Origin of the sequence: Mucilaginibacter gilvus (assembly GCF_004054195.1) — a bacterium.
GTDB classification, from domain to species: Bacteria; Bacteroidota; Bacteroidia; order Sphingobacteriales; family Sphingobacteriaceae; genus Mucilaginibacter; species Mucilaginibacter gilvus.
Map to the genome: position 1 here is coordinate 518,886 of NZ_SBIW01000001.1, position 115,343 is coordinate 634,228.

Below are 115,343 nucleotides of genomic sequence, written 5' to 3' on the forward strand. Positions count from 1 at the left end.
GCATCGCTCTCGCGCAGGGCGGTGATCAATCGGTCGATAATATCGGCATCAAAAAAAGGTTCGTCGCCCTGTACGTTCACCACAATATCGCAGGGAATTTTCTCCACCACTTCCGCAATGCGGTCGGTTCCACTGGGATGTTCTTCGCTGGTCATTAATACGTTTGGCGTAAACTGTTTGCATAGGTTAAACACCACATCGCTATCGGCGGCTATCCAAACTTCCTGGTGCAATTTGGCCCGCATACAGGCCTCGTAAACACGCTGGATAACGGGTTTGCCGCCAAGGTCCAACAGAACCTTATCGGGTAACCTGGTCGATTTTAAGCGGGCGGGTATTACTATGATCGCTTTCATCTGCCGCTTATGCCTGGTTAAATATCTGGTAAACGCCGGTTACCTGGTTATCGCTATTTTGCACCAGCAGTGTGGTTATCTTACGCTCCAACATTAAAGCTTCGGCATCGTAAACCAATTCCTCTTCTTTCACAAAAATGGGATTGGGGTTCATTAGCTCTGAAATGGGCAGTTGGTTAATATCTCCATATTTTACCAATCCGCGCCGCAGATCGCCATCGGTTATAACGCCAAAAACTTCATCTGCTGTACCTACAACCACCATTCCCAATTTCCCTTCGGACATGCGGATGATCAATTGCGTAAAATTTGCACCGGGATCTAAAAAAGGCAGCGCGTCGGTACGCATCAGGTCTTTCACCCGCACTAATAGTTTTCTGCCCAAACGCCCGCCGGGGTGGAACCTCGCAAAATCATCCGGACTAAAATCTCTCGCCGTCATTAACGCCACGGCCAATGCATCGCCCATTACCAATGTAGCCGTGGTAGACGATGTTGGCGCCAGTTCCAGGGGACAAGCCTCTTGCTTAATACCCACATTAAGGTGATAGGTAGCGTTTTTGGCCAGTGTAGAATTGGAGTTGCCTGTGACGGCTATGGATAAATTTTTATGCCATTTTAAAAACGGCACCAACTTTAAAATTTCTTCGGTTTCGCCGGAGTAGGATAGGATGAGGATAATATCATGCTCCCCTACCATGCCCAGGTCGCCGTGGAAAGCTTCGGCAGGGTGCATAAAAAAGCTTTGGGTGCCGGTGCTGGTAAGCGTGGCCGAGATCTTTTTACCGATATGCCCGCTTTTACCCATGCCGCAAACCACCAGCTTGCCTTTCGATTGCAGGATGGCTTCCACCGCTTGCGAAAACTGTTCATCTATCATCGAGGCCACGTGCTGCAGCGACTCAATTTCGATATCAAATACTTTTTGGGCGATACTCTTCATTAGCTAAAAAGATCCGGTATATTTTGGTTTGCAATAATACTCAAAAAAATCAAGCGCCGATTGCGCGTGTTCGCGTTCGCGATAGGGTGCGAACAGCCCGAACAAGCCCGAACAAAGCAATTGATACAGGCTCTGGAATAAGAAATCGTCATTTCTGTGCATCAAAAATGGCTAATTACAACCGTGCATCCACAATCCCCCGCGGTAACACCGATTTGGTATCGTAGATAACGCTCGTCTCACCGTTCGAGATCGCCTTATAATCCAGCGCTAAAAACTCATTGTGGGCTACTGCTAAAACAATGGCGTCGTACTTTTTATCAATGCTTGCGGTTAATGCTATCTGGTACTCATCCTGTACTTTTTCAGCATCAGCCCAAGGGTCGTAAACATCTACGTTCAGCCCAAAGGCTTTCAATTCGGTATAAATATCCACTACCTTGCTGTTGCGCACATCGGCGCAATTCTCCTTAAAGGTAATACCCAGCACCAGCGCGTTGGCATGGCTGATATCATGTCCTTTGGCAACCAGCAGCTTAATTACCTTACCTGCTACAAAGCTGCCCATCTCATCATTTACTCTTCGCCCGGAGAGAATTACCTGCGGCTGATAGCCTAATGATTCGGCTTTGTGCGCTAAATAATATGGGTCCACTCCTATGCAATGCCCGCCAACCAGGCCTGGCTTATACTTTAAAAAATTCCATTTGGTGCCCGCGGCATCCAATACATCGTTGGTATCGATGCCCATCCGGTCGAAGATCAGCGCCAGTTCGTTCACAAAGGAAATATTCACATCGCGCTGCGCGTTTTCTATCGCTTTGGAAGCCTCGGCAACTTTTATACTTGGCGCTTTATGTGTGCCGGCGGTGATGATGGAAGCGTATAGGTCGTCCACTCGCTGTGCAACCTCCGGCGTAGAGCCGCTGGTTACCTTCTTTATTTTGGTAAGCGTATTTATTTTATCGCCCGGGTTGATGCGTTCCGGGGAGTAGCCCGCGAAAAAGTCCTCATTAAATTTCAGTACCGATGCTTTTTCCAGTACCGGGATGCAATCTTCTTCGGTACAGCCGGGGTATACGGTAGATTCGTAGATCACCAGGTCACCGGGTTTCAATACTTCGCCAAGCATTTCAGTTGCTTTTAAAAGTGGACCGAGATCGGGCGCCTTAAACTGGTCGATAGGTGTGGGTACGGTAACAATATAGGTATTGCAATTGCGCAGTTCTTCGGTGTCTGAAGAGAATTTCAAGCCTGCATCAGCCGAATGCTTCAATACTTGCTGCAGGTCGTCTATATTGGCTTCCTGCGTACGGTCGGTGCCGAGGCTCAGCTCCAGGATGCGTTGCTGGTCGATATCAAAACCTAAGACATTATATTTTTTGGCGAATTCGATAGCCAGCGGCAGGCCAACATAGCCAAGTCCTATTATCGCAATTTTAAAATCTTCGCCCGGGTAGGTGTTTTTCATGTAGCGTTGTTAACGCTGCCAACCGCTTTTTGTGCGGCAGCAGGTTATAAAATGCAAAAATAGGGATAAAAAAGGATTTGGTGAGTGATGGGTTATGAGTAGGAGTTATAAAAATCGCCTTTAAACCGTCACGCTGTTTTGGCTAAAGCCACATATATGGATTTTGCCATCCGTCCCCTAAAGGAGACGGCAATAAATGGAGAATAGTATTTTTTTCACATTGCCGTTCGGCTTTAGCCAACGGTTAATGTGAAGTCAAAGAATTGGCTTTAGCCGAAAAAATGGGAAGTAGTGAGCGGCGGCCAAGTGTTAATTATTGTTCCTTCTCCCCTTCCGGCTTTTCAAAAAAGTTATCCTTCAAATCATCGGTTTCGCGGCGGTCGCGTTTGGTGGGGCGGCCGGTACCACGATCGCGTTTTAATACCGGGGCATGGAACATCGATTTAAAGGCCGTAGTTTGTTCTACCGGGGTAATGTCCTGGTAGTAGTCCACCGCTTTTTTGGCATCTACGCGGTTCTCTAACAAGCCGGCTACCAGTATCACTTTACGGTCGGGACCTTTGGAGATCTGGTAGGTTTCGCCGGTGCGTACCTCATGCGATGGTTTAATGTTGGTGCCATTCAGCTTTACACGGCCAGCCTTACAGGCATCAGAGGCCAGCGTACGGGTTTTAAACATGCGGATGGCCCACAAATATTTATCAATTCTTAGTTTTTCTTTTTCAGGCATAATCTTGACAGTACAAATGCAAACAAATCTCCCTAAAAATCCTTTAATTTGACAAAATTTATTTCTGCTGATGATCGAACTAAAAAAAATGATAGAGGATGCCTGGGAAAACCGCAACCTCTTAACTGAAAAAGATTATACCAACGCCATTGAAACGGTTATCGACCGCCTGGACAAAGGCGAGATACGCGTTGCTGAACCCATCGGCAGCCGCTGGCATACTAACGACTGGATTAAAAAAGCCGTTATATTATACTTCCCTACCCGCGAGATGAAGGAAATAAAAACAGGTCCTTTTGTGTTTCACGACAAAATGGCCCTGAAGACCAACTATAAAGAGCTTGGTGTACGCGTGGTACCGCATGGTATTGCCCGTTACGGCGCGTATTTGGCCAAAGGCGTTATCATGATGCCATCGTACGTAAACATTGGCGCTTATGTAGATGAAGGCACCATGGTTGATACCTGGGCAACCGTAGGCTCGTGCGCGCAGATAGGCAAGCATGTACACCTGAGCGGTGGCGTGGGCATCGGCGGTGTGTTAGAGCCTGTACAGGCAGCACCTGTGATCATTGAGGACAACTGTTTTCTTGGGTCGCGTGCTATTGTTGTAGAAGGCGTGCATGTAGAACGCGAAGCCGTTTTAGGTGCTAACGTAGTTTTAACCGCGTCTACCAAAATTATAGATGTTACCGGCCCCGAGCCGATTGAATATAAAGGCCGTGTGCCTGCCCGCTCGGTAGTTATACCGGGGACTTACGCTAAAAAATTCCCTGCCGGCGAGTACCAGGTGCCTTGTGCCCTCATCATCGGCACCCGCAAAGAATCTACCGATAAAAAGACATCATTGAATGATGCTTTGAGGGAGAATAACGTAGCCGTTTAAGTTGTGAGTTTTGAGCAGCGAGTGATGAGTTAAAAAAGAAAGTATTGAGTAATGAGTGTTAAGTAATGGGCGGTGATTTACAGATCGTACATTTTATACTCATTACTTAAAACTCATCAATCGCTACTCAAAACTCACAACCATAACTCACAACTAATGAAGATAGGATACGATGCCAAACGTGCTTTTTTAAACAACACCGGCCTGGGCAACTTTAGCCGCTGGCTGATAAAAACCACGGCAGCACATTATCCCGAAAACACCTACCTGCTTTATACGCCGAAACTTAAACCCAATAAGTGGCGTGATTTTTTCGCGGATTTTACCAATATCAAAACCATTACGCCTGCTGGTAAATACCTTACTGCATTGTGGCGCAGTAAAGGTGTGGTGAGCAACCTTAAACGAGACGGCATCGACATTTATCACGGGTTAAGCTACGAACTGCCTTTAGGCATCGGCCATACCGGTATCAAAACAGTAGTATCTATTCACGACCTGATATTCCTGCGTTTCCCGCAATATTATGGCTGGATAAACCGCCTCATTTATACCGCCAAAACCAAACGCGCCTGCAAAACCGCTGATAGGATTATTGCTATTAGCGAACGCACCAAACAAGACTTGATTGAACTACTAAATATAGACGAAAATAAAATTGATGTAGTTTACCAGGGCTGTGCGCCCGAGTTTGGCATAGAACGATCTTCCGAAGAAAAAGCAGCTGTCAAACAAAAATATAGCCTGCCAGGCAGGTTCATGTTAAACGTTGGCACCATTGAGCAACGTAAGAATCTGATGCTGCTGGCTAAAGCACTGCCTTATTTAAAAACGGCTATCCCTGTGGTAGTGGTTGGTAAAGCAACAGCCTATTTGGATGAGGTGAAGGTATTCTTAACTGCCAATAACCTCACTGATCAAATGCAGTTCAGGCATAAGGTGAGCTTTGACGATCTGCCAGCGGTTTATCAATCGGCAGAATTATTTGTATACCCTTCCCGCTATGAGGGTTTTGGGATCCCAATTTTGGAGGCGTTAGTGTCGTCGGTCCCGGTTATTGCGGCAACTGGTTCCTGCCTCGAAGAAGCCGGTGGCGAATTCAGTCGGTACATAGGACCTGACGATGAAAAAGCACTGGCGAAGCAGATAGACGATGTGTTAAGCAACGACGCAACGCGTCAGCTGATGATAAAAAAAGGGCTTATTTATGCGCAACGGTTTCAAGACCGTAACTTAGCGGCACAATTGATGAATATTTATAAACAAGTGATCGCCCATGCTTAAGGATGAAGTAAACAAAGCATTAAAAGTATTACAGGATGGCGGCATCATCCTTTACCCTACCGATACCATCTGGGGTATTGGCTGCGACGCTACCAACACAGAGGCCGTGCAAAAGATCTTCGCCCTAAAACAGCGCGAAGAAAGCAAAAGCATGATCGTGCTGATTGATAACGATAACAAGCTGCAAAGCTATATTACCGAAGTGCCCGAGATAGCCTATCAACTGATAGAATTTGCGGAGAACCCACTTACACTGGTGATGCCGGGCGCGCGTAATCTCTCCCCCGCCCTAATAGCCGACGACGGCAGCGTAGGTATCCGGGTAAGTAACCACCCTTTTTGCCAGCAACTGATCCAACGCCTGCGCAAACCCATCGTATCTACATCTGCCAATATCAGCGGGCAGCCTTCGCCGGAGTATTTTGCTAAAATAGACCATGATATTATTGATGGTGTTGATTACGTGGTGGATATAGATCAGCACAGTATGGAAAAAAAGTCTCCATCAACCATTATGCGGCTTGACCCTAACGGCAGTTTTGAATTTATTCGCCGTTAATTTTAATATCATTAAATTTGCCCCGTATACCTAAGCCGCTCTGCGGCTTTATTTTTATGAAACAACACCTGCAACACCCGGTATTTTCTGTGATTTCCAGCTTAGCTGCGGGGTTAAACGTGCAGGCGTTTGCCATTGGCGGGTACGTACGCGATATTTTTCTCCATCGCCCTTCCAAGGATATCGATATTGTTGTTTTGGGTAACGGGATAGAATTTGCCGAAGCAGTTGCCGCCAAACTGAACGTAAAAGTTTCGGTATTTAAAAATTTTGGTACGGCTATGCTGCGCTACCAGGATGTAGAAGTGGAGTTTGTAGGTGCCCGCAAGGAAAGCTATCGCTCAGAATCGCGCAAGCCTATTGTGGAGAACGGCACGCTGGACGACGACCAGAAACGCCGCGATTTTACTATCAACGCGCTGGCCATTACCTTGCACCCCGATAATTATGGTGTACTGGTAGATCCATTTGATGGCATTGCCGATATTGAACAAAAACTCATCCGTACACCGCTTAACCCGGTAGAAACTTTTTCTGACGATCCCCTGCGGATGATGCGGGCTATCCGCTTTGCATCGCAACTGAATTTCAGGATAGATGATGAGGCCATAGCGGCTATCAAAAGCAACCTGCACCGCATTAAAATTGTATCGCAGGAGCGCATCTCCGACGAGTTGAACAAGATCATCCTCTCGGCTAAACCATCCATTGGTTTTAACTATTTGTTTGATACGGGCCTGCTGCACATTATCTTCCCACAGATGGTAGCACTTTACGGTGTGGAGATCATCAACGGAAAAGGGCACAAGGATAATTTTTATCACACCCTGCAGGTGCTGGATAATATTTGCGAAACCACCGACGACCTTTGGCTGCGCTGGGCGGCTATTTTACATGATATTGCCAAACCACCCACCAAACGTTTTGAACCTGGCCACGGATGGACCTTCCACGGGCACGAGGATAAAGGCGCGCGTATGGTGCCCAAAATCTTCGCGCAGCTGAAATTGCCGCTGAACGAGAAGATGAAATTTGTACAGAAACTGGTGCAGTTGCATTTAAGGCCTATCGTTTTATCGCAATCCATCGTTACCGATTCGGCCGTGCGCAGGTTGTTATTTGAAGCCGGAGAGGACATAGAGGCGCTGATGCTGTTGTGTAAAGCAGACGTAACTACCAAAAACGAATACAAGGTTAAAAAATATCGTAACAATTTTGAGCTGGTTCTGCAAAAAATAAAGGATGTAGAAGAGCGCGACAGCATCCGAAACTGGCAGCCACCGGTAACCGGATTGGATATTATGCAGCTTTTTGGCATTGGCGAGGGCCGCGAAGTGGGAATTATTAAGAATAAGATCCGCGAAGCGATCCTGGAGGGTGAAATTCCTAACAATAGAGAGGCAGCGATTAATTTTACAATTGAAAAAGGCCAGGAAATTGGCTTGAAAGTTGTTGCAAGCACAAATTGAATAAAAACATTATTATTTTTGACAAAAATTACGAAAAATGGCATTATATAGGTTCAGGGTTACTTTTGAGGATTACGATGATGTAAGCCGGGATATTGATGTAAAATCGAACCAAACATTCGAGGATCTTCACCGCGCTATACACCAGTCTACCGGGTACAGCCCTGAATATTCTTCATCTTTTTATATCAGCAACGATCAGTGGATGAAAGGCGAAGAAATTACCTACCTACCTAACCAGAAAAGGGTCGACAGGAAGATTCCCCTGATGGAAAAGATAAAGCTGAGCAGCTATATCGACGACCCACACCAAAAGTTTTATTACACCTTTAATTTCGACAGGCCTTTTGATTTCCATGTGGAATTAAGGCAGATCATCCTGAACGAAACCCCGGGCGCTACGTATCCACTTGTGGTACGTTCGGCCGGCGAAGCACCGAAACAGTTTGGCAATGTGTTTAACCCTGCCGCGGCAGCGCCTGATGAAGACCTGGATTTCCTGAACGAAATGCTTTACAATCCCGAGGAAACCGAAGATTTTTCTGAGGTAACCGACACGGGTATAGATGACCCTGAAGAAGAAAAGAAAGAGGACGGAGAAGAAGATGAATTTGGCTTTGGCGATGACGACGGCTTTGAAGACGACGAAAAATCAGGCCGCGGAGGTGATTATTAATATCTAACATATTTTCTATTTTAGTCCATGGACCATAGACTATAGACCATGGACTAAATCATGACCAATCAAGTTCGCCCCACCCTCATTGTAATTGCAGGCCCGACGGCTTCGGGTAAAACAGCGGCGGCTATCAAATTAGCACAGCATTTTAGTACGGTGGTGGTATCTGCCGATTCAAGGCAATTTTTCAGGGAGATGTCGATAGGTACCGCTAAGCCTACTGCCCAAGAATTGGCCGCCGCTCCACATTACTTTATTAACTCGCATTCCATTACCGAAAGCTTCTCCGTTGGCGATTTTGAACGGGAATGCCTTGTTCTGCTGGAAGAACTTTTTCAAACACATCCGGTAGTCGTGCTTGCCGGTGGCTCCGGCCTCTACATTAAAGCCATTTGCGAGGGATTTGATGAGTTGCCAACCGCCCATGAAGGCATACGTGAGCGCCTGAACGTTGAGCTTACCGAAAATGGGCTTATTCCGCTGCAGGAACGTCTAAAAGAGGTTGACCCGGTATACTATAATGACGTTGACATTAATAACCCACAGCGCGTAATACGGGCATTGGAGGTTTACGAAAGCTCGGGGCAGCCCTTTTCATCTTACAGAACCGCAAAAACTAATAAACGCACTTTTGATATTATTAAGCTTGGGCTGGATATGCCGAGGGAACTGCTCTACAACCGTATTAACCAGCGGGTGGATATCATGGTTGACGATGGTTTGGTTGCTGAAGCTAAGTCGCTACTACCCTACCGCCATTTAAACGCGCTAAACACCGTTGGGTATAGCGAGGTATTTGATTATTTCGATAGTAAAACTGATTTTCCAACGGCTATCAGCCTCATCAAACAAAATACCCGCCGTTTCGCCAAAAGGCAAATGACTTGGTTTAGGAAGGATAAGGAGATTGTTTGGGTGGATGCGTTGGGGACTGATTTGATGGGGGAAATGTTGGGGGTGATTGGTCAACCGCCTGAATTTCAAAAGAAATAAAGGTTTTCACTGCCGCAAGCGTCCTCGCTTGTGGCCAGTTAGCAGAGCGGCAATGCCTTTAAACGTGCATGGTTTGCATAATGGCAACCTTGCATGCGGGGCACAAGCCGGGGACGCTCGCGGCAGCGGGGCATTAGCTTCTACTGATCCAACAAACTCTGCAAATAAGCTCCGTAGCCGCTCTTGATGTACTTCTGCACCAAAACCTTCAGCTGCTCATCGTCTATAAAGCCCATTACGTAAGCCACTTCTTCAATACACCCTATTTTGCGCGACTGGCGCTTTTCAATCACTCGGACAAATTCGGTAGCATCGCTTAACGAATCAAAGGTGCCGGTATCTAACCAGGCGGTGCCACGGTCCATTACGCCTACCTTTAGGTTACCTTGTTCCAGATAAACGCGGTTCACATCGGTTATTTCGTATTCGCCACGTGGCGATGGGGCTATGTTTTTAGCAATTTCTACCACGCTGTTATCGTAAAAGTATAGGCCCGGTACCGCATATTTGGATTTTGGGGCAATTGGTTTTTCTTCGATAGATACCGCGCGGAATTCAGAATCGAACTCCACTACACCGTAACGTTCCGGATCGGTAACAGGGTAGGCAAATATGGCAGCACCTTCTACGTCGTTAAAACTTTGTATCAGCTTGCTAAAGCCTGAGCCGTAGAAAATGTTATCGCCTAAAACTAAAGCCACTTTATCCTTACCAATAAAATCGGCACCTATTACGAAGGCCTGAGCAAGACCATTCGGGGTTTCTTGTATAGCGTATTGGAATTTACAGCCAAGCTCCTCTCCCGTGCCTAACAGGCGCACAAAACCGGGGTTATCTTCGGCAGTGGTGATAATGAGGATCTCGCTGATACCTGCCAGCATCAAAACCGAAAGCGGGTAGTAGATCATCGGCTTATCATAAATAGGCATCAGTTGTTTACTAATTGCCTTGGTGATAGGATAAAGCCTAGTGCCCGATCCGCCTGCTAATATGATACCTTTCATGGTTGTGAGTGCTTAGTTTTGTTGTTTGAGTTGAGCGATGCAAATCTGCAGGCTCTCTCTCCAATACGGAACTTCGATGCCGAATGCTTTCTTTATTTTAGTTTTATCCATCACCGAATACGGTGGCCTTACAGCCCGTGTGGGGTATTCGCTGGTAGGGATAGGGATCACCTTAACTTCGGTTCCCGAAATTTCGAATATGGCCTTAGAGAAATCGTACCAGGAGGCAATACCCTCGTTGCTATAATGGTAAATGCCGTATGCCTCGCTACCCGATTGAATAATGGTGATGATGCAGTCTGCCAGGTCGATAGCGTAAGTTGGCGTACCAGCCTGGTCGGCAATTATTTTTAGTTCAGGGCGCTCTGCACCCAGCTTAAGCATGGTTTTAACATAGTTGTTCGCAAACTCCGAATAAAGCCAGGCCGTGCGAACAATAAAATATTCATTCAAAAGTGCCGGGATAACTTTTTCGCCGTCAAGTTTGGTTTGGCCATAAACGCTGATGGGTAGTGTTTCGTCGTCCTCTTTTAAAGGAGAGGAAATATCGCCTTTAAATACAAAATCTGTAGAAACCTGTATCAGTTTTGTGCCGTGTTCCCCACACAATTTGGCAATGTTTTCTACCCCTGTTTTATTGATCTTTTCTGCGAGTTCAGCATCGTCTTCTGCTTTATCAACCGCGGTATACGCAGCGCAGTTAACGGCATAGGCTGGCTTGTATTTAGCGAAGAGTTTGCCTAAGCCATCAACATCCAAAATATTGGCTTCGGTTTCGTCCGGGAAAATAAAGAAACCGAGGCCTCTATCTGCGGCTAATTTTTTAAAACATTGCCCTAACTGGCCAGAGGCGCCGAAGATGATGGTTTTACTCATGTATATTATATCTGTTGAACGATGTGTTAACGATTTCAGGATTTAAAAGGTTTCGTTATCGCTCTACGTGGTGTACCAGAAAATCCTGGTAAGCTAAGTTAATACCTTCTTCCAGTTCTGTGGCATAACGCCATCCTTTTTCTGCCAGTTTGCTTACGTCCATTAGCTTGCGAGGCGTGCCATCGGGTTTGCTGGTATCAAAGTCGATATCGCCCTCGTAACCGGTTACTTTTTTAATTAACAGCGCAAGGTCTTTAATAGTAATCTCGGTGCCGCTGCCGATGTTTACCAGGCCCGCCTCATCGTAATTCTGCATCAGGTAATAGCAGGCTTCAGCCAAATCATCGGCAAACAAAAACTCGCGCAGCGGCGTACCTGTTCCCCAAATGGTAACGGTTGGTAAATTCTGTTCCTTCGCCTCATGAAACCTGCGGATCATGGCCGGCAGCACGTGTGAGTTTTGCGGGTGGTAGTTATCATTGTAGCCATACATATTGGTAGGCATTACCGATATAAAGTTGCAGCCATACTGCGCGCGGTATGCATCGCACATTTTGATGCCGGCAATTTTAGCTATGGCATATGGTTCGTTGGTTGGTTCCAGCAGGCCGGTCAACAGGTAATCTTCTTTCAACGGCTGTGGGGCCATCTTTGGATAGATACAGCTTGACCCCAGGAACATCAGCTTTTTTACGCCGTTTAAATAAGCGTTATGGATAACATTGTTCTGGATCTGCAGGTTCTCATACAAAAAATCGGCACGGTAGGTGTTATTGGCTACAATACCGCCCACCTTTGCTGCCGCCAAAAACACGTAATCGGGTTTTGTAGCAGTAAAGAAAGCGGCCACCTGTTGCTGGTCGCGCAGATCGATCTCAGCAGAAGTTCGCAAAATAAAGTTGGTGTAACCCTCTGCCTGCAGCTTGCGGTGTATAGCAGAACCCACCATCCCACGATGCCCGGCAATATATATTTTAGCTTGTTTGTTCATTAATTAAGTTGATAGTCGATGGATCATAGTCAATAGTTAGAAAAATACCCGCAGCTACCATGGACTATAAGCCATGAACCAATTACGCCTGCCCGATAGGCCCGCCAAAAGTCATGGGGAAGGCACCGCCGGTTGGATCGTTGCCTATTTTGATACGGCCATTTACGGTCTCAAATTTCTCCACATTGTCCTCAAGCGCGGTTAGCAGCCTTTTGGCGTGTTCCGGCGTTAGTATTACGCGCGATTTTACTTTTGCTTTGGGTACACCCGGCATTACACGGATAAAATCAAGCACAAACTCCGAACTGGAATGGGTGATAATGGCAAGGTTGGCGTATGTGCCCTCTGCAACTTCTTCAGAAAGCTCAATGTTTATCTGGTTTTCGTTTTGTTGTTCTTCCATGGTACTAAAATAGCAAAGCCTTCCATTTTCATAGAAGGCTTTGCAAAAGTATTTAAAATAATCTGATTAAGCTTCCACTTCCTCAGTTTTTGAAGCCATCAGGCGATCAAATTCTTCCTGAGAACCTACACGGATATTTTCGTATTCGCGTAAACCTGTACCAGAAGGAATTAAGTGACCAACAATAACGTTCTCCTTCAAGCCCAGCATGTTATCTTTCTTCCCTGCTATGGCTGCTTCGTTCAGTACTTTTGTAGTTTCCTGGAACGATGCCGCTGAAATAAACGATTTGGTACCTAACGATGCTCTTGTGATACCTTGCAGCATCGGGCTCGAAGTTGCAGCAATTGCATCCCTTACCTCAACCAGTTGCGCATCCTTACGTTTCAGGATAGAGTTTTCGTCGCGCAGTTTCCTTAAAGAAACGATTTGACCCACTTTTAAGTTGGTTGAATCACCTGCTTCGGTTACAACCTTCTTATCAAACATCTCGTCGTTCTCTATCATAAAGTCCCAGCTATCAACTGCTTCCCTTTCAAGGAAACGAGTATCACCTGCGTCTTCAATGGCAACTTTCTGCATCATCTGGTGAACAATAACCTCAAAGTGCTTATCGTTTATCTTTACACCCTGTAAACGGTAAACCTCTTGTATACCGTTAACCAGGTACTCTTGCACAGCCGCAGGGCCTTTAATAGCAAGGATATCTGCCGGAGAGATAGAACCATCAGATAATGGCATACCTGCTTTAACAAAGTCGTTATCCTGTACAAGGATGTGTTTAGATAAAGGCACCAAGTATTTTTTAACCTGGCCATCTTTACTTTCAATGGTGATCTCGCGGTTACCACGTTTCACGCCACCTAAAGTTACTACACCGTCAATCTCGGTTACTACCGCAGGGTTAGATGGGTTACGTGCTTCAAATAACTCGGTTACACGTGGTAAACCACCTGTAATATCTCGCGTTTTACCGGTTGAACGAGGGATTTTAGCAATAACTTGCCCGGTTTGCAGTTTCTCACCTTCTTCAACAGAAATGTGGGCACCTACCGGGATGTTGTATCCTTTAATGATGTTACCTTTTGTATCAGCTATCTGGATAACAGGGTTTTTTGTTTTATCCCTGGTATCGATAATAACTTTCTCACGGTGACCTGTTTGCTCATCGCTCTCCTCGCGGAAAGTGATGCCTTCCAATACCGCCTCAAAAGTGGTGATACCGGCAAACTCTGATATAATAACCGCATTGTACGGATCCCATGAACAGATACGATCGCCTTTGGCAATTTTAGCGCCATCTTTTACATACAGGTATGAACCGTATGGAATATTGTTGGTAACGATAACCTTGTTGCTACCCGCCTCGATGATGCGGAACTCGCCAGAACGGCCTAATACCACTTCAACAGTTCCTTCGTCGTTTTTGTAATCAACCGTACGTACGTTCTCAAATTCAATGATACCATCAAACCTTGCGTTGATCTGAGATTCAGCCGCGATGTTTGATGCGGTACCACCCACGTGGAATGTACGAAGTGTTAACTGTGTACCCGGCTCACCAATTGACTGTGCTGCAATTACACCCACTGCCTCGCCTTTTTGCACGCGTTTACCGCTTGCAAGGTTACGACCGTAGCATAATGTACAAACACCTCTGCGGCTTTCGCAAGTTAATACCGAACGTATTTCGATACCTTCTAAAGGTGAGTTCTCTATTTTCTTACCAATTTCTTCTGTGATGTCAAGGCCGGCAGATACCAACAGTTCGCCGGTAATAGGGTCATGAACATCATGAAGGGTGGTACGGCCTAAAATACGGTCGTACAATGGTTCAACAATATCTTCGTTATCTTTTAATGCAGTTGTGTAGATACCTCTTAAAGTACCGCAATCTACCGAACCAACGATCATATCCTGCGCAACATCATGCAACCTACGGGTTAAGTAACCAGCATCAGCTGTTTTTAACGCCGTATCTGCCAAACCTTTACGCGCACCGTGGGTAGAGATAAAGTACTCTAATACCGACAATCCTTCTTTAAAGTTAGAAAGGATCGGGTTTTCGATGATCTCACCACCAGAACCTGATTTTTGAGGCTTAGCCATCAAACCACGCATACCTGCAAGCTGACGGATCTGCTCTTTAGAACCACGCGCACCAGAGTCAAGCATCATGTAAACAGAGTTGAAGCCCTGGTTATCGTTGCTCAGGATGTTCATCACATTCGCGGTTAAGCGGTTGTTGATACGTGTCCAGATATCGATGATTTGGTTATAACGCTCGTTGTTGGTAATGAAACCCATGTTATAGTTACCCATAACATCTTCCACTTCTTTAGAAGCCTGGGCAATCAGTGTCACTTTTTCCTCAGGGATATTGATATCCTTCAGGTTAAATGATAAACCACCCTGGAATGCCATACGGAAACCTAACTCCTTAATATCATCAAGGAACTGGGCAGCGCGTGCCATACCGGTCATTTTAACAACCTCGCCGATAATATCACGCAGTGATTTTTTGGTCAACAGTTCGTTAATGTAACCAACTTCTTCGGGCACATGCTCGTTAAATAACACGCGGCCTACAGTAGTTTCAATTATTTTAGAAACGATGATGCCATCGCGTTCTTTAATTCTTCCTTTAACCTTAATAAAGGCGTGCAGATCGATCTTTCTTTCGTTATAAGCGATAATTACCTCTTCAGAAGAATAGAAAGTTAAGCCCTGGCCTTTAACAACGCGTCCTTCATCTGTTTTACGGCCTTTGGTTATGTAGTACAAACCAAGCACCATGTCCTGAGAAGGTACTGTAATTGGGGTACCGTTGGCAGGGTTTAAGATGTTGTGCGATGCAAGCATTAATACCTGGGCTTCCAAAATTGCCGCGTTACCAAGTGGTACGTGTACAGCCATCTGGTCACCGTCAAAATCCGCGTTGAAGGCGGTACAGGTTAACGGGTGCAATTGTATAGCCTTACCTTCAACCAATTTCGGCTGGAAGGCCTGGATACCCAACCTGTGCAGCGTAGGCGCACGGTTTAGTAATACAGGGTGGCCTTTTAATACGTTTTCCAAAATATCCCAAACTAATGGGTCTTTACGGTCAACAATTTTCTTGGCAGATTTTACTGTTTTAACCACACCACGCTCAATCATCTTACGGATGATAAATGGTTTGAATAATTCAGCAGCCATATCCTTTGGTAAACCGCACTCGTGCAATTTAAGGTTAGGGCCTACCACAATTACCGAACGTGCCGAGTAATCCACACGTTTACCCAGTAAATTTTGACGGAAACGGCCTTGTTTACCTTTCAGGATATCCGAAAGTGATTTCAATGCACGGTTACCCTCAGTTTTTACCGCGTTTACTTTACGTGAGTTATCAAATAACGAATCCACAGCTTCCTGCAGCATACGTTTTTCGTTACGTAAAATTACTTCCGGTGCTTTGATCTCGATCAAACGTTTTAAACGGTTGTTACGGATAATTACACGGCGGTAAAGGTCGTTCAAATCAGAAGTAGCAAAACGGCCACCTTCCAATGGAACCAATGGGCGCAATTCTGGCGGGATAACCGGAACGATCTTAACGATCATCCACTCAGGGTTATTCTCAATCCTTGTTTTTGCATCACGGAAAGCTTCTACAACCTGTAAACGTTTCAAAGCTTCGTTTTTACGTTGCTGTGAAGTTTCGTTTGCAGCCTGGTGGCGCAGGTTGTATGATAACTGGTCAAGGTCGAGGCGTTTCAGAAGATCTTCTAAAGCCTCAGCACCCATCTTAGCTACAAATTTCTGTGGATCTTTATCATCCAGGTATTGGTTTTCCTTTGGTAAGGTATCCAATATATCCAGGTATTCTTCTTCGGTCAGGAAATCCATTTTAGAGATCCCGTCGCCTTCTTTAATACCCGGCTGTATAACTACATATCTTTCGTAATAAATGATCAGGTCGAGCCTTTTGGTTGGTAAGCCCAGCAGGTAGCCAATTTTGTTTGGCAACGAGCGGAAGTACCAGATGTGCGCAACAGGCACCACCAAATTGATGTGGCCCATACGCTCGCGGCGCACCTTCTTTTCGGTTACTTCAACACCGCAACGGTCGCAAACGATACCTTTGTAACGGATACGTTTGTATTTACCGCAATGGCACTCGTAATCTTTTACCGGACCGAATATACGCTCGCAGAACAAACCATCGCGCTCAGGCTTGTAGGTCCTGTAGTTGATGGTTTCAGGTTTCAAAACTTCACCGCTCGAACGTTCCAGGATAGATTCCGGAGAAGCTAAACTGATCGTAATTGTAGTGAAATTACTTTTGATTTTATTATCCTTTTTGTAAGACATAGTCTCCTTTGTTTTTTTGAGTTGAAAGTTAAAGGTCAAAAGTTGAAGGTACTTTGCACCTTCAACTTTAAACTTTACACTTATTCTAACGTGATATCCAAACCTAAACCTCTTAATTCATGAACCAATACGTTGAATGATTCCGGAACTGATGGTGTTGGCAGGTTTTCACCTTTAACAATAGCTTCGTAGGTTTTGGCACGGCCTATAACATCATCCGATTTAACGGTTAATATTTCCTGCAGTATGTTTGATGCACCAAATGCTTCCAGTGCCCAAACCTCCATCTCACCAAAACGCTGACCACCAAACTGTGCTTTACCACCCAACGGCTGTTGTGTGATAAGTGAGTAAGGCCCGATAGAACGTGCGTGCATTTTATCATCAACCATGTGGCCCAGTTTAAGCATGTAGATAATACCTACAGTTGTCTGCTGATCGAAACGATCGCCGGTTAAACCATTGTACAGGTAAGTACGGCCCGATTCTGGTAAGTTTGCTTTCTTAACCCACTCTTCCACTTCGGTATGGCTCGCACCATCAAAAATTGGAGTAGCGAATTTAATGCCCAGCTCTTTACCGGCCCAGCCCAATACAGTCTCATAGATCTGGCCCAGGTTCATACGTGAAGGTACACCCAGTGGGTTCAACACGATATCAACCGGTGTGCCGTCTTCTAAGAAAGGCATATCCTCGTCACGTACAATACGTGCAACAATACCTTTGTTACCGTGACGGCCCGCCATTTTATCACCCACTTTAAGCTTACGCTTTTTAGCAATGTAAACTTTAGCCATTTGTACGATACCTGATGGCAACTCATCACCCACGCTGATCGCGAATTTATCGCGGCGGTAAGCGCCAAGTTCTTCGTTCACTTTAATGTTATAGTTGTGAAGCAAAGTTTTTATCTGGTCGTTTTTATCGTCATCAGTGGTCCACTTGGTTGGGTTGATGTTCTCATAGTGCAGTTCAGTCAGAATTTTCTGAGTGAATTTAACACCTTTAGCTACATACAACTCCTTGTAAACATTGTAAACACCTTGTGATGTTTTACCGTTCACTATCTCAAATAACTTCTCGATGAGCGTGTTTTTAAGATCTTTTACAGCTTTATCATGTTTAACATCAAGCTTCTCAATCTGTGCTTTTTCTTCTGCCTTAGTGGTTTTCTTAGCACGGCTGAATAATTTGGTATCAATAACAACACCCGCGATAGACGGCGGAGTTTTCAACGATGCATCTTTAACGTCGCCTGCTTTATCACCAAATATGGCACGCAGTAGTTTTTCTTCCGGTGAAGGGTCAGATTCTCCCTTAGGGGTGATCTTACCGATCAGGATGTCGCCTTCTTTAACCTCGGCGCCTACACGGATGATCCCGTCTTCATCCAGGTCCTTAGTAGCTTCTTCAGAAACGTTAGGGATATCCGGTGTTAACTCTTCTTCACCACGTTTGGTATCGCGTACTTCAAGCTCAAACTCTTCAACGTGCAATGATGTAAAGATATCCTGAGACACAACGCGCTCAGATATTACAATCGCATCCTCAAAGTTGTAACCTTGCCAAGGCATGAATGCCACTTTAAGGTTACGGCCCAATGCAAGCTCGCCGTTTTGTGTAGCGTAGCCTTCGCAAAGCACTTCACCTTTAGTAACCCTTTGACCTTTTTTAACAATCGGCTTTAAGTTGATGGTAGTGCTCTGGTTGGTTTTCTTAAACTTGGTTAACAGGTAACTGCGTGTATCGCCATCGAAAGAGATCAAACGATCCAAATCGTTACGGTCATATTTAATTTTGATCTCGTTAGCATCAACATACTCAACCACACCATCGCCTTCGGCGTTGATAAGAGTACGAGAGTCTTTTGCTACACGGCCTTCCAAACCTGTACCTACAATTGGTGCCTCAGGGCGTAACAATGGTACAGCCTGGCGTTGCATGTTAGAACCCATCAAGGCACGGTTAGCATCATCATGTTCCAGGAAAGGAATCAACGATGCCGCGATAGACGTGATCTGGTTTGGAGCGATGTCCATCAGATCCAGTTTCTCCGGGTCGATAATAGGGAAGTCACCTTCAAAACGTGCTTTTACTTTTGGTAAAGCAAATACACCTTTATCATCGTAATGCGCGTTGGCCTGGCCTATGGTTTTACCATCTTCATCTTCGGCAGATAAATAGATAACAGCCTCGTCAACCTGTACTTTACCATCAACCACACGTTTGTACGGGGTTTCGATAAAGCCTAAGTTGTTAATTTTAGCGTGTACACAAAGTGAAGAGATCAAACCAATGTTCGGTCCTTCCGGAGTTTCGATAGTACATAACCTACCGTAGTGGGTGTAGTGTACGTCACGAACCTCGAAACCGGCACGCTCACGTGACAAACCACCGGGCCCAAGGGCTGACAGACGACGCTTGTGCGTGATCTCTGCCAGTGGGTTGGTTTGGTCCATAAACTGTGATAACTGGTTTGTTCCGAAGAACGAGTTGATCACCGATGAAAGTGTACGCGCGTTGATCAGGTCAGTCGGTGTGAACACCTCGTTATCACGAATGTTCATCCGCTCGCGGATGGTACGTGCCATACGCGCTAAACCTACACCAAATTGTGCGTAAAGCTGCTCACCAACAGTACGAACACGACGGTTGCTCAAGTGATCAATATCATCCACCTCAGCTTTTGAGTTAATTAATTTGATCAGGTACTTAACAATCGCGATGATATCCTGCTTGGTTAAAACCTTAGTTTCATCAGAGGTGTTCAGCTTTAATTTACGGTTGATACGGTAACGGCCCACATCGCCCAGGTCATATCTTTTATCAGAGAAGAATAAACGATCGATGATACCACGTGCAGTTTCCTCATCAGGTGGTTCGGCGTTACGCAACTGTCGGTAGATATGCTCCACCGCTTCTTTCTCCGAGTTCGAAGTATCTTTTTGTAAAGTGTTATATATAATAGTATAATCACCGCTGGTGGCAGCATCTTCCTTGTTCAGGATGATGGTTTTAACACCTGCATCAATGATCATATCAATATGGTCGTCTTCCAAAACGGTTTCGCGCTCAAGGATGATCTCGTTACGGTCGATAGATACCACTTCACCGGTATCCTCATCCACGAAATCTTCTACCCATTTTTTAAGCACCCTTGCAGCAAGCTTACGACCGATGAATTTCTTCAGGCCACTTTTGCTAACTTTTACTTCATCAGCCAGCTCAAATAATTCTAATATATCTTTATCAGAATCGTAGCCAATTGCACGAAGCAAGGTTGTAACCGGGAATTTCTTTTTACGGTCAATGTATGCATACATCACGTTGTTAACGTCTGTAGCAAACTCAATCCACGATCCTTTGAAAGGGATAACACGGGCAGAGTATAATTTTGTACCGTTGGTGTGGCGGCTTTGGCCAAAGAACACACCTGGCGAACGGTGTAACTGCGATACAATTACACGCTCGGCACCATTAATAACAAATGTACCTTTAGGTGTCATATAAGGGATGGTACCCAAATAAACATCCTGCACAATGGTTTCAAAATCTTCGTGCTCAGCATCGTTACATGATAAGCGAAGTTTTGCTTTTAATGGCACACTGTAAGTTAAACCGCGTTCAATACACTCGCGTATATCGTAACGTGGCGGATCAATAAAGTAATCAAGAAACTCCAAAACGAAGATGTTCCTTGAATCTGATATTGGAAAGTTTTCGGCAAATACTTTAAACAACCCTTCTTTGTAGCGGTTGTCTGACGTGGTTTCCAATTGAAAAAATTCCTGGAAAGATTGTAACTGAACATCCAGAAAGTCGGGGTAATCAAGTACCTTTCTGCTGGTTGCAAAGTTTACTCTTTGGTTATTATTGTTTGCCAAGGTATTATAATTTTAGTTTATTAAACCTGTATTAGATATGAGATTTTAGATGTGAGATTTGAGACAGCATGGAATCCGTGCCTTTTAAAATTAAACGCGAGATCTCATATCTCATATCTCACGTCTCAAATCTGACCAATATAAACAGCAATAGACCCCGACCTAAAACGGTCGGAGTCTGATGCTATTTGGTGTGGGTTAAATTATTTAACCTCAACTACTGCTCCGGCTTCCTCTAATTGTTTTTTCAGAGATTCAGCTTCTTCTTTAGTTACGCCAGTTTTAACCTCTTTAGGTGCACTGTCAACTAAATCTTTAGCTTCTTTCAAACCTAAGCCTGTAAGATCTTTTACCAATTTAACAACTGCTAATTTAGCGCCACCTGCTTCTTTCAGGATAACGTCAAATGCAGTTTGAACTGCCTCAGCAGCTGGAGCGTCATCGCCACCAGCAGGAGCAGCAGCAACAGAAACAGCTGCAGCAGCTGGCTCGATACCGTACTCATCTTTTAATATCTGAGCTAATTCGTTTACTTCTTTTACTGTTAAGTTTACCAACTGTTCAGCAAACGCTTTTAAATCCGCCATTTTTATTTTAATTTTTACTTAATGCTTTTTTGTTTAAATCGAACTTTAACTGAGGTGTTCGTTAACCTCTTTCCTGTAATGTTTTTACAACACCTGCCAGTATATTTCCGCCTGATTGTAATGCAGAAATAACGTTCTTTGCCGGTGATTGCAGTAAGCCTACTATCTCGCCAATCAATTGTTCTTTTGATTTTAGCTTGGTCAGGGTATCTAATTGGTCATCACCAACAAATATCGCTGAATCAATATACGCTGCTTTTAAAATTGGTTTATCACTTTTTTTCCTTAATAGTTTGATCAACTTTGCCGGGGCAGTTGCTGATTTAGAAAAAAGGATTGATGATGAACCTTTTAATACATCGTATATCGGGCTGAAATCGCCTCCGGCTGCTTCCATAGCTTTTTTGATCAAGCTATTTTTTGCTACCTGCATGGTGATATCAGCATCAAAGCATTGGCGACGGATATTGTTAACTTTTGCAACCGTCAGATCAGAAGTATCAGTAATATAGAAATTACCATACTCTTTCATCTGCTCAGTAAGAGCAAGAACCAAGTCGTATTTTTCTTCTTTATTCATGATTAAATTCCCGCTACTGATTTAGTTTCAACTGTTATACCCGGCGACATTGTAGAAGAGATATGTATACTCTTAAAATATGTACCTTTTGCTGCTGATGGTTTTAATTTAGAGATAGTTTGCAATACTTCTAATGCATTCTCGTAAATTTTATCGGCAGAGAAAGACGCTTTTCCTATTGAGGTATGGATGATACCGGTTTTATCAACCTTGAAATCGATCTTACCACCTTTTACCTCAGTTACAGCTTTACCAACTTCTGGCGTTACTGTACCTGATTTAGGGTTTGGCATTAAGTTACGTGGACCGAGAATACGACCCAAACGACCAACTTTAGCCATAACACTTGGCATGGTTATGATAATATCGACATCAGTCCAACCACCTTCAATCTTGGCAATATATTCGTCCAAACCTACAAAATCCGCACCTGCATCTTTTGCTTCTTGTTCCTTATCAGGAGTACAAAGCACTAATACACGTACAGTTTTTCCGGTTCCATGAGGTAAGGTTGCAATACCACGCACCATTTGATTGGCTTTACGCGGATCTACACCTAAACGTACATCAATATCAACAGATGAATCAAACTTGGTTAAGGTTAATTCCTTTACCAAAGCTGATGCTGCTTCTAATGAGTACGATTTGTTCGCCTCAATTTTGGATAGTGCCGCTTTTTGATTTTTTGTTAATCTTGCCACTGTCTTAAACTGATTTGTATAAATTAATTAATTTTTGATCCCGATGTTCCGGATCAATTTAGTTCCAGGGAGCCGTACCTGATACGGTGATTCCCATACTGCGGGCAGTACCTGCCACCATTTTCATGGCTGATTCTACTGTAAATGCATTCAAGTCTACCATTTTATCCTTGGCAATAGTTTCAACCTGTTCCCAATTTACATTGGCAACTTTTTTACGGTTGGGCTCTGCCGAACCACTCTTTAAGCCTGTTGCTTCTAAAAGCTGTATAGCTACCGGAGGGGTTTTGATAATAAATTCGAAAGACTTGTCGACATAAACAGTAATTAGCACCGGCAACACTTTCCCAGCTTTATCCTGGGTACGTGCGTTGAACTGCTTGCAAAACTCCATAATGTTCACACCTTTTGCACCCAATGCTGGGCCAATTGGTGGAGATGGGTTTGCAGCGCCGCCCTTTACCTGTAGCTTTACCATCGCACCGACTTCTTTTGCCATTTTACTTTGTTTTAATTATAACTCAATGTTAGTAAGTGGAAGCTAAGTAACATTTTGTAGTCTGGTATCAAGTAGTTAGTATCAAGTATTTAGACTTTTTACCTCCTGCTATCATCCATTATCTTTGTGTATCTTATTATGTGTATCTACCAAGCTTATCTTGATACCTGATACTAAATACCTGATACTATTATTCTTTCTCTACCTGCATGTAATTCAATTCAAGCGGCGTACGTCGCCCGAAAATCTTTACCATTACCTTTAGTTTCTTTTTTTCTTCGTTCACTTCTTCAATCACACCACTAAAACCGTTGAAAGGCCCGTCCATTACTTTAACGGCCTCGCCAACGTAATAAGGTACATTCATGGTTTCGCCCTGTGCGCTCATCTCATCAACCTTACCTAAAATACGGTTAACTTCTGCCTGGCGAAGTGGGATAGCATTACCTTGCTTATCGCCAAGGAAACCAATTACGCTGTTAATGTTTTTAATGATGTGCTCTAATTCGCCATCAAGGGCGGCCTCCATCAATACATAACCAGGGAAATAGTTACGCTCTTTAGCGATCTTCTTACCGTCGCGCATTTGGTAATATTTCTCTGTAGGGATCAATACCTGCGGTACAAGGTGAGTAATGCCTAAGCGGTTTACTTCGGCATCAATGTATTGCTTTACCTTTTTTTCTTTACCGCTGATAGCCCTAACTACGTACCATTTAGTTTGATCGCTCATCTATTATATATAATTAGGCTAACGATGTGTAAAACTGTTTAAGTACATAACCGATGATCTGGTCCATACCAAAAATCACCATAGCTATGATCATAGCAGCCACCAATACCAACACTGCACTGCTTTGCAGCTCTTTCCATGTTGGCCAGGTTACTTTCTCGGTCAACTCGATGTATGATTCTTTTATATACTCAGCTACGCCAGCCATATTTATTAATACTTAAGCACGGGAACAAGGATTCGAACCCTGATCAAAGGTTTTGGAGACCTCTATTCTACCGTTGAACTATTCCCGTGTATTATTAAATCTCCCTGAGGAAATTTGTGTGTTACTTATATTGTGAATAAAGTACCGAAGCAAAAGCTCCGGTACTTTACACAAAAATTAACCGTTTTGCTACCCATTTAAGGGTAAGAAATTATTTTAAAATTTCAGTTACCTGGCCGGCACCTACTGTTCTTCCACCTTCACGGATAGCGAAACGTAAGCCTTTTTCCATTGCGATAGCGTTGATCAACTTTACAGTGATTGTAACGTTATCACCAGGCATAACCATTTCTACACCTTCTGCCAGGCTGATTTCACCTGTAACGTCTGTTGTGCGGAAATAGAACTGAGGACGGTATTTGTTAAAGAACGGCGTGTGACGGCCACCTTCAGCTTTTGATAATACGTAAACCTCTGCTTTGAAATCTGTGTGTGGGTTAACTGAACCTGGTTTGCAAATAACCATACCCCTGCGGATATCAGTTTTCTCAATACCACGTAACAATAAACCTACGTTATCACCTGCTTCGCCACGATCTAAGATCTTGCGGAACATCTCAACACCAGTTACGGTTGATTTTAAGTTTTCAGCACCCATACCAAGGATGTCTACTTGCTCACCTGAGTTGATAACACCACGCTCGATACGACCAGTTGCAACAGTACCACGACCAGTGATCGAGAATACATCTTCAACAGGCATCAAGAAAGGCAATTCAGTTAAACGCGGAGGGATAGGGATGTAGCTATCTACAGCATCCATCAATTCCATAATTTTGCCAACCCATTGTGGATCGCCGTTCAAACCACCTAAGGCCGAACCTTGAATAACCGGGATATCATCACCTGGGAAATCGTAGAACGATAATAGTTCGCGGATCTCCATTTCTACTAATTCTAATAATTCTGGATCATCAACCATATCCACTTTGTTCATGAATACAACCAATGAAGGTACACCTACCTGGCGAGCCAATAGGATGTGCTCACGAGTTTGTGGCATTGGACCATCTGTAGCAGCTACAACAATAATTGCACCGTCCATCTGAGCCGCACCAGTAACCATGTTTTTCACGTAATCCGCGTGACCTGGACAGTCAACGTGAGCGTAGTGACGGTTTGCAGTTGAGTACTCAACGTGCGCTGTGTTGATAGTTATACCACGTTCTTTTTCTTCAGGAGCTGAGTCAATTGAATCGAATGAACGAGCTTCTGATAAACCTGCATCAGCTAATACTTTAGTGATAGCTGCAGTAAGGGTTGTTTTGCCGTGGTCAACGTGACCGATAGTACCGATGTTTAAGTGCGGTTTACTGCGGTCAAATTTTTCTTTTGCCATGATTTATATTTGTTTGTAGGTTAATTTATACTTTAAAATGTATTATACTCTATTAATATAATGAGCCAACAATGGGATTTGAACCCATGACCTCTTCCTTACCAAGGAAGTGCTCTACCCCTGAGCTACGTCGGCTTGTTTTTGTTCATTTGCTCATCAGTTCATTGGTCTTATATAATTAGTTACTAATGAACCATTGAACTAATTAACCATTGAACCAACCGAGCGGAAGAAGAGGTTCGAACTCTCGACCTATAGCTTGGAAGGCTATCGCTCTACCAACTGAGCTACTTCCGCTTATTCAGTTTTCAGTTGGCAGTTTTCAGTTAGCAGTTGCCTGCGTGCCGAGCTTCTCAAGCCGTAAACCTTTTTAATCAAGTCAGCAGTTCACCGCTATCCGTTAACAAAGCTAACTGATAACCGCAAACTGCCTACTTAATATGTGGGGGGAGAAGGATTCGAACCTTCGTAGCCGAAGCAGCGGATTTACAGTCCGCCCCATTTGACCGCTCTGGTATCCCCCCAATTGTTGATTCCGGGAATTAATAATGTTCAAAGTTGAAGCTAAACACTACACTCCCGAAATAAACAGAGCCTCCTATCGGGATCGAACCAATGACCTACTGATTACAAGTCAGTCGCTCTACCAGCTGAGCTAAGGAGGCTTAATTGTTACCAATTTGTAGTACTCACCTGTAGCTTTCCCAAAATTGGCGGCAAATTAATATTGCGCTATTTTTTATTTTAAAGAACCATTCCCTTTCCTTCGATTGGCTGCGTTAAAAGCCTCTCTGAAACGGATTGCAAATCTACAAAAATTTAAAGCCCCACAAAATTATTTTTCAAAAAAAATATAGAGGCTTAAAACACACTGAATTAATTAAATTTTGGCTTTGTAATGGGATTGAATAATTGCTTGAACGAAAGCTTGAAATGAATTTCCCAAACCAGGAAAGGGTGAGATTAAGCAAAAAAATGTCGTTTTGAGGGAGGATCTATAGTTTGTTTTGAGATTGAAAGACTGTTTAGCAGTGTTTTCAAAAACGTTGCCGAAGTATCGCTTCAAAATCGTCTTGCTGATAATCTTTTTCGGTAACAGTTTATTTAAATGCTTTTGCATTTTGTCACTGTTAAACTCCAATAGCAAACGTCGCAGATCTCCCAGGTCATCTTCGTCATATTGTTCCTCAACTATTTGTAAACCATAATTTGGGCGTCGCTCAAAGGCTGTACTTGAGTTGCATTTTTCATAACAAAATAATTACTTAACAAGTATAACAATTTATACTGTAAGGCATTTGCCTGTTGTAACACCCACAAAAAAATCGGCAGGTTCTCACCTGCCGATCGCGGAAATTGTTTATCCCTATTTATAATGTTAAAAATCGTCTTCTGCCGATAACAGTACTGCTTTTTTAGCAGCTTCGGCAGCTATCGCTTTTTTAGTTTTATGCTTCTCTATCTGCATGCGCAGGCTTTCAACCACGGCATCTGTAGCCTCTTCAAAAGTTTTACACATCTCTTTAGCAAAGATCTGGTTGCCTGGCAGCAGCAGTTTTATCTCCGTTATCTTATTTGCTTCGTCTTTTACATTCTCCAGTTTTAAATAAACCTCGCCACTAATAATGTGGTCATAAAATGTCTCCAGCTTGTCAACCTTTTTTTGGATGAAATCCAGCAATTTCTGGTCTGCTGTAAAGTGAATTGATTGCACTGTAATTTTCATTTTTCCTCCTTTTTAACCCTTTGGATGGGCTTGTTTGTAAATAGACTTTAAACGTTCAACTGAATTATGTGTATAAATTTGGGTTGCGCTTAGGTTAGCATGGCCCAAAAGTTCTTTAATGGCGTTCAGATCGGCGCCGTTGTTTAGCAATGTTGTTGCAAAGGTGTGCCTCAGCACGTGGGGGCTCTTTTTGCTCTGGGTTGATATGTTAGAGAGGTATTTCTGCACTATTAAATAAATAAGCTTCGGATATACGTTATCGCCTTTAGTTGTAACGAGAAAGGTTAAGGAATTGTTATGAAAAATTTCATTTTCCTTCGCCGTTATGTAGGCCTTCAGTTGGGTTACCAACTCGTTATTCAGAGGTATTATCCTCTGCTTGTTGCGTTTACCTAAAACTTTTATGGTTTTTTCGTAAAAATTTATATCTGCTTCTTTTACCCCAACAATTTCTGCAAGGCGCATGCCGGTGCCAAAAAGGAGTTCGATAACGGTTTTATCGCGGATACCTTCAAAGTCGCTGCTAAAAGTGAGGCCGCTGTAATCATCCAGCATGTTGGTGAGTTTGGCTCCGTCCACTACGGTGGGCAAATTCTTTGGTGCTTTAAGCCCGGTAAGGCGCGATGTTGGGTTTACCATGATATCCCCTTCCTGCAATAAAAACTTAAAGTACTTGCGCAGGGTGGCCAGCTTCCGGTTTACGCTGCGCGGGGCCAGGGCTTCATCGGCTACCATCCAGTTACGGATGTCGTGATGGGTAATTTCGGAAGGGTGTGTGATGGTTGTTTCTTCGCCCGGAGGGTTCAGAAAGCGCATGAATTGCTCCAGGTCCGACTGGTATGCGGATACAGTGTGCGGAGAGTACCGCTTTTCGTATTGTATATACTGTATAAACTTGCCTAAAAACATAAAAACTATTTATACACCCAAGGATTTGAATGTACAAATAGTTTTTTTATGTTGACAAGAAAATGTTTAAAATTCTTTCCGTAGAAAAATTAAACAGTTTCTATATTCATATTCTGCTTGTAGATGGCATGCTTAATTTCGTGCCTGCGAGTAATAGATTTCTTTTCGAAAGCCTGGCGACTGCGCAGTTCTCTTAATACACCTGTTTTCTCAAATTTCTTTTTGAAGCGTTTTAATGCTTTATCTAATGATTCGCCGTCTTTTACGTTGATAATGATCATAATCCCAAATACCTCCTTTCAGGGATGGCAAAGGTAGTAATTTGTTTTAAAATCTGAAATACAATATTTTAAATTATTTATCGGCTTAAACCTCGTTCAACAGTGTAAAAAACAGGGCACTACTTTTTACATTTTGCTGCCTCTTGTACAACTAAGGTTGTTTACGGAGTAGTAAGGGGCTGCAGCGTGCGCTTATCTGCCGGCAGCGCCTGGAATTTTTTGTAACTATCGCTAACATACGCCACTATGGATTCTGCATTATTGCTGCGTAGAAAAGCGTAGGTTGGGCGGTATAGGGTGATAAAATTCTCCAGCTCCTGCCCTTTTAGCGGCACTAAACTGCCCACATAAGCTTTACTGAATACTTCATCCACATGCCGCTCCTGTGCTTCGCGCTGAAAGAATTTTTTTAAGCGGCGGGCATCCTTCCCCTCTTTACTAAACCAGGTAGATGGCGAAAAAGCGTACACCTTACTTTTGCTATATACGTCGGGGTATTCTTTCCTCGGGTCGAACGCAAGGCGGGTAGACCGAACGTTCACCTGGTTCAGTGCGATGAATTGCGGACTTAGCATCACCTTCTTAAGCCGCATATCCACCAGGTACAGTGTATCGGGGTTGTACCCGGGCGATGTAAATACCAATATATGCCCCGTAGTTGTTTTGATACTGAAATCGCCATTTTTATCGGTAAGCGTTATCTGCTTATTGTTGTTATCGCGGATGAACACGTTATCGAGTTTTACATTGGTGCCGTTCTCGTAAACCGTTCCCTTTAAAACGTCCTGCGCGCTGGCAAGGCCGGTAGAAAGTAAAATAACTGTTATAAGGGTAAATATCTTTTTCATGGCGGCGGGGTGTATAAGTGTTTAACTTGCTTATGCCTGTAAAGGTTTGCATTTTTAACGTTTAAGCAAACAAAAAACCCGGCTGTTAACCGGGTTTGTGTTGTTTATTGCTTTTTCCAGACATTGTTATCCGGGTTATAATCCGGCATTGTTTTATCAGGGTCGTAGGTAACAGATTCTATTTCTTCGGTAGAATTGTATTTCACTACAAAACTGCTGTTACGTTCCCATATTTCTACAGGTAATTTTATACGCTCAACTTTACCGCTTTTGAACTTTATTTCCAAAGGCGTTGGCATAGCCATTTTTTCCATATTGGTAAGCGTGATGTAAGCACCTTTAGAAGGATCGTTATTGATGTATTTTACATCGTTTACGGCAACATCCAAACGCCAGTTGTTTACAAACCAGCCTCTCCAGAACCATTGCAGGCTTTCGCCCGATGCGTTTTCCATGGTGCGGAAGAAATCATCCGGGGTTGGGTGTTTAAATGCCCAGCGCGCTACATAGGTACGGAAAGCGAAATCGAAACGCTCGGGGCCCAGGATCTGCTCGCGCAGCATGGTTAAGCCCATGCCCGGCTTAAAATAAAGCAGGATGCCGTTGTTGGCTTCCTTCAGGTTCTCCGGGTTGCTCAATACAGGCTCCAGCGTTGGGTTGGTAATTGTATTGCTTGTGCGCTGCATATCTATTTTGCGCGGTGCGTATTCGCCTTTGTTAAAATCTGCAGATGAAAGGGTGTTGATGAAAGTGTTGAAACCTTCGTCCATCCAACCGTAAAGGCGCTCGTTTGAGCCAACGATCATCGGGAACCAGGTGTGGCCGAACTCATGGTCGTTAACGCCCCAAAGCTGGGCTTTTTTGGCGCGGTAACCACAAAATACAATGCCCGGATACTCCATACCACCCACAATACCTGCAACAGCGGTAGCCGCCGGGTAAGGGTACTCGAACCATTTTTGCGAGTTGTACTCGATAGATTTTTTCACATACTCGGTAGAGCGGCCCCAGGCATCGTTACCATTGCTTTCTACCGGGTAGGCAGAGATAGCGATGGATTTTTTGCCGCTTGGCAGATCCATTTTGGCTGCATCTACAATAAATGCCGCTGATGATGCCCATGATACATCACGCGCGTTCTTGATCTTGAATTTCCAGGTCAGTTCTTTTTTACCTGCCGGGCGCGATGCCGCGTTGGTAACCTCATCCGCAGTACGGATCATAACGGTTGTTTCGCTTTTCTCAGCTGCTGCCCAACGTTTTTGTTGCTCGGCAGTGTACACCTCAGTTGGATTTTGCAACTCGCCAGATGCTACCACAATGTGGTTGGCAGGCGCGGTAATGCTCAGGTCGAAATCGCCGTATTCCAGGTAGAATTCGCTTGGGCCTGTGTACGGCAGGGCGTTCCAGCCCATAATATCATCATACACATACATGCGCGGGTACCATTGGGCAATGGTATATATTTTGCCATTTTTGGTATTCAGGATACCGGTACGGTCCGAACCATACTCAGGCGCGATGTAAGAGTACTCTATATTCAATTTTATTTGGCCGCCGTTTGGCTTTACCGATTCGGGCAGGAAGATTTGCATCCGGGTATCGTTGATAGCATATTTTACATCTACGCCAGCAACTTTTACCGACTTGATCTTATACCCACCATCGGGCATTTGGCCGCGGCCACCGTTGCGGCTCCCGCTTGGCGGGATAATGGCTGTACCGCGCGAATCTGACTTAAACAGGTTCTGATCCAGCTGCATCCACAAAAAGCCAAGGCTTTGGGGGCTGTTGTTGGTGTAAGTAAGCAGTTCTGTACCGGTAATTTCGTTAGTTTGGTCGTCCAGGTGGGCGGCTAACTGGTAATCGGCACGGTTTTGCCAGTATTTCGGGCCCGGCTGGCCATCCGCCGCACGGAATTCGCTGCCATTTTTGGTATAGAACAAAGGCGCGAAAGCATCGTGGTAATTGTAGTTAGAAACCGGGGGGGTTGGTTGCGTTTGCTGTGCATGAGCAGCGCTGCAAACGGCCATCATCGCCAGCGCACAGCCGGCCATCAGGTTAAATCTCATAATAAAATCAGTAATTAAATATTATGCAAGTATAGTAATTATGAATTACCGATTAAATTTATTGCCTGGTTGTAATGAGGAAGTTACTGAATTGTAAAGGGTATGGGTTCCATCCACCTACCGCCGCTGCCGCAAGCGTCCCCGGCTTGTGGCAGCGGGGCCTGACTATGCGGAGTGAGTGGCATAGACACTTGACCGGGCGGAAGGCCCACGGGCTAATTAACCTACCGGCAAAAAGCATCTAAGTCTGTGTTAACCATTAAAATATCAATTAGTTGATTATCAATTAATTAAAAGTTTACACTTAAAAATGTGTTAACTTTTGTAAACTTTTTTGGCTTTTTACAAAGGCTATCTTTAACATACGAGAAATAAAAGGCTTAAACAATGGCTTGGGGATACGGGACGGTGGCTAACGGTACTGCATAGAGGCAAACCCCTCCTCCCAATCACATCCCGGTGCGCCCCTCCCAAGGGAGGGATTAAAAAAGAACCTAATTCAACATCTGCTTTTTAAAAGTATTGGGGCTGATACCTACCTCTTTTTTGAAGAGGCGGGAAAAGTACGACAGGTTCTCGAAACCTAATTCGTAGGCAATTTCTGATACCGACAGATCCTCGCCCAGCAGGCGGTTTTTGGCTTCAGAGATGAGATAGATGTGGATATGCTCCAACGCGGTTTTGCCGCTTTCCTGTTTCAGCACATCGGTAAGGTAGCCGGGGGAAATGTTGAGGCGTTCGGCCATATCGTGTACCGAGGGTAGGCCCTTTACGCCCAGCAGCCCGGCGGAGGCGTACTTGCTAATCTCCTGGTTAAAGCGGGTAACGGTTTTGCCGGAGATCTCGGCCCGGTTGATGAACTGCCTTTTGTAAAAGCGCTGCGCGTATTTGAGCATGGTATCTACATTGGCGAGGATAATTTCGCGGCTGTACTCGTCCTGGTTGTTGTTGTACTCGGCTTCGATGATGTTGTAGAGTTCCCAGGTGGTTTTCTCTTCGCGTGGCGAGAGGTGCAATGCCTCATTTGTTTCGTAATCGAAGTAGTGATACTTTTTGATTTCGGCATGCAGCGGATGGCCGTTGAGGTAGTCCTCGTGGATAAACATGAGGAAACCGTCTTCTTCAAACTCAAGGTTCTTCATTTCAATAACCTGGCGGGGTTTAAAGAACATCATGGAGCCGGCCTCATGATCGTACCGGGTGCGGCCGTAGAGCACTACTCCCGATTTGATCTTTTTAAACCCGATCATATAAAAATCGCTGGTGAACTCGCGGTTGCCAATGGCGCAGCTTTGGTTGCAATGATAGGCGCTGAAAAGCGGGTTCTCGGGTGCAGGGAAGCCGTTCTCGCGGTGCAGTTCGGTTAAGTTTTTATAGTGCTTCATGGCCGGTATAAATTAATAAACCACAAGCTACACAATTTGATGGTGCAGCTTGTGGCGTAAAGTATTAAATGATGTATTAATGACCGTGTGCCGCGGCAGAAACTTCTTTCCACTCATCAAACTGCGCAATGCGGTCGGCATAAACGCTGGTAATAAACGGATAAGCTACTTTGCCTAACAAGAAGTGCAGCGGCGGGTTCTGGCTATCTATTAAGGCCAGTACAGCATCGGCAGTAGCATCGGGATTACCCCAGCCATCCGGCGTAGCAGCTTCTGCAAAGGCCTGCCTAACGGGCGCGTAAATTTCAGTAGCCTCTGTTTGCGCGGCCGAAGCGCCAGACCAATCGGTAGAGAAACCGTTTGGCTCAATTAAGCTTACATTAATGCCAAAGCCTTTTACCTCTGTTGCCAGGGTTTCGCTTAAACCATTAACCGCGTATTTGGATGCATTGTAAAGGCCCAGTACCGGCAGGGTTACCAAACCAAGGATGCTGGATACCTGGATAATGTGCCCGCTTTTTTGCTCGCGCATAATGGGCAGTATCGCCTGTGTTACCCATAGCAGCCCGAAGAAGTTGGTTTCCATTTGCTGGCGTGCCTGCTCTTCTGTTGTTTCTTCTATAGCGCCGAACAAGCCGAAGCCTGCGTTGTTGATGAGCACATCTATCCGGCCAAAGTGTTCTTTCGCTTTGTTTACGGCAGCAATGCTGGCCAGCCTATCGGTAACATCCAATTGGATGGGTAAAACGGCATCGCCAAATTCGGCAACGAGGTCGCTAAGGCTCTCGGTGTTGCGGGCGGTTGCGGCAACTTTATCGCCGCGTTTTAAAAGGGCCTTTGCCCAAATTTTACCGAAGCCACGTGAGGCGCCGGTAATTAAAATTATTTTTGACATGCTGTGTTTTGTTATTTGTTGATAACAAAGGTATGGCGGCTTAGCCAAGGGGATTTATACAAAACACGGGATGATTAGCACAGATGCAGGGGATGCTTTAATGGATATTGAGTAGGCGAGGGTTCTTTAGTGCTTCGTTTGGTGAGGTAGTAATCATTGTTCAGCCTTTGGATGTCACTTTTCTTTGACAGCAAAGAAAAGTAACCAAAAGAAACTGCCGGCCACGTTACCTTCTGTGAAAGTTAGTGGTAATTCAATGCCTGTACTACCCGAACGTTCCTGATGCAGGTTTTTTTGGCTTCGTTGAGTTCGAACTCAAAATCAAGAAATTCTTAAAACGCATAAATCAGGGTTCAGATAGATTCACCATATCAAAACCACAATTTCTACCTACCTTTAATTATATAACTGCCCTATCCAGTGGCATACTTAACCAATTATAACTTACACCTATGCTACACCCATACTCCCGCCGCCAATTTTTGCAAACATCATCGCTGCTGGTAGCTGGGGCGATGGTTACATCGTCTTTCATATCGAAGAAATATCAGCCGAATTTGTCGTTCTCCAGTCTTGGCTGTCCGGATTGGACTTTTACGCAAATCGTCGATTTTGCCGCCCAGCATGGATACACCGGCTTGGAACTGCGGGGCATTCTGCGCGAAATGGATCTGACCAAGGTTAAAGAATTTGCTACTGAACAAAGCCGGAAGGAGACACTGCAATTGATGAAGGATAAAGGCTTACGCTTTGTAGACCTCGGCTCATCTGCCACCTTGCATTTTGCCGAAGGACCCGAAAGGGTTAAAAATTTGGACGAAGGCAAGCGCTTTATCGACCTGGCACAGCAACTGGATTGCCCTTTTGTGCGTGCTTTCCCCAATATTATACCCAAAGGGCAGGATAAAGCTGCCACGATCGACCTGATCACGAAAGGCTTATTGGAACTGGCCGAACATGCCAAAGGCAGCAAGGTGAGCATCTTGTTAGAATCGCACGGCGACCTGGTAAAAATAAGCGACCTGGAATTGGTTATGAAGACTGCCAGGCATCCCAACGCCGGGCTAATTTGGGACGTGGTGAATATGTGGTCGATAACCCGCGAGGCACCCGCTGAAGCTTATAAAGTTCTAAAGCCGTACATCAGGCATACTCATATAAAAGATGCCAAAGTATTTGCGGGAGCCGAACCAAAATATGTGCTTTTAGGGCAGGGCAATGTGCCTATATTTGAGGCTATCGGCGCGCTGGCCAAGGGTGGTTACCAAGGCTATTACAGCTTCGAATGGGAAAAACTATGGCACCCGGAACTGGGCGACCCGGCGCTTGCCCTGGCGGATTACGCCAAGGTGATGAAGGCGCATTTTGCTTGAGCAAAATCGCTATCGCAAATATTTGCCCTTTTCAAATTGTATCATCCTGTCCGGATGGACAGCTTTTTGAAATCGTTCTTCAACAACACCGAATTTCTCAAAATGCTCCCTCCCTTGGCGTAATGTCAGGTGATTCGGGCCGGACAGCCTATCGAGATCACTCCCACCATCATCTTCCCAAAAACAAACTTTGCAAATATCATGCTCTCTAACCATTGTCAAAGTGTTGTAGCCGCAGCACAGGCAAGTATATAATCGGGGGGGGGAGACCTATAATTTCAATTGAGGTTTGGAGATGCCCGGATAAAGTCGTGGTTAAATATGATGTAGTGTAAAATTTGAACCGATACTCGATAGACTTTCTTATATGGTAATGCAATTTCTCCAAAGCTACATCATCGTCAAGTGAACTTTCCGATTTTACATCTTCGGCGTGCTTCGCCATTTCCTCTTCAGAAAGATTTAAAAGCTGATAAAAAGATATTAAACGCGCTGCTTCTTTCCTGAGTAGTTTCATTGTTTTTCGCTTACAACAACTCCTTACTATACACTCCTTCATCAAACCCAAAAAACAAAAAGCCGTCCTTTTCTATCACGGGGCGTTTGATCATGCTGGTTTTTTGTTGCAGCAGGGCAAGGGCATCGTCTTTGGTTTTAATGCTGTCTTTCACTTCGGGGTCCAGTTGTTTGTAGGTGGTGCCTTGTTTGTTCAGAAACTTTTCATAGCCGGCTTTCGCGTCCCATTCTTGCAGCTTTTCGGCACTTACGCCCAGCTTTTTAAAATCCTGAAATTCATAAGATAAGTTGTTGGCTTTTAGCCAGTCGAGCGCTTTTTTTACCGTATTGCAATTGGTAATGCCGTAAACTTTCATAGCGGTAAAGGTAGGGAATCTGTCTGAATCAGGATTTTGGAATGAACATAATATTGTTATTATTCTGAAAATCTTGTAATTCTGAAAATTCTGATTCAGAAATTTTTAATTCCTGCTACCACCGCTGGTGTCATCGTTATTGATGCCGCGCTTGTTCTTTTTAAGCTCGCTGTTCAGCTTACCGAATTTATAATTGAAGCCGATGCCAAACGTGCGGAAAAGCTGATAATTATAGGATGAAGTGATAAAATCCTGCGTGCGGGTATAAAAATCGAGCTTGATGAATTGCTTGAAGGGGCCGTTGGTGTACATAAATATGTTCACCTTTTTATTGAACAGCTCTTTTGACGCGTTTGCCCCGTAGCCCAGGTAATAGTTATCGGTTCCCTGCAGCAATACATAGCGGCTATCGAAACCTACATTTAAACCAATGCGGTAACCATTATCAAATTTATAACTGCTATTGGTGAACACATGTCCCTGGTAGCCCCGGTTTTTAAACAACTGGTTGCTGTAAAAACCTTCCAGCCAAATGTGCAGCAGTTCGGCGTTAACGTTGAGGTTGAGTTTTTTGGTGAGCGGGTAGTTCAAACTGAGGTCGACGCCCAGTTGCTTGTTCTTGCCCACGTTAGCATACGTGGTGGTGGTAACGGTACCCTTTACGCTGGCCAGTTGTTGTATGGTGTTATTGGCAAAGGAATAACTGGTGCTGATGTTCACCGAACCTTTAGCGAAATTACCATAGCTCAACTCAAAGTTATTATTAACGGCGGGGCGCAGATCAGGGTTACCCGTAGTAATGTAGTTAGGATTGCTCCTGTCCACAAATGGATTCAGCTGAAAAATGCCCGGGCGCTGGATGCGCTGGGTAAAACCAAAAGTAAGACTGCTGCTTTTTAGGCTGCGCTGGATTGATAATGATGGCACCACGTTGGTAAAGTTCTGATTGAGTGTGGTATTTACCGACGAAAAATTAGCATCGATATTGGTACGCTCGTACCGCACGCCGCTTTTAAAGGTCCATTTGGTGAATTTCAGCGTGTACGAATTGTAGAGGCTATAAACATCCTGGCGGTAATCAAAAACATTGTCCTGCGTGGCATCGGGCAGGTACTCCTTCGATACGGCATCGTACATGTTGGTGCGGAAATTACTATAGTTCTTTCGGTCTATCAGTTTACCACCCGCCTCAATAGTAATTGCTTTTAACGGATGGATATAATCCAACTGCGTAGTATGCTCTTTAGCACCCGAACTGTTGAACTGGCGATATTTAGTTGTATTGCCAGGGTCAACCATATTCAGGGTGTTGTTACCATTATCGCTGAATTTGTAGGAAGCGGTTAGTAACCTGTCTTTATTACCTTTAAAACCAAGCTGGTAGTTCAGGCCAAAATCTTTTCCTTCAAAATTGCCGTTCCCCATGTTGATTGTGGTAAAATCGGTTTCTACGCCATTATCCATCTGCTGCGTAAGCTGGTTGCTACCTGTTGTGTTGGCATTATTGTAGTAATTGAAAGAGCCTGTGAGCAAATTCAAGCTATCCGCTTCAAAGCTCAGTTCGGTACTTACATAGTTATTGGTACCGCCATTGAACCTTGTACCGTTTTGCGTGATTGACGATGGCTGCTGCAAAAAATCCGTCTGGTTGAAAAAGGCGGTGCTGCGTTCGGGGCGTTTACCGGCGCCGGTGAAACCGCTTAAGCCAAACTTGCCCTGCTTTAGGGTAAAGTTTAGGTTCGCTCGTGCGCCATAGGCGGTATTGTAGTTGGAATTGATGCCCACGTTATAGCCTTGGTCGGCATTTTTTTTGGTGATGATATTGATGATACCTGCTAAACCCTCTGCATCATACTTGGCTGGTGGGGTGGTGATCACCTCAATTTTTATAATATTGGCGCCGGGCATCGCTTTCAAAATATCCGATGGGTTGCGCGCCATAATAGCCGATTCCTTACCGTTCAGCAAAATTTTATAGTTGCCGCTACCGCGGAGTTTGATAGCGTCGTTTGCATCTACAGAAAGCAGGGGCACCTTACGGATCATATCCAAAGCGGTGAGCGTTTTGCTTTCCGGGTCGGCCAACACGTCGTAAGTCAGGCGGTCTACCTCTTGTTTCATCAGCGGCCTGTCGGCTGTTACCGATACTTCTTTTAACTGGTGGCTCGAAGTTGCCAACATCAGCCTGCCCAGGTTAACGGTGGCAGCGCTCTTAAGCTCGATAGCCTTTGTTTTATAGCCTACTGATATTAAGGAAAGTTTGTAAGCCTTTGCGGGGAGATTACCGAACTCGAACGAGCCGTCGTCTTTACTTAGCGAGCTTTTTACAGGAGCGTTTGTGGCTATATCGCTTAGCGCAATGGTTACATAACCCAGGGGTTTGTTTACCGCCGAATCGATAACGATACCTTTAACCGTAATAGTTGGCTGATTGGTTTGCGCAAAAGATACCGCACAAAGGAAACAGCCAAATGCTGCCAGTAAAAGTTTTCTCATGTAATAGTTTTTGGTACAAGACACACAAAAGTACGTTTCGTTGCAGTTAAAAAGTGTTTTTCATGCCTTTTTAACTAAATAGTTAGGTAACAAAAGCATTACGATTGGTGGGCATCATTTGCCCCTTCGCTACATGGAAAGAAAAATTGATTACTTATTAAACTTCGTCATCGTCAACTCCGTACCGATGGTACTGAAACTCTTTACCATCTCGATGGATCGGTCTATCAGCGCCGGGAGGTCAGGCTGTTCTTCCTTATCAAAACCGCTCAATACATAATCAACCTGGCGGCCTTTGGGGTAATTATCGCCAACGCCAAAACGCAGGCGCGCGTATTCGTTATTGCCCAAGGTAGCTTCGATATGTTTTAGTCCGTTATGCCCGGCAGCGCTACCTTTGGGTTTAAGGCGCAGCGTGCCCAGCGGCAGGGCAATGTCATCAACAATCACCAATACATTTTCAACGGGGATCTTCAGTTCCTTCATCCAATGGTTAAGGGCCTTACCGCTCAGGTTCATGTAGGTGGTAGGCTTAATAAGGTGCAGCATACGGCCTTTGTAAGGCACCTCGGCATAATACGCGTGGCGCATACTGTAAAACTTTTCCTTTTCCTGTTTTACCAGCTCATCCAGCACCATAAAGCCGATGTTATGCCGCGTGTCGGCATACTCCGGCCCAATGTTTCCTAAACCAACTATTAAATATTTCATATGCCCGAGCCCCCTAACCTCCTGAAGGGGGAACTTTTGATTTGCTTATTTTGATGCGAAGATATTGCTTTTATACAAAAACAGCGATAAGTTACCTTACCGCTGTTTTAATATTCCTTTGTTCCCCTTCAGGGGGTTAGGAGGCTAAACTTATTATTTGCCTTTACCGGCTTCTTGTTCTGCCTGGCGTAATGCACGTGAAGTAGTTACCGATACAATGGTATCTTCCTGCGCGTTGGTGATAGCTAAGTTTGGCAAGCTGATCTCGCTAACTTTTACTGATTTACCAACTTCTAATTCGCTGATGCTTACTTCGATGTTATCTAGGTGGTCTTTAGGCAAAGCTTTAACACGCAGTTTGCGTAGTTTCTGTACCAATTTACCACCCACCTTTACGCCCGGAGAAGTACCTGTTAATTTTACAGGGATCTCGATAGTGATAGGTTTTTTCTTATCTAACAACAAAAAGTCGATATGGATAAGTTGTTCTGTTAACGGGTGGAACTGCATATCTTTAATGATAGCCTGTGAAGTAACACCGTCTACTGTAATGTCGATGAAATGAACAACCGGAGTATAAACTACGTTCCTCAAATCAGCTGCGGACACAGAAAAGTGGGTTTGGGTTGGCCCACCGTAAAGTACTGCTGGTACCAAACCTTGGTAGCGCAGTTCTTTTGCGTCACGTTTCCCTACGTTCTCCCTTGGAGAACCGCTAATAGCAAATGATTTCATTATTATTTATTTATTATTCAAAGCCATACCAATATGGTATGGATATTTTTAATCTCTTTTATTCAGCCCATGGCCCATAGTCGATGGTCCATAGTATTTTTAATCATTTTTATTTGTCTTCTTTCTATGGACTATCGACCATAGACTATCGACTTCTTAATCTACCCTAAATAACTGGCTTATCGAGCCGTGTTCGTTTACGTTGCTTATTGCTTTTGCAAACAAGTCCGCAGTGGTAAGTACCCTTATTTTAGGGCTGCTATGTTTCAACGGTATGGTATCGGTCACTATAAGCTCAGTTAATGCCGACGCCTCAATAGTTTCATAAGCCTTACCGGATAATACCGGGTGGGTACAAACCGCGCGTACACTACGTGCGCCGCGTTCCATAATTAAGCCGGCAGCTTTTGCAAGCGTACCTGCCGTATCGCATATATCGTCTATCAGTACAATGTCCTGGTCGGTTACATCACCAATAATGGTCATGCTCTCAATTTCGTTGGCGCGTTTACGGCGCTTATCGCAAATTACCACCTCGGCATTAAAGAATTTGGCAAAGCTGCGTGCCCTGTACGAGCCACCCATATCCGGCGACGCGATGGTAAGGTTACCCAAACCAAGGCTTTTAATGTACGGTACAAATATAATTGAGGCATCCAGGTGATCTACCGGCACATCAAAAAACGCCTGTATCTGCGCTGCGTGCAGGTCCATCGTCATGATGCGGTTAATGCCTGCCGCTACCAGCAAGTTCGCTACCAGTTTTGAACCAATGGCCACACGTGGCTTATCCTTCCTGTCCTGGCGGGCCAAACCGAAGTAAGGGATAACCGCTATGATGTAATGGGCAGATGCACGGCGGGCGGCATCTATCATCATCAACAATTCCATCAGGTTATCGGTAGGCTGGTTGGTGCTTTGTATTAAGAACACATCACAGCCGCGGATAGATTCGTTAAAGTGTGGTTGAAATTCGCCATCGCTGAAACGCGATAAAACGACGTCGCCAAGTTGCTGACCATAAGATGCGGCGATGTGTTTCGACAGGTCCATTGAACCGGAACCTGCAAATAGCTTAACTGTATTAAACTGTAAAGGCATCTTTTGATTTGGGATGTCGGATGTTCGATCTCGGATGTTACTCCTCGCCTATACCCGGTAAACTTAGCAACCTGTATAAAAAACTTCGGATTTCTAATTTCCAATACGGTTAATCCGAAATTGAAAATCCGAAATCCGAAATCTTAATGTTGCCCGACCAGGATTCGAACCTAGACAAACGGTACCAAAAACCGTCGTACTACCATTATACTATCAGGCAATCTCCTACGTCACGTTATCCGCTCCGAAAAGGAATGCAAATATAGGACGATTTTTCGGAACTCAAAAGCAAAAGTTAAAAAAGTATTTTAAACCGCTAAACACGCCCCCGTCAATCGTTAAAAAGTGTTAATCCTTCGTTTTCCGCTTAAAAAGCCTAATACTTTTACTACTTTCGACTCTTCAAAAACCTGATCATACAGCACATTAAGCTATGAACTATAACAAGTACAACAATATTTTTGGCTGGGCAACCTTCTTTATAGCCGCCATAACCTACACTTTAACGCTGGAGCCGTCCACGAGTTTTTGGGATTGCGGCGAATTTATCGCCTGTATTTACCGGCTTGAAGTGGCCCACCAGCCCGGCGCCCCGCTATTTACCATGATAGGTAAAGTATTCTCGCTGCTCTCTATGGGCGATAGAAACAAGGTGGCCTATTTCACCAACCTTTCATCGGCACTGGCCAGCGCGGCTACCATCATGTTCCTCTTTTGGACCATTACCGCCCTGGCTAAAAAAATGCTGGTAAAGGCGGGTGAAGAACTCACTTTAACTAACCTTATCCTCATCATAGGCTCGGGCCTGGTTGGCGCATTGGCTTACACGTTTTCTGATACCTTTTGGTTCTCAGCTGTCGAGTCGGAAGTTTACGCGCAGTCGTCTTTATGTACCGCCATTGTTTTTTGGGCGATATTAAAATGGGAGGCCCATGCCGATGAGCCTCACGCCGATAAATGGATCGTCTTCATTGCTTATGTGATGGGCCTGTCCATCGGTATCCACTTATTAAACTTACTGGTTATCCCGGCAATAGCGCTTATTATTTACTTTAAGCGTGCGAAAGCAGTTAGCACCGGCGGCACCATCTGGACTTTCGTCCTCGGTGTAATCACCGTTGCGGTTATCCTTTGGGGTGTTATCCAGTTCACCGTTAAAGGTGCAGCCTTCTCCGATCTGTTCTTTGTGAACACCCTCAATATGGGCTTTGGCAGCGGGGCTATCATGTTCTTTGGATTGGTAGCCGTTACGCTTGCATCGGGTATATATTATACCATCAATCAAAAAAACAGCTTTATTATTATAGCCGCTGCGGCATTTGTTTTATTACTTACGCTGAGTGCAGGCATAGCAGGCTTTATCGGTGCTGCCGTTGTTTTAGCAGCACTGGAGTATGCTTTAAAAGTGCGCGAGAAACCTGTTGCGCTAAACCGTATTTTGATTTGCGCGGTATTTATTTTGTTTGGTTATAGTTCCTTCGTGATGATCGTTATCCGCGCGAAAGCCGGCACTAACTTAAACAACAGCGATCCGCAGGATGCCTTCGCATTAAACAGTTACCTTAACCGCGACCAGTACGGCGATACGCCATTATTGTACGGCGAGTTCTTCGATTCGAAAGCAATCGACCAAACCGATGGCGCCACATTGTACCGCCGCGGCGCTACCAAATACGAGGTTGCCGGTAAAAAACTCATCACCACTTACGACCGCAACACCTTATTTCCGCGCATGTTTAGCCAAAAGCAAAACCACCCGGAATTTTACCGCGATTGGATGAAAATGGGCCCGTCGGATCAACCGACCATGGCTACCAACCTGGGCTTTTTTGCTACCTGGCAGGTGAGCCAGATGTATACACGCTACTTCCTGTGGAATTTTGCTGGTCGCGCTAACGACCTGGATGGCCAAAACAACACTATAGACGGTAGCTGGCTAAGCGGACTAAACTTTGGCAAGGATCTGCCTGCTTCGGTTACCGAAAGCAATGCTTATAACAGGCTGTATTTCCTGCCGCTTATCATCGGTATTTTAGGATTGATATACCACTTTAAACGCAACCAGCGCGATGCTGGTGTAGTAGTGGTTTTGTTCTTCTTCACCGGTTTGGCCATTGTGCTTTACCTTAACCAGGACCCTTTACAGCCACGCGAGCGTGATTACGCCTACGCTGGTTCTTTCTACGCCTTTGCTATCTGGATAGGTTTGGGGGTTTTAATGATAGCCGAGCTGATCAGCAAGGCACTAAAAAATGGTAAAAACAGTGCTATTATTGCCAGTGTTGTATGTTTATTAGCCGCACCTGTGTTAATGGCCAGCCAGGAGTGGGACGATCATGACCGCTCCACCAAGCTTACCCCGCACGATATGGCTTACAACTACCTCAACTCCTGCGCGCCAAACGCTATTTTGTTTTGCTTTGCCGATAACGACACCTACCCGCTTTGGTATATACAGGAAGTGGAAGGCGTTCGCCCGGATGTACGTATTGTAAACCTGAGCCTGCTGGGTACCGATTGGTATATCCGTCAGATGAAGCAGAAGATGAACGATTCGGCACCCTTGCCTATTACCATGAGCAACGATAAGTTTAAAACAGGCGTGCGCGACGTAATTTATTACAACGATGCCAAAATACCGGGTGCATTTGAGCTGAAGGAACTCTTCGACTTTTTAACATCGGAAGATGCGCAGGCTAAAGTTACTTACGAGAACGGCGAAAGCGCGAACTACCTGCCTACCAAAAACTTTAAGATGACCATTAATGCCGATGAGGTAATTAAAAATGGCGCGGTACCTGCGGGCGAAAAAGACAAAATTGCAAGACAACTTGATTTCACCTACCCCGGCAAATATGTAACCAAAGATAACCTGGCTATTATGGATATCCTGGCACATAACGACTGGAAACGCCCGATATACTTTACCGTAACCGCCGGCAACGAAAACATGCTTGGCCTTGATAAATACATGTACAACGAAGGTTTTTGCTACCGCCTGATGCCGCTTAAACCGGATACTACCGTGCAACCTTTGGAGGCCAGCAATACTTTGGTGATGTATAATAATGTGGTGAACAAGTTTAAATACGGCCAAATGAAAACCGCCAAAAACCTGGATAACACCTCTACTACCCTGTTTTACCCGGTGATCACCCGTATGTTTGCCAGCCTTGCCGATGCTTTGGTAAAGGAAGGCCACACCGACCTTGCCAAAAACACGCTGAAAAAATACCAGGAAAGCATGCCCGAGAAGATCTTGTCACCGGAGCTGGCTATCCGCAAATACTACCTGGCGCAAAGTGCTTACGAAGTTGGCGAAACCGCGCTGGCCAATAAATTGGTAAAAACAGTTGATGATTATGTGGTAGACCAACTGAAATTTAACTTTACCGTATACCAGCAAAACAGCGACAATGTTGATTCCCGCAGTGTACAGCTTTCCCTTTCGCTGCTTAACGGCATAGAAAACTTAACCAAAAGCTTCCACCAAACCGAGTGGACCAATAAAACTGCGGCACAGCTGAAAGATTACAGCACCAAGTTTGCCGCGTTGGCAAACCCCGGGCAATAAAATGATCCATCAACAAACCTCATACAAAAAACGCCCCGCTTACACGGGGCGTTTTTTGTTGCCAATTGTCTCGTAACAATTGCATTAGTCGGCGCGTCTTATTTATACACTATCTACCAATGAAAAAATACGCTACCGCTTCCCTCCTGTTTTCCTTTTTTATTATCACAGTTACCGTTTTCGGTCAAAGTAAGGCTGTTACCATCGATACTATGATCCATCGTACTAACCGGCTCGGCTTGTTCAGTGGTAATATTTTGGTGGTTGACGGCGGCAAAGTTGTATACCGTAATGCTATGGGTTTTACCGATGCATCCAAAACGGAAAAACTGACTGATCAATACCGTTTCCATATCGGCTCGATAGCCAAGGAGTTTAACGCGGTGGGCATTATGATGCTGCAGGAACAGGGTAAGCTTAACATCGACGATAAGCTCTCCAAATTCTTCCCGGAACTACCAGCCTGGGCAAATAAGGTGAGCATCAAAAACCTGTTACAATATACCAGCGGCATCCCCGATGTAAAATGGAAAACCGTAAAAAGCGATGCCGATAACATGGCTGACCTGATGAAACTGGAGCAGCTTGATTTTGAGCCCGGCACCAAATACGCCTACAATAACAATAATGTATTTATGCAGCGCCGCATCATCGAAAAGATAACCGGCATGCTCTTTAATAACTTCGTAGAAGAAAAATTGTTAAAGCCAGCTGGCATGAGCACAGCAGTAATAGACCCGGACGATAATAAGCCGTTGATGGCAAAATCATACACCAATGCGGGTAAGCAAGGCCCGCTGGTTTACCCTATTACCGGTTGGGTGGCCGTTACCCTCGATGATTTTTATAAATGGGAACAAGCGCTTGAGAACTTCAAGCTTATCAGTCCGGCATCTACCAAAATATTGGTTGCGCCATTTGGACTGGATAACCAATGTGGCCTTGGCGGGGGCAGCATGGCGGGTAACAAACTGGTATTCCACAAGCATGATGGAAGCAGTGTTTATTACCAGGCCCTGGTAGTTGGCAGCCCTTTAAAAGGCAGAACCGTGATCCTGATGACCAACAACAGGCAGAATAATATATTTGATATAGACAATGCCATCCAAAACATCCTCGATGGTAAACCATACGGGCAGCCGAAGCACTCCATATTGGCGGATTTTCAAAAGCAACTGGATACGTTAAGCGGCCCGGGGGTACTGGCTTTTTATCGCGATCTGAAAGGAAAACACCCCAATGATTATGGGTTTGAGAACGAAGTTACGCTCAACGAAATTGGCTACTTTCTCATGAACGCCAAAAAGCTCGATGCCGCGATTATGGTATTCGAATACAATACCACGCTGTTCCCAACCTCCAGCAACGTGTTCGATAGTTTGGGCGAAGCTTATTTTAACAAAGGAGATAAAGCCAAAGCGTTGTTAAACTACAAACGCTCCTTAAAATTGGATGCTACTAATGGTGCGGCTAAGGCTATCATTGCGGAGTTGGAGAAGTAAAAGCACCAAGTAATTGCGAGGTACGAAGCAATCTCCCGATAGGCAGAGCGGCTTGTCCTACGTAGAGATTGCTTCGTACCTCGCAATGACGATGTGGAAGGGTTAAACAAGAAAAGCAGCCGGTGGCTGCTTTTCTTGCGCTATTATCTTGCTTCTTTACTAATCTTCCAATACCACACCCATGTTGCAGAACTTCTCAATACGTTCCGCAACCAGTTCGTCTACATTACGTTCGCCAAGGGTTTTAAGTTCTTTAAGAAGTTGTTTTTTAAGCGTGGCTGCCATAGCAACCGGATCCTGATGAGCGCCGCCAAGGGGTTCTTTTATCACGCCGTCTATCAGTTTATTCTTCAGCATTTCGGTAGAGGTAAGCTTCAGCATTTCTGCGGCGCGCTCTTTATGCTCCCAGGTTTTAAACAAGATGGTAGAGCAGTTTTCCGGCGAAATAACTGAATACCAGCTATTATCCAGCATCAGCACTCTATCGCCAATACCAATACCCAAGGCACCGCCCGATGCACCTTCGCCAATTACCACGCAGATAATAGGAACTTTCAGTATCGACATTTCCAGCAGGTTACGTGCTATAGCCTCGCCTTGTCCGCGTTCCTCGGCTTCAAGGCCCGGGAATGCTCCGGGAGTATCTATCAGGGTAACTACAGGCTTGCCAAATTTTTCGGCCATTTTCATCAGCCTTAAAGCTTTGCGGTAACCTTCGGGGTTAGCCATACCGAAGTTGCGGTACTGGCGCTCTTTGGTGTTACGCCCCTTTTGGTGACCGATGAACATCACAGTTTGCCCGTTTAGCGTACCGAAACCGCCTATAATGGCCTTATCATCACCCACGGTACGGTCGCCATGCATTTCGATGAAATCATCGCACATCAGTTCCAGGTATTGTAAAGTATATGGGCGCTCGGGGTGGCGGGAGATCTGCACCTTTTGCCAGCCGGTAAGGTTGCTGTATATTTCTTTTTTGGTGGCTTCCATTTTGGCTTCCAGCTCGGCAATAGTGGCGCTCATGTCCAGCTTGTTCTTCTCTTCTACCTGCTGCACCTTTTCTATCTGCCCCTGAAGCTCTGCCAGTGGTTTTTCAAAATCAAATGTAATCTTCATACAATTTATTGAGGCGCTAAATTAAAAAAATCAAACGGCATATTGTCAATTATCATTTTTGAATGACTTTAATTTATTTATTTGCGCCGGCGCAAGCAGCCTATAGGTGTTGTACGAAGCCAACAAAATGGCGTTCCTGAGCTCACCATGGTATAATCCACTGCGGTTGCCGTAAAACAGGATGTCGCCTTCGTTTATCTTTTTAGATTGGAAGAGGCCATCCAGTTTGGTTTCATTTGTTACGATAAAGTTGCCCATTTCTATCTTTTTGCGCTGTAATTCGGTGTTTATCTTGGTTAATGCTGCCGTTTGGTAAGGACTCAGGTCCAATTCCTTTTTGTACTTCAGCGCTTTTTGTGCCGATGGGTAGCCATTCAGATCAGCAACCAAACTCATCTGGTATTGATCCCTCCCCTTCATCAACGCGTCGTATTGCGTATTGCTGATGGTTTTTATGGGGGATGGTTTCAGCAGGCTATCGGGCGTTTGAGCCGAAGCGGCGGTACTTATAAATACAAAAAGGAAGAGTGAATATAGTTTCATATCTTAATTTAACGCCTTCAAATTAATATTGTTCTATAGGTTCGGGTTCGATCTCCTTTATAGCGTTCCAGCCTCTGTTTTTAAATAAAACCCGACTGACTACCACACCGATGGCCAAGCCGAAAAAAACGCCAATAAACGCTGAAAGCGATATTATCGACAGGGTATTTTCGCTACGCGCAAAGTAAAATAATGTAATAAGGAATGTAAGGCTTATTCCAACAACAATTATAGCAGCGTTTTTTTTAGGAGATGGGGCTAACAGACAGCTCATTACCACAAAGATCATAAATGTTATAGCCATTTCAATCCCATGGACAAGCAGATATAAATAGAAATTAGAGCCTTTTATACTTAAAAAAAACTCGTCTTCGATATTTATGATCAAAGAGAATATCGCCACTACCACAATTAATGGCGCAAAAATACTCATAAACCATCTGAAGCCATTTAAGGTACTCATCACTCCACCTTTATCACTTTCGTCCTCTTACTTATTCCATTCTCGTTAAACGCCTCTATCTGGAAGTAGTAAGGTACGCCCTTCTCCATCCCGTTAAAATAGTATTCGTTTACGTTGTACACCATAATGTTGTTATACAGCTTATCCGGCGCTATGCCCATGTAAATGGTATAGCCGACCGCGCCATCGGTTTGGCGCCACCGCAACCAGGAGTTGCGGTTCTCTTCTTTACCGCGCAACACAATAAGGTTGCGAACGCTATCCGGCGCGGCACCGGCCCCCTTCCCAAACACCCGGAAGCCGGATAAAGCGAACTTGCCCGTTGGCATGTGATAGTTGGTTATTTTAAGGTAACGCGCTTTAGCGGCAGTTTTCAGTTCCACATAGTCGTGCGGTACATCGGTTTTATTCTGGCGTTTATCAACCAAAGGCTTCCAGGTTTTGCCATCTATAGAAGAAGATATTAGGTATTGGTGATATACCCCAAGTGATTTTCCCAAAAAGGTAGCGTCCTGGTCGGCATAGTTCAGTTGGATGGCTTTTATGGTGCTTACTTCGCCCAGGTCGGTTTGCATCCATTCGCCTTTATTGGCGGTTTTGGCGCTCCAGTAAGTTTTAATATCCTCGTCCACCGCCAAATTGGGCACGTAGGCACCAAGGGTTGAGGATACCTGCACCGGTTTATTATAGTTCAGCAGCATCCAACCGGTAAAGTTGCTTTTAAGGTGATCTTCCTTACTTGCCGATAAATAATGCGGATAATCGCCATAGGCGGTGTTGGTATACAGGATGCCGTCATCGTCGAACCCGGCAGGCCAAAAGCCAATGCGGCGTTCAAAATTGTTCTTCACATCCACTACCATAGTGCTAATGTGCCAGTAGTTGCCGTATTTATCTGCCCAGGTTGCGCCGTGGCCGGCGCCTTTGGCAAAGCCTCCCGGTTTGTAGCTAAACGGGTTGTGGCTTTGGTATTTGAACGGACCAAGCGGTTTATCGCCCACATAAACGCCGTCGCCGTAGCCTTTGCCTTCGGTGCCGGGTGCACCGTATTGCAGGTAGTATTTGCCATTATGCTTGTTCATCCAGCTGCCCTCCATAAAGCCCGTGAGGAATACGTTATCATTATTCTCGCCAAAACGCTCCCAGCCGTGCTGCTCCCAGTTGAGTTTTATCATCTCCTTTTTGGGGCCGATGGGCTCGAAGGTTTTGCGGTCTATCTCCTGTCCGTATAGCGGAAAAGTGTTACTGCTGCCATGGTATATGTACACTCGGCCGTCATCATCAGCAAACATTCCCGGGTCCCAGGCGCCAACCTGGAAATAATCCTTCGCTGCCTTCCAGGTATCGTGAGTGGGGTCTGTACTCATCCACAGGGTAAAATCTTTATTGTAGGTAGAGCCGATCACCAGCAGGGTATCGCCCAAAACCAAAGTGGCGGGTGCGCAAAGTTCATCGCCTTTTACCTGATTATAGGGGCGCACAAATTTGCGGGAGACAAACTTCCAGCTCAGCATATCGGGGCTCCACCAGTAACCAAACTGATTGGTGCTGAAGAGATAGTAATTACCTTTAAAAAAGGTCATGGTTGGGTCGGCAGTGGCGCGGTGTTTGCCCCAGGCGGCGAAGGTTTCAAAGGGCGTATAGCCATAATCAAGGTTCAGCGGGTTGCAATAAGTGAGCCTTTTTGTTTGTGCCGATGAACCAAACGCAATAAAACAAAACAGGGTTGCTAACAATAAACGGGTTGCTGTTTTCATTTTATGAAAATAATTGGTTGAGGGCAAATATCTATCTTTTTGGGGAGACTTCAACATCCACGTCTTGCCGAACTTGTTTCGGCACCCCACCTGCAAGGTGGCTAACTTTGCTAACGGACTATGCTGGGTGGCTATGCATTGTTGTTACATATATAATGGGGTGCTGAAATAAATTCAGCATGACGAGGGGGCCGCTCAAAATAAAAAAGGAGCACCGGAAACCGGCACCCCTTTTTAGAGAGATTTAGTTGATTATTATTATTTATTGTACGATGAGCGTTGCTATGGAATGCGGTTCGGCGGATGTTTTGGCGGCTTTGCCTTTTATCCACAAGCTGTATTCAATCTTTTCGTCGGTGCGGTTCATCACCACAACTGCTAATTTACCATCCGGGTTAATGTACGCGGTGGTTAAAAGTTTGTCCCTGCTGGCCGCGCTGGCTACGCGTTTTGCGCCGGGATGGATGAATTTGGAGAAATGCCCCATGTAGTAATACGAGTTGGTATAGATGAGCTCGCCCGTACGCGTATCGGCATGTACAGGCGCGAAGCAGAAGTTGCCCACATGGTTCGGCCCGCCTTTTTCATCCAGCAGAATATTCCAGTCGGTCCAGCCAACGGTGCCGGCGTTAAAATCGTTCATCATGGAGAGGCCGTAGCGCTCGCCCAATGTCCAATCGCCAAGGCGGTTAAAATCGAATTTTTCTACACAGCCTTCGGTAAAAATCAGGTTCTTATCCGGGAAGGCAGCGTGAGTAAGACGAGTGTTCTCAAAGTTCTGGCCGGCACCTGTCCAGGTTTCGTACCAGTGAAAACCAATACCCCAGATGTATTTAGCAGCGGCTGGATCCTCTAATATGGTGCTGGCGCGCTGGTAAAGCAGATCGCGGTTATGATCCCAAACGATGAGTTTTTTAGCAGCCATGCCGCCTTTTACCAGTGTTGGGCCTAAATAGTTCTTCACAAAATCGCGTTCTTCTTCTGCAGTGTACTTGCAGCTTTCCCATGTTTGGGTGGCCATTGGCTCGTTTTGTACAGAAAGGCCCCATACCGGGATGCCTTCTTTTTCGTAGGCCTTGATAAATTTCACATAGAAGCTGGCCCAACTTTGCGCATATTCGGCTTTTAGCTTGCCGCCATGCAATACATCGTTGTTATCCTTCATAAAGGCAGGCGGGCTCCATGGCGATACAAACATGGTTAACTTACCACCGGCGGCTTTTGTGGCCTCCTTTATAAATGGAATGCGATACTTTTTATCATGGCTGATATCGAAACTGCGCAGATCCTTATTATTATCAGATACATAGCTGTAGCTGCCGCTGCTAAAATCGCAGCTTTGGATATTGGTACGGGCCAGTGTGTAGCCTATGCCTATGTTCTTATCATAATAAGCAGCTAAAAATTCCTTTTGCTTATCTTTTGGCAGTTTATAAAAGGTTTCGGCAACTGCATCGGTTAGCGCGCCGCCAATGCCCAGCATGGTTTGGAATGTTTTAGTGGGATCCACAAATACCAGCGTTTCGGTTTCCGGTGGTTGCGGGCTATCGGTAAAGGTTAGGGTGCCTGCCGGGGCAAGGCGTTTATCAGAGCCCTTTTCGGTAACATACACTTTTACCGTTTTATTGTTAGCCGAATAAAGCATTTTAGGCTTAGCAGACTGACTGAAAACGCTCGCCGAAAAGCAAACGAATCCTGCAAAAAAGAGTCCTTTCTTCATCATTAGGGTTGAAAGAGGTTTATTTTTGTTGGTTGCAAAAACCAAATCTATCAAAGTTTCGTTTAATTACATAAAGAAAACATTATAAATAACTGATTTTTAACCGCTTGTAAACAAATTGATACGGTTTAATACCAAGCCAATAAATAAAGAAATGGCTCTGCATCAGTCAATTCCGCAATTGTTTTAAAAACAACTTAAAATAGTAATGCGGTTCGCCCGCAAGCCGTTTTATTTACCCCCAACCTTTTTTCCGGTGCCCATCCACTCCAAGGCATCCAATATCAGCTTGTCTTCAACAGGGTTGCCAAACGTATGCGAAAGGTCTTTATTGGTTTTACCTTCATAATCGATATCGTTATGCCCCATATTGAAGTAGATCATCTTGTAATTTCTGTTCGTCCACACTACAGGATAATAACCGCTATGCCAGATCTCGTTCTGCTTTGGACCCGTGCCTAAGGGAAAACTACTGGAATCTACCGAAGCAAGTATTCTGATGTCCGGGTTTTTGCGCAGGTCTTTCTCCCACCGGTACCATTCGTTTGGCGATGCTTTAAAGGTTTCGGGCATATTTTTAGTTGCCGGGTGTGTCCTGTCCTCCACCCTTAAAATGGCCGATGTTGGCCGCCATGTGTTGCTGCCGTATTGTCCCGAGCCTAAAAATTCGTTGTGGTACCAATCCCAATCGGCATTAAAACCCGATGGGGTAAGCGCGAACGCCGAGAAATGAAAACCCATCCAACCGCCGCCGTTCTTCATATACTTTTCAAAAGCAGCACGCTTAGCGGGATCCTCGGTACGGGTATCTAAAAAGATGACCAGCTTGTATTTGGCGAGGTAAGCCTCGTTCAGGTTACTCCAGTTACTGGTAGAATCGTAACCGAAATTATATTTCTCTGCCATCAGCGGAAACCATTTGTTGGCTTCGTGCACAAAACTGATGTGCGCCTGGTCGTTTTTGGCGGTGTAGAAAGCTATTACGTTAAACCTTGGCTTTTTTTGTGCGTAGCTGCTGCCTGCCATGCAAAGGCACAGCAGAACAATTGCAAATATTTTTACGCGAATGGGTGAGAACATGGGTGTTGATAATTAACGGTGTGAAAAAAGTTAGCTAACAATATGCGGAGCTTACTTTTTTATCTTGATATAGGTTTCTACTATTTCGTGGTCTATTTTAAGGCTATCTATCTTCTCGATGCCTTTTTGCTGCAGGGTATCGCCTTTAAAAACAACCTTAAAATCGAAAGAATGGCCTTCCCACTCGCGGTAGTTGCAGTATTGCAGGTTTTCGGTATAGCTATCGCCGGCTATAGAATATGTGCCCGCGCCCGAATCGAATGTAGGCTTTCCGCCTTTCTTCAAGTCGTGCTTAAAAAAGGCAAAATGGTAGCCGTTGATCACTTTGATCATTTCGTCTTCCTGCCCTTTTTCGGGATAGGTAACAGCGGTATCGCCTTTAATAATTTTTACGGCAGAGATCAATTTCCAGGTGCCTTGTATTGGTGCAATCGGCACTTCTGCAACAGCAGTTTCAGCAGCAGGTTGTTTACAGGAGGCCAATGCCAAAAGCGGGATAAACAGGAATTTAATTTTCATTGTTTTGAGAGATTTATAGTGTTTATTTGTGAGGTTCAATTCGGTAGCCTCATCTAAACCCTTTCCAATGGAGAGAATTTGAGAAAGCTTAATAATTATAATACCAGCTGCTTATACAGCCGCCCGATAGTTTCGTCCCCATCAATACAAAAGCCAGGGTGTACTTTGGAAGTTTGCACCACCGTACTGCGTGTAGCGGTTAACCACCTAAAGCGTGATGGCGCATCCAGCAAACCTATCGGCCCTGCATCCTTACCACCGTCGGAAATACGCTGAAATGAGCGCAGATTCTCCTCTACTCCATCTGTATCAATATCCTTAAAAAAAGCCTGCAGGCGTTCCTTGTCTACCTGATACACCATTTTAAGGTACTTGTGTTTGGCGCAATACAGTATCACCCCAACGTTCATAAACTCCTCGCGTTCTACCCTGGGCACCACGCGGATAACGGCATACTCAAATAAGTTGCGATCTTGCATGTTGTGCTTCCTTTAGAAAAATACCGGAATTTGCTAAGCGCTTATTTAAAAACTGCGCGTATACCTGCCGTTGTTCGTCCTCTGTTTCAAACGACCTATCCACCAACCACGCATCGGGAATGATGGATACAATGGCGTCGATCAGTCCGGGTGTTAGTATGGCTTTAAATTCCTCGTCCACTTGTTCTATTTCCGTTGCTTTCCTAAGCAGTACGTGGTCTTTTATCTGCACAAAAGGGCGCAGGGCCTGTTCCTCCCAGTTATCCATACTGTGATGGAAATACAGGGCGGCACCATGGTCTATCAGCCAAAGTTCTTTATGCCACATCAGCATATTGGTATTGCGGGCGGTACGGTCTACATTGGTCAACAGGGCATCCAGCCACACAATTTGCGAAGCCAATTTTGGTTCAACCACGGTAACTGTTGGGTCGAAGGTGATGGCGCCCTGCAAGTAATGCAGGGCCAGGTTTAGGCCAACGCTGAACTTCAGCAGGTCCTGGATCTCTTCATCCGCCTCGGTGCGGCCGAAGGCTTCGTCGAGGTTTACAAAAACAAGTTCAGGCATTTTAAAACCGAGCTCGCGGGCAATTTCGCCGCCTATCAGCTCGGCAATAAGAGCCTTAGGCCCTTGCCCCGCTCCACGAAACTTAAGAACATACAGGAAACCATCATCTGCCTCGGCAATGGCGGGCAACGAGCCCCCTTCGCGCAGGGGCGTAACATAGCGGGTAACATTAACGGTGCGTAATTGTGGCGGCGTGTAATTCATTGGTAATTTAGAAGCACTAATATAGGGTTAAATATGTTTTTGCGCGTGGTAAGTATATATTTGCTATTGATGGAATGGATAAAACAACCCTGGCCATGGTATTTTTCGGGCCCTTTGATCGGCCTCGTTGTGCCGGCTTTGCTGCTGCTTGGCAACAAGGCTTTTGGTATATCGTCCTCATTGCGGCATATTTGCGCGGCTTGCCTGCCGGCCAATATCTCCTTTTTTAAATACGACTGGCGCAACGAAAGCTGGAACCTGTTTTTTGTGGCAGGTATAACTTTGGGTGGTTTTATTGCTACTTTTTGGCTCTCCAATCCTGGCGCTGTGGCTATTAACCATGCCACTACCGCCTTATTACAAAAACAAGGCGTGACCGATTTTAGCGGTTTGCTGCCGCATGATATCTTCAGTTTTGGAGCTTTACTCACGCTTCGCGGATTTGTGTTTATTGTTGTAGGAGGATTTTTAGTGGGCTTTGGTACACGGTATGCCGGTGGCTGCACATCCGGGCACGCTATTATGGGTATCTCATCTTTACAATGGCCATCCCTGGTGGCTACCTGTTGCTTTATGGCGGGCGGCTTTGTAATGGCATGGTTAATATTACCTTATTTGTTAGCGCTATGAAGAACCTAAAATTCCTCATCCTCGGCCTGCTGTTCGGTATCGTATTGATCAAATCTGAGGTGGTCTCCTGGTTCCGGATCCAGGAGATGTTCCGGTTGCAGGCGTTTCACATGTATGGCATCATTGGCAGCGCCATTGTGGTAGCTATGATTTCCATCATGCTGATCAAACGCTTCAACATCAAAACCATCAGCGGCGAACCGGTTATTATTCCCCAAAAAACCTTCCATTGGGGTAATGTTTATGGTGGCTTAATATTTGGCCTTGGCTGGGCCATAACCGGTGCCTGCCCAGGCCCTTTGTTCGCGCAAATAGGCAGCGGCTTTGCAGTAGTGATAATTACCTTATTGAGCGCCATTGCAGGCACCTGGGTATATGGTTTGCTGCGCGATAAGCTGCCGCATTAGCCATAAAAAAAAGCGGACGACCATTACGATCGTCCGCCCTCTCTTAAAACTATGTATCGGCAATTAAATTTCTTAGCCTTCTTTTGGAGCGGTTACACCGTCTCTTTTGCCTTTGTGGCGTTCTTTCATTTGCGCTTTAAGCTCACTGTAAGTCTTCTGCTGATCGGCAGTTAATACGGCCTGCAGTTGTTTATCAGTATCTTGTTTCAAAGTTTTAAATGCTTCGCGGTTTGCTTTGCGGTCGCCGGGGTTTTTAGCTTTAAGGCTATCTACCTGTGCGGCACGGGCTACAAATATCGCTTTCACTTTTGCCGACTGATCGTCGCTTAGATTCAGTTTCTTTTGTAGCATACCTGTCATGCGCTCGGCACGCTGGGCTGGGTTTTTTATCCCACCTTTACGGTTATGGGCCATCATCCCGTGGCCGCCTTTAAACCGCTCTTTTAGCTTTGCTTTAAAATCGCTGTAGGTTTTGTTTTGGTCTGCAGTGAATACGGCGGCCAGTTCGCTGTCGGTTTTTTGTAGCTGGGTCTTAAATGCCTCGTGGTTGGCCTTTTTATCGTCCGATTTGTTGGCCCTCATGCTTTGCATCTGCGTTGCCTGGGTTAACAAAATCGCCTTTACTTTTACCGACTGATCGGCACTCAGGTTCAGCTTCTTTTGCAGCATCCCGGTAACGCGTTCTGCACGCTGTTCTGGGGTTTTATGTTGTCTTTCTTTTGTTTGTGCCTGGGCTAATACGCTTAATCCCAGCACCATGGTAACCATCAATAATATCTTTTTCATGTTTTCTTTTTTTTACGCTTTATGTTGTTTGTAAGGATAGACGGGCTTGGCAGGGGATGGTTTAATGGGCTGTTAGACGCCGGAAGATTTTATACATAAACGGCATAAAAATGTTACAATGGGACACGAATTTCACGAATGATGCGAATTGCACGAATTGTTTAACATGTCGCAAATGCCCCGACAAATAGCCGCATTTACACCCTGCTAATTCATTTTATTCTTACCAGCTTTGTAGTACCAAAAGTTAAATTATGAATTTCATAGGCAAAAAATTCGAAGTAGATTTCGGCATGGCTAAAGCCATCCTGCATATTGAAAGTGAAACCCTCCTTACCTTTACCATCACCGAAAAGGGTGGCGAAAACGTGAACGTAGTAGAGACCGTACAAACCAAAATGACGGAGTTACGCCCGCAACTTTATTTAGTTACCTGGCAGGAAAAAAGCGGCACAACGGTAACCCAGGTGCACGATTATGAAAACGAAACCGTCTACTCCAACTGGACATCACCGGATGGGGAGTTTAATAATTTGAAAGGGGCGCTGAAGGGGATCTGAGTTCGTGCTAAACAGCCTGGCTGTTATTCACATACTCATTCAACGTAATCAAATTCTTCAGCGCATCGCCCATGGTGTTGTTAAAATAGGTGTAAACAGTTTTGCCTTCTTCAAGCCATTCTGTTATGTACCCGGCGTATTCAGATAAGATCTCATCGGCATAACTCCCCCGGTACCCTCCGCCCGGCCCGTGGAACCGCAGATAAACAAAGGGCACATCCTGCTCCAGCATTGGTGGTGCCGATTTTGGCATATCGTGCAGCACCAGGCTCATTTGATACCCATGCAACATGCTATAAATATCATCGCGGTACCAGGTATTGTTGCGGAATTCCACCGCTATATCCCACTCAGCGGTGTTGGCCCGGTTAAGATCCTGCAGCAATTTTTCCATTTGGGTACGGTTGGCAATGGTAATACTCGCCGGGAACTGCACCAGCAGGCTGCCTTTCTTTTCGCCAGCCTGGCCGATCACCTCCATAAAGCGGGTAACATCTTCGGGCTTATAAACGAGTCCTTTATTGTGGGTGATCTCCCGCCAAAGTTTAAAGGTAAAACGGAAATCATCCGGAACATCGGCTGCCCATTTGCGCACGGTGGCAGCCATGGGTACTTTATAAAAAGAGCTGTTTACCTCTATGCTGTTGAATAGCGAGCCGTAATAGGCGAGCCTGCTTTTGTCCTGATACCCGGGTGGATACGATAGTTTATTAGGTACCGGCAATACCAACCCGCTGGTGCCCGAATAGTATTTGGCCTCATTTTCCATTTAAGATTAATAATGGCGGCGGCGTTTTGTTTGGAATGGACACCAATTTCACGAATATGGCTAATTTCACGAATTACATGAAGCTTAATTCGTGAAATCCGTTTTGTCGTGAAATTCGCGTCTATTTATATCAGCTTTTTACATTTGGCTACCATGTCGGTACCGTCGTAAATGAGCAGATCGCCGGCTTTATCTATTTGGTAGTACTCAGATGGCCGTTCGATGCTGGTGTATTTATCGCCGTCCTTTTTTAATTCAGAGGCTGATGGGGTGATAGGCGGGGTATCATTCAGCTTCAGGTTTTTGCCCACAAAGGTAATGGCCTGTATATAGGTTTTATCGCCCGAGCTAATAAGTTCGTAAGCTATCGATTCGCCTTTTTCTGATTTAATTGCTTCATCATGCCATGCGCCGATAAGTGTTCCTGTTTGGCCTGTAGCGGCAGGCACAGCACCAACGGCTGCAGTGCTGTCGGTTTTGGTTTCGGCGGTTTTTGATGCGTTATTACATGCCGAAAGTGCAATAAATGCAGTAATGACTAATAATTTACCGGAGCGAATAAAAAGGTGGTTCATGGGCGATGACGTTTGCGCCAAAAGTACAAAATAGCTTTTAAACGTTTTTAAGCCTTATGTAATTATTGCCTGTTTAGTCCTTAGCCCGAGTTAAGTTATTGATGCCCGTCTGGATAACCTGCTTATCTGCCTGTGTTTTGGCAAGCGCTAAGGCCTGTTGTAAGTTTTCCAATGCTTTTTGCGGGTCGATGCTTTTATAGAGCTCACCCAGCAGAGTAAAGTAATATTGGTTATTGGTAAGCTGCAACTTTTCGGCTTCCATAATAGCAGTCTCGTTGCCGCGAACCTTGGAGAGCGCGCAAGTACGGTTTAGCGCCGCTATGGGAGAATACTCCAGCATCAGCAGTTGATTAAATAATTGCAGAATGTTCTCCCATTTTTCGGCGGTATCTTCTTTGATGGTATGCCAGTAAGCGATGCTTGCCTCGAAGTGGTATTTAGAGAGCCTGTCGCCGGTGGATGCTTTGCTTAAATGCCAAGCGCCTTTGCTGATCAATTCCTGATTCCAAAGCGATTCGTCCTGGTTGTGGTAAAGTACCATTTCGCCATTGTTGTTCCTGCGCGCTTTAAACCGCGAGGCGTGGAAACACATCAGGGCCAGTAGCGCGTTCACATCCGGCAGGTTGGTGGGCGGGTACGCTATCAGCATATCGGTTAAGCGCATGGCCTCCAGGCAAAGGTCGTTCCGCAATACCTCGTCGCTGCTTTCGGAATAATAGCCCTCGTTAAACAACAGGTACATGGTGGTGAGCACGGGCTGCAGGCGGCCCGCTATCTCGCTCTCCGGCGGAAACTCTATAGCAACCTTTTCGGCACGCAGCTTTTCACGGGCACGGTAAAGGCGCTTATTAATGGTTTCTTTATTGCTCAAAAAGGCGGTTGCAATTTCATCTATCCCAAAACCGCAGAGGATGCGCAGGGCCAGTCCAATCTGTGCTTCCGCCGGGATGGATGGGTGGCAAATGGCAAACAGCATTTGCAGCTGACTATCGGCAATATTTTCGGGTGAAAGGTCGATGTCCGGCTCCTGCCCTTCCGGCGTTTCTGCCTGTACAAAAGGCGTTATTTTACGATGGAACACCTCGTTTCGCGCCAGCATATTCTTCGCTTTGTTTTTAGCTACGGTGTACAGCCATGCGGTGGGGTTCTCCGGCAGTCCTTTATAGGGCCAAATCTCCAATGCGGAGAGGAAGGTTTCGCTTGCAATATCCTCGGCAATATTCACATTCTCCATCCCGAAGCGCTTGCAAAGTACCGCCGTTATTTTGCGGAACTCGGTACGGAAAAGATGAGGGATGATCTCTGGTTGCTGCATAAGGGCCTCACCTAAGTCCTCTCCAAAGGAGAGGACTTAAATATGTTGTTTAATATTCTATTTCTTGTAACTCTAAAATCTTAAGAACCCTCTCCCTTGGAGAAAGCAGGGCAAGGCTCCGGAATTGTTTAATGCGTTCCGTCATTCTTTGCTATCCTTCGCACCTCAACGCTATTTCCTTCGGCTTGCAGCACCGGGCAACCTTTGGCAAATTCAATCGCTTCCTCCAACGATTCTACCCTTACGGTAATAAAGCCGCCTATGGTTTCCTTAATATCGCCGAAGGGGCCGTTGGTTACCACGCCATTGTGGCCCACCACACTTGCACCATCAAACGGAAGCCCCGTGCCGCCAACAAATTTATTTTGGGCCGCGATAGTGCCTATCCAATCCATGGTTTGTTTCATCCAGGCCTGCATTTGCTCCGGCGATGCAATTTTGCTCCCGTCCTCGTGCCTCATAATTAATGCGTACTCGTTCATGATCTTTAATTTTAAATGTTATTTGAATATTTTGTTTATACCCCAATAACAAGTGAGTTTTTCCGGATTGGACAGGAGTTGGTTAATTATTTGAGTAGTGAGTGGTTGATTATTGAGTTGTTTGTTGTTGTTCCTTTATTCTTGTCTACTTTCGGCTAAACTGCATTCCTTGCTCCTATGTCTTTCCACTTTCGTCCGTTTACGGCGTTGCCTGCGGCCGGGTCATCCGCTCATACTGCACAGGCCTTAGGCGCGGGGCTGGTATCCGCTACACCCCTAACGCGAAAAACCGCTATAAATAAATTCGTGAAATTCACCTCATTCGTGAAATTCGTGTCTACTTCAATTCTTATCCACAAACTTAAAATACCCCTCGTTATACCTCGCGCCGGTATCGGGATATTTTTTCAGCAGATCTTCTATATCCGCTAAGTTTTGTGCCGATAATTCTACCTCTACGCTGCCTGCGTTCTCCTGCAAATATTTGCGTTTTTTGGTGCCGGGGATGGGAATAATATTATCGCCCTGCGCCAATACCCAGGCAATGGCTAACTGCGCCGGTGAGCAGCCTATACCTTCGGCAATTCCGGCGAAGCCCTGTGCAAGGCTTTGGTTATTTCCGGCATGGCTCTCCTGGTAGCGCGGTAACGATTTGCGGAAATCACCCTCTTTCAGGTCGGCCACGTTTAGGGTATTGGTGATCAGGCCGCGCGCAAGCGGACTAAAAGGCACAAAAGAGATACCCAGCTCTTTACAAAGCGGTAATATTTCCGCCTCCACATCGCGGGTAAGTAATGAGTATTCGCTTTGCAGTGCAGATATAGGGTGCACCGCATGTGCCCGACGAATGCTATTCGCCGATGCCTCTGATAAGCCAATGTATTTCACCTTGCCTTCTTTCACCAGTTCGGCCATGGCGCCAACCATTTCCTCAACGGGCACGTTAGGGTCTATACGGTGGGCGTAGTAAAGGTCTATCACATCGGTTTGCAGGCGTTTAAGGCTGGCTTCTACTGCGGTTTTCATATAATCGGGTGAACCATCAAAGGTACTCAGCTTACCATCCGGTGTAGCCCTGAAGCCAAACTTGGTAGCCAGGAATATTTTATCGCGGTTAGGTTTTAGCACCTGCGAAATGAGTTTTTCGTTTTGGCCGTTTCCGTAAACATCAGCGGTGTCCCAAAAGTTAATGTCAAGGTCCAGCGCCAGGTTTAGTGTGGCTATAGATTCTGCATCGTCGGGTTCGCCATAGGCATGGCTCATGCCCATGCAGCCCAACCCGGTTGCCGATAGTTTAACTTCTGTGTTGCCTAAATTTCTGTATTTCATGGTTGATGTTATAGGTAATTTATTTCTTTTCCAAACGCTTCATATACGCCCAGTTAATGGCGATCACAACGATCAGGATCACCAGCCCGAAAAACTCGCGGCTTTCTTCTATCCATGGTTTTTCGGCTTTCATGGTTTGTACCATGCTTTCGTGGTTGTGCTCGGTTATCCAGTCGATAACGCCGGTTTTATCAAAAAACAGGTAGGCGGCGTATAGGCCGTAAACAATAACGCCAACCAAGTATGCTTTAGGGTAGAATTTCTTTTGAGCAGCTAAATAGCAAAGCGCGGCGCTATACAAATAAATAGGCACCCAGATGTAAGGGTCGGGGTCGTTGTATTGCAGGGCCGCGAAAACGATGAATATGAAAACGAATACAAGGTTGAATACCTTCATGATAATTGGTGTTGATTTAAGAGACACGAATTTCATAAATTAAGGCGAATTATCACAAACCTTGTCGATTTATAATACCTGCGGGGGATAGGTAATCGCTATATTATTTGGCGGCGGCCAGCTTCGTCAAAAACTCTTCCACCTCGCCGCTGTCATAATTAGCCATGCCGTCATGTTTAAACACCATTTTCCCGGCTTTATTAAATATAACGGTTGTTGGCAAACTGCCGCTGTAGACGCTTTGCGGCATATCGCTTACAACCTGGTACAAAGGCAGGTCATAGGCATATTTCGTCATAAACTGCGCGGCAAGGTTCAGCTGACTGTCTGCATCGACCATTATAAAAACCACGTTGCTATCGTCTTTCAGTTTTTGGTGCAGGGTATTAATGGATGGCATTTCTGCGCGGCAGGGCGGGCACCAGGTGGCCCAAAAGTTGAGGAAAACCACCTTTCCTTTTAACTGGCTGAGATGAATGGTTTGCCCCGCTGCATTTTGAAAAGCTATATCGGCGACTACGGGTACAGGTGGTGCCTGTTGCGTAACATCCGCCTTAAAAAAACCGATGCCCATTAGTCCCCGCATCAGTAAAGCCTTTGCGGGTGGTACAAAAACAACAACCAACAGCGCGATAATAATTACCCCATTGATGAGGTTGCCCTTAGTTAACCACTTACGCATTCTGTATGCCTGTTGTTAATAAGGATTCTTGGACGTGGTTGTGCCTGCCGGTAAAACAAATAATGCTTTATCTAATTTGGCCGGTTTTATTTCGGTAGCGATGCTTTCAATAGTAAATTGAGGACTATCCACAATAGTTTTCAACGGCACCGCACCGGCTTCGCTTAGCATGGCGTACCAATTACCGAACTTGTGGTTGGAAAATAAGCGCGCGTCTATTCCCAATTTTTTACTGAAGTAATATTTCTGCACGCCCGATTTACAGTTAAGCACCAACTCATCGCATTTGTAGCCCAATATTTCAATTACGTCCTTGTGCAATTCTGAGCTCAACACCTCATCTTTATTTTCAGCTGCATCGTTCCACAGCGCATCTGCGGAGTTGGCCATTTTGGTGTAGAGCTTATTATCGGCAGGAACATACACTTGCCATTGCACCAGTTGACCGTTCAACTCGGCCCGATAGGCCGCGCCGCTGATGGACCAGGTTTGTGTAGTGCCCATCATATCGGTAAACTGCTGGTCGGTTACCGTGGGCATTTTACTTTTATAGCTGTTTTTGTAAACAATAGTGCCTTCAAAAGATTGGGCGAACGCCATAACGCAGCAAAGCGAAAGGCACAGGGTGATGAGTGTTTTTTTCATGGTTTGACAGGCCCTAAGATAAGGCAGAAAGCGTAGCCATCCAAAAGAGGCTCTTTATTTAATTAAAACTTAGTGTATGCGCCCGTTTATTTACATTAGCAACATGATACGCGTAACCCCTAATTTACACGGACGCCTTGTTATGGCTTTTGTGGCTATTTTTTTACTTGGTTGCAGCAAACCCGGCTACTGGAAAAACAACGAGATAAGCGAGGGCAAGCGCGATGATATGCACGAGCTGAACGACAAGGCCCTTGATCTCATAAAAAAGGGGGATACCGAAATACTGGAAAGCTTGCTTTCTAAAGAACTAATTGCTGAGAATAGCACCGACGCCCGTGTGAAAAATATAGGCCACGCCTTGGTTACCGATACCTTTAAACGGATGGATGAATATTATGTGGTAAACAAATATTTAGGGGCAGATACCATTAAATCGCACTTAAAAGATGTAAATGCCTACAGCCTTATTTACCCGGCGGTGACGCAGGAGATGTATTTTATGCACTTCATCCAAGCAAAAAAAGAGGTACCTAATAAGCAGATAATAACGATAGGCTACGCCAAATATAGCTATGGATGGAAAATAGGTTTTATGGATATGCAGCCTTATGGCTTTAATGGCAAAAACGCCCAAGAGCTCTATAAGACCGCCCAAGAGCAGTACAACAAAGGCCAGCTGATAGATGCTTTAAATAACATGAACCTGGCTATCGTTAGCTTAAGGCCAAGCGAATTATGGGTTTATGATAACGAAGCAGAAGTACACCGCTTTTACAATAAAGTAACCGTTGATGCCGCGAAGGTCTACAAATTCCCTACCCCTGTGGATGACCTGCTCAGCCGGCCGTATATCATCAGCATTAATAATAAAACAACACGGGAAGGAAGCTTTCCGCAGATAACTTATATAACAAAGGTGAAGCTGAAAGATACCGCCGCCATTAAAGCCGAAAACCTGCTGATACGCAAGGCACTTATTAAACTGATGCCGGGGATAGACAAAAACAACCAGTATATTTATTACCTGGCTTATAACCAGCAGCCAACCAGCGAAAACTACCTGTCCCGGTATGATATGGTGGATAAATTGTGGTAGGTGCACGAAACCCTACGCCGCTTTCCTTTTCTCACCGATTTATTCCTGATGAATATTACAGACTTCAGCGCGCCCATAAAGCCCGGGCAGGCAGAGATCCGCATAATTTTGGCGTAGTACCGTTAATCACCCGCTAATCTAAATGCACATCCCAAACTACGGCACGTTCCAAAACCGCCGGGTCGTGCGAGCAGATGAAGATGCCGATTAGTGCATCATCGGGCATATTGGGCATGGTGTGCGAACCAACGGTTTTTAATGGCTCTCCTACATGGCCTACCCGCATGATGATCTGCTTACCAATGCGCTGCAATTGTATCACTTCAAACTTCTTTTCGGGGTAGAAGATCTCTTCCTGCGGATCGAGCATGTTGGCGCCCTTGGTTGATCGCCATTGCATTACAGTTAGCCCGTCGCCGTGCGATACCGCGCTGGCGTGGATAGCCCCCTCATCGGTTGATTCGCGGATCGTCCAGCCAATTTTGCGGTGCCCGTTACCATCCGCACCTTTAAATTCAAAGTTGGCGGTGGCTGTGAAATCGCCTTTTATCTTTCTATAAACGTATTGAAACTCGTCCCGGTTAAACCAGATGTTATAACCCGAACCGCTGATGGCATAAGAATGCGTTACCTTATCGTATTTAACTGCTCCCGCCTTTTTAGGGTTACCAATATCCTGGTGACTGCTAAACACGCCGAGGCTATCGCTTTGCGCCCTCAAAGTATTGGTACCGAATAAAATGCATGCAAACAGCAAAAGACAAACGGCGTTAAGCCCGGGGCGTGATGTTTTTTCACTCATAAAAAAGTATAATTGGTAGCCTAAAGTTAAACCCGATAAAGGAATTTAAGCAGCTAATAATGAGCTTTTAGTAATATTATTTTAACACGAAGGGTGTATACTATAAAGGACCGCTAAGAAACTCCGGAAGGAAACAATAATGCGAATCCAAAAATGCCGATAGCCAACAATACTAAAGTAACGGCAAGGCCGATAAGACCCACTACAGCGGCACGGCCCCAGTTATAGCTTTGCCCCTCTGCCCTAAAGTGCTCCTGCATTTGCTGCCCCTGGTACTTGGGTACCAATATATAGGTAGCCCAGGAGTAGATCAATGGGAACGCAATATTGGGTATTTTAACTGACTCGGGGATGGCGAATATAAGGGCGAACACAGTCACCGTAACTCCAATTGCTATCAGCCAGGTTCTTTTTGCCTTATCATACTCGTTAAAGGCCTTAAAGTTTTCAGCAATAAGGTAACCGGCCACCAGGGGCCCTCCAAAAAACGTAGCAACCCGGATCTGTGTAACGGTGTAGATTTTTTCATCTACGGATATTACTTCAGGCAGGGGTTTTTCAGCTTGCAAAGATTCTTCAAATTCAGTCATGGGGGCTTTTGGTTTAGTAGCCCAATATAGTTATTAAAACCTAAAGGTGTATCCCACTCAATTCACCTTGCGGATAAGATTATTGCTAAATCGACTACGTAAACATTGCCACTTGTGTCTGCGGCTATACCTGTTGGGTTGTTAAACAACGCGGCTTTACCGGGGATAGTGGCTTTTATGATTTGGGGTAAATAAAAGCGATTGCAGTCACCCAGCTGTCCAGGTATCGGCAAACCTTGCTTTTGTGTCGTTTAACAGTAGACGATAGGATTCGAACACATATCTACAAACTCAACTCACGCGGCCATACAGTGGCCATGTTAGCCTGTTAGCTCACTTACAAGTTGCCCTAAAACTTTAAAACTGTTGTCCACCACATCATCATAAGGCATCCCGAAACTGATGCGGATGAAGTTTGAAAAACGGGCATCGGTGCTAAAGATCTGCCCCGGCGCAATGCTGATATTGTGCTTCATAGCGGCCTGGTATAGTTCAAACGCGTTGATGCTTTTGTCCAGTTCTATCCATAAGGCATAGCCCCCTTGCGGGCGGCTTATTTTAGTATCAGGCGGAAAGTGCCCGGCTATGCCTTGCATATAACGCAGGCATTGGGTGTACAAAGCCCGGCGCAGGTTGCGCATGTGCAGATCGTAGCGGCCAGCCTCAAAAAACAAGGCGATTGCTGCCTGGGTGGGCGTGGCCGAACTGATGGTGTGCATCATTTTAATATTAACCACCTGCTCTTTAAACCTGCCCGGGATACACCAGCCAACCCGGTAACCCGGCGCCAGCGATTTAGATACCGACGAACAAAGCATCACCCAACCATCGGTATCGAAGCTTTTGCAAGTATGCGGCCGGATTTTTCCAAAATAGATCTCGCCATAAATATCATCCTCAATCAGGGGGATCTCCTTTTTTGCAAGCAGTTTTACCAATTGCCGCTTGCGTTCATCGGGCATGCAACTACCCACGGGGTTGCTAAAATTGGTTACAAAAAGGCAGGCCTTTATTGCCACGCTTTTCATTGCCTGCTCCAGGTATTCAATATCCAGCCCTATTTCCGGGGCAACGGGGATCTCCAGCACTTTCAGGTTGAGGCTGAGCATCACATTAAAAATACCGAAATAGGTAGGGCTTTCAATCGCCACGGTGTCGCCGGGTTCGGTAACTGCCCGCAGGCAAAATATCAGCGCTTCCATACAGCCTTGCGTGGTAACCACATCCTCTTCGGTAATATTACCGCCCCAGTTAAAAGCGTTTTTTGCAATCTGTTTGCGCAAAGCGATATTGCCCTGCAGGGTTTCGTAATTGCTGTTGCCGCTTGGGCTTTTGCGGATGGCTTCGATCATGGACCTGTTTAGCTTTGCCAGCGGAATAAGATTTAAAGGCGGTGCCGCGCGCGATAACTTCAATACGCTTTCCTCGGGCATGTTCTGGTACACCATGGCTATCATCTCGGTAACACTCACCTGCCCCGTGTTTTTTAGCGGGGGTTTTATATCCGGGGAGTTACTGAACCTTGCTGGTGAGAATTTTACATAGTAGCCCGATTTTGGGCGCGCCTCTATCATGCCCATGTTTTCCAGCTCCACATAAGCCTTATAGGCCGTGCTGATGCTGATACCCTGCTCGCGGCTTAGCGCACGGACAGACAAAAGCTTGTCGCCCGGTTTTAGCAAGCCTTTTTTTACTTGATTCTCAAAACGGGCGGCAATCTTCTCGTACAAAAAGTCGTCATCCGGGGTAGCAATAATCATTTCCATCAGAATCTGTTATGCTCAAAATTAACAAATCTGCATCTGTTTTACCAAACCTGCATCACTTTACTTTGTATCATAATTAGTAGCTCATGGAAATTACCCCCATAAACGAACAGGAAGTACAACAATACCGCGCAGAAACTAAAGGTGCTGCCGCGCTTATCCACTTTAATAATGCCGGCGCGTCCTTGCCACCCGATGTGGTCCTCAATACCGTGATCAATTATCTGAAAGAAGAAGCGCAATACGGAGGTTACGAAACAGAGGCCAAATACCAAGTGACTTTAAATAACACTTACGACCTCATCGCCCGCCTTATTAATGCCCACCGGGACGAGGTTGCCATTGTAGAAAGCGCCAGTGTAGGCTGGGGATTGGTATTTAATGGCATAGATTTTAAGCCCGGAGATGAGATCATCACCTCAGAAATGGAATACGTAACCAACCTGATGGGGTTCCTGAACGTGCAGAAAAACCATGGCGTAGTATTTAAAGTAGTGCCGAATGATGAACAGGGTAATTTTTCACTGCAGGGCTTGGAGGAACTGATCTCGGCACAAACAAAATTGATAGCCGTTACGCAGATCCCGTCGACAGCCGGGGGAATGATCCCCGTAGTGGAGATTGGAAAAATAGCCCGCAAACACCATATTTTATACATGGTAGACGCGTGCCAAAGTGCCGGGCAGGTACCTGTTGACGTGAAAGAAATTGGCTGCGATATGCTATCGGTAACAGGGCGCAAATACCTCCGCGCCCCTCGCGGAACCGGCTTTTTGTTTGTGCGGAAGGAAGTGCAGAATAAGCTGAGGCTGATACTGATGGATAGCTTTGCAGCCGAATGGGTAAGCGAAACCGACTTTAAGATCCGCGATGATGCCCGCCGTTTTGAACTTTACGAAAAGAACCGTGCGCTAACCCTTGGCCTGGGCAAAGCCATCGAGTACGCCTTAAATATCGGCATCGACAGGATATGGCAGCGGGTACAATACCTGGCAGATACCATGCGCGGGCAGCTGAGCAGCATTGACAGCGTAACCGTGCACGATTTTGGGGCTGAACAATGCGGCATTGTTACTTTTTCTGTTGAAGGCATAGAGAGTGCGCTGGTAAAAACCAAACTGGCGGAACAAGGCATCAATGTATCACTTGCAAAAGCCATATCCACCCTTATTTATATGAATAAGAACAAACTGGCGAACATTGTGCGGGCATCGGTGCATTATTATAACACCGAGGAAGAAATAGCGATAATGTGTAGGGTGCTAAAGAGCATCGCAAAGTCATAAGTACCGAGACGAAATGGTGACTTAACTTAACTGCTTTTTAACATCCGCTTTAAATAACTATTTTTGCGGGCCGATGTTAAAAAGCATTTTTAGTTTTTGCCGTTTCCTCCTCTTTTGGATCGTATTTGCCATCATCACTCGCGCGGTGTTCGAGGTTTATTTTCATGAAAAATTTACAGGCAGCACCCCCTACCAAATTTTACAAACCTTTTGGTACGGCCTCCGCATGGATACCTCTGCCGCAGGGTATATCGCGCTGATTCCCCTGCTTGTTTTTGGCGTAAATTGGTTTACCAAATACAACATTAAACCCATTTGGCTGCGGGGCTACGTGTACTTTATGCTCTTCCTCATCTGTTTTATCACCATCCTCAATTTCAACATTTTCCGCGAGTGGGGTACCAAGGTGAATTTCAGGGTGTTTGCCAATGTGTATACTTCCCCTTCCGAAGCGATGGCTTCTACGGGGTCCTCGCCCATAGGCATCAGCTTTGCTATAGGCGCGGTGCTGCTTATTGTGGGTATTGTTTTGTCGCATTTTATTATCGATTATAATTTCAGGAAGCCAAAGGTGCAAACTATAGCCAAGCCTTTTATTTTCCTGTTGCTTTTTGGGATCAACTTTGTTATTGTGCGCAGCGGGGTGCAGCTGGTGCCCATCAGCCAAAGTTCGGTTTACTTTTCAGACAAACCCATCCTTAACCAGGGCGCGCTGAATACCGAATGGAACCTGCTGCAAAACACATTCGAAAGCGTTAAAACCCAAAGTAATCCTTACCTGTTTATGCCTGCCGCCCGTGCTACCGCACTGGTAGATAGTATGTACGCGGTAGAAAAAGACACCACCATCAGTATCTTAAATACCACCCGCCCCAACGTTGTTGTTATCCAGTTGGAAAGTTTCACAGCCGATGTAATTGAATCGCTCGGCGGCGAAAAAGGTGATGCCCCGAATTTTGAAGATTTCATCAAAAACGGGGTACTATTTGATAGCATTTATGCTGCCAGCGACCGTACCGACAAAGGCATTGTGGCTATTTTAAGCGCCTTTCCCTCACAAGCTTCGCGTACCATGGTGATTGATAACTCTAAACAGGAGCGCCTGCCGGCGGTCAGCAATGTATTGGCGGAGAAAAGATACCATACCTCCTATTTTTATGGCGGCGAAAGCGATTTTATGAATTTCAAGGCCTATTTGCTAAGCCACCACATTAGCGATATTATCGACAAAGGAAATTTTACAGCCAGCGAAATGAACTCGAAATGGGGCGCGCACGACGATATTGTATTGAAGCGAAATATCAAATATCTTAACCAGCAGCAGGAGCCCTTTTTTAGCTATATCCAAACGCTGAGCAACCATGAGCCCTTTGAGGTGCCGGTGAAAGCTCATTTCCCGGGGGAAGATCTGCCCAATAAATTCCGCAGTACGGCCTACTATACGGATGCCAGCCTGAAGGAATATTTTGATGAGGCCAAAAAGCAACCCTGGTACAAAAATACGCTGTTTATTTTAGTGGCGGACCATGGCCACCGCCTGCCGCTAAATAACGCAGAGCCCTATAACCCAAGGAAATACCACATCCCGCTGCTATTTTTTGGGGACGCTATTAAACCCGAATACCGCGGTAAAAAGATCAACAAACTGGGTAACCAAACCGATATGATCACCACCCTGCTGGCGCAGTTGGAAATTCCAACTAAGGAATTTAAATGGTCTAAAAACCTACTGAACCCCTATACAAAGGATTTTGCCTTTTTCGATTGGGATAACGGTATGGGCTTTATATTGCCCAACCAAGCGGTATCGTATGACAATGCAGGTGAGCGGGTTAGTTTCATTAAAAACCATAAAGCCCCCAAAGCTAATACCGATGAAACGCTGCTATTGGGCAAAGCCTTTTTGCAGGAGGTGTTTACGGAGTATATGAAATTCTAAAACAAAAAAACGCCCCGGGAACCACCCCGGGGCGCGGGCGCTCCCAATCACAAAAGCGCCGTTAACCAACTAATCAATCATTTTTAACGAACACCTTTTTTAGCAAAAAAGACTGCGAAAATTTGCGTTTTTTTGCGAAAATTGGTGCAAAAAAGGGCGTTTATTCGCACTTTTCAGTGCTTTTTGAGGTGCTTTTTTTTACTTTAAATTTGCCAGCCTCGCGTAGGTCTCCAACATGGCCGACTGGTCTATCAAACTTTTTATTTTGCGTTCACCCAAAAGGTTGTCCGCGTCTTTTTCGTTCTTCCAAATGTGTTCGGCATCGGCGATGATAAAGTTTAGGCGTGCCTTGTTCTGCTCCACTTTATACAATTCAAAATAACCCCTTGCCAAAACCGCGTTGAACCAGTAGTTGCCCGGCAGCTTTCCGTTTCTGTAGAAATATTTTTCCGCGCCATCGGCTACGTTCACCGCGTCGGCCAGGTATTTTTTGTCTTGAGTGATATTATACAAGATCACGCCCGATTGCAGCATAGCACCCGCATTGTAGGTATACAACGCCGAGTCAACTTTTAACGATGGCAGTTTAATGGCATCATAATAAATACCTTTGGGCGACAGCAGGTTCTTCTTGGTCCAGTTGTAAACGGAGATGGCGGTATCTAAATAGGCTTTGTCGTTAGTAGCCCGGTACAGGCGCAGTGCCACGAGTACGCCGGGCCCGTTAGAGCAGGTGTTCTTTCCTTTTAAATTACCCTCCTCCCAGTAGAAGCCGCCTCCGGCAACCTGGTCGTGCCCGGTAAGCAGGAAACGATAGATCATTTTGGAGGTTTCCAGGTATTGCTTTTTGTGGGTACGGGCGTAGGCATCCATCAGGGCAATGGCTATCCATTCGTTATCATCATAAAAACGGGGGTCTATCTTTTCCTTTAATACCATAGCCTGGTAAGCGGGCGAGGGTGCCCGGTCTGCATAATACTGATCTATCGCTTTCATCACCGGGGCTATGTAGGTTTTGGCGGGGTCCAGCGCTTCCATTTCGTTTGCCGCCTGCAATAGCGCGGTCAGCGGCCACAGGAAAGAATGGTTGCCCTTATTGGCTTCTGCATTGTTAGTTTCGAGGTACAGGTTAGCGCCTTTATCATAAAACTTGCTATAGATGTTTTTATGGATGATGCTGACGCGCTCTTTATAATTTGGTGTTTGCGCACTGGCGCAAAAGGCCATGGCACAACCAAGTATCATTAAAAATGATATTCTTTTCATAGGTATGTTACTAATTATTAGGCCAGTAGCTGTGGCTTGGTAGTGTAAGTTTCCCAGAGTAATTCACCAAACAAGGTATTGGCCCAGGCAAACCATTTACGTGTAAAATTCTTCGCGTCGTTCTTGTTAAACGATTCGTGCATAAAGCCGGTACCGCCGTGTGTTTTGCGCAATTGCTCAATACAAGCCTTTATCTCAGCATCGCTGTTACTGGTTAAAGCCAGCACGGTAATGCTTATTGGCCATATCATATCCTTACCTGCGTGCGGGCCGCCAATGCCCTCGCCTGCCGTTCCTTTAAAAAAGAAAGGGTTGTTGAGCGACCACAGCATTTTACGTGTATTGATATAAACCGGGTCGGTGTTTTCTATGGCGTTTAAGTAGGGCATGGCCAGCAGGCTGGGCACATTCGCATCGTCCATCAGGTTAAAACTGCCAAAGCCATTTACCTCGTAAGCATAAACCTTACCGTATTGCGGGGTATCTATTACCGCGTGCTTTTTCAGGGCTGCATCCACCTCGTCGGCTAAAGATGTTAACGCGGTAGCCAGCTCCGTATGTTTTGATATAGCTGCAACCATTTCAGCCGCTTGCCTCAGGCTAACCACCGCGAAAAAGTTTGAAGGGATCAAGTAAGAGTAAACCGTAGCATCGTCACTCGGGCGGAAAGAAGAGCAGATTAAACCGTTTGGTTTTACCGGATAGCCATAGCCGTTCATCGGCACGCCATCGGTAGCCCAGGCGGTTTTGCGCTGGAACGAATATGGACCGTCGTCTTTTTTCCGTTGTTGTTCCCTAAACGTTCTCAGAATGGTTTGCACGCTTGCATCCCATCTCAGATCGAACGGCGAAGTATCACCGGTGAGTTTCCAGTATTTATAAGCCAAACGGATAGGGTAACAAAGGGAATCGATCTCCCACTTCCGTTCGTGTAAGCCCGGTTTCATTTTGGTAAGGTCGTCTTTCCACTCGCCCACTTTGTTAGGGTCGTCGTAAAATGCATTGGCGTAAGGGTCGCGCAGGATGCAGGTGATTTGGCGATTAATAACACCTGCAACCAGGCTTTTAAGCTCGGCATCTTTATTAATGAAGGCAATATAGGGCCAAACCTGGGCGCTGCTGTCGCGCAGCCACATGGCATCAATATCGCCTGTTATTACATAGGTATCGGGCTTACCGTTTTCATTTTTATAGGTTACCGTGGTATCCAGCGTGTTAGGGAAACAATTCTCAAACAGCCAGCCCAGCTCGGGGTTCTTCACTTTTGCTTTAAACTCCTTTATCGCTGCCTCTACCGCTTTGCTGGTAAATTTGCGTTGCGACGCGGGCACCCTTACTACGGGATATGCCTCTGCGGCAAGCGAAAGCTTGCTCATTAAAACACCTGCACTTAGCATGGCCGTGCTGCCTATAAATTGCCTTCTTTTCATAGAATAGATATGTATCTGTAATTATCAGGATAAAAAACTTCCGGGAAAATTAATCAAATCCCGGAAGAATCTCCATGTTAAAATAAACCCGCGGCTTTTAACCTTGCCGCGGCTTCTATTGTTGTAACACCACTAATTTGCGTAGTGAGGTCTATCGTACCGGATGGTGCCGATTTCCAATCCGGGCTAACCGTCATTGCCGGCCGGCCAATCCCTTTCACAAACAAGGTTTGCATGTTGTATTTTAAAAACTTTACGTAAACATCTTTATTTGCCGGGGTAATATCCGGGCTTAGCGTTAACAGGGTTAAGTACCGTACCAATATGCCTTTAAACAAGCCGCCATCGCCCTGCCCTTCCGAGCGCAGTAAGCCGCCCGGCGAAATATCGGTATCAACAATCGTCGCGCTCGCGTTACGGGTTGCATCGGCTAAATAGCTGGCATCTTTGGTAACGTTGAATAATTCCAAAGCCGCGCCTATGTAAACGCCCTGGTTATAGGTAAACTCGTTTTTACTGATCTGGCCGTCGTGGTTGCCGTTGATGCCATCCCAGATGATGCCCGTTGCAGGGTCAACCAGGGTTGCCTTCATCCAGGTATACAGTTCCTTGGCTAAGGCCAGGTCAGCCGCGTTGTTTTTTAAGCGGTACAGGCGGCAGGCAAAAATTATGGCCGGTGCGTTTGCCGGGGTGTTCTTATAATCAAGCTGACCTTTGCGCCACGCTATGCCACCGCCCTGGTTAGTATTTACACCGGTTTTAATATCCGTCCACAAAATGTTGGCGGCATCCAGGTAGTCGTTATCGTTGGTTACCTCATAAGCGCGCAGGCTTGCCAGTGCCAGCCATTCCATATCATCGTAATACTCGTTTTCGTATTTGTTGCCGTTGGTAATGCGCGTACCGTTTAGTAACGATTTCATCCTTTGCTTGTAGATATCGTTCTTGGTGCGCTGGTAAGCATCTGTAAAAGCATCCAGCGTGTGCGCCTGCGGCCAATAATTGTAATTGGTATTACCGCCGTTATCCTGCTTAAAATAGTTGCCATTGGCCGATAAGTAATTGGTATACGTGGCCGTTTGCAATGAATCGGCCGTTTCGGCCCAGGTGTAATTGATGACTACCGCAGGCTTGTTGCCATACAGCGGGAAAGGCTTATCCTTGAGGCACGACGTAAGTATTAACGGCACCATAGCCGTTAGCGCCAATTTGCCTATATGTTGGGTAATATTTTTCATTTGTTTGGATGTTAAGTCGCGGTTTACCAATGGCAAACCGCGACTGGTGACACAATACCTTAATTAGTTAACCTTAACTGAATGGGTGTAAGCGCCTGCTGCACCACTAAAATCAACCTTGATATCGGCGGTTTTATTATCGGCAGCGCCGTTAAATTTAAAGCTGTAATCGTACTGGTTACTGTTAACCGGCACCATGTAAAAATACGATGCCGCTGTACCTGCATCCGGCCTGTTGTTGTCAGAATTGGTACTGCCGTAATATTGGGTGCTGCTTGTACCCGCGCCATCTTTAAAGATGAAGCGAAACTTGTAACGCTCGTCGCGGCCCCACGATTCCTGGTGGAACACTACAGACGCACCATCAATTTCCCATACGCCGGCTGCTTTGTAAGGCAGGTCGAACCAGATCTTGTTATCGGCAGCAAACCATAAGCCAACCGATACTACCTCGGTGGTTTTAAAAGCGGCTACGTTAAAGTCAACCTCTATGCGTTGTACTTTGGTAGCGCCGGCCACGGTGGTGTTGCCTGCTTCGGTTAGTTTGGCACCATCATAAGAATAGGTTGACGGCGTACCTGTGTTACGATCTGCAAAGTGATAGGTACCCGCTTTCAACGAGGTAAACGCCTCGAATTTACCGGGAGCTGTAAGTTTTAATTTAACGGCTTTAGTAAGGTCGTCACCGCCTTCGGTAGCGGTACCTGTAAGATACAACTCTGTTGGGATATCGGTAAACCCTGCCGGGCGCTGGATCTCCACGGTACGGATCTGGGCAGATTTTTGTACGTTGATCCCTTTAGACGACATCACCGTCCAGATCACCTTGCCCGATTCCTGTGGTTTTACACCGGCGCTGGTGGCTATCTTATTCAGGTCGCTAAAAGTAAGGCTTAGCTTGTTGTACAAACCGTTACCATCAGAAGGTGCCGAATAAAGCGGGTGCGAGAAATCGCCACCTTCTTTATCAAAAGCAACTTCGTATAAAACAAGCCCGTTATCTTCTGCATGTGCCTGCTCCCACTCAAAGGACACCGCGCCTGATGCACCCGAAGCTATCTTTACAAATTTGTTGTTCTCCGGCGCAAAAAGTGTGCTTACTGCCGATACGTTTGTGTGGTTTAATGTTTTATCTTTTTTGCAGCCTGATACCACCAACACCGCAACTATACAAGCCAAAAGGCTATAGAATATCTTTTTCATGATCTTGTTGATTATAAATGTTTTTATAAATAATTAAGAATTACCAACCCGGGTTTTGTGTAAGGTTTGGGTTAACATTACGCTCATCGCGCGGGATGGGCCATAAGTAAGCCTTGCTTTTATCGAAGCTCCTGAGGTTTGCCCGGATGTAACCGTTATCAACCGATGCAGGGCCAAATTTGGCACCATGCGCCCAGCCGTTCAGTACCACTTCGGCAGTTTGCCACCTGCGGATATCAAACACCCTCAGGCCTTCCATCGCCAGCTCGCTGCGGCGTTCGTTACGCACCACATCGCGCAGCGCAGTTTGCGCGCCTCCAGGGAAGTTAAGTGCAGCGGCATCGCTAAAGCCCGCGCGGTTGCGGATAGGCTTTATGGTTTTATCCCATACGCCTGCATCCAGCTGGCCAAGCTCGTTCTTTGCTTCGGCATACATCAGTAGCACATCGGCGTAGCGGATCATGATGAGGTTTAAACCCGACTGGAAATTGGTAAGCGAAGTAGGATCGTAATACTTACGGATGTAGTAACCTGTTGGCGAACTAACCGCGCCCGAAGCGTACTCGTCTGTTCCGCGGCCTGTGTTGGCATCTGGATTAGGGTCTGAGCCGGGTTTGGTATAAATAGTTTGCAGCGAGCCATCCGGTTTTTTCCATTTGTACAGGTTGTATACAATGGTGTTGGTTAAACGCGGGTCGCGGTTTACATAAGGGTTGTTCTCATCGTAACCACTGCCTGCTTCTGTTGGTTTTTTACCATTTGCCATCAGGTAGCTGTCTACCAGTTCCTGTGTTGGGGCAAGCGCGTTAAGCCTTGCGCCTACGGCAAGTGGTGCAAAATCAAAAAAGTTGCTGTAAGAGCGATTTGGCGCGCCGCCTACATACTGCAGATCCAATATCACCTCGTTATTGTATTCGTTCTGCGGAAGGAACAAACCTTCGTAAGAAGTAAACAAGCCGTAGGTACCGTTGGTGGTATTGCCTATCAGTTGCTCGCAGGTTGCGGCAACTTCCGCCCAACGGCTATCGTAAAGCAATACCCGCGCTTTTAACGCAATGGCAGCGCCTTTGGTAATGCGGCCGCGGTCGGCAGGGGCGTAAGCGGTGTTTACCGGCAATGCTGTGGCAACTTCGTCGAGCTCCTTCAATATAAAATCTACTACTTGTGCTTTTGGCGTGCGACTGATGGTTTTTGCTTCATCAAGCGTTATATCCTTTTCGAAGAAAGGCACATCACCAAACCAAGTTTCCAACTGGAAGTAATGGAAAGCCCGCATAAACCTGGCTTCGCCTTTCATGCGGGCCTTTAAGGCTGCATCCATAGACGTAACTTTGTCTACGTTTTCTAAAAAGATATTGCAGGTTTTAATGCCGGCATAGTGGTTGTTCCATTCGTCGCGCACGCGGCCAAGAGAGGCATCGTAGGTGCCCGCCGCCAGTGATGCAACACCGCTGGCATCGCCGCGGCCATTGTAGGCATTATCAGATGCACCTTCGTTGTAAAAGAACCAATCGTTTGGGTATAGTTGTGCGTAAGCGGTGTTTAAGAAAGTTGACGCCTTTTCTGTAGTTGTCCAGTAGTTTGTCTCGGTGAACCTGTTTGCCGGTGCGAGGTCGAGTTTTTTACAGGCTGATAGAAATACGATCAGCATGATGAAAAACGCGGTTTTATTGTAATTTCTAATCTTTTTCATGATAACAATATTTATAACGTTACATCAATTCCAAACCCGTAATAAACCGGCGTAGGGTATGCCCTGCCGCTGTTTGCGCCACCACCGCCGGGTACTCCGGAGTTGCCGTTAAGCTCGGTGGTTTCAGGGTCGATGAATTTCATGCCCGAAAAAGTGAGGATGTTTTGGCCGGTAAGGTAAGCCCTAACCTTTTTCATCCCTATTTTTTTGGCGATGCCACCGGGCAGGGTGTAACCCAATTGTACATTCTTTACACGCAGGTACGAACCATCAAACAAGTACATGTCTGATCCGCGACGGAAGTTATTCTCGTTGCTTTGGCTGCCATTTGCTGCCAGGCGCGGGTAACGTGCATCAGGGTTTTGCGGAGTCCAGTAATCCAGCTGGTGCTGGTAAATTACCTGCGAGTAGCCAAAGTGGAAAGGCTCCACCTGCTCACCGCGTACAAACATGCTGCGTTTGCCAACACCCTGCATAAATACGTTCAGATCGAACCACTTATAGTTTACATTGTAAGTAAAGCCGAATGTTAACCGCGGGAAACCGCTGCCTAATACAAATTTGTCGTTATCATCAAGCGTGCCATCACCGTTCACATCCACATAGCGGTTATCTCCGGGTACAACGCTCAATCCCGGGAATTTTGGCCCGTTGTTGACGTCATCCAAATTCTGGAAGTAGCCATCCCTTTTGTAACCAACGTACGAACCAATTGGCAACCCAACCCTGTTGATTATTTGCATCTCGTCGTAGCTGCGAAGCTGGTCGCCGCCTTCGAGGAACAGCACCTTGTTTTTAGAATCGGCTACGTTAAAGGCAAATGAGTGGTTGAAATTGCCGGTTTTAACACGGTAATTCACGTTAAGCTCCCACCCGCGGTTTTGCACCTTGCCGGCATTATAATCTGGCAATGAAGCAGCACCGTACACACCGGAGAATCTCGGCGATAAAAGAATATCGCGCGTTGTTTTGTTGAAGTAATCAACCGACACGGTTAAAGCGCTATTAAGAAAAGTTGCGTCTACACCTGCGTTGAATGTGGCAGCTCTTTCCCAGCGGATATCCGGATTGGCAAAACGAATCTCGGTGGTACCTACCACGCTGTTGTTAAAACCGTAATAAGTGCCCGGCGATGCCAAATATGTGCTCTGATACTGATAATCACCAACGTTTTGGTTACCCAATATACCGTATGATGCACGCAGTTTAAGGTCGCCCACCTTGCTGCGGTAGTTTTCCATAAAGCTTTCTTCGGTTAAGCGGTAACCACCGGAAATAGACGGGAAGAATGCATTGCGGTTTTGCTTGGCAAAGCGCGAGGATGCATCTACCCTAAAATCCACCTCGCCGTAATATTTGTTTTTATAAGAGTAGCTTCCGCGGCCAAAAAGTGAGTTGAGGCTGCTTTCGGTTGTTCTGTTATTGCTGTTAGCCGAAGATGGGTCGATAATGGTACCGGTTGTTGGTGTACCCAACTCAGGATCGGTAAATTTAAGGTGGACAAAGTTGCTGGTATTGTTGGTAGACTCATTTGCCACGCCAACCAGCACATCCACATTATGATCTTTAGCGAAGGTTTTAGTATACTGGGCCAAAAACTGGGTGTTGATGAACAGATTCTTGTCGTTATCATCATCCGTGTTCCTATCGGCGCCGTAGGTGCCTTTTGGCAGGTAATTCACCTGTATCACCCGGGCAAACGCATGGTTCGCCAGCAATGTACCGCCAAAAACACCTTTTATTTTAAAGTCTTTGGTTACGGCCAGTTCGGCGTTCAGGTTACCAAAAATATTATCGTTATCGCGTTTGCGGTAGCCACCTTTTTCCAGGATGCCCAGCGGGTTAAATTCTTGCAACACATCGTTGGTGAGGTAGTTGCCGTTATCATCCTGGATCTTATAATAAGTTGGCGTACGGCCTGCATCTACAATTAAGGTGGAGGTGTTGTACGAATGTTCTTTTATCTCCGTACGGGCGTAGGCTAATATGCTGGTTAATTTCAATTTGCCGAACTCAGTAGATAAGTTCATACGGTAGTTGTAACGACGCAAGCCATAGTTTGGACCAACCAAATTGCTTCGCTGATCTGTAACCCCTGCCGAAACCAGGTAGGTTGTATTAGCCGCACCACCGCTTAGCGCGAGGTTGTGGCTTTGCTGCACGGCGTTTTTAAGGATGGCATCTAAAAACCATTCGTTATCGCCGCTCTCCTGGAAAGCGCGGATCTGCGCGGGGCTGTAAATAGGTTGCAAGCCGGCGTTCACTACGGTTTCGTTCCGCAGGATGGCGTTCTCATAGCTATGCACGGGGCGGTAACCTACATGCGGCGATTGCACACCCGCCTGCCCGTTGTAAGCGATAGTTGCCCCGGAATTCTTTTTACCTTTTTTGGTGGTAACTAAAATTACACCGTTGGCAGAGCGCGAACCGTAGATAGCGGCGCTGCCCGCGTCTTTCAGTACCGATACGCTTTCGATATCCTGCGGGTTAAGCAGGTTAATATCGCCACCGGTGATCCCATCTATAACGATGAGCGGGCTGTTGTTACCAAGTGTGCTTACCCCACGAATGTTGATGGTTTGGTAAGCGCCCGGTTCTGAACTGGTTTGCTGAATGGTTAAATTGGGCAATGTACCCTGCAACGCCTGCGAAAGGTTTACCGATGGCTTTCCCTCAATAGCTGCAGAGGATACCTGGTCTACCGCGCCAATTACGTTTACACGCTTTTGGGTGCCGTAACCCACAACAATTACCTCGTTAAGCGAAGTACGCTCCGGCAATAGTTGCGTATTAACATTAGTTTGCCCGTTAAGAGGAACTTCCTTGGCAGTAAACCCAATAAAGGTGAACACCAGGGTACCGTTGGCATCGGGCGCATCTAAAATAAAGTTACCGTTAATATCAGTTACCGTAGCTATGCTGGTACCCTTTAACCTTACGCTAACGCCCGGTAATGGCTGGTTGGTTTCGTCGGTTACTTTACCGTTTATTTTGGCAAATTGCTTCGCCGCCTGTTTGGCAATCACCGCGTCGGCTTCGGTACGCTCGCTGATGACGATCACATCATCAATAATTTTGTACGAGAGGTTAAATGGAGCTAAAACCTCATCAAGTACTTGCTTAATGCTTTTGTTAGTTACATTAACGTTTACCCTGAAGCTTGGCTTCAGCACGTTATCCGCGTAGGCAAATTTTACTTGTTTATCGGCAGAGATCTTCTCAAGCACATCGGTAAGCTTATCGTTCTTCAACTTAAGCGTTACCGGCTGCTCCATAAATTTCTGGCCGAAAGAGTCGTTTGCAATGGCCGAGAGACACATTAAGCACACAACAAAACAGGCAAGCGAGGTAAATTTCATTAATATAAAAACATAACGAACTACTCCATTTGAAAATAGAGATATATTCATAAATTTGAGAAAATTAAAGTGTTTGAAATTCAAGCGTATCGTTCTGAATTGGACCTCGAAACGGTACACTTAATAATAACCCGGCATTTTAATCAACCCTGATCAAATCCCTTTGAGCAGGGTTTTTTTATGTTTTTATGTCATTGTTGTTTTCATAGTTTTTAGGTTTACTGATCATTGGTTATACTTTTTTTATTATTGGTTCAATTTTTTAACAGCCTTTGCCTTTAAAGTGGTACACCTGGCCCTCCTGCACAACTTTGCCCTTCACCAGTTTAGAGATAATGACCATGATATTCTGCAGGGAAACATTTGTGAAATTTGCCGAGATAGAACATTTAGCAAGGTTATCATCAGCCTTAATTTGGATGTTGTAGCGATGCTGCAGCGCGTTTAAAACTTCCTGCAGGGCCATATTCTTAAACACCAGCCCGCCGTCTTTCCAGTCGGTTAACATGGCAACATCCACGCCCGTTGTTTTTTGCGCTGTATTATCTTTTTTATTGATAAAAACCTCTTCGGCCGGGGTAAGGAAAACGGTTTGCGCGGTTGCCGGGATAACGCCCACCTTACCGGTAACTACATCAACCTTTACAAAAGCGTCTTCGGGATAAGCCTTTATATTAAAGCTGGTACCCAGCACCTGGGTACGGATACCGCCCGTATGTACAATGAATGATTTTTCGGCATTGTGCGCAACTTCTAAAAACGCTTCACCCTCCAGGGTTATCTCGCGCAGGTTTCCGCGGAACTTAGCGGGATAAGTAAGCTTGCTGCCACCATTAAGCCAAACTTTGGTACCATCTGCCAGGGTGTAATTCACTACCTGGCCATTGGCAGCGGTAAGCTGCTTGTTTTTTATGGGGTCGAGATAGTTGACAATATTACTGCTGAATTGATAGACGATGGCCGACAGACCTATAATGGCGATGGCCGATGCCGCCACCATCCATTTTTTTGACGAAACGCGTTGTTGCACAGGCTCATCAATAGCCGCTATGATGCGGCTGTATACTTTGTCTTTCTCAAACGCCACACCATGATCCGCTGCCTTTTGTTCGTCAAGGTTCAGCCCGTCAAAGTATTTTTCTACAAGTTTTTCCTGCAGCGAGCTATCGCCGGCCTGGTTACGTTTTTTCAAGAATGTAAACTTTATTGGTGGTTTATATATGTAGGATGCAATTGGCAGGGTTAACCCCCAAAGGAAATTAAAATATTTTTTGGTGGGGATGTGATGGTACACTTACCATCATATCTTTTGACGGTACTGTTGATTTTTATTTAGTTTCGTTCCATCCAATACACCATAATACTAATATGCAAATTATCACCCACAACAAAAACGGCACCCAAATAGCTGAATTAGTTTCGGATGCTATTCTGATACAAACGCCTGAAGATGGCGCGCAACTCATAGCCGACCTTTACTACCAGGGCTTTGATCTGATTATCATACACGCGTATCAATTAGCTCCGTCTTTTTTTGAACTGAAAACGGGATTGGCGGGTGAGGTTTTGCAGAAATGCTCTAATTGGCGTATTCGGTTTGCTATTATTGGCGATTTTAGTCAGCTTTCCAGCAAAAGCATGCATGATTTCATTTTAGAAAGTAATAAAGGCAAACTGGTCCACTTTTTAAGTTCCGTAGCTGAAGTGATTAAAATAGCCTGACCATTGCCCGGCACGATGTGCCACAGGAATTTACATGAACCTACTGAGACCGCTTTAAAGGAATTGAAACCGGGGCAGATAGACGCAGTTGCTTCTTATTTATTACCGAGTTCTTCTGCCAGACCAATCAGCAATCCTTCGGTTCCGCGGATATAGCAGAGTTTATACGAATTTTCGTACCTAACCACTTCGCCAACAAGTTGTGCGCCACGTTTGATGAGCCTGGCCACCAGTTCGTCAATGTCTTCAACAGTGAACATAGCGCGTAAATAACCCAAAGCGTTCACAGGGGCGGTGCGGTGATCTGAAATAACAGGTGGAGTTAAAAATCGCGAGAGCTCCAGCCGGCTATGCCCATCGGGGGTAACCATCATCGCGATCTCTACATGCTGAGAACCCAATCCCGTAACGCGGCCAGCCCATTCGCCTTCGATCTTTGCTCGCCCTTCGAGCCTTAAACCTATTTCCGAAAAAAAAGATATCGCGTCATCGAGGGATTCTACAACGATGCCGATATTGTCCATTCGTAGTAACTTGTTTTTTGCCATCGATTTATCTTTTTATATCAAAAGTCATCATTTCTATTCAAAATTTAACTCAAAGTTTATGCCTAAGCGGTGTAAGGATCTGATGAAAAGTAGCAACCATGTACTCATCATTCAAAACAACATCCCTAACGTTGTACTAACAGCTATTCTTAAAGAAATTTGGCTTAAAAAGCCCCTTTTTTTGGCGCGGTTTACCCTCATTGCAATGGATGCAGTTTTTTATTTTTGATATTTACACAAACCTAAAAATCAAACCAAAATGAGAAAAGTAATCTATGCCACCAACATCACCATAGATGGCTGCTGCGACCACACCAAAGGAATTGCTGATGATGAACTACATGAGTATTTTACAGAACTGCTGAGGGGTATGGGCCTGCTGGCCTACGGGCGTAAAACTTATGAATTGATGGTCCCTTTTTGGCCCGGGGTTGCAAAAACTCAATCAATGGGCAAAGCCACCAATGAGTTTGCCAAAGTATTCGATTCGATAGAAAAGCTTGTTTTTTCGCAAACACTGGAGCGCGTCGACGACAAAAACACCACCATTAGCCGGGCAAAGCCGGAGGAAGAAATATTGAAGTTAAAACAAGGCGAAGGCAAGCCTATTTCGCTCGGTGGTGTGGCGCTTTCTTCGCACCTTATAGCGCTTGGCCTGGTTGATGAGTACCATTTTGTTGTTCAGCCTTTTATAGCGGGAGAAGGTACGCGGTTGTTAAAAGGAATTACCCTGCCGGCGACGTTAGGTTTAAAACTTGTGGAGTCGAAAGTCTTTAAATCGGGCTGTGTAGCGCTTAAATACGTAAAACAGTGACTTGGATTATTGAGGTACACCTCACCGCCTACTATTGGCTGTAGCCCCTTTGAACAGATTATTTAATTTAGGTTCGTATAAACCAATAACCATGATGCTTCAAAACAAAAACGCCGTGATCTATGGTGCAGGCGGTTCCTTAGGCGGGGCGGTGGCCAAAGCCTTCGCCGCTGCAGGTGCCCGTGTATTTTTAACCGGCCGTAACATTGCTTCGGTGCAAAAAGTAGCTGATGAAATAATTGCCTTAGGCGGCCTTGCCGAAGCCGCGCAGGTTGACGCCTTTGACGAACATAACATCAACAGCCATTTGGATGCCGTTATACAACAAGCCGGCATTATTAATGTCTCATTTAACTTAGCGGGTATAGATGTTAAACAAGGCGTGCCCCTTGTTAGCCTTACCATGGGTGAATTTATACTGCCCGTAACCCAAACCCTGCAAACCCGCTTCCTTACCGCCAAGGCTGCGGGGAATGCCATGATGAAGCAACGCAGCGGGGTAATACTCTCGCTTACTGCAACGCCTGGGGGCATTGGTTATCCGTTTACGGCGGGTTTCGCGGTCGCCTGTACTGCGGTAGAATGCTTTTCAGCCAACCTTGCTGCCGAACTGGGTGTGTATGGAGTGCGGGTGGTAAATATCCGCTCGGGCGGCTCGCCCGACTCAAAAGTTTTTAAAGATGCACTCGAAACCATCCCCGATGAGATGGGCGGCGTACTGAACCAGATGGAAAACGACTCGATGCTGAAGCAATTGCCCCTGATGTCCGATATTGCCAACACAGCCGTATTCCTGGCATCTGATATGGCCGGCAAAATAACAGGCTGTACCATAGATGTAACCAGCGGCACTACCGCAGGATTAAATTATAGGGTGCCGAGGCTGTAAATAAAAATCTTATTTTATCTTGTGTACCATCAGCAGCGCCACTATTGATGGCAGGTAATCCGTTAGCCCGGTGCGCAGGTAGCGCAGGGCTATGGTCATTTGGTTTTCTACCGTTTTTATAGAGATGCCCAGGCGGGTTGCTATCTCTTTATTGCTAAGGTATTCTTTACGACTAAGGGTAAATATCTGGCGGCATTTCTCGGGTAGCTGGGCAACATTATCTTCCAGCACCCGGCTGATGTCGTGCTGTAGCAGCTGGCTGTCTGCACTATATTTTTCGGCAAGTACTTCTATAGCCGAAATATCCAGCGTGGCCCTTTGCGTGCGGATATACATTAGCACCCGGTTTTTGATAGCTACTTTTAAGTACCATTCCAGCGAGGCGATGTTAAGGTCGTTGCGTTTTGTCCACAGGTCTATAAAAAGTTCCTGCACCAGGTCCTCGCACACATCTTTATCTCTGAATAAATTGTAAGCGGCGTAGTAAAGTTTTGGCGAATATTTATTGTACAGTATTTCAAATGCCTTGCGGTCATCCAGCCTGAGCAACTCTAATAATTTTGCATCGGGCCACATTTGATATTCCTGTTGTGGGAGCATAAATGGACGAAAAAACGGTTGGTGAATTGGTACAGCATAATTACAAGTTTATTTTGAGAAAGGAAAATTTTTGTAATTATAGCCTCACCGGCACCACCTATTACTTGCGCGGGCGCCTTGGCCTTAGGCCGGCCGGCTGGCTCTCGGCAGTTTTACCGTAACCGGTAGACATAGGCCTCCGGGTAAAGGACGAGGGTGCGGGTTTCTTTTTAATATCTTCTTCCCTCACAATATTTACCGTAAGTGTACGGTCGCCAATTTCAGTACCATCCAGTTGAATTGCCGCGTTTTCGGCCTCATCCATCGTGTCAACCTCTAAAAATGCATAGCCCTTACACACGCGCGTTTTTTTATCGCGAACGATCTTAATGGTAACCACGCTGCAATGCGGGTCGAATATCTGAACCAATTCCAATTCGGTTATATCAAGTGAAAAACCGCCAACAAATAATTTAACCATTTTTAGAGCGCGTATACAATTAAATGAAAGAAAATAATACGCCGGGTACGGCGCTATATTGTGCAATTAGAGGGTTTATGGCAGCAAATTTACTATTAGTATTTGCATTATCCTTAAAATCAGCGGTAGTTTGATTGAAAATATTTACAACTGACCGCTAAAAAAACCCAAGGAGTACTAATTAAGCAAAAAACGCTCCGGATCTCATCCCGGAGCGTTACCAATTAAGCACTATACATTACAAATCAAACCAACTATCCCGTCGATCTTATCTTTAATATTTACTGCGTTAACACCATGTATCTATATGGCTGCAGGTATATTTTGTTTGTTAAGGTAACGGATGCACCGGTGAATGCATCCTTCCAGCCGGTTGTGCTTACGGTTGCCGGCAGGCTGTAGGTTACATTGTTGCCGCGCAGGTTATCAATCACCAGCACTTTCTCCTTATCGGTAGATTTTTTGAACGCTGCCACATCATCGCTGCTCATTACAACCAGGTCGCCGTTCTTTAACGCGTCGCTGCCTTTTCTGAAGTTTAGGATGGCTTTATAAGCCGCGGTTATATCCGCGTTTTGGCTCCAGTTTACCGGGGTATGATAAAAGAAATCCATACCAGCGGTGTTACCCACTTCCTGGCCGGTGTAGATCATTGGAACACCTTTCATGTAAGCGGTAACTACAAATGCCGCCAACGAGCCAGCTTTGCCGCCATACAAGTTAACAGGGCTGCCATCGCTGTTGTAAACATCGTGGTTGGTGGTGTACCTAACCACCTGCGAGCCACGGAACGAGGTTGCATATTCGCTGGTGTTAAGATCCTGCAGCATGGTAGCAGACGCGCCGGTACCAAACACTTTGCTTTCCAGCCCCGAGTAATAACCCATGCCATAAACCAGGTTAAAGCCCGCTTTAAAGTGGTCGTTACGCGTACCTTCGGCCAGCATCAGCAGTTTGTGGCTGGTGATCGTTTTTAGCGCGTCGTTCGCCTGTTTCCAAAAATCGAAGGGAACAAAATCGGCAGCGTCGCAACGGAAACCATCTATATTGGCGGTGTACACCCAATATTTCATGGCATCTATCATGGCGGCGCGCATGTCTTTATTGGTATAATCCAACTGCGCAACATCCGTCCAACCGGTACCCGGCGGGGCTATGATATTGCCTTTGGCATCCAGCTTGTACCAGCTTTTATTGACTATCCAGGCGTTATCCCAACTGGTGTGATTGGCCACCCAGTCCAGTATTACCGTCATATTACGCTCGTGGGCACCGGCAACTAAAGCCTGCAGATCGGCAAGGGTACCAAATTCGGTATTCACGCCCTTATAATCTTTTACCGAGTACGGCGAACCCAACCCACCGGCAGATTTTTCTACGCCAACCGGGTAAACCGGCATTAGGTATAGCACGGTGGTGCCCAGATCCTTAATGGCATCTAACTTTGCCGTTACGCCTTTAAAGCTGGCATCGGCACTAAAGGCACGCAGGTTAACCTGGTAAATAATGGCATCCTGCGAGTTAACAACGCCGGTAAAAGGCGTACCAACCTGCGGGTACGATGCATCGGGTACAATTGCCGGGGTGGAGTAATCGTTCTTTTTGCAAAAGCTAAAGAAAACGATCACCAGCAGCAGCAACCCGCTTTTTATCTTTTGATTGATTGTATATCTCATCTCTTTGATCAATTAAGGGGCCATCTTAACGGTGGCCCCGTTTGTTAATTTTTCTTTAGCTTGTAATTGTAGTTGGTTGGGTCGTGCAGATCCAACGTAATGGTGTAATTACCACTTGTTGGCACACTCAGGTTATCCAAAGTACCGTCATAACCAAATACCGGGTTATCCGCGTAAGCTAATTTGCCTTCTTTGGTCACTCCAAAATCTATCGCCCACTGGTTATTAGCCCTGAATTTAAACGAGCCGGTAGAGAGCATATCGCAGGTAAGCGTCCACACCTGCTTGGCAGGGTCGTACGTCATCTGCGTATCGCCACCCCAGCCCCCCGGTGTTGCATCGCCTATAATACCCCAGGTGGTTGGCGCTGCCGACCATGTTTTGGTATTGAGGTTGATAGACACCTGCACATAACCAGGTCCCGGCGAAACCAAGCCGCCTGCTGAACCATCTTCGGTAGTAGTGCCGCCGCCTGCATCGCCATAATTAATATGGTCCCAATCCGGCGAGCTGGTGAACTTAAAGTAGTAGTTATCTGCCGATGGCATGTAAACGTAGCCCTCGTAAATTTTGGGTTTTAAAGCCGCTGCAACTGGCGCCGTGCCCGGCGACCAGCCCTGGTATGCACCTGGGATGTATAGCACCGGGATAACAGGCGCTGCCGCATAAGGCGTAACCGTTACAATAACCGGTTTGGTAAAAGCGTACTGGTCCTGGTAGGCACGTACCCTAAAAACCAGCGTACCGGCTGCACCTGTTGCCAATCCTTTGAAAATAGCCAGGGCGTTAAGGTCCTTGCCTTTGTAGGATTTGCTTAACGCATCTTTACCAACTGTAATGCTGGTCGCATTTCCCCAGGCTGTCGTGCCCACGGTATCGGCAGGTACATCTATCTGCAGCATATACGTAACCGATGCTTTAACGGGATAGGTAACCGCTGGCCAGGAGAGCGTTACTACAGATGTGGTATCGTTGGCCTTGCTAAGCGTTACCGCGTTGGTTGATGCGGTAAGGGCTGACGGAAATGCTACCGTTTGCAGCGTGGTAATGGTTGCATCCTTTTTACAGGCGGTTGCCAGACAGCCAATAAGTATTAATAAGAGGTATAAAAACTTTTTCATAATGATATATGGGTTAATAACCTGGATTTTGTTTTAATGTACTGTTGGCATTAAGCGCTGCAGTAGGTATGGCGAATACAAGCCGGGTAGCAGGTGCAGCCGGAACAAAGCCATGCGGCAGCAGGTATTTACCAAACCTGATCATATCCTGCCTGCGGTGGCCTTCCATATTTAGCTCAAAGCCCCTTTCGTCGTAAATATTATCCAGCGTGGGTGCGGCTATATCCGTTAAGCCTGCCCTTTTCCTAACCTGGTTAAGGAACGGTGCGGCCGCAGTAGCGTTACCTAAACGAACGTTACATTCTGCCTGTATTAAAAGCACATCGGCATACCGGTAAATAGGGAAATCGTTAGAAGCGCCGCTTGCATCAGGCTTTACCGGGAAGAATTTAACATCCCTTATACCTTCGTCGGGAGCGGCCCCTGGGCTAATTAAAGAAGACACATCACGAGTGTAAGTAACCCCGCCTGCCTGCGTACCAACCAAAAATTGTTTTTTACGGATATCCTTATCATTAAATTTATCATAAAACTCTGATGGGATAACGGTACCATTCCAGCCGGAAAAGCCTATAAGTGCTACGCCATTAGGGCTGTTAAGGCTTCTTATACCGTATATATTGCCGCTCACTACATTCTGGGTTATATATTCGGCCAGGATGGTTTCATCGTTAGGGCATACATCGCCAAACAGCTCGTAATACTGGTTACCCAGCGGGCTGCCTGCGTTTACCTCACCGGAATGTAAAGAGTATCCTCCCGCAGCAACTTTATTTGCGGCGGCTAAAGCCTCTTCCCAATGCGGCGTGCCTGTATAAACCCCGGCATTTAAATACACCTTGGCCAATACCATATAGCCCGCCCATTTGTTAAAACGACCGTAATAGGCGCCACCCCTTGTTTCTGAGAGCAGGTCAACATTAGCTTTTAGCTCTGTAATAATAAAATCGTAAATGGTTGCTCTCTTTTCCTGCGGAATTTTAGATACATCGATGTTGTTATCGGTATAGAAAGGCACATCGCCAAAATCATCAATAGCTAAATAATATAGCCAGGCGCGCATTACTTTGGCTTCGGCTATCTTTGAGGGATCGGCCTTAGCTGCGGTTAACTGTGTAATTGCCAGATTGGCGCTGTAAATAGATGAGTAGATCCAGTTCCAGGTGTTGTTTATGATACCTAAAGTCGGCAATTCGGTACGGGTATAAAGCTGGGCAAAATCCAACTGCCAATCGCCTGTATTACGGTGTGGTATCACTTGCTCATCAGACGCGAAACTGTTCAGGTCATACCAGCAGTTATCGCGCCCTGCATAATTGCTTCCCCACGTTCCGGTGATCTTTCCGTAAACTGTGGCCAGCGCATTATCTGCACCGGCAGCGGTGTTATAAAACGCATCGCCTGCGTACTTATCGTACACGTTCTCGTTAACCTTGGTACAGCTTTGTGCTGCAAGGCCAACTATTAAAATACTTGTTAAAAATTTCTTCATCATTTTAATTATTTTAAAACAACATTTAAACCGATGGAAAAGGTGCGGGTGGGCGGGTATGTACCATAGTCGCCGCTGGATAAGCCTCCGCCATTTACCTCGGGATCGAGGCCGCTGTATTTTGTAATTACGGCCAGGTTTTGCCCTGTTAACGATACGCGTAAAGAGCTGATGTACTTAACCTTTGGTACATTGATACGGTACCCGAAGGATAGATTTTGAAAGCGCAGGTAAGAGCCGTCTTCCAGCCACAGGTTAGACCCGTACCCCGATGAAGCAATGCCCAACGGCAAAGCGCTTTGCAGCAGGTTAGATTTACCCAGGTTTTCTTCCAGGCTTAATGTTTGGCGTAAGCCGTTATAGATCTTATTACCACCCGAACCGCGCCAAACCATTGATGCATCAAAGTTTTTATAGGTAAAGGTTGGTGTAAAGGCGTAGGTATACTTTGGCTGAGATTGCCCTGCTGCTACCCTGTCTTTACTTTGGTCGCCCTGGTCTATGGAACCATTGCCATCCTGATCAACAACGGTTTCTCCATTATTGGCGTCTTTACCCAAATGCTGCAGGATAAGGAATGTGCCAATAGGCTGGCCTTTAACCAGGTAAGCGTTAGAACCCAGGCCAACATAGTTGGTAGGTACGTCCAGTCCCTGTATGTTACCGCCAAGGCTCAATACTTTACTTTGCATTAAAGAACCGTTACCGGCAAGCGTTACGGTTGTGTTGTCGGTTTTAATTACCGTGTAGGCCAATGCAAGTTCAAGCCCACGCGCTTGTAAACTGCCTATGTTTGCCAGGATATTGTTTACAAAGAAAGAGCCCGTTACCGGAACCGTGTAGCGGAACAGCAGGTTATCGGTATTAGCGGTATAGGCATCTATGCTACCTGTTAGCCTGTCGTTAAAGAAACCAAAATCTAAACCGGCGTTGGCCTGTTTTTTCGTTTCCCACCTTAGGTTAGGGTTAGCGTTTTGTGTATAGAAATAATTGGGGATTAACTGGCCGCCAAAATATACTGTAGGTGTTTGGCTGTTAAGGCCCACCAGCGCAATAGAGTTTTGCGGGGTGATGCCCTGCTGATTACCCGTAACACCGTAGCCTACACGTAATTTAAGGCTGCTAAAGGTTTTCTGGTTTTTCATGAAGCCTTCCTGGTCTACCCGCCATGCAAGCGAAGCCGAAGGGAAGTTACCCCATTTATGGTTTTCGCCAAATACGGTTGAACCATCTCGCCTGAAACTCGCGGTAAGCAGGTAACGGTTATTGTAAGAGTAATTAACCCTGCCCAGGAACGATACCAGCCTGCGGTCGTTTTTATAAGAAGCCACATCGCCGGATAAGGCGTTTGCCAATGTACCAAGCTGTAATGCGTTATAGGTAGCTATATCGTTAGCAAAACCCCTGGCAGCCGAATAGCTGCCATTATAGGTTTGCGCCTGCCACTCGTATACAGCTGTAGCATCAAAATGGCTTACACCAAAGTCCTTTTTATAGTTTAAACTGATATCCATCAGCTTCTCATCCACATGGTCGTTATTGATGTGTGCCTGGCCATTATAGTTCATGGCGCTGGTGATGGTGGAAGCGGCGGGGGCGTAGTATCCATTATTAGAATCTGCTTTTCTCCAACTGCCAAACCATCCGGCAGACAGCCCTTTGTAAAGTTCCAGGTCGGCCCTTAAACTGCCGAAGAGGTTATTAATACTGTTGTTGTTTTTAACAGTTGTGGCAACAGCGTAAGGGTTTGTGTACTGAAAAACGTTAGGGTCGGTATAGAAGCTGCCATTGGTGTTTAAAACCGGGTCGGTAGGCCTGGATATATACGTTTGGCTGATTAGGTTAGAGGTAAAAGCTGCGTTACCAACGCCTGTAGGGCTGTAGGTAAATTCGTTGATACCGCTATTTACATTCATGGTTAGGGTAAGCCTGTCATCGAGTGCTTTTTGTGTTGCCACAATGCGGCCAATGTATTTTTTATAGCCCGAATTGATAACAATACCAGTTTGGTTTATAGCAGTTAAAGACGCACGGTAATTAAACTCGTTGGCACCGCCGCCAAACGCAAGCGTATGGTTTTGTGTTACGCCATTGCGGGTAAGCAGGTTAAACCAATCGGTATTGGAACCGTGGTTGGCCGATGCATCAACATTTTGTGCGGCAGCCTGTTCTGTCCATTGCTCGGCTGATAATAGCTTTAGCTTGTTTGCAATAACATCAAGCGACGTATTTTCGGAGTATTCTACACTTGTTTTGCCTACCGTACCCTTTTTAGTGGTTACAATAATAACGCCGGGGGCTCCGCGTGAGCCATAAATGGCGGTTGCGGAAGCATCCTTCAATACATCTATAGAGGAGATCTCGCTCGGTGGTACCTGGTTCAACAGGTCCATATTACCTTGTATCCCATCCACAACAACCAGTGGATCGTTACCTCCCTGTAATGAAGTAATGCCGCGAATGCGAATGGTTGGCGGCACACCCGGCTCGCTGCCTACCTGGGTAATGTTTACACCTGCGGCTTTGCCATCCAATTGCTGCAAAGGGTTGGTAACCGCCCCCGGGTTGAGGTCTTTGGCACCAACGGTTGATATAGAACCGGTAAGGTCTTTTTTCCGCACGGTACCGTAACCCACTACCACCACTTCTGACAGGGAGCGCTGGTTGGGGATAAGGGCGATCTTGAGCGGTTGATTGGCGATCAGGATACGCTCGGTGGCATCAAAACCTAAAAAGCTAACCGTAACGGAAAGCGATTGCAGGCTGCTGTTTGTAATAGAGAAACCGCCATCCTTGTCGGTTGTCATAGATTGGTTGGTTTCCTTCACCACAACAGTGGCACCAGGAAGCGACAGGTTTCGTTCGTCTACAACGGTACCGCTAAAGCGTGCTTTTTGGGCGAAAGTTGTTAATGTGCAAATAAGGAATAGCACGGTAAGGCCGTACTTAAACAAGTAAACTTTGTTCATAGAAATTGGTTTTAGTAATTGGTTTGATAAACCTTCTGATTGGGTCAGTGCGGCTTATTCAAATATAGACGGGCGCATCAGCTAATAGCGCTGGTTCGAAAAGCCGATATTAAAAAAACTAAAAAATATTTCTACATAAACACCTAACAATCAAATATTTATAAATTTTAGAAATGAAGATTTATATAGATAATTACAGGCGGGATATAGATAAAATCACCCATTTTTAGCCTTTAAATCGCCAAAAAACAGCGCATATCAATGGGTTTTGAGCGCCCAAACCGTCATTATTATGTGGTTTGCCAGGAGTTTTAATGACGATTCGATCGTTTTCAAACAATTTAAGCAACGCTAACCTATTTGGCAATTTTCCGACGGCTTTCTCTTTGTTTTTGGTCTTTTCCGTTGACGGACGCTATGCTGCTCCAAAAATCGTTCATATTAATTCCACAATAATACTTTCATAAGATTTTATTATTCAACACGTTGCGATTTTAATTCAACCATAAATTTCTATATCGGCCTTCCCAAGCCTTGATTTTTGCCGGGCCGAACGGTTCATTTGTATCGCGCTACCCAATCGTATAACCAATAATTACCATTTTAAATTAAAGCCGGGCATACCAAATATCAACGCGGTACCCTAAAACGGATGTAAAGCAAGCGCCGGCCAACCGAAACGTTTATGAAAAGACACTTACTTATATTATTCTGCCTCGCGGCATCCATTTGCCTGCCAAAACCCGCGCTGTTTGCACAGGCAAACCTTACCGGGCCTATACAATACGGCAAGCCATTTAAAAATGTACCCGACAGGCGCGACGTATCCATTTACCAGGTAAACATGCGCACATTTGGCAAAAACGGCGACTTTAAAGGTGTTACCGAACGTTTAGATTCGATAAAAGCGCTTGGCGTGAACGTAATTTACCTGATGCCCATTTACCCGGTCGGGGTATTTAAGGCGGTTAACTCGCCTTACTGCATTCGGGATTACGCGGCAATCAACAAAGAATTTGGCACCCTAAACGATCTTCGCCAACTGGTAGATGGCGCGCACAGTCGTAACTTGGCGGTGATCCTGGATTGGGTAGGCAACCATACCTCGTTCGACCATGTGTGGATCAAAAACAAAAGTTGGTACGTGCAGGATAGTACAGGTAACATTATCAGCCCACCGAATATGGGCTGGCGCGACGTAGCACAGCTGAACTTTAAGAACCAGGATATGCGCCGGGCCATGATCAGCGATATGAAATATTGGGTACTCGCGGCCAACGTGGACGGCTTTCGCTGCGATTACGCCGACGGTCCACCTTTCGATTTTTGGAAGGAGGCGCTTGATACCCTGAAACTTATTCCCAACCACAAACTGCTGCTGCTATCCGAAGGCGGCCGGAACGATCATTATAAAGCCGGTTTCGATTATAACTTCGGGTTTAACTTCTTCGGCAATTTAAAAGCGATATATGAGCACAACCGCTCGGTGCTATCTATTGACAGCCTCAACGCAACTGATTATAAAAGCACCGCGGAGGGCCAGCAAATGGTGCGGTACATTACCAACCATGATGTTAACGGATCGGACGGAACGCCGCTGGAACTGTTCGGTGGCCAAAAAGGTTCGATGGCGGCTTTTGTGGTGGTTGCTTACATGAAAAGTGTACCCATGATATACAACGGCCAGGAAGTAGGCACGCCTTACCGCTTACTATTCCCGTTTACCACCAAAAAAATAGACTGGACCCTAAACCCCGATGTAACCGCCGAGTATAAAAAAATAATAGGATTTAGAAACAGCAGCATTGCCATCCGCAGGGGTGCTTTAACTTCGTACAGCAACGCGGATGTTTGTGCTTTTACCAAAGAGGATGGTAAAGAGAAGGCATTTGTGATGAGTAATTTACGCAACAAAGCGGTAACCTATACCCTACCGGCAAGCGTAACCAAAAGTAGCTGGAAGGATGCTTTTACAGGTGCAAAAACTGATTTGGGCAGTACTATTGTGCTGCAGCCGTACTCCTATTTTGTATTAAAGAATTAGGATTATTAGCTCAGATCCGGAACTTCCTTAACCGCTTTTATCAGCATAATCTTCTCTTCAAACTCATCATTGGGTACAAAGGAGCGGTTCTTCACTTTGGTTTTGTAAGTGTAGATAGTGTTAACGGAGTAGTTGAGGATCTTGGCGATGGTTTCGTTCTCGTCTATCCCAAGGCGGATAAGGGCGAAGATGCGCAGCTCAGTATTCAGCAAGTGGTCTTCCTGGAAACGAACGCGGTGATCGGCATCAAACAGCGCGTTAAAATCATCAATAAAATTGGGGAAGATGTTGAGAAACACCTTATCAAAACTGTGGTAAAGGTTCTCGCGCTCAAAGTTGGTGTTTAGCCTGTTCAGCACCAGCATTACTTCTTCGTATCGCTTTTCCTTCAGGTTTTTGTCGATACTGCGTTTCAGGCGGTCTATTTTTTCAATATAGTCGGAGTGGATATTAAAAAAGTACCCGATGTACTCGTCCTTAATAATATTCGCCTCATCCAGTTTGGTATTGATGCGCGAGAGCGAGCGGTTGGTGGTATCCAGTACCTTGTTCACCTTAGTGAGCGAGTCATTGGCCACATTCAGGTCCTGGTTTTTGTTGACGATCACCTGGTCGGCAATTCTCAGTTTCTTTAGCTGCCTTGCGGTGATAAAACTGAATATAATTACGACTACAATAAGCGAGGTGATGATGGACGCGTATATGGTGAGCGATCTCTTTTGCTTTTCAATCCCGTTTATCTTTTCTGCCTGGATGATGGGCATAATACTGCTGATCTGTGCTTCTCGGTGTCTTGCCCCGTAAAAATTGGCATCATCGATAGAGCTGTTGATGTAAGTGAACGCCGTTTTGGCATCGCCCTGCTGGTAGTAATATTCGGCAAGGTTTGTTAGCGCTACTGCTTCTTTGGTGGAGTGCGTGTTATCTATAATGGCCGCCTTCATCAAATTAGTTAATGATAGCTCCGGCTTGTTCATCTCCTTGTAGATATAGCTTAAACAGCTATAATTAATGGCGCTATCCTGGTACGATTGCGGGATGCGCATAATTTTGGTGTAGGGCTCCAGCGCAGCCTGGTATTGCCCCGTGCGCAACGCCTTTAAGCCAACTGCCGACAAATTTTCATAGGTATCGGGCTTGGTACTGTTGATGATAGAATCGCAATACCTCAAGCCTACTGTGCTGTATTTTTGGTAATAGTCGTTTATTTTATCATAATCACCGAGGTCGAAATGGCTGCGGGCCTGCAGAAACAGGTATTCGTAGCGTTGGCTTTCGCTTAGTTTTTTGGGGTCCACTTTATTCAGGGTATCCAGCCCTTCTTTAAACATGCCGGCAGATACCAGCACAAAGCCCATGTTCACCTTGGCGTAGTTTACCTTTTCGGGGTCGTTCAGCAGGTGGGCAACGTTATTCAGCTTTTGGCAATACACATAAGCAGAATCGTGTACGAAGGATTTGTAGGCATTAAACAGTTTTTGATAATTGCTGTAACGTGCCGCTAAGGATGAGTAGTTGGCTGCAAGTTCTTTTTTGAGATGCTGAATATCTCGCAGCTTGGCCCGTTCGTACTTTGCTTTGTTTTCGATGGCCTGGTTCAATACTTTTTGCAGACTGTCGATATCACCGGCAGCTCTTGCAGGAATCGACAACAACGCAGCAGCTATAAAACACAACAAAGAAAATAATAAGATAAGCTTATGCTGATATGCCCCCAAGAGACTTTCCTTCCTTTCTGTACGCTGCATCTTTTTTTGCTGTAGCATCAAAGTTAGTTAAATCTTACGGAGATATTTACGCGGCCGCGCAACGATTTAAAAATTGCAGAAATGGTTGGCGAACTATAATAAATTATAGCCTCCCAACCATTAAAGTATAGTAGAGATGTGTTTTGTTAATAACGAAGCTCGGCACCCAGCAGGTTTTTTGATGCTGCTTTGATGATTACTTTTTGTGGTGTATTCCCCGCCCGGATAATTACCTGGCAATAACCGCTAAATAAATTCCGCTTCCAGTTACCATCCATTTTGTCGGCTTCGTGGCTGCTGGGGTCGCCGTTCCCAACCCCAATGATGCTCGCTCCTTCGCAGGAAAACTCGATCAGGTTGGCTGCATCAGGCACTTCCAGCCCGTTTTTGTCCAGCACACTTACGTTCACTACAACCGCGTCGCGTCCATCGGCAAGCAACACATTTTTAGATGGGGACAGCTTAATTTTATATGGTTCCCCCGTAGTTTTTACCTGGCTGCTTATCTTTTTGCCGTTGCGGGTGGCCACTGCCTTTAAAGTGCCCGGCTGATAGGTTACATCCCATTCGAGGTGACTGTTGCGGGCCATTGCTTTTTTGCCGAGACTTTTACCGTTTAAAAACAGTTCTACATCGTCGGCATTAGAGTTTACCCATACGTTCACTTTTTGTCCCTCTTTACCCTTCCAGTTCCAGTGCGGCGAAACGTGCAGCACATCCTCGTCCTTCCACCACGATTCGTAATAGTAATAAAGATTTTTGGGGAAGCCACAAACATCCATCAAGCCAAAATGCGAGTTTATATTTGGCCATTTAAAAGGAGTTGGCTCGCCGCGATAATCGAAACCCGTCCATACAAAACCACCGAGCCAATAGTTATTTTTAGCGGCAAGCGGCCACCATTCTTCTGCCTTGCTGGCCCACCATGGGGCGGTGATATCCTCATCGGGCAGGTAGCCCGTTACGGTGTCTTTTACGTAAATACCCCTTGTGGTAAGCGTACTACCCATTTCGGTGCCGATGATGGGTTGAGTTGGATGATCTTTATGATAACCCGCTACCGCGAATTGCCTGTAGTTAAAGCCTCTCACCGGGATCACTTCGTTAACGCCTGTGTATACATTGGCCAAATCGGCCGCGTAAGTGCTGGTACGGGTTGGGTCGAGCTGAACTTGTTTGGCCAGTAAGGTTTGTGCTATGCGCTTGCCAAAGCTGTTGGTTTGCGCATAGCCTTCCTCGTTACCAATCGACCATAGGAACACGCTCGGGTGGTTGCGGTCGCGTTTTAACAATCTTTCAAACTGATCCAGATACTCCGGCGAACTATTGAGCAAACGCTGCTCATCCAGTACCAGCATGCCCAGGCTATCGCAAGCATCCAGCAATTCGGGCGTGGGCGCATGGTGGCTGGTTCGATAAGCGTTGGATCCCATTTGCTTGAGCAAACTGATGCGGTAATATTGCAAATAATCGGGCAGTGCCGAACCCAGGCCTGCATGGTCCTGATGATTATTGGTGCCTTTTATTTTGATGAACTTACCGTTTAAAAATACGCCGTCGGCCTTTATTTCAACCGTACGCACGCCGAAACGGATATCGCGACTATCAACCTGTTTGCCCTCCACCGTTACAATGGGTTTTATGTGATATAAATAAGGCTGCTCTATCGACCAGAGATCAACGTTGCTTAAAGTAAGCTGCTGCTTCATAAACTGGCTGCCCGATTGCGCTATCGTGAATTGCTGCGGGTGTGTTTTGCCAACAAATTTGCCGTTACTGTTGGTAACTTCGGCATAAAAACTGCACGTGGTTGGTTTTAGTCCCTGGCTTTGTACGGTAGCCTCTACGGTAATATTTGCTGTGCTGCCGGTTACCACGGCATGCACAAATACATCATCGGCAATGCTTAGGTTATCGTAGGTGCTGAGCCATACGTTGCGGTAAATGCCGGCACCTTCATAAAACCAGCCTTCGGCCTGGGTGGCGTCGGCACGTACTACAATTACGTTTGGTGTTTTAAAGCTAACGTAGTCGGTAATATCGCGGGTGAAGCCTACGTAACCGCTCTCGTTTCCGCCCAAATAAAAACCATTCACCCAAACCTTGGCATCGCGAAAGATGCCGTCGAAAGTAATACTGAAACGCTTCCCCGAATCGGCTGCGGCAACCGTGAATTTTTTACGGTACCAGCCAATGCTGTTCTGCGGAAAAAGCCCGCCAACGGGTCGGTAGCCGTGGTCTTTCAGGTTCTCGTTATCTTTATTTACAAAGGGAAGCTCAACCGCCCAATCGTGTGGTAGTTGTACGTTGCGCCAGGCAGAGTCGTTAAATTTTGTGGCGATAGCTGTGTTTTCCGCTTTCCCCGATTTGGAGAAGATGACCGCCAGCCCATAGTTGGCATCTTTAGTTACATCGGCGGCATTGCCTAATTGAAATTTCCAGTCATCGTTAAATGATTCGCGTTTACGCCCAGTATTTTGCTGCGCGAAAGATGTGGTAAGGATGCAAAAAGTGCCTAAGCACCCTAAAATGCAGCGTGATAAAAAATTCATTAATTGGTTTTAGTGGTTGTTTCTAAGCGTACTTCGCCGAGTTGAACGGAAAATTTATGTTGGAACAGGCCGGGAATGGTCACCTGTAGTTTTTCTATTTTATGGATTTGCAAACCTGCATCACCGGGCGACCTAAAGCTAAATGCCTGGAAACCGGGATAAGGGCGTGGCAGCAATACCATCTCATCTTTTTTGAGCGAGCTTAACGGCACCGTGATCTCTTTTAACTGTTTATCAATTTTCACGGTAGCGCTATAGGCATTGGCATCTTCGTCCACCAGGGTAACTTTAAGGTCCATCACCGTATCCGCCCCGGCGGTTATCAATATTGATCTATACCCCTGCAAATCGGACTTATGTGCCATCAGCGCGGGTTTTACAAAAACTTCCATCCCGCCCGCCTTGGCGCCAAACATATGTTTAAGGTCGAGCACTTTTTTGCCTTGCTGCCCGGTGATGTAATCGTACGTATCGCTCTTCCATTCGGGCGAGTAGATGGTAGCGGTTTCGCGGTTGGCGGTTGGTTCGTAAAGTTGCAGGCCACTGTTTGGGGCCAATGCCGAAAACCCGTTTTGCATTTTTGCAGGGGCAATAACAGCATTATCTTGCGGTGCAGGCGCGTAAAACTCGTTCATCCGCAGGTTACCTACTTTTATATCAGCAGCGAATGCGCTGGACGCAAGACCTTTCTTTTTGAGCAGGTAAACGCCTGGTTTTACCGTGATAGCTCTGCCGTTTGCAGTAGCCGAAGTGCCTGGTACATTAACCTGCACGAAGCTAAATTCCTCACCCAAATCACCCAGACTTATTTCCATCTGTCCCTGTGTGTAAACAATAGCGGTCACCTTTTTATCCAGAGAGGTCCGCTCAAAAGGGTCCCGGAGCCTAACAGCATCGGGCATTATTTCCAAACGCCACACACCTGGCGAAACGCGGTCGATGAAATAAGCGCCGCTGCCTGTATAATTTACAACCGGAGAAGAACCAACCCCGGCTACATGCATTAAGGCTTTTGCCTGTACCGGCACTGAAGATGTACTGTTAGAATAGTAAAATTCCGCCGGCGAGTTCATTTCGCTGAGCTGTTGCTTATAGCTTACACGGAAGGCCGCGAAAACGGTATCCGCCGGGTAAGTTCCGTACGATTTATACATCGGTACCTGCCTGAAAACCTTACCCGCTATCAGCAGGCTGATGGCCTTTGAAGGTGTGTAGGCCAAATTCAAATAATGTGTTTGGTATTCGGTATTGGCATAGGCGGTTGCCATAGGGTCGTATGCAAACTGCGTGGCCCACTGGAAGCCTGCCGTTTTAAAACTCCGCGCCATTGCCGGGTACATATAAGGCTGCAACACATCGCCCGATTCAAACTCGTAAACCATGCGCGGTTTATTTTTAAACGCCGGGATAGTATCGAAAGGGATATGGTAATGATCTACTTGCGGTAACAGGTTGCCCAACTGCTCATGCCCGGATACCAGCCCGGTCGGGTACCATTGAAAGCTGAAACCGTTGGCTGTAGAGGCTGCCACCGCATCTGCATACCAGGGCGACTCGCTGATATTGTAGAATACGGGCTTTGTCCAACCGGTACTTTTGATGGCCGCCATCATGCGGTTAATGTAACTTGTGGCCAGTGTTTTTGGCCCGCTGTGGTGCGGCTCGTTGTTTATTTCGGTAGCAATAACAAAGCGGTCTGCCCCGTATGTTTTATGGGTGTAGGGGTTTACGTGCTTAAAAAATTGCAGCAGGTAACGCTCCTGCGCTTCAAAAGCTTTTGGGTTAACGAGGGCTTTGTCCTTTCCATAAACATCAGAGAAACTACCGGTATGCTCATCTTTGTCCGGATAGCCGTTACCCCAGAAAGCTATAGGCGTAATAATGGTACGGATACCACGCTCCTCCAGTTTGGCAAGCAGGTAATCAAACAGACGTAAGTGTTCGTTATTTTTAAGGTTCCCCAGCGAATCGCTGATCTCGGTATCCCAAACATGCACCCGAAAGGCTGTTACGCCAAGCCGGGCCAAATGATAAACATCCGCATTTATCGCTTTCTCCAGATCTACACCCAGGGTTTTATGCGAGCGGTAGCCGTATGCAAAAGGTACCGTATAATTCACGCCGAAAAAGCTTGCCTCGCTATCGTCCGTTTGCAAGCGGATAACGCCCTTGGCATCGATATAAATTTCGTTCGCCTTGTTTTTAGGCACACCTGTTTGCGCGCGGCCAACAGTGGCCGCGCCAAGCAGGTAAAAGCAGGTTACAATTATTAAAGCCTTAAATCTCATCAACCGTTTATATGTAATACAAGAATTTATAAAGCGTTCCGATGGAACGCTACTGCATCATTTAATTTTTTCTACCCATAATGTATCCCGCTGGGATAACGGTATGCTTCCATCGTTCCATCGGAACAGTTTATAGGTAGAAATAAGCAAAGTATCCATTTTTACGTTCCATCGGAACGTTTTATGTTAGTTGAAATGCTAAAAATACAATGCCCAAAAAACCGCGGGTACTTACTGTATTAAAAATGCATCCATTGCGACGGTTGGTTTACCGGTGGCATCAAAAGCACCCAACTGGTAACCTTGCCAACCGTTATAAGCCTGTGGTTCCCAATAGAAAACGCCCAGCCCCTTGCCACCTGCAAGGCTGTTGTTTTTGGTAATAATATCGGTTAAAAATGCTTTGGCTGCCGTAGCTTCGGCAACGGGCATCCCTACCTCGGCCAGCATTACTTCTTTACCATAGCGGGTTGCCATATCGTTCATATTGGTGAGGCATTGTGCGTTTAGGGTTTGCCAATTGGCTGCCGTTGGGTAAAGCGACATGCCGATAACATCCCAATTAGCACCGTTTGCCTTCAGCCCGTCAAATATAAAGCGGAACAGGCCATTATCATACCCGTTAGAAACGTGTACCATGACTTTGCTGGTATTGCTTACGCTCTTAACGGCGGCATAACCGACTTGTACCAAATCGGCATAATTTTTCATGTTAACAGATGCCTTACCTTCTTCCCAAAGCATCCCGTTATTGGTTTCGTTACCAACCTGCACCCACTCGGGCGTAATGCCCTTGTCTTTCAGGGCGTTCATTATGCTCAGGGTGTAAGTGCCTACAGATGCTTTCAACGCGGTAATATCCTGCCCAACCCAGGCGGCAGGTTTTGCTTGGTGACCCGGGTCTGCCCAAATATCGCTGTAATGCAGATCGAGCAAAATACGGAACCCGGCGTTCTTTGCACGCTGTGCTTTGGCTACCACATCGGCCGTATTGCACCAGCCATCGGTTGGGTTAACCCATGCCCGCAGGCGAATGGAGTTGATGCCCTTATCCTTCAAGATCTGGAACAGGTCCTGCTGGGTGCCGGCGCTGTTATAAAATTTGATGCCGCCGGCTTCCATCTGGCTTACCCAGCTTACGTCGGCTCCTTTTGCATAATTGGCAGCAAGCGCCGAGTCCGGGAAATCCGGCGCGGTAATATCTTTGGTGCAGCCCGCAAAAAGGGCGGTGGTTATGATGCTAATTCCTATAAATAGTTTCTTCATTACTTAGTTTTTGGTGATGGAGTACGAGTAATTGCCCGGGTTTGATAAATTTAACACAACGGTGTAGTTACCATCCGCAGGCACGGTGATATCAGCGCCGTTCAGTTTCAGGAAACCGTTTGCAGGTGCATTATCGCCATAATTGATGTCCCAGCTGTCGTTCGCGCGGAATTTTATTTTTTTACCCCCAACAAGGTTAGTGGTTATCTTCCACTCTTGCGTGGCAGAACTGAAAGTCATATCCGTATCGTTATCCCAGCCACCCGGTGTGCTATCGCCAATAATACCGAACGATGTTTTGGTGGCGCTCCAGGTACTGTTATTTACGTTAGCCTTTAACAGGTAATAGCCTTTAGATGGTACAAATAAATTCCCGCTTGCACCGGCAGCAAATGTACCGCTGACATAGCTATCGGTGTTGGTGCTGCTTGCCCAGCCGTAGTTCACTTTCCACTCCACATCTTCGGTGTATTTGAAAGCAAAGTCGGTAGCGTTGTTAAAATCCACATAACCTTCGTATACCTTATCGTCTTTTACCGATGCCACTTTTGGCGCGGTAGCCGGGGCCCAGCCCTGGTAAGCACCGGGAACAAATAGGCCCGGGTAAACAATAATAATGGGGTAAGTAGTTACCGTAAGGTTTAAAACATTACTGTAAAGCGTGTTTACGCCGGGGCGCAGTTCTGCTTTAACCCTTACTTCCAGGCCGGAAGCTGTACCTGCCGAGTAACCCATTAATGCCAGGGCGTTGTTAAGATCGGCAACGTTAAATTTTTGCGCGCTGGCCGCTGCGTCTATCGGAAACTCCTTCGGCGAGGCAAAATTATTGCCTGCCTTATCTAATTGCAGGGTGTATTGCACCGCCGCGTTGTAGCTGTAATCGGCCTTGTTCCAGTTGAAAGCCACGGCTTCGGTGGTTGCCTTATCACTGCTGAGCACCAGCGTGCTCGCGGTAGCGGTAAGTGCCGGCGCTGTTCCGTCTGACGATTTAACCAGTATATCGTCCCGTTTGCAGCCGCTGATGACAATCAGCAGTGCCAGCCCGCCAAATAATGCCTTTGATATATTCTTTTTCATCTTTTATGATCTGTAAATATTAATAACCTGCGTTTTGTACAAGATTAGGGTTGGCTATGATATCTGTTGACGGCAACGGATAAAGCACACGGAAGGCCTCAACGCCTTTACCGGCCTTGGCACCACCCTTCCACGGCCACAGGTAATTATCACCGGTGAACCTGCCGTAACGGATCAGGTCCGAACGGCGGAAGCCTTCCCAATACAATTCGCGGCCACGCTCATCCAAAACGTCGTTTAGGGTATAGCTGGTTATGTTGCCGCTGGCATTACCATAAGCACGGGCGCGCAACAAGTTCAGGTAGGTAATAGCCTGCCCTTCTGCACCTGTACCGCCGCGTTTTACAGCCTCGGCATAAACCAGGTACATCTCCGCAAGGCGAAACAACGGGAAATCGGTTGACGCATATACGCCATTTGCAGATGCGGGGATAGCACCCGTAGATGTGATGTTTTTGAATTTAGTTACAGCCAGCCCATCGGTGTAAACCGTAATGTCGTTCATTTCGATATTGCCGGGGGCGAACATGGCGCGTTTATCGGTAGCGCCGCTATAATCGGCAAATAGCAGGGGTAAGTTTTTTGTTGCACGCATCCCGCTCCAGCCACCGTTTGGCACGCCGAAGGTTTTTGGGTCGAGCGCCGCGCTGATAGCTGCGTTTATTAGGTAAGTAGTGCCACCATACGTTTGTGAGTTTACACCATCGTAGTTAAGCGCCAGTATGGTTTCGGGGTTGTTTACGTTGTTGTCCCCCAGGAAAAGGTTAGCATACTTGGGGTTTAAAGTATAACCCGAACTGATCACTTTTTGCGCGGCGGTAATCGCCTCGGTGTAACGTGCCTGGCCGGTGTATACTTCGGCGTTGAGGTAAAGCCTTGCCAGCAATGCATTGGCGGCGGCTTTATCGGCACGGCCATACTCATTTTGCTTTGCATCAACCAATAAGGGTTCAATAGCTTTCAGTTCCGATTCGATATAGGTGAACAAATCGGCACGTTTTATCTGCGAGGGGATAAATTTACCAATCGGGTCGTTCTCGGTCACAAATGGCGGGTTGCCAAACAGATCCAGCAACACCCAATACTCGTAGGCCCGTAAAAAACGTGCCTCGGCCTGGTAGTGGCGAATGTTATCCGCTTCTGAGCCAGTGATATTGCGACTGCTCAGTTTTGCCTCTGCGGATTCGCGGATGAACTCGTTACACGCCGTAATGTGGTACATGCTGCGGCTATACAAGCCACGGATCATGATGTTAGTGGATGTCCAGTTCATCACATGGAAATCCTGCAAACCGGGGTCGTTCCAAACAATGGCCGCCTCGTCTGTCGTTAGTTCCTGCAGGTTCCAAAACAAGCGTAAAAAATCTGACGAACCCTGGTCTATACCCGCTACATCTCCTACAGTTGCATCGGGGCCTCCGTTGCCGGTTAGGGCAAAGCCGCCGTACATTTTGGCTAACACCTGCTTGTAGCCCGCGGGGGTATTGTAAGCCAAATCCGCGGTAATGGCGTTGGTTGGCGTCCGGTTAAGGTCCTTTTTGCACCCGGCCGATAAGATGATCAGCACGGATAAGCCTATTATATAATTAAATTTTTTCATGGTCGTAATTAAAAATCAAGGTTAACACCTAATACAAATGTGCGCGGGCGCGGGTAGAAATTGTTATCGATACCGCTGCTTATTTCCGGGTCGAGGCCGGAGTATTTGGTAACGATGAATACGTTTTGGCAATTGGCATTCAGGCGCAGCCCTACTTTGCTGGTTGGCCCGAATATTTTACCCGCGTTGTACGATAGCCCTAAGTTATCCATCCGTAAGAACGAACCGTTCTCTACATAATAATCGCTCAGGTACTGGTTGTTATCAAAGCCCGATTTAAAGATCTCGGTGCTTACGTTACCCAGGAATCCAGCCGGGTTAAGCAGGTTGCGAGTTACCCCAATATTGGCTTTTACGTTGTTATAAACATAGTTGCCCAGGTTTGCGCGCAACACGGTAGAGAGCGACCATTTTTTGTAGCTCAGCTGTGTGCTGAAACCTAAGATATACTTAGGCACGGCAGACTGAAAGCGGTACAAATCCTTCTCGTTGATGATGTTATCGCCGTTAAGGTCTTCATATATGCCCTCTTTTGGTTTGCCCGTGGCATCGTAAACTTGTTTGTACAGGTAATACGAGTAAGTGTTATAACCTACCGAATTGATCTGCACGGTATTTCCTGTACCGCCCGAGATCCCGCCGGTTAACACACCCGGGTAAGTAGGGCTTTCTACATTGGTAAGCCTGGTGATCTTGTTGCTGTTGTAGGTAAAGTTAAACCCGGCATCCCAGCTAAAGTTGCTGCTTTTTACCAACGCTCCGTTGATGGCAAACTCCACGCCTTTGTTCTCAATGTTACCCACATTGGTAGTGATGGTATTGCTAAAGTTTGAACCTAAAGGGATAGGGATGTTGTTCAGCAGGTCCTTTGTTTTCTTGAAATAAACATCAACGCTACCGTTTACACGGCCATCAAACAGGCCAAAATCCATACCGGCGTTGTAAGTAGCTGTTTGCTCCCATTTGATTGATTTATCGTAGGCCTGCGGGGCGTACATGCCGTAAAAAGTATCGCCTAACTGGTATTTGGCAGCGGCAACGCTTAGCGCATAAGTAGGCAGGTAAGAGTAGTATGGAATGCCATCCTGCTGGCCGGTTACACCATAGCTTAAGCGGAGTTTAAGGTCGCTGATGGTTTTAGAATCTTTCAGGAAGTTCTCTTGGTTTATCCTCCAGGTGAAAGCTGCCGACGGGAATACGCCCCACCTGTTCTCGGGTGCGAATCTCGATGAACCATCGGTACGTACCGAACCGGCCAGGATATACTTGTTATTGAACGTATAAATGGCACGGCCGTAGTAAGAGATAAGCGTAGTTTGTGGTTTATCAAACGCAAAGGCTGGTTCAGAACCGGCTACCACCACATGGTTGGCATTGTAGCTTGGGTAATAAAATATTTTGGTTAAAAAATCATAGTAACCATAACCCGCGGTTACATTAATGTTACTGTTGATGCCCTTCAGGTCTTTAATGTAATTGAGGTAAAACTCGCCTACCTTATTGCTGATGTTTTGTTGATAGTTATTATCGAGCCCTTGCACGGCAAAACTTTGCGCCGCGTTTGCAGGCACGTAGGTGGTACCTTTACCGTTTGAGATATCATACCCCAGGTTTAAATTGGCATGTAACTCGGGTAAAAAATGCATCGAATAATCAAACTGGGCGTTGCCGTAGCTGCGTTTTACCTGGCTGTTATCGCTGCGCTGAGCTAATAAGGCGATGGGGTTACGCGTTGCATTGGGGTTAGGGATAACCGAGCCATCGCTGCTGGTGTTTGCCCACTCGTAGTAGTTACCAAATGAGTTTTTCACGTAAACCGGCTGCGTTGGGTCGAAAGAAACGGCGGAGCCGATGGCGCCCTGGTTTGCAAAGCGGCTTTCTGTTAAAGCGCCTTTCAGGTTCACATCTATCTTCAGGTGGTTATCAAACAGTTTTGGGTTAATGGTGATGCTACCTGTGGTACGCTGCAATTTATCGGTAACCAATACACCCACCTGCCTCAGGTATCCGCCAGAGATACGGAAAGGGATAGTTTTATAAGTACCGGCAACGCTCAAGTTATTATCGGTACCCAGTGAGGTTTGGTAGATCTTATCCTGCCAGTCGGTGTTTTCGGTACCGAGCATGGCTTTCTGCGCGGCGGAGCCGTTGGTGTTCACATAATCGCGAAACGCTGCCGGACTAAGTACATCCAGCTTTTTACCAACCTTATAGGCCGATAACTGCGTGCTGAAGTTAAACTTAGGCGCGCCTGATATTCCTTTTTTGGTGGTAATTAAAATTACTCCGTTTGATGCCCTGGAACCGTAGATAGCCGTAGCGGATGCATCCTTAAGTACTGTAAAGGTTTCGATATCGTTTGGGTTGATTAGGCTAAGCGGGTTGGATGCTCCCGAGATGCTGTTGTTGCTCAACGGCACGCCATCTATCACAATTAAGGGGTCGTTACTTGCCGATAGCGAAGCCCCACCACGCACCCGGATAACACTACCAGAGCCCGGCGAACCACCATTTGACGTGATGCTGATACCAGGCACTTTACCGGCTATGAGTTGCTCCGGTGTGGTGATACTGCCCTTCTGGAAGTCTTTGGAGGTTACCGTAGAGACGGCGCCTGTTAGGTTCTTCTTCTGCACAGTACCGTAACCGATCACCACTACCTCGTTAAGGCCTGTAGACGATGGCTTAAGGCTGGCGTTGAATTTTGTATCGCCGTTAACCGGAATCAGTTGCTGCAAAACCTCGTAGCCCACAAATTTTACCGAAACGGAAATACTCCCGGCGGGTAAACCTGTGAGCGTGTATTTACCATCGGTATTGGTAATGGTGGCTTTGCCACCCGCCGAAACGGTGGCGCCCGGTAAGGGTAGCCCGGTTTCATCAAGCACCTGCCCGCTGATGCTGCCGGTTTGCGCATGAACGCACAGCGCGGTGAAAATAAACACTAATAAAAGTGTTAGTTTTAGATAAAGTTTTTTCATTTAATTGGTTTAATTGGTTTGGTTCGGCTTATAAACAAGCGCCGCTAAATCATCCCCCGCATTAACAATGGCATTGCCGGCAAAAATTGTCAAACAAGAAAATCGGTACAATTGGCGTGTTACAAAACAGTTGCAAGATAGGCTGCCTTTATGCCCGGGGCTTTGTGCAAATCAGCGTAAAAATTGTCCAAATCAGCTTTTTTATACGGCAAGTGGTCATTAATTGGGCTCGTTTCAAAATAAATCAACCAATAAAGCCTATAATTGACTAACCATTATGAGGATTGCCCGTTAGCCTTAAAAGCAATTACCAGGAACACATCATGACTAAAATTTCGGCCCGGTTAGTTTGCTTTTACCTGCGCGTTGTGAGGGTGACCGGCTATGTATTGTTGTTTTCTACCACCAGCTCTTTTGCCCAGTCGCCGGGCATTACTTTTAAGCATATTAATTACGAGCAGGGCTTATCAAACAGTACCATAGAAGCCATTACCCAGGATAGCCAGGGCTTTATCTGGATAGGCACGCGAGATGGGCTCAACCTTTACGATGGTTACCGGATGACGGTGTTCCGCAACGAAAAAGGCAACCCCGGCACCTTAAGCGATAACTACATCACCTGCCTTTATACCGATAAACAGAACACACTTTGGATAGGCACATTAAACGGGCTCAACCGCTTTGACGAAACCACAAAATCTTTTACCTCATACGTAAAACAGGCTGATGCAAACAGCATCACAGGTAATACCATCAACGCTATAATGGAGGATGCGGATAAAAAACTATGGATCTGTACCAATAAGGGCCTGGATGTATTTGATCGCGGCAGCAAAAAATTCTCGCATATTACAAATCCTATGCTGCAGAGTTCTGTCAATTACATTCTGCAGGATAACAAAGAAAACATTTGGATAGCGGTTGATGGCGGGTTAGTAAAATACCTGCCCGGCACCAAAAGCTTCGCCATGCAGATAAAGGATAGCGGCCTGGGCATCAATTTTATTCAAGGAGGGTTAAACGGGCAGGTGTGGCTTGCAACAAAAGGCAAGGGACTAATAGTGCTAAACCCGGATGGCAAGTATAAAACCTATCGCCATAGCGATACAAACGCCGCGAGTTTGGGTAACGACCAAATCTTAAGTTTGCTGCGCGACAAGGCCGGCCATATTTGGGCTGGGACTATTAACGGCGGCTTAAACCTGTTCAACAACGATACCGAGGACTTTACTAAATACACCTACCAGCCTGCCAAGCCCTACAGCCTGAGCCAGCGTACCATATCTGCCATATTTGAAGACAGGCAGGGCAATTTTTGGATAGGCACACACCGCGGCGGCGTAAACTTATATAACCCGGGCGCTAAAAAATTCAACGTTTACCGGCAAGAAGTTGGCGCGAACAGCCTGAGCTACAACGATGTAAAATGCTTTGAAGAAGACCATTACCGCAGGATATGGGTGGGTACTGATGGTGGCGGCCTGAACCTTTTTAACCAGCAGCAACAAACGTTTACCACCTATCGCCACCGGGTTAACGATGGTAACAGCCTGGGCAGCGATGCCGTGCTGGATATTACCGAGGATAGGCAGAACCGCCTTTGGATCTCTACCTGGGGTGGCGGCCTAAACCTGATGGGGGCTGCTTTTGGTTCCTTTACGAGTTTTAAAAATAACCCGGCGAGCCCATCATCCATCTCTTCAGATTTTGTGCAGAATGTTTACCAGGATAAGGCCGGCGCATTATGGGTAGGCACTTATTTTGGCGGCTTGAACCGTTTTGATCCAACAACCAAAAAGTTCACCCGGGTAATTGCCGACCCGGCTGGTAAAACAAAACTGCAGGGGAATAATATAGTAGCCCTTAATGAAGATGCTGATGGCAATTTATGGATAGGCACCGATGATGGCGGGCTTAACTGTTACCGCAAGCAGAGCCAAAGATTTGAACATTACTTTGATAAGGAGAACAAGAAACCCGATATCCGCGTGATATTTACCGACCATACCGGCGGGTTATGGATAGGGCAATCTGGCTTATACAAATACGATAGACAGAAAAACACGTTCTCGCTTTTTACCTCCGAGGCCGGCCTGGGCCACGACTTTATAAAAGGCCTTACCGAAGATGGCCAGGGCAACCTGTGGGTATCTACATCCAATGGCCTGGTTAAATTAAATCCAGGGACACGACACGCCAATAAATTCAACACCAGCGATGGCCTGCAGGCGATGGAGTTTGAGGTGAACGCTTACATGAAAACCAGGGACGGGCAAATGTTCTTCGGCGGTATCAACGGTTTCAACTCCTTCTATCCCCGCGGTATTAAAAGCAACCATTACGTGCCGCCGGTTTACATTACCGATTTTCAGATCTTTGGTAGATCCGCGCTGCCGGGAAAAGATTCAACGCTGGAAAAAGACATCAGCCTAACGCAACATATCAAGCTCAATTACCTGCAATCCAGCATCTCGTTCAGCTTTGCGGCGTTGAATTACCTGGCCCCCGAGAATAACAAATACGCCTACAAGCTAACCGACTTTGATAAAAGCTTTAATTACACCAACACGGCACCACAGGCAACCTACACCAATCTCGATCCCGGTGACTACACCTTCACCGTAAAAGCCGCCAATAACGATGGCGTTTGGAATAACACAGGCAGATCTATCACCATTACCATAACGCCGCCATGGTGGCTAACCTGGTGGTTCCGTACATTGGTTGTCTTATTAAGCCTGGGTATGGCGTATGCAATTATCCGCTACCGGCAAAACCTGCAGCTCAAAAAACTGGAAGAAGAGAAAAAGGAGGAGGTACACCAACTACAGCTGCAATTTTTCACCAACATCTCGCACGAGTTTCGTACCCCGCTTACGCTGTTGCTTGGCCCGCTGGAAAAACTGATGGGGAATGGAGCCCAGCCCGAAAGCCGTACCTACCAGCTAATGTACCGCAATGCTACGCGCCTGATGAACCTGATAAACGAGTTGATGGATTTCCGCAAGGCAGAAGCCGGTGTATTGAAGCTGAATGTTACACCCGGCAATATTACCGTTTTTATGAACGAGATAACCGGCGAATTTGACCTTTGGGCAGAACAAAAGCATATTAAATTCACGCTCCAAAACTTCGATCTTGTCGGCAAAGAAGTATACTTCGACAGGCAACTGTTAGAAAAAATACTGCTTAATCTTATCAATAACGCGTTCAAGTACACCAACGATGGCGGCGAAATTACCGTAAAGCTGTTTTTTGATGAGCGCGAGTTTAAACCATCCTACCAAAACGAACTGAAGATAACCAACACCTACCAGGCCAGGCAATACATGTACATTTTGGTGGCGGATACCGGCATTGGTATCTCCGCCGAATCTATCAAACACCTCTTTCAACGGTATTATCGTATCACCTCAACGCACCTTGGCTCGGGCATTGGGCTGGCCTTTGTAAAAACGCTTACCCTGCTGCATAAAGGCTGTATCAATGTATACAGCGAACGTAATAAAGGCACCGAAATTTTGATAGCGCTGCCGGTTGAAGAGGCGGATTACCAGGTAAACGAGCGCTGGATAAGTGAAAATAAACCTGTACTACTGGAGAGCGTAACTACCGAATGGCAGCAACCTGAAGTGGGTACCGACCACAAAGAGCAATTTGCTGAAACCCGTGCTAATGTATCTGCCAGATACATATTGCTGGTGGAAGATAATACTGAATTGCGAACTTTCCTGAAAGAGATATTGGGCAGCATTTACCAGGTGATAGAGGCGAAAGACGGGCAGGAAGGCCTGGCAATGGCGCATGACAGGGCACCAAATATGATCATCAGCGATGTGATGATGCCGAACATGAACGGCATCGAACTTTGTAAACTGATAAAGCAGAACGAGCAAACCAAACACATCCCCTTCATTCTGCTTACCGCCAAAGATTCGCTGGAGGCAAAGCTGGAGGGTATAGAAAGCGGTGCCGATTTCTATTTTTCCAAACCAGTAAGCATTAACCTGCTGCTGCTCACCATCAGGAATGTATTTCTTCAGCTCGACCAGCTTAAAGAACGCTATACGCACGATTACCAGGCCGAAGTAAAGGAAACCGTACATTCCAATAAAGATAAGCAGTTTATGGACCAGCTGGTGACGGTAATAGAGGCCCAGCTGGAAAATCCCGACCTGGATGTTGATTATCTCTGCGCCAACCTTAACATGAGCCGCACCAAATTATACGAGCTGATCAAGCGGCTCACCGGCCAGTCTATTGTAGAATTTATTCGCACCATCAGGCTAAACAAAGCCATTTACATTATGACGCACGAAGACGCCTCCACCACCGAAATTATGATGCGTGTGGGCATACAAACACAGGCGTACTTTACCAAAGCCTTTAAAAAGGAGTTTGGTAAAACGCCATCACAGTTTTTAAATGACCTGAAGAGATAAGGGTTTTGCCGCTAAAGTGAAGCCGTATACGCGAATTTGTTTCCTTCTATTAAAACCGGTTTAAACGCGTCTTTCGCCGATCCGCAAACCGGGCATTCATAATCAGCTAAGCCGGCAAATGACACACCCGGTAATATGCCGTTGTGTTCATCGCCGTACGCTTCGTCGTAAATGGTCAGGCAATCGTCGCATTGATGTACGGTGATGCCTTTGGCTTCAGGTGCATCGTCGGTAATAGTAGCTACCTGCTTTAACTCCGTACTTTGCCGGGCATAAAACTCACTGCAAAGCGCCATCAGGTGTATGCTGAGTTCATTAGCTGGTACGCCTTGCCTGTACACGATCACTTCCTTGGTATTGGGGTTAAAATCCTGCGTATGGGATATTTCGTACAGATCTGTCCCGCGTACACGTATAATGATGGACCCGTACAGACCTGATTTTGGCGACCGCTTTATTACAAAGCTAAGGCGATAGGTACGCAGGTCGGCTTCCTCAAATTCCCGTACTAACTGTTGCTTAAGCTGCAAGCATTGGCTGCACAGGTCCTCTACCTGCCAGTTGAGTTCGTTGGATGCATGGCGGATATTCACCCGGTATTTATTGAGGATATTGCCCCATAAAGGGCGATCGGCGGGTTCGATATTTTTGATCAGTAATGATTTCCAGGGGCTGATGTATAACTGCCCTATGCGGGTTTGCATACATAAATTACAAATTTCTTTTAACAGTTCAATAGCAAAAAGCTCATCGCGGCGATATATACCCAGCCAGTATTTGTTGCCCTGCTTGTTAAAACCTTCGTAATACGGTAACTGAAAATCGGGCAGTTTTAACGGCTGATCTATCTGCTGGATCACAAAATCACGGTCGGCAGTTACCATTTGATGTAGCAACAATGAGTTGATCTCCTGCTGATCGTAAAACAGCTGCTTATTGGCAAATATCAATTCCTCTATCGCTTTGGCTACCGCGGGGATATCTTCAGAATAAATTAAAGAGGGCCAGCTATATACAATATTGGTTTTAGGATATCTGATCTGCAGATACCAGTAATTACTTACCGATGAAGCTATAAAATTGAGGTTGCCGGTAAAAAACGGGGCAAAAGTTTGGCTGCCATCAACAATGTTTATTTTGAGGAGGGGCTTATAATCAAACAAGTCGAAAATATCCTTATACACGCCCTCTTTCAGCCAGTTCTCCTGGTTAAAAATACCATCGGCAATGTAAGAGCTTACAATGTTGGGATATTCGGCGGCGTTCGCTTCATAATCAACACCGGCGTTCAGCAGTTCGGTATCCAAAGCCTCCAGCTCATAACCGTCGATCTCAAAATACAATTGCTGGCGGTTACCAAACCGAATATGTGTGGCGTTAGCATTTTGAGCCAGTACCAATATCTCATACAAGTCACCGGCGGCAACCACGCCACCCGGTAAATTTATCTTGATCTGTTTTTTATTGCTGCTTTGCATCATACCGCGCTAACTGTTTGCATTTCTTCCAGTAACCTTTTCACCTCAGGCTTGCAGCTGCCGCAACCCATGCCGGCGCCGGTGGCTGTGCAAAGGCTGGCGAGGTTATCGCAGCCCGCGTTTATCTTGTTGCGGATATTACCCGCGCCCACATTGTTACAGCTACACACTAACTTCCCTAAAACAGGCTCGGCGGTTTTGCCGCTGCGAAGCAGTTTTAGCCGCTTATCGCTCAGTTCGGTTTTGTTGGCTATTAGTTCCTTAAATTCTAAAAACTCGCTTTTATCGCCCACCAAAATGGTGCCCACCAGCTTATCCTGGTGGATGATACATTTTTTATAGTAGCGTTTGGCTTTATCAATAAACACTATCTCCTCGTAATCCTTATCGTCCGGGCAGTCAGACAGGCCAATACTGCACAGGTCGAACCCGTGGATCTTGATGATATTCATAAACAGGCTGCCCTTATAGTAACTGGCAATATCGCCGTTCATGTAAGCGGCTACTACCTCTGCCTGCTGCTCGGCGGCGGCAGTGATGCCATACAAGGTGCCGTTAAATTCGGCTATTTCGCCAATGGCATAAATGGATGGGTCGCTGGTGAGCAGGCGTTCGTTCACCACAACACCGCGCTTGCAATCCAGGCCGCAATCTTTGGCTATCTCCAGGTTTGGCGTGGTACCAATAGCCAGTATCATGGCATCGCAGTTTATTTTGCGCCCGCTCCTTAGTCCTATGCCTGTTAATTTAGAGCGACCGAAGAACAGCTGCACTTCATCATCATAAAAAATATCGCAGCCCTGGTCGGCCA

95 protein-coding genes and 6 tRNA genes (2 of these 101 cut by a window edge) are annotated in these 115,343 nt (G+C 46.0%); 20 read left to right on the top strand and 81 right to left on the bottom strand.

What is annotated here, in order from left to right:
- From kdsB to EPL05_RS02435, 4 genes are all read right to left on the bottom strand, one after another.
- Positions 1-356 carry the 5' end (the start) of a 3-deoxy-manno-octulosonate cytidylyltransferase gene (gene kdsB, locus EPL05_RS02420; RefSeq protein ID WP_128531913.1) on the bottom strand. The gene continues 385 nt to the left of window position 1, outside the view, so the window shows 356 of its 741 coding nt (coding positions 1-356); it begins with the start codon at positions 354-356; its stop codon lies off the left edge, out of view.
- A 7-nt stretch (positions 357-363) separates the two neighbouring features.
- Complete coding sequence (locus EPL05_RS02425; protein ID WP_128531914.1) at positions 364-1,299, bottom strand: KpsF/GutQ family sugar-phosphate isomerase; 936 nt, start codon at positions 1,297-1,299, stop codon at positions 364-366.
- A 175-nt stretch (positions 1,300-1,474) separates the two neighbouring features.
- Entirely contained in the window at positions 1,475-2,770 is a 1,296-nt protein-coding gene (locus tag EPL05_RS02430) for a nucleotide sugar dehydrogenase (protein WP_128531915.1), read from the bottom strand.
- Between the two features lie 313 nt (positions 2,771-3,083).
- A complete protein-coding gene (locus EPL05_RS02435) occupies positions 3,084-3,500 on the bottom strand; it encodes an RNA-binding S4 domain-containing protein (protein ID WP_128531916.1) in 417 nt (138 codons plus the stop codon).
- 70 nt (positions 3,501-3,570) lie between these two features.
- Here EPL05_RS02435 and EPL05_RS02440 point away from each other — a divergent pair, with 70 nt between their 5' ends.
- The 6 genes from EPL05_RS02440 (at position 3,571) to miaA (ending at position 9,370) form a co-directional block, all read left to right on the top strand.
- On the top strand, positions 3,571-4,386 hold the full coding sequence (locus EPL05_RS02440) for a 2,3,4,5-tetrahydropyridine-2,6-dicarboxylate N-succinyltransferase (protein ID WP_208394655.1): 816 nt from the start codon (positions 3,571-3,573) through the stop codon (positions 4,384-4,386).
- A gap of 156 nt (positions 4,387-4,542) precedes the next feature.
- The gene (locus tag EPL05_RS02445; protein ID WP_128531918.1) at positions 4,543-5,670 is read left to right on the top strand and encodes a glycosyltransferase family 4 protein; all 1,128 of its coding nucleotides are present in this window, start codon (positions 4,543-4,545) and stop codon (positions 5,668-5,670) included.
- Complete coding sequence (locus EPL05_RS02450) at positions 5,663-6,229, top strand: L-threonylcarbamoyladenylate synthase (protein WP_128531919.1); 567 nt, start codon at positions 5,663-5,665, stop codon at positions 6,227-6,229. Before EPL05_RS02445 ends, EPL05_RS02450 begins: the two co-directional genes overlap by 8 nt.
- A gap of 56 nt (positions 6,230-6,285) precedes the next feature.
- Positions 6,286-7,698, top strand: a complete 1,413-nt coding sequence (locus EPL05_RS02455) for a CCA tRNA nucleotidyltransferase (protein ID WP_128531920.1) — start codon at positions 6,286-6,288, stop codon at positions 7,696-7,698.
- A 37-nt stretch (positions 7,699-7,735) separates the two neighbouring features.
- On the top strand, positions 7,736-8,374 hold the full coding sequence (locus tag EPL05_RS02460; RefSeq protein ID WP_128531921.1) for an IS1096 element passenger TnpR family protein: 639 nt from the start codon (positions 7,736-7,738) through the stop codon (positions 8,372-8,374).
- A 60-nt stretch (positions 8,375-8,434) separates the two neighbouring features.
- A complete protein-coding gene (gene miaA, locus EPL05_RS02465) occupies positions 8,435-9,370 on the top strand; it encodes a tRNA (adenosine(37)-N6)-dimethylallyltransferase MiaA (RefSeq protein ID WP_128531922.1) in 936 nt (311 codons plus the stop codon).
- A gap of 140 nt (positions 9,371-9,510) precedes the next feature.
- On the opposite strand, the gene rfbA is transcribed toward miaA, so the two are convergent.
- The 25 genes from rfbA to EPL05_RS02590 all read right to left on the bottom strand — a co-directional run bounded on the left by rfbA (position 9,511) and on the right by EPL05_RS02590 (position 33,704).
- Positions 9,511-10,374, bottom strand: coding sequence for a glucose-1-phosphate thymidylyltransferase RfbA (gene rfbA / locus EPL05_RS02470; RefSeq protein ID WP_128531923.1), 864 nt, complete (start codon positions 10,372-10,374; stop codon positions 9,511-9,513).
- 12 nt (positions 10,375-10,386) lie between these two features.
- Positions 10,387-11,250, bottom strand: coding sequence for a dTDP-4-dehydrorhamnose reductase (gene rfbD, locus EPL05_RS02475; protein ID WP_128531924.1), 864 nt, complete (start codon positions 11,248-11,250; stop codon positions 10,387-10,389).
- A gap of 55 nt (positions 11,251-11,305) precedes the next feature.
- Complete coding sequence (fcl, locus tag EPL05_RS02480; protein WP_128531925.1) at positions 11,306-12,241, bottom strand: GDP-L-fucose synthase; 936 nt, start codon at positions 12,239-12,241, stop codon at positions 11,306-11,308.
- Between the two features lie 82 nt (positions 12,242-12,323).
- Positions 12,324-12,644: a DUF3467 domain-containing protein gene (locus tag EPL05_RS02485; protein ID WP_128531926.1), complete on the bottom strand. Its 321-nt coding sequence runs from the start codon at positions 12,642-12,644 to the stop codon at positions 12,324-12,326.
- A gap of 66 nt (positions 12,645-12,710) precedes the next feature.
- Positions 12,711-16,997, bottom strand: a complete 4,287-nt coding sequence (rpoC, locus tag EPL05_RS02490; RefSeq protein ID WP_128531927.1) for a DNA-directed RNA polymerase subunit beta' — start codon at positions 16,995-16,997, stop codon at positions 12,711-12,713.
- An 80-nt stretch (positions 16,998-17,077) separates the two neighbouring features.
- Positions 17,078-20,881, bottom strand: coding sequence for a DNA-directed RNA polymerase subunit beta (gene rpoB / locus EPL05_RS02495; protein WP_128531928.1), 3,804 nt, complete (start codon positions 20,879-20,881; stop codon positions 17,078-17,080).
- Positions 20,882-21,084: 203 nt separating this feature from the next.
- Entirely contained in the window at positions 21,085-21,468 is a 384-nt protein-coding gene (gene rplL / locus EPL05_RS02500) for a 50S ribosomal protein L7/L12 (RefSeq protein WP_128531929.1), read from the bottom strand.
- 61 nt (positions 21,469-21,529) lie between these two features.
- Positions 21,530-22,048 (bottom strand): 50S ribosomal protein L10, encoded by a 519-nt coding sequence (gene rplJ, locus EPL05_RS02505; protein WP_128531930.1) that lies wholly within the window; start codon positions 22,046-22,048, stop codon positions 21,530-21,532.
- A gap of 2 nt (positions 22,049-22,050) precedes the next feature.
- Complete coding sequence (gene rplA / locus EPL05_RS02510; RefSeq protein WP_128531931.1) at positions 22,051-22,749, bottom strand: 50S ribosomal protein L1; 699 nt, start codon at positions 22,747-22,749, stop codon at positions 22,051-22,053.
- Between the two features lie 58 nt (positions 22,750-22,807).
- Positions 22,808-23,248 carry a 50S ribosomal protein L11 gene (gene rplK, locus EPL05_RS02515; RefSeq protein WP_128531932.1) on the bottom strand — a complete coding sequence of 147 codons (441 nt, stop codon included), beginning with the start codon at positions 23,246-23,248 and terminating at the stop codon, positions 22,808-22,810.
- 190 nt (positions 23,249-23,438) lie between these two features.
- Positions 23,439-23,981 carry a transcription termination/antitermination protein NusG gene (nusG, locus tag EPL05_RS02520; RefSeq protein ID WP_128531933.1) on the bottom strand — a complete coding sequence of 181 codons (543 nt, stop codon included), beginning with the start codon at positions 23,979-23,981 and terminating at the stop codon, positions 23,439-23,441.
- A gap of 13 nt (positions 23,982-23,994) precedes the next feature.
- Positions 23,995-24,189 (bottom strand): preprotein translocase subunit SecE, encoded by a 195-nt coding sequence (secE, locus tag EPL05_RS02525; RefSeq protein ID WP_128531934.1) that lies wholly within the window; start codon positions 24,187-24,189, stop codon positions 23,995-23,997.
- A 17-nt stretch (positions 24,190-24,206) separates the two neighbouring features.
- Positions 24,207-24,277 (bottom strand) — tRNA-Trp (locus EPL05_RS02530).
- 123 nt (positions 24,278-24,400) lie between these two features.
- Positions 24,401-25,588 (bottom strand): elongation factor Tu, encoded by a 1,188-nt coding sequence (gene tuf, locus EPL05_RS02535; protein WP_128531935.1) that lies wholly within the window; start codon positions 25,586-25,588, stop codon positions 24,401-24,403.
- 63 nt (positions 25,589-25,651) lie between these two features.
- A tRNA-Thr gene (locus EPL05_RS02540) sits at positions 25,652-25,723 on the bottom strand.
- 89 nt (positions 25,724-25,812) lie between these two features.
- Positions 25,813-25,885: transfer RNA gene (locus EPL05_RS02545), tRNA-Gly, on the bottom strand.
- A 146-nt stretch (positions 25,886-26,031) separates the two neighbouring features.
- Positions 26,032-26,112, bottom strand: a tRNA-Tyr gene (locus EPL05_RS02550).
- A 68-nt stretch (positions 26,113-26,180) separates the two neighbouring features.
- Positions 26,181-26,253 (bottom strand) — tRNA-Thr (locus EPL05_RS02555).
- Positions 26,254-26,966: 713 nt separating this feature from the next.
- Positions 26,967-27,314: a ribosome hibernation-promoting factor, HPF/YfiA family gene (gene hpf, locus EPL05_RS02560; RefSeq protein ID WP_128531936.1), complete on the bottom strand. Its 348-nt coding sequence runs from the start codon at positions 27,312-27,314 to the stop codon at positions 26,967-26,969.
- 12 nt (positions 27,315-27,326) lie between these two features.
- A complete protein-coding gene (locus tag EPL05_RS02565) occupies positions 27,327-28,223 on the bottom strand; it encodes a tyrosine-type recombinase/integrase (RefSeq protein ID WP_128531937.1) in 897 nt (298 codons plus the stop codon).
- An 89-nt stretch (positions 28,224-28,312) separates the two neighbouring features.
- Entirely contained in the window at positions 28,313-28,504 is a 192-nt protein-coding gene (gene rpsU, locus EPL05_RS02570) for a 30S ribosomal protein S21 (RefSeq protein ID WP_128531938.1), read from the bottom strand.
- A gap of 161 nt (positions 28,505-28,665) precedes the next feature.
- Positions 28,666-29,352, bottom strand: coding sequence for a peptidase associated/transthyretin-like domain-containing protein (locus EPL05_RS02575; protein WP_128531939.1), 687 nt, complete (start codon positions 29,350-29,352; stop codon positions 28,666-28,668).
- Positions 29,353-29,456: 104 nt separating this feature from the next.
- Positions 29,457-31,424: a M1 family metallopeptidase gene (locus tag EPL05_RS02580; RefSeq protein WP_128531940.1), complete on the bottom strand. Its 1,968-nt coding sequence runs from the start codon at positions 31,422-31,424 to the stop codon at positions 29,457-29,459.
- 494 nt (positions 31,425-31,918) lie between these two features.
- Positions 31,919-32,809: a helix-turn-helix domain-containing protein gene (locus EPL05_RS02585; protein WP_128531941.1), complete on the bottom strand. Its 891-nt coding sequence runs from the start codon at positions 32,807-32,809 to the stop codon at positions 31,919-31,921.
- Positions 32,810-32,885: 76 nt separating this feature from the next.
- Complete coding sequence (locus EPL05_RS02590) at positions 32,886-33,704, bottom strand: SDR family NAD(P)-dependent oxidoreductase (RefSeq protein WP_128531942.1); 819 nt, start codon at positions 33,702-33,704, stop codon at positions 32,886-32,888.
- 452 nt (positions 33,705-34,156) lie between these two features.
- On the opposite strand from EPL05_RS02590, the gene EPL05_RS02595 reads away from it, so the two are divergent.
- The gene (locus EPL05_RS02595) at positions 34,157-35,077 is read left to right on the top strand and encodes a sugar phosphate isomerase/epimerase family protein (RefSeq protein ID WP_128531943.1); all 921 of its coding nucleotides are present in this window, start codon (positions 34,157-34,159) and stop codon (positions 35,075-35,077) included.
- Between the two features lie 9 nt (positions 35,078-35,086).
- Here EPL05_RS02595 and EPL05_RS24570 read toward each other — a convergent pair whose 3' ends face one another.
- From EPL05_RS24570 to EPL05_RS02630, 7 genes are all read right to left on the bottom strand, one after another.
- Entirely contained in the window at positions 35,087-35,320 is a 234-nt protein-coding gene (locus EPL05_RS24570) for a CPCC family cysteine-rich protein (RefSeq protein ID WP_394342713.1), read from the bottom strand.
- 284 nt (positions 35,321-35,604) lie between these two features.
- Positions 35,605-35,949, bottom strand: coding sequence for a Spx/MgsR family RNA polymerase-binding regulatory protein (locus EPL05_RS02605; protein ID WP_128531945.1), 345 nt, complete (start codon positions 35,947-35,949; stop codon positions 35,605-35,607).
- Between the two features lie 105 nt (positions 35,950-36,054).
- Complete coding sequence (locus EPL05_RS02610; RefSeq protein WP_128531946.1) at positions 36,055-38,445, bottom strand: TonB-dependent receptor domain-containing protein; 2,391 nt, start codon at positions 38,443-38,445, stop codon at positions 36,055-36,057.
- Between the two features lie 150 nt (positions 38,446-38,595).
- A complete protein-coding gene (gene pth, locus EPL05_RS02615) occupies positions 38,596-39,156 on the bottom strand; it encodes an aminoacyl-tRNA hydrolase (RefSeq protein WP_128531947.1) in 561 nt (186 codons plus the stop codon).
- Between the two features lie 153 nt (positions 39,157-39,309).
- Positions 39,310-39,891: a 50S ribosomal protein L25/general stress protein Ctc gene (locus EPL05_RS02620; RefSeq protein ID WP_128531948.1), complete on the bottom strand. Its 582-nt coding sequence runs from the start codon at positions 39,889-39,891 to the stop codon at positions 39,310-39,312.
- A 156-nt stretch (positions 39,892-40,047) separates the two neighbouring features.
- Positions 40,048-40,992, bottom strand: coding sequence for a ribose-phosphate pyrophosphokinase (locus tag EPL05_RS02625; RefSeq protein WP_128531949.1), 945 nt, complete (start codon positions 40,990-40,992; stop codon positions 40,048-40,050).
- A gap of 149 nt (positions 40,993-41,141) precedes the next feature.
- Positions 41,142-41,212, bottom strand: a tRNA-Gln gene (locus EPL05_RS02630).
- A 213-nt stretch (positions 41,213-41,425) separates the two neighbouring features.
- Between EPL05_RS02630 and EPL05_RS02635 the strand changes: the two genes are divergently transcribed.
- Both EPL05_RS02635 and EPL05_RS02640 read left to right on the top strand, forming a co-directional pair.
- Positions 41,426-44,566 (top strand): glycosyltransferase family 117 protein, encoded by a 3,141-nt coding sequence (locus EPL05_RS02635; protein ID WP_128531950.1) that lies wholly within the window; start codon positions 41,426-41,428, stop codon positions 44,564-44,566.
- Between the two features lie 119 nt (positions 44,567-44,685).
- Complete coding sequence (locus EPL05_RS02640) at positions 44,686-46,068, top strand: serine hydrolase domain-containing protein (protein WP_128531951.1); 1,383 nt, start codon at positions 44,686-44,688, stop codon at positions 46,066-46,068.
- Between the two features lie 159 nt (positions 46,069-46,227).
- On the opposite strand, the gene EPL05_RS02645 is transcribed toward EPL05_RS02640, so the two are convergent.
- The 9 genes from EPL05_RS02645 to EPL05_RS02685 all read right to left on the bottom strand — a co-directional run bounded on the left by EPL05_RS02645 (position 46,228) and on the right by EPL05_RS02685 (position 54,517).
- The gene (locus EPL05_RS02645) at positions 46,228-47,184 is read right to left on the bottom strand and encodes an acetyl-CoA carboxylase carboxyltransferase subunit alpha (RefSeq protein WP_128531952.1); all 957 of its coding nucleotides are present in this window, start codon (positions 47,182-47,184) and stop codon (positions 46,228-46,230) included.
- Between the two features lie 45 nt (positions 47,185-47,229).
- Positions 47,230-47,727, bottom strand: coding sequence for a hypothetical protein (locus EPL05_RS02650; protein ID WP_128531953.1), 498 nt, complete (start codon positions 47,725-47,727; stop codon positions 47,230-47,232).
- Positions 47,728-47,749: 22 nt separating this feature from the next.
- Complete coding sequence (locus tag EPL05_RS02655) at positions 47,750-48,190, bottom strand: hypothetical protein (protein WP_128531954.1); 441 nt, start codon at positions 48,188-48,190, stop codon at positions 47,750-47,752.
- Positions 48,190-49,947 carry a family 43 glycosylhydrolase gene (locus EPL05_RS02660; protein ID WP_128531955.1) on the bottom strand — a complete coding sequence of 586 codons (1,758 nt, stop codon included), beginning with the start codon at positions 49,945-49,947 and terminating at the stop codon, positions 48,190-48,192. Before EPL05_RS02660 ends, EPL05_RS02655 begins: the two co-directional genes overlap by 1 nt.
- 262 nt (positions 49,948-50,209) lie before the next feature.
- A complete protein-coding gene (locus EPL05_RS02665; protein ID WP_208394656.1) occupies positions 50,210-51,670 on the bottom strand; it encodes a glycoside hydrolase family 30 protein in 1,461 nt (486 codons plus the stop codon).
- Between the two features lie 228 nt (positions 51,671-51,898).
- Complete coding sequence (locus tag EPL05_RS02670) at positions 51,899-52,747, bottom strand: ThuA domain-containing protein (protein WP_128531956.1); 849 nt, start codon at positions 52,745-52,747, stop codon at positions 51,899-51,901.
- Positions 52,748-52,798: 51 nt separating this feature from the next.
- Positions 52,799-53,266: a hypothetical protein gene (locus tag EPL05_RS02675; RefSeq protein WP_243837197.1), complete on the bottom strand. Its 468-nt coding sequence runs from the start codon at positions 53,264-53,266 to the stop codon at positions 52,799-52,801.
- Positions 53,267-53,361: 95 nt separating this feature from the next.
- Positions 53,362-53,745 carry a DUF3037 domain-containing protein gene (locus tag EPL05_RS02680; protein WP_128531957.1) on the bottom strand — a complete coding sequence of 128 codons (384 nt, stop codon included), beginning with the start codon at positions 53,743-53,745 and terminating at the stop codon, positions 53,362-53,364.
- The gene (locus tag EPL05_RS02685) at positions 53,723-54,517 is read right to left on the bottom strand and encodes a HipA family kinase (RefSeq protein ID WP_128531958.1); all 795 of its coding nucleotides are present in this window, start codon (positions 54,515-54,517) and stop codon (positions 53,723-53,725) included. Before EPL05_RS02685 ends, EPL05_RS02680 begins: the two co-directional genes overlap by 23 nt.
- A gap of 69 nt (positions 54,518-54,586) precedes the next feature.
- Between EPL05_RS02685 and EPL05_RS02690 the strand changes: the two genes are divergently transcribed.
- Together EPL05_RS02690 and EPL05_RS02695 are read left to right on the top strand one after the other, a co-directional pair.
- Positions 54,587-55,147: a YeeE/YedE family protein gene (locus EPL05_RS02690; protein ID WP_243837198.1), complete on the top strand. Its 561-nt coding sequence runs from the start codon at positions 54,587-54,589 to the stop codon at positions 55,145-55,147.
- The gene (locus EPL05_RS02695) at positions 55,144-55,554 is read left to right on the top strand and encodes a DUF6691 family protein (RefSeq protein WP_208394657.1); all 411 of its coding nucleotides are present in this window, start codon (positions 55,144-55,146) and stop codon (positions 55,552-55,554) included. The genes EPL05_RS02690 and EPL05_RS02695 overlap by 4 nt, the downstream gene beginning before the upstream one ends.
- A 72-nt stretch (positions 55,555-55,626) precedes the next feature.
- On the opposite strand, the gene EPL05_RS02700 is transcribed toward EPL05_RS02695, so the two are convergent.
- Positions 55,627-56,340 (bottom strand): hypothetical protein, encoded by a 714-nt coding sequence (locus EPL05_RS02700; protein WP_128531960.1) that lies wholly within the window; start codon positions 56,338-56,340, stop codon positions 55,627-55,629.
- 254 nt (positions 56,341-56,594) lie between these two features.
- Between EPL05_RS02700 and EPL05_RS02705 the strand changes: the two genes are divergently transcribed.
- Positions 56,595-56,900 (top strand): MoaF-related domain-containing protein, encoded by a 306-nt coding sequence (locus EPL05_RS02705; RefSeq protein WP_128531961.1) that lies wholly within the window; start codon positions 56,595-56,597, stop codon positions 56,898-56,900.
- Positions 56,901-56,907: 7 nt separating this feature from the next.
- On the opposite strand, the gene EPL05_RS02710 is transcribed toward EPL05_RS02705, so the two are convergent.
- From EPL05_RS02710 to EPL05_RS02745, 8 genes are all read right to left on the bottom strand, one after another.
- A complete protein-coding gene (locus tag EPL05_RS02710) occupies positions 56,908-57,669 on the bottom strand; it encodes a DUF72 domain-containing protein (protein ID WP_128531962.1) in 762 nt (253 codons plus the stop codon).
- Between the two features lie 125 nt (positions 57,670-57,794).
- Positions 57,795-58,244 (bottom strand): hypothetical protein, encoded by a 450-nt coding sequence (locus EPL05_RS02715; RefSeq protein WP_128531963.1) that lies wholly within the window; start codon positions 58,242-58,244, stop codon positions 57,795-57,797.
- A 73-nt stretch (positions 58,245-58,317) separates the two neighbouring features.
- Complete coding sequence (locus EPL05_RS02720; protein WP_128531964.1) at positions 58,318-59,559, bottom strand: RNA polymerase sigma factor; 1,242 nt, start codon at positions 59,557-59,559, stop codon at positions 58,318-58,320.
- 128 nt (positions 59,560-59,687) lie between these two features.
- Positions 59,688-60,041 (bottom strand): YciI family protein, encoded by a 354-nt coding sequence (locus EPL05_RS02725; RefSeq protein ID WP_128531965.1) that lies wholly within the window; start codon positions 60,039-60,041, stop codon positions 59,688-59,690.
- Between the two features lie 342 nt (positions 60,042-60,383).
- Positions 60,384-61,370 (bottom strand): aldo/keto reductase, encoded by a 987-nt coding sequence (locus EPL05_RS02730; RefSeq protein ID WP_128531966.1) that lies wholly within the window; start codon positions 61,368-61,370, stop codon positions 60,384-60,386.
- Between the two features lie 19 nt (positions 61,371-61,389).
- Positions 61,390-61,767 carry a transmembrane 220 family protein gene (locus EPL05_RS02735; RefSeq protein WP_166727613.1) on the bottom strand — a complete coding sequence of 126 codons (378 nt, stop codon included), beginning with the start codon at positions 61,765-61,767 and terminating at the stop codon, positions 61,390-61,392.
- A 103-nt stretch (positions 61,768-61,870) separates the two neighbouring features.
- Positions 61,871-62,449: a TlpA family protein disulfide reductase gene (locus EPL05_RS02740; RefSeq protein WP_128531968.1), complete on the bottom strand. Its 579-nt coding sequence runs from the start codon at positions 62,447-62,449 to the stop codon at positions 61,871-61,873.
- Between the two features lie 15 nt (positions 62,450-62,464).
- The gene (locus EPL05_RS02745) at positions 62,465-63,094 is read right to left on the bottom strand and encodes a hypothetical protein (RefSeq protein WP_128531969.1); all 630 of its coding nucleotides are present in this window, start codon (positions 63,092-63,094) and stop codon (positions 62,465-62,467) included.
- A gap of 103 nt (positions 63,095-63,197) precedes the next feature.
- Between EPL05_RS02745 and EPL05_RS02750 the strand changes: the two genes are divergently transcribed.
- On the top strand, positions 63,198-64,193 hold the full coding sequence (locus EPL05_RS02750; RefSeq protein ID WP_128531970.1) for a hypothetical protein: 996 nt from the start codon (positions 63,198-63,200) through the stop codon (positions 64,191-64,193).
- A 133-nt stretch (positions 64,194-64,326) separates the two neighbouring features.
- Here the strand turns inward: EPL05_RS02750 and EPL05_RS02755 are convergent, their stop codons facing one another.
- The 4 genes from EPL05_RS02755 to EPL05_RS02770 all read right to left on the bottom strand — a co-directional run bounded on the left by EPL05_RS02755 (position 64,327) and on the right by EPL05_RS02770 (position 67,351).
- On the bottom strand, positions 64,327-64,995 hold the full coding sequence (locus EPL05_RS02755) for a hypothetical protein (RefSeq protein ID WP_128531971.1): 669 nt from the start codon (positions 64,993-64,995) through the stop codon (positions 64,327-64,329).
- Positions 64,996-65,108: 113 nt separating this feature from the next.
- Complete coding sequence (locus EPL05_RS02760) at positions 65,109-65,585, bottom strand: hypothetical protein (protein ID WP_128531972.1); 477 nt, start codon at positions 65,583-65,585, stop codon at positions 65,109-65,111.
- Between the two features lie 62 nt (positions 65,586-65,647).
- A complete protein-coding gene (locus tag EPL05_RS24575) occupies positions 65,648-65,818 on the bottom strand; it encodes an SBBP repeat-containing protein (protein WP_128531973.1) in 171 nt (56 codons plus the stop codon).
- A gap of 87 nt (positions 65,819-65,905) precedes the next feature.
- Positions 65,906-67,351, bottom strand: a complete 1,446-nt coding sequence (locus EPL05_RS02770; RefSeq protein WP_208394658.1) for an aminotransferase-like domain-containing protein — start codon at positions 67,349-67,351, stop codon at positions 65,906-65,908.
- Positions 67,352-67,437: 86 nt separating this feature from the next.
- Between EPL05_RS02770 and EPL05_RS02775 the strand changes: the two genes are divergently transcribed.
- Both EPL05_RS02775 and EPL05_RS02780 read left to right on the top strand, forming a co-directional pair.
- Positions 67,438-68,637: an aminotransferase class V-fold PLP-dependent enzyme gene (locus EPL05_RS02775; protein WP_243837199.1), complete on the top strand. Its 1,200-nt coding sequence runs from the start codon at positions 67,438-67,440 to the stop codon at positions 68,635-68,637.
- A 73-nt stretch (positions 68,638-68,710) separates the two neighbouring features.
- Positions 68,711-70,576: an LTA synthase family protein gene (locus tag EPL05_RS02780; RefSeq protein ID WP_128531974.1), complete on the top strand. Its 1,866-nt coding sequence runs from the start codon at positions 68,711-68,713 to the stop codon at positions 70,574-70,576.
- Positions 70,577-70,774: 198 nt separating this feature from the next.
- Here EPL05_RS02780 and EPL05_RS02785 read toward each other — a convergent pair whose 3' ends face one another.
- The 7 genes from EPL05_RS02785 to EPL05_RS02815 form a co-directional block, all read right to left on the bottom strand.
- On the bottom strand, positions 70,775-71,842 hold the full coding sequence (locus tag EPL05_RS02785) for a glycoside hydrolase family 76 protein (RefSeq protein WP_128531975.1): 1,068 nt from the start codon (positions 71,840-71,842) through the stop codon (positions 70,775-70,777).
- A 17-nt stretch (positions 71,843-71,859) separates the two neighbouring features.
- The gene (locus EPL05_RS02790) at positions 71,860-73,272 is read right to left on the bottom strand and encodes a glycoside hydrolase family 125 protein (protein ID WP_128531976.1); all 1,413 of its coding nucleotides are present in this window, start codon (positions 73,270-73,272) and stop codon (positions 71,860-71,862) included.
- Positions 73,273-73,349: 77 nt separating this feature from the next.
- Complete coding sequence (locus EPL05_RS02795) at positions 73,350-74,510, bottom strand: glycoside hydrolase family 76 protein (RefSeq protein ID WP_128531977.1); 1,161 nt, start codon at positions 74,508-74,510, stop codon at positions 73,350-73,352.
- A gap of 63 nt (positions 74,511-74,573) precedes the next feature.
- On the bottom strand, positions 74,574-75,713 hold the full coding sequence (locus EPL05_RS02800) for a SusE domain-containing protein (RefSeq protein ID WP_128531978.1): 1,140 nt from the start codon (positions 75,711-75,713) through the stop codon (positions 74,574-74,576).
- 40 nt (positions 75,714-75,753) lie between these two features.
- Complete coding sequence (locus tag EPL05_RS02805; RefSeq protein ID WP_128531979.1) at positions 75,754-77,406, bottom strand: RagB/SusD family nutrient uptake outer membrane protein; 1,653 nt, start codon at positions 77,404-77,406, stop codon at positions 75,754-75,756.
- A gap of 11 nt (positions 77,407-77,417) precedes the next feature.
- On the bottom strand, positions 77,418-80,765 hold the full coding sequence (locus EPL05_RS02810) for a TonB-dependent receptor (protein ID WP_128531980.1): 3,348 nt from the start codon (positions 80,763-80,765) through the stop codon (positions 77,418-77,420).
- A gap of 262 nt (positions 80,766-81,027) precedes the next feature.
- Positions 81,028-81,957, bottom strand: coding sequence for a FecR family protein (locus tag EPL05_RS02815; RefSeq protein ID WP_128531981.1), 930 nt, complete (start codon positions 81,955-81,957; stop codon positions 81,028-81,030).
- A 176-nt stretch (positions 81,958-82,133) separates the two neighbouring features.
- Between EPL05_RS02815 and EPL05_RS02820 the strand changes: the two genes are divergently transcribed.
- Positions 82,134-82,487 (top strand): DUF4180 domain-containing protein, encoded by a 354-nt coding sequence (locus EPL05_RS02820; RefSeq protein WP_128531982.1) that lies wholly within the window; start codon positions 82,134-82,136, stop codon positions 82,485-82,487.
- Positions 82,488-82,582: 95 nt separating this feature from the next.
- Here the strand turns inward: EPL05_RS02820 and EPL05_RS02825 are convergent, their stop codons facing one another.
- Complete coding sequence (locus EPL05_RS02825) at positions 82,583-83,035, bottom strand: VOC family protein (protein ID WP_128531983.1); 453 nt, start codon at positions 83,033-83,035, stop codon at positions 82,583-82,585.
- A 259-nt stretch (positions 83,036-83,294) separates the two neighbouring features.
- Here EPL05_RS02825 and EPL05_RS02830 point away from each other — a divergent pair, with 259 nt between their 5' ends.
- Both EPL05_RS02830 and EPL05_RS02835 read left to right on the top strand, forming a co-directional pair.
- Positions 83,295-83,849 (top strand): dihydrofolate reductase family protein, encoded by a 555-nt coding sequence (locus EPL05_RS02830; RefSeq protein ID WP_128531984.1) that lies wholly within the window; start codon positions 83,295-83,297, stop codon positions 83,847-83,849.
- Between the two features lie 91 nt (positions 83,850-83,940).
- Positions 83,941-84,738 (top strand): SDR family NAD(P)-dependent oxidoreductase, encoded by a 798-nt coding sequence (locus EPL05_RS02835; RefSeq protein WP_128531985.1) that lies wholly within the window; start codon positions 83,941-83,943, stop codon positions 84,736-84,738.
- A 9-nt stretch (positions 84,739-84,747) separates the two neighbouring features.
- Here EPL05_RS02835 and EPL05_RS02840 read toward each other — a convergent pair whose 3' ends face one another.
- The 6 genes from EPL05_RS02840 to EPL05_RS02865 form a co-directional block, all read right to left on the bottom strand.
- A complete protein-coding gene (locus tag EPL05_RS02840) occupies positions 84,748-85,338 on the bottom strand; it encodes an RNA polymerase sigma-70 factor (protein WP_128531986.1) in 591 nt (196 codons plus the stop codon).
- Between the two features lie 100 nt (positions 85,339-85,438).
- Entirely contained in the window at positions 85,439-85,798 is a 360-nt protein-coding gene (locus tag EPL05_RS02845; protein ID WP_128531987.1) for an RNA recognition motif domain-containing protein, read from the bottom strand.
- 281 nt (positions 85,799-86,079) lie between these two features.
- Complete coding sequence (locus EPL05_RS02850) at positions 86,080-87,474, bottom strand: alpha-amylase family glycosyl hydrolase (protein WP_128531988.1); 1,395 nt, start codon at positions 87,472-87,474, stop codon at positions 86,080-86,082.
- Positions 87,475-87,518: 44 nt separating this feature from the next.
- Entirely contained in the window at positions 87,519-88,595 is a 1,077-nt protein-coding gene (locus EPL05_RS02855) for a SusE domain-containing protein (RefSeq protein ID WP_128531989.1), read from the bottom strand.
- Positions 88,596-88,608: 13 nt separating this feature from the next.
- Entirely contained in the window at positions 88,609-90,090 is a 1,482-nt protein-coding gene (locus EPL05_RS02860) for a RagB/SusD family nutrient uptake outer membrane protein (protein WP_128531990.1), read from the bottom strand.
- 5 nt (positions 90,091-90,095) lie between these two features.
- A complete protein-coding gene (locus tag EPL05_RS02865; protein ID WP_128531991.1) occupies positions 90,096-93,056 on the bottom strand; it encodes a SusC/RagA family TonB-linked outer membrane protein in 2,961 nt (986 codons plus the stop codon).
- A 685-nt stretch (positions 93,057-93,741) separates the two neighbouring features.
- Here EPL05_RS02865 and EPL05_RS02870 point away from each other — a divergent pair.
- On the top strand, positions 93,742-95,100 hold the full coding sequence (locus tag EPL05_RS02870; RefSeq protein WP_128531992.1) for an alpha-amylase family glycosyl hydrolase: 1,359 nt from the start codon (positions 93,742-93,744) through the stop codon (positions 95,098-95,100).
- A 5-nt stretch (positions 95,101-95,105) separates the two neighbouring features.
- Here the strand turns inward: EPL05_RS02870 and EPL05_RS02875 are convergent, their stop codons facing one another.
- The 7 genes from EPL05_RS02875 to EPL05_RS02905 all read right to left on the bottom strand — a co-directional run bounded on the left by EPL05_RS02875 (position 95,106) and on the right by EPL05_RS02905 (position 108,612).
- On the bottom strand, positions 95,106-96,866 hold the full coding sequence (locus EPL05_RS02875; RefSeq protein WP_128531993.1) for a DUF6377 domain-containing protein: 1,761 nt from the start codon (positions 96,864-96,866) through the stop codon (positions 95,106-95,108).
- 128 nt (positions 96,867-96,994) lie between these two features.
- Positions 96,995-99,400 (bottom strand): beta-galactosidase GalA, encoded by a 2,406-nt coding sequence (gene galA / locus EPL05_RS02880; RefSeq protein WP_128531994.1) that lies wholly within the window; start codon positions 99,398-99,400, stop codon positions 96,995-96,997.
- Positions 99,400-101,688: a membrane or secreted protein gene (locus EPL05_RS02885; protein ID WP_128531995.1), complete on the bottom strand. Its 2,289-nt coding sequence runs from the start codon at positions 101,686-101,688 to the stop codon at positions 99,400-99,402. The genes galA and EPL05_RS02885 overlap by 1 nt, the downstream gene beginning before the upstream one ends.
- Positions 101,689-101,919: 231 nt before the next feature.
- Positions 101,920-102,954: a glycoside hydrolase family 53 protein gene (locus EPL05_RS02890; protein ID WP_128531996.1), complete on the bottom strand. Its 1,035-nt coding sequence runs from the start codon at positions 102,952-102,954 to the stop codon at positions 101,920-101,922.
- Between the two features lie 3 nt (positions 102,955-102,957).
- The gene (locus EPL05_RS02895; RefSeq protein ID WP_128531997.1) at positions 102,958-104,031 is read right to left on the bottom strand and encodes a SusE domain-containing protein; all 1,074 of its coding nucleotides are present in this window, start codon (positions 104,029-104,031) and stop codon (positions 102,958-102,960) included.
- Between the two features lie 19 nt (positions 104,032-104,050).
- Positions 104,051-105,631: a RagB/SusD family nutrient uptake outer membrane protein gene (locus EPL05_RS02900; protein ID WP_128531998.1), complete on the bottom strand. Its 1,581-nt coding sequence runs from the start codon at positions 105,629-105,631 to the stop codon at positions 104,051-104,053.
- A gap of 8 nt (positions 105,632-105,639) precedes the next feature.
- On the bottom strand, positions 105,640-108,612 hold the full coding sequence (locus EPL05_RS02905; RefSeq protein WP_128531999.1) for a SusC/RagA family TonB-linked outer membrane protein: 2,973 nt from the start codon (positions 108,610-108,612) through the stop codon (positions 105,640-105,642).
- A 323-nt stretch (positions 108,613-108,935) separates the two neighbouring features.
- Here EPL05_RS02905 and EPL05_RS02910 point away from each other — a divergent pair, with 323 nt between their 5' ends.
- Complete coding sequence (locus EPL05_RS02910) at positions 108,936-113,054, top strand: hybrid sensor histidine kinase/response regulator transcription factor (RefSeq protein WP_128532000.1); 4,119 nt, start codon at positions 108,936-108,938, stop codon at positions 113,052-113,054.
- A gap of 11 nt (positions 113,055-113,065) precedes the next feature.
- Here EPL05_RS02910 and EPL05_RS02915 read toward each other — a convergent pair whose 3' ends face one another.
- Both EPL05_RS02915 and EPL05_RS02920 read right to left on the bottom strand, forming a co-directional pair.
- Positions 113,066-114,535, bottom strand: coding sequence for a rubredoxin (locus EPL05_RS02915; protein ID WP_243837200.1), 1,470 nt, complete (start codon positions 114,533-114,535; stop codon positions 113,066-113,068).
- On the bottom strand, positions 114,532-115,343 hold the end of the coding sequence (locus EPL05_RS02920) for a nitrate reductase (RefSeq protein WP_128532001.1). 2,698 nt of this gene lie beyond the right edge of the window; only the last 812 of its 3,510 coding nucleotides appear in the window; the start codon falls outside the window, past its right edge; the stop codon is at positions 114,532-114,534. The genes EPL05_RS02915 and EPL05_RS02920 overlap by 4 nt, the downstream gene beginning before the upstream one ends.

Coding starts and splice junctions, on each gene's coding strand:
- fcl (WP_128531925.1), bottom strand. CDS start 12,241: ATGAACAAACAAGCTAAAATATATATTGCCGGGCATCGTGGGATGGTG.
- EPL05_RS02460 (WP_128531921.1), top strand. CDS start 7,736: ATGGCATTATATAGGTTCAGGGTTACTTTTGAGGATTACGATGATGTA.
- EPL05_RS02905 (WP_128531999.1), bottom strand. CDS start 108,612: ATGAAAAAACTTTATCTAAAACTAACACTTTTATTAGTGTTTATTTTC.
- EPL05_RS02690 (WP_243837198.1), top strand. CDS start 54,587: ATGGAATGGATAAAACAACCCTGGCCATGGTATTTTTCGGGCCCTTTG.
- EPL05_RS02850 (WP_128531988.1), bottom strand. CDS start 87,474: ATGAGATATACAATCAATCAAAAGATAAAAAGCGGGTTGCTGCTGCTG.
- rplL (WP_128531929.1), bottom strand. CDS start 21,468: ATGGCGGATTTAAAAGCGTTTGCTGAACAGTTGGTAAACTTAACAGTA.
- EPL05_RS02885 (WP_128531995.1), bottom strand. CDS start 101,688: ATGAGATTTAAGGCTTTAATAATTGTAACCTGCTTTTACCTGCTTGGC.
- EPL05_RS02775 (WP_243837199.1), top strand. CDS start 67,438: ATGGAAATTACCCCCATAAACGAACAGGAAGTACAACAATACCGCGCA.
- pth (WP_128531947.1), bottom strand. CDS start 39,156: ATGAAATATTTAATAGTTGGTTTAGGAAACATTGGGCCGGAGTATGCC.
- EPL05_RS02895 (WP_128531997.1), bottom strand. CDS start 104,031: ATGAAAAAGAATATATCAAAGGCATTATTTGGCGGGCTGGCACTGCTG.
- EPL05_RS02910 (WP_128532000.1), top strand. CDS start 108,936: ATGACTAAAATTTCGGCCCGGTTAGTTTGCTTTTACCTGCGCGTTGTG.
- EPL05_RS02715 (WP_128531963.1), bottom strand. CDS start 58,244: ATGAACCACCTTTTTATTCGCTCCGGTAAATTATTAGTCATTACTGCA.
- EPL05_RS02745 (WP_128531969.1), bottom strand. CDS start 63,094: ATGAAAAAAACACTCATCACCCTGTGCCTTTCGCTTTGCTGCGTTATG.
- EPL05_RS02890 (WP_128531996.1), bottom strand. CDS start 102,954: ATGAAGAAACTATTTATAGGAATTAGCATCATAACCACCGCCCTTTTT.
- EPL05_RS02825 (WP_128531983.1), bottom strand. CDS start 83,035: ATGGCAAAAAACAAGTTACTACGAATGGACAATATCGGCATCGTTGTA.
- EPL05_RS02865 (WP_128531991.1), bottom strand. CDS start 93,056: ATGAACAAAGTTTACTTGTTTAAGTACGGCCTTACCGTGCTATTCCTT.
- EPL05_RS02640 (WP_128531951.1), top strand. CDS start 44,686: ATGAAAAAATACGCTACCGCTTCCCTCCTGTTTTCCTTTTTTATTATC.
- EPL05_RS02840 (WP_128531986.1), bottom strand. CDS start 85,338: ATGCTCCCACAACAGGAATATCAAATGTGGCCCGATGCAAAATTATTA.
- EPL05_RS02645 (WP_128531952.1), bottom strand. CDS start 47,184: ATGAAGATTACATTTGATTTTGAAAAACCACTGGCAGAGCTTCAGGGG.
- EPL05_RS02870 (WP_128531992.1), top strand. CDS start 93,742: ATGAAAAGACACTTACTTATATTATTCTGCCTCGCGGCATCCATTTGC.
- EPL05_RS02900 (WP_128531998.1), bottom strand. CDS start 105,631: ATGAAAAAATTTAATTATATAATAGGCTTATCCGTGCTGATCATCTTA.
- rplJ (WP_128531930.1), bottom strand. CDS start 22,048: ATGAATAAAGAAGAAAAATACGACTTGGTTCTTGCTCTTACTGAGCAG.
- rplK (WP_128531932.1), bottom strand. CDS start 23,248: ATGGCAAAAGAAGTCGGTGCGATGGTAAAGCTACAGGTAAAGGGCGGC.
- EPL05_RS02430 (WP_128531915.1), bottom strand. CDS start 2,770: ATGAAAAACACCTACCCGGGCGAAGATTTTAAAATTGCGATAATAGGA.
- EPL05_RS02670 (WP_128531956.1), bottom strand. CDS start 52,747: ATGTTCTCACCCATTCGCGTAAAAATATTTGCAATTGTTCTGCTGTGC.
- galA (WP_128531994.1), bottom strand. CDS start 99,400: ATGAATTTTTTATCACGCTGCATTTTAGGGTGCTTAGGCACTTTTTGC.
- EPL05_RS02730 (WP_128531966.1), bottom strand. CDS start 61,370: ATGAAATACAGAAATTTAGGCAACACAGAAGTTAAACTATCGGCAACC.
- EPL05_RS02860 (WP_128531990.1), bottom strand. CDS start 90,090: ATGATGAAGAAATTTTTAACAAGTATTTTAATAGTTGGCCTTGCAGCA.
- EPL05_RS02675 (WP_243837197.1), bottom strand. CDS start 53,266: ATGAAAATTAAATTCCTGTTTATCCCGCTTTTGGCATTGGCCTCCTGT.
- rfbD (WP_128531924.1), bottom strand. CDS start 11,250: ATGAGTAAAACCATCATCTTCGGCGCCTCTGGCCAGTTAGGGCAATGT.
- EPL05_RS02575 (WP_128531939.1), bottom strand. CDS start 29,352: ATGAAAAAGATATTTACCCTTATAACAGTTATTTTACTTTCTACCGGC.
- EPL05_RS02455 (WP_128531920.1), top strand. CDS start 6,286: ATGAAACAACACCTGCAACACCCGGTATTTTCTGTGATTTCCAGCTTA.
- EPL05_RS02665 (WP_208394656.1), bottom strand. CDS start 51,670: ATGATGAAGAAAGGACTCTTTTTTGCAGGATTCGTTTGCTTTTCGGCG.
- tuf (WP_128531935.1), bottom strand. CDS start 25,588: ATGGCAAAAGAAAAATTTGACCGCAGTAAACCGCACTTAAACATCGGT.
- EPL05_RS02565 (WP_128531937.1), bottom strand. CDS start 28,223: ATGTTTTTAGGCAAGTTTATACAGTATATACAATACGAAAAGCGGTAC.
- EPL05_RS02660 (WP_128531955.1), bottom strand. CDS start 49,947: ATGAAAACAGCAACCCGTTTATTGTTAGCAACCCTGTTTTGTTTTATT.
- EPL05_RS02425 (WP_128531914.1), bottom strand. CDS start 1,299: ATGAAGAGTATCGCCCAAAAAGTATTTGATATCGAAATTGAGTCGCTG.
- EPL05_RS02790 (WP_128531976.1), bottom strand. CDS start 73,272: ATGAAAAGAAGGCAATTTATAGGCAGCACGGCCATGCTAAGTGCAGGT.
- EPL05_RS02785 (WP_128531975.1), bottom strand. CDS start 71,842: ATGAAAAGAATATCATTTTTAATGATACTTGGTTGTGCCATGGCCTTT.
- EPL05_RS02740 (WP_128531968.1), bottom strand. CDS start 62,449: ATGCGTAAGTGGTTAACTAAGGGCAACCTCATCAATGGGGTAATTATT.
- EPL05_RS02805 (WP_128531979.1), bottom strand. CDS start 77,406: ATGAAAAAGATTAGAAATTACAATAAAACCGCGTTTTTCATCATGCTG.
- EPL05_RS02780 (WP_128531974.1), top strand. CDS start 68,711: ATGTTAAAAAGCATTTTTAGTTTTTGCCGTTTCCTCCTCTTTTGGATC.
- EPL05_RS02625 (WP_128531949.1), bottom strand. CDS start 40,992: ATGCCTTTACAGTTTAATACAGTTAAGCTATTTGCAGGTTCCGGTTCA.
- rfbA (WP_128531923.1), bottom strand. CDS start 10,374: ATGAAAGGTATCATATTAGCAGGCGGATCGGGCACTAGGCTTTATCCT.
- EPL05_RS02590 (WP_128531942.1), bottom strand. CDS start 33,704: ATGTCAAAAATAATTTTAATTACCGGCGCCTCACGTGGCTTCGGTAAA.
- EPL05_RS02875 (WP_128531993.1), bottom strand. CDS start 96,866: ATGCTACAGCAAAAAAAGATGCAGCGTACAGAAAGGAAGGAAAGTCTC.
- EPL05_RS02650 (WP_128531953.1), bottom strand. CDS start 47,727: ATGAAACTATATTCACTCTTCCTTTTTGTATTTATAAGTACCGCCGCT.
- EPL05_RS02830 (WP_128531984.1), top strand. CDS start 83,295: ATGAGAAAAGTAATCTATGCCACCAACATCACCATAGATGGCTGCTGC.
- EPL05_RS02720 (WP_128531964.1), bottom strand. CDS start 59,559: ATGCAGCAACCAGAGATCATCCCTCATCTTTTCCGTACCGAGTTCCGC.
- EPL05_RS02580 (WP_128531940.1), bottom strand. CDS start 31,424: ATGAGATTTAACCTGATGGCCGGCTGTGCGCTGGCGATGATGGCCGTT.
- EPL05_RS02735 (WP_166727613.1), bottom strand. CDS start 61,767: ATGAAGGTATTCAACCTTGTATTCGTTTTCATATTCATCGTTTTCGCG.
- rpsU (WP_128531938.1), bottom strand. CDS start 28,504: ATGATCATTATCAACGTAAAAGACGGCGAATCATTAGATAAAGCATTA.
- EPL05_RS02485 (WP_128531926.1), bottom strand. CDS start 12,644: ATGGAAGAACAACAAAACGAAAACCAGATAAACATTGAGCTTTCTGAA.
- secE (WP_128531934.1), bottom strand. CDS start 24,189: ATGGCTGGCGTAGCTGAGTATATAAAAGAATCATACATCGAGTTGACC.
- EPL05_RS02595 (WP_128531943.1), top strand. CDS start 34,157: ATGCTACACCCATACTCCCGCCGCCAATTTTTGCAAACATCATCGCTG.
- EPL05_RS02770 (WP_208394658.1), bottom strand. CDS start 67,351: ATGGAAATGATTATTGCTACCCCGGATGACGACTTTTTGTACGAGAAG.
- EPL05_RS02605 (WP_128531945.1), bottom strand. CDS start 35,949: ATGAAAGTTTACGGCATTACCAATTGCAATACGGTAAAAAAAGCGCTC.
- EPL05_RS02845 (WP_128531987.1), bottom strand. CDS start 85,798: ATGGTTAAATTATTTGTTGGCGGTTTTTCACTTGATATAACCGAATTG.
- EPL05_RS02755 (WP_128531971.1), bottom strand. CDS start 64,995: ATGAGTGAAAAAACATCACGCCCCGGGCTTAACGCCGTTTGTCTTTTG.
- EPL05_RS02820 (WP_128531982.1), top strand. CDS start 82,134: ATGCAAATTATCACCCACAACAAAAACGGCACCCAAATAGCTGAATTA.
- EPL05_RS02750 (WP_128531970.1), top strand. CDS start 63,198: ATGATACGCGTAACCCCTAATTTACACGGACGCCTTGTTATGGCTTTT.
- EPL05_RS02435 (WP_128531916.1), bottom strand. CDS start 3,500: ATGCCTGAAAAAGAAAAACTAAGAATTGATAAATATTTGTGGGCCATC.
- EPL05_RS02440 (WP_208394655.1), top strand. CDS start 3,571: ATGATCGAACTAAAAAAAATGATAGAGGATGCCTGGGAAAACCGCAAC.
- EPL05_RS02685 (WP_128531958.1), bottom strand. CDS start 54,517: ATGAATTACACGCCGCCACAATTACGCACCGTTAATGTTACCCGCTAT.
- EPL05_RS02585 (WP_128531941.1), bottom strand. CDS start 32,809: ATGAAGCACTATAAAAACTTAACCGAACTGCACCGCGAGAACGGCTTC.
- EPL05_RS02635 (WP_128531950.1), top strand. CDS start 41,426: ATGAACTATAACAAGTACAACAATATTTTTGGCTGGGCAACCTTCTTT.
- EPL05_RS02800 (WP_128531978.1), bottom strand. CDS start 75,713: ATGAAAAAGATATTCTATAGCCTTTTGGCTTGTATAGTTGCGGTGTTG.
- EPL05_RS02915 (WP_243837200.1), bottom strand. CDS start 114,535: ATGATGCAAAGCAGCAATAAAAAACAGATCAAGATAAATTTACCGGGT.
- EPL05_RS02795 (WP_128531977.1), bottom strand. CDS start 74,510: ATGAAAAATATTACCCAACATATAGGCAAATTGGCGCTAACGGCTATG.
- EPL05_RS02450 (WP_128531919.1), top strand. CDS start 5,663: ATGCTTAAGGATGAAGTAAACAAAGCATTAAAAGTATTACAGGATGGC.
- EPL05_RS02810 (WP_128531980.1), bottom strand. CDS start 80,765: ATGAAATTTACCTCGCTTGCCTGTTTTGTTGTGTGCTTAATGTGTCTC.
- miaA (WP_128531922.1), top strand. CDS start 8,435: ATGACCAATCAAGTTCGCCCCACCCTCATTGTAATTGCAGGCCCGACG.
- EPL05_RS02700 (WP_128531960.1), bottom strand. CDS start 56,340: ATGAAAAAGATATTATTGATGGTTACCATGGTGCTGGGATTAAGCGTA.
- EPL05_RS02725 (WP_128531965.1), bottom strand. CDS start 60,041: ATGAACGAGTACGCATTAATTATGAGGCACGAGGACGGGAGCAAAATT.
- EPL05_RS02855 (WP_128531989.1), bottom strand. CDS start 88,595: ATGAAAAAGTTTTTATACCTCTTATTAATACTTATTGGCTGTCTGGCA.
- EPL05_RS02445 (WP_128531918.1), top strand. CDS start 4,543: ATGAAGATAGGATACGATGCCAAACGTGCTTTTTTAAACAACACCGGC.
- EPL05_RS02610 (WP_128531946.1), bottom strand. CDS start 38,445: ATGAGAAAACTTTTACTGGCAGCATTTGGCTGTTTCCTTTGTGCGGTA.
- EPL05_RS02680 (WP_128531957.1), bottom strand. CDS start 53,745: ATGCAAGATCGCAACTTATTTGAGTATGCCGTTATCCGCGTGGTGCCC.
- nusG (WP_128531933.1), bottom strand. CDS start 23,981: ATGAGCGATCAAACTAAATGGTACGTAGTTAGGGCTATCAGCGGTAAA.
- EPL05_RS02835 (WP_128531985.1), top strand. CDS start 83,941: ATGATGCTTCAAAACAAAAACGCCGTGATCTATGGTGCAGGCGGTTCC.
- hpf (WP_128531936.1), bottom strand. CDS start 27,314: ATGAAAATTACAGTGCAATCAATTCACTTTACAGCAGACCAGAAATTG.
- EPL05_RS02620 (WP_128531948.1), bottom strand. CDS start 39,891: ATGAAATCATTTGCTATTAGCGGTTCTCCAAGGGAGAACGTAGGGAAA.
- EPL05_RS02695 (WP_208394657.1), top strand. CDS start 55,144: ATGAAGAACCTAAAATTCCTCATCCTCGGCCTGCTGTTCGGTATCGTA.
- EPL05_RS02710 (WP_128531962.1), bottom strand. CDS start 57,669: ATGGAAAATGAGGCCAAATACTATTCGGGCACCAGCGGGTTGGTATTG.
- EPL05_RS02760 (WP_128531972.1), bottom strand. CDS start 65,585: ATGACTGAATTTGAAGAATCTTTGCAAGCTGAAAAACCCCTGCCTGAA.
- rpoC (WP_128531927.1), bottom strand. CDS start 16,997: ATGTCTTACAAAAAGGATAATAAAATCAAAAGTAATTTCACTACAATT.
- EPL05_RS02655 (WP_128531954.1), bottom strand. CDS start 48,190: ATGAGTACCTTAAATGGCTTCAGATGGTTTATGAGTATTTTTGCGCCA.
- EPL05_RS02705 (WP_128531961.1), top strand. CDS start 56,595: ATGAATTTCATAGGCAAAAAATTCGAAGTAGATTTCGGCATGGCTAAA.